The following is a 115,343-nucleotide window of genomic DNA, read 5'->3' as shown; positions in this document are numbered from 1 at the left end:
TATATGCAGCGCACTGACGTTGATGTTAGACATCCATGGCTATCGAGCATTGAGCTGTGAAACGCCAGAGCAAGCCTTAGATATTGTATCTAAACAAGATATTAGTCTTGTTATTCAAGACATGAACTTTACTCAAGATACGACTTCTGGCGAAGAAGGTAAGCAGCTGTTTTATACCTTACGCCAGCAGCAGCCCAATTTACCGATTATTTTAATGACGGCGTGGACACAATTAGAAACCGCTGTTGAATTGGTTAAAGCAGGCGCTGCCGATTACATGGGCAAGCCCTGGGATGACGCCAAGCTGCTCACTAGCATCAATAATCTATTGTCGATTTATCACCTTTCTAAGCAAAATAATCAACTGACCCGCGTGGACTCTGATCGCATGAGTGCCATTAACAATGCTGACTTGTGCGGTATGGTATTTGGCAGCGGCGTAATGCAGCGCTGTATTGATTTAGCATTACAAGTGGCCAAGTCTGATGTGTCCGTGATGATTACGGGCCCTAATGGTGCAGGCAAAGATAAAATTGCTGATATATTACAAGCCAACTCATTATTAAGTCATAAGCCATTTATCAAAGTGAACATTGGCGCATTGCCAATGGATTTACTGGAAGCCGAATTATTTGGCGCTGAAGCTGGCGCGTTCACTGGTGCAAACAAAGTTCGCATAGGCCGTTTTGAAGCCGCAGACGGCGGTACACTATTTTTAGATGAGATTGGTAACTTGCCGTTATCTGGGCAAGTGAAACTATTACGCGTGCTGCAAACTGGCGAATTTGAACGTCTTGGAAGTCATCAAACTCGAAGAGTGAATGTCCGCGTGATTAGCGCAACCAATGCAGACTTAGCAGATGATATTGCCAATGGCCTGTTTAGAGAAGATTTATTCTACCGCTTAAACGTGATTGAGCTGCCATTAGCACCACTTAATCAGCGCGTGGATGATATTTTACCGTTAGCACTGCATTTTGTTGGTGAAGGGTTTAGCTTTGATAAACCTGCTCAGCAAGCATTATTATCACACCCGTGGTCTGGCAATGTCAGAGAACTTGAAAACGTCTGCAAAAGGGCGGTTTTACTGACACAAAATGCCGTATTAACCAGCGCTGATTTAGGGCTGACATCTGTAATCGTCAATACAACAGTTCAAGAGACTACGCCTGTATCAACTAAGAATATGCCAGTATCTGAACCCGATAAGTTGCAAATTGAACAAGCGCTTATCGCTCATAATGGTGTGATTGCGAGGGTGGCTAAGTCTTTAGGTTTAAGCCGCCAAGCACTTTATCGCCGTATGGATAAATACGGCCTTTCTGCTAATTAGCCCATGGCGATGACTTTATTAAATGCGAATAAAAGTGAACATAGATAATGAAAAATACGCTGCAACTTCGAAGTAAGTTAGTGCTTGGTAATCTTTTAAGCCTGGCCGTCAGCGGACTATGTGGTTGGAGTATTTGGTTTTCATTTGGCCCTGAACAATTATGGCTGGCGATTGTCATTAGTGCGGGAGTTTGTTTCTTAATTAGTATGTGGTTAACTCAAACGTTGAGCGATAGTTTAAGCGCATTAGAAGTGGGTTTACTCAACTTTAAAGATAATGAATTTAGCGTATCTTTACATGGCTATGGCGAACCACAATTAGATGCCATTGCAGAGCTGTATAACCAAGCATCGCAAAAGCTGCGTAATGAACGGCAGTTCATCTATCAACGTGAATTGATGCTCGATAAAGTTATTCAAAACTCACCCAACATTATGTTGCTGGTGGATGACCACCAAAGAATTATCTATGCCAATGACGCTGCAAGACACTTATTTAACCAAGGTGTACGCATTGAAGGTATGTTGTTATCTGATTTAATTGCAGAGCTACCTCATGCGCTCAAGCAAGCACTCGATAGCGAGCATGAAGGGCTATTTTCAATTGATGGTGACAACCCAAATAGTAGTGATGATGACGTTGAGACCTGGCATATCTCACGGGGCAAGTTCAGCCAAAACAATCAACAACACCATTTAATATTACTCAAGCAGCTGACCAAAGAACTTAATCGCCAAGAAGTGGCAGTGTGGAAGAAGGTTATCCGCATTATCAGCCACGAATTGAACAACTCAGTAGCACCTATAGCGTCTATGGTGAATTCAGGAAGAGTGTTAACCAAGGACGTTAATAACGACAAGCTTGAGTTGATATTCGACACCATCGAAAATCGTACGGCACATTTAAGCCAATTTATCTCTCATTATGCAGAGTTTGCCAAATTACCCTTACCTCGAAAAACCATTGTCAATTGGGATAACTTGATTGAGCAATTAGCTGAGCAATACGCTTTTAAATTGAATTCAGATTTACCAACAATGGCAATTGAATTAGATTGCGTTCAGCTTGAACAAGTACTGATTAACTTACTTAAAAATGCCCATGAATCGGGAGCTGATAAAGATAAAGTCAGCTTAAGCTTTCAACAGGTAAATCATCCTCTAGCAGGCATTATTATCACTATCGAAGATAATGGTAGCGGTATGTCGAGTGAAGTGCTGTCTCAAGCGTTATTACCGTTTTATTCAACTAAACAGTCAGGTACCGGAATTGGCCTGCCTTTATGTCGTGAAATAGTAGAAGCTCACGGCGGTCATATTACCATGCAAAACCGTGCACAAGGTGGACTTAGCGTTAAGTTGTGGCTGCCAAAAGAATCGGTTATTTAAAAAATAGAAGGCTAAAGGAATAGATTGCAAATGAAACTGGCACAGTTAAATATCGCAAAATGTAAATACCCACTAGAAGCTCCAGAGATGAAAGACTTTGTTGATAATCTTGATGAGGTCAATGGGATTGCCGAGGCGAGTTTAGGTTTTGTATGGCGACTGCAAGATGAGTCTGGAGATGCCACCCAAATTCAAGTATTCGATGATCCGAGCTTGATTGTCAATATGTCCGTTTGGGAAGATGTTGAATCGCTAAAAAACTTTATGTTTCGCACCCATCATCGCGATTTTATGCGCCGAAAAGGCGAGTGGTTTGAACGCTTATCTGAAGACAGCTATGTTTTGTGGTGGGTCGCTGAAGGGCATACTCCTGATGTTCACGAAGCAAAAGAAAGGTTAATGCACTTAAGAGAAAATGGTGACTCGGCATACGCTTTTACGTTTAAAAGTAACTTTACCGAAAGCGATATAGCCTGATTTTAGGACTAAAACTAAAAGCCAATTTTTGCACTAAGCACTCGTTTCTAAGTAATGACTAACTCGCGGATAATGCCTTTACTGAACCAAGATTGTAATGTCTGCAGCACCATCATAGGTGCGGCCTGTTCATCGTACCAATTCAGCATTGCCTCACATTGATGGGCAAAATCATTTCCTTCAATAAAACCTGTTAATAGCGCGTATTGGCTTTGATTTAATGATTCAAATTGAGTCAACCTTTCACTGTTACGCCATAAGGCCCAATACCTTTGTTGTTGATAATATGGGGCGTCAGGAGCCGTTTCAGCTTTAAGTGCTTGCCAGCTTTCTACAGCGTTACTTTTGCAGCTAAACATTTGTAAGCTTGGGTGAAAGCGTAAACTGCAATCAGGCCATAACTCAGGTGCTAAAGTCTGCAAATCTGTGAAGTCAGCTCGAGTAGACTCAGCGCCATCAAAAGCAGCGAGTAACAAACGCTCAAATTGGGCAATATCAGCTAAAATAGGATATTGGCAAAAGAAGTCATCTGTGCGCAAAAACGCGGGTAAATTATCGCAAAACTGTCGCAGAGATGTTGCTGAAGAGGGGTGAGCGTCGAGATATTCTATGGCTAACTTATCAAATAGTTCATCACCTAAATATTGGCCTAAAATCTGATGATCTGTTTCCATGGTTTCTTTCAGACGAATTCGATATGCATTGGCATAGATTTGTAGTCGATGGTCTGCAGAAATTCCTTTTTGATCCGAAACCCGCTCCCTGATATCAACAAGGTTATTATCGCTTTTGGCCGATAATAAATATTGCATAAACGCTTGTTGAGTTTGTCTTAGTTGACTCATACGGCCACCTTTTTACTGGGTAACTGATAAGGATGCTGAATAAGATCTTCATTAGTACTCATTGGCGATATCGCTCCCATTGGGGCGAGTGATGACTGGCTTAATGCAGGATGTCCCGGCAAGGTGAGTTCAGCGATTTTCTGCGCCTCTAGCAGCTCTTGGTATAGCACTGGAAAATCTGGAATATTGGCATCTCGTTCAATCATGGTGCTGATGGGGCCAAAGCGCTCAAGCGCTGCTTGATATAATGTCCACACACTGGGCGGTACATCGTGGTCGTGAGTATCAATCACATATTCGCCGTAGTCTGAGTGGCCAGCTAAATGAAATTGTTGTACACGACGAGGATCAATTTTTTTTAAGTAATCTAGTGGGTTAAAAAAATGGTTTCGAGCACTGACGTAAATATTGTTGATATCCAGTAAAATAAGGCAATCAGCTTCTTCTGCAACTTGTGATAAAAAGTCCCATTCATCCATGGTTGAGTCTTTATATGATAGGTAACTGGATACGTTTTCAAGTAGCAGCCTTCTGCCCAAAACGTCTTGGGCTATTTTCACTCGTTCAGCCACATGTTTAACGGTTTCTTCTGTGTAGGGCAAAGGTAATAAATCATGACTGTTAACGCCATGAATTGACGTCCAGCAAATATGATCAGAGATCCATTTAGGATTAATGTCATTACTGAGTTTTTTTAGAGATTTAAGGTAGTCCATATCCAGTGGGTCAGTACTGCCAATTGACATTGATACGCCGTGCATGACTACCGGATATTGCTCTGCGATTGCCTCTAAATAGTATCGAGGTTTACCCCCAGCAACTAAGTAGTTTTCAGATAAGACTTCAAACCAATCGATAGCAGGTTGGTGCTGCAAAATATACTCGAAATGATCCGTGCGTAACCCTAAGCCAAAACCAATAAAGTCTTGTGTGATTTTCTGTTCTGACATTGGCTTACCTCTTATTGAACGCATCGCATTGTGCGGGAAGTTAATAGCTTGGAAATTAGGGGGGGAATCTTACCAAGCCATCACTTTTTACTTTTTCACAGTAGCGAACTCTTATTGGAATGTTCGCTCAAATGATCGCTAACCCGTTTTACCGCCGATGTCAGCACATGATTTAGCTGTTGTATTGACAAAACCTGAACCTTTACAGCTCGCTTTGCCACCACACGCATGATCAGCGCCTTTACAATCATTATGGCCTTTACATACGTTGACGCCGTAACAATGGACCAAATCTGCCTTCGTTATTTTACCAACCCAGTCATCTTTGACTTTACCGCCAACATCACCACAGGCCTTTGATGGCATAGCAACAAACCCAGTTCCTTCACAACTTGCTTGGCCTTTACAGGCATTATCAGCTGTACCGCAATCATTGTGTCCTTTACAGACATTGACGTCATAACAGTGGACTAAATCGGTTTCACCCGCAGCTAAAGGTGCAGTATTAGATTCACCTGCCACTGCTTGACCTGATAACCCAGCCATTGCCATTGCAAGTGCTGCACCTGAAAGTGCTGTTTGTGCTTTCGTATTCATGATAGTTCCTTGCTTAAATTTGAACGTTCAAATGAATCAATATTATTGAGTGTTCAATTGAGTTGTAAGCTTAATTAGTGAGGTAAGTAGACACTTACATGTGCTCCTACTAATTAAAAGATGCTGCTCTTAAAAGATACTGTCCGCGGTTATCTGTCTTAATAGCAGGTAACTATATTGACCGTGAGGGTGGCTGGGATATTTCAAATTAGTTGTGTGAGGTAAACAAAATGTTATAACCAAGCAGGGCGAGAATAGCGTTTTACAGTTGATTTAAAACAATTTAAATTCAGTTTTATGTTAATGAAATAAATTTCTGATTTCAGCTAACTGAGCCTATTTATCACTTCATAAGCGGTTATTTTTAAGTCTAGATAATTGAAAATTTAAATCTAGACAATTGAAAATTTAAATCTAGACAGTTGAAAAGTCCTTTTTAAAGCCACTAAAAAGTGATTTACTGTCGGCTAATTGTCCTCTGCAAGCTTGGAAGCATTAATGCAAACTCTACTTATCTGTTTATTTATCGCTATGTTATTACCTTATTTGGCTAAAGGTCCTGTGGCAGTTGCTATGGCAAAACTGGGCGGTTATGACAATGCTCACCCACGTTCGCAACAAGCACAGTTAACTGGGGTTGGTGCTAGAGCATTAGCTGGGCATCAGAATGCGTTTGAGTCATTGATTGTTTTTGGCATAAGTTGTCTTGTAGTGCTTGCTACCGATAATGTCACCCCACTAGTGTCGACCTTGGCTATCGTACATGTCATCGCAAGGGTTAGTTATCACTTACTTTATTTAAAAGGCATTGCCACTATGCGTTCACTGGCTTGGTTTGTCGGAATATTTAGTGCCTTTGGGATTTTCTTTCAAGCTTTTTAAATATGCTTGAATGAATAAAAAGCGCTTACCGTTTATATAAACGATAAGCGCTTTTTTGTAGTGATTATTCTAGGCTAATTCATATCACTCTACTTTTAATAATTAGATAATATGACTTAGTTTTATCAATCAGTCTGTTATAAATTAGTATGTTATAAACCAGTCTTATTTAAGTATGAACTGCATAGTCTGTATAACCTTCAGCGCCTCCGCCATAGAGGGTTAATCTGGCATCAGCATCAAACTCTGTAAGTGAAATATTCTGATTAAATCGCTGGACTAAATCGGGATTAGTCACGTAAGGCGTACCAAAGGCGACTAAGTCTACATAACCTTTTTCAAGCAAAGCTTGCGCACTTTGTTGAGTGAGTTTACCTGCAACCATTATCGGGTTTGGATAAATATCACGAATTTTCTGTCTAAAGCTATCAGTTGCTTCGGTGTAATCGCCGATGTTTTCGGAAAAATGCACATAGGCAAGCTTCATAGGAGCAAGTTGCTTCAGTAGCAGCTCCGTGACTTCAATAATATCGCTATCAACCTCTTTAAATCCTTCACCCACTAATGGTGATAAACGGATAGCCACTTTGTCAGCGCCAATGGCATCATTAACAGCATTGATCACCTCAAGTGGAAAACGTAGTCTATTTTGCTGGCTGCCGCCATATTCATCTTGGCGTTGGTTGCTTACAGAACGCATGAATTGATCCAGTAAATAGCCGTGAGCACCGTGAAGTTCTACACCATCAAATCCTGCTTCAATTGCATTACGTGCCGCTTGAACAAAGTCAGCGGTGGTTTGCTCAATATCCTCATTGGTCATGGCTCTTGGAATTGACGTTTCAACCATGCCGAAACTTCCATCAGCCAAAGGACCGTAAACCTGATCCGGTTGTTTAATTGCTGATGGTGCTACTGGCTGCTGGCCAGCAATATCAGTGTGCGAACGTCGGCCGACATGCCATAGTTGCAAGAAAATCTTGCCGCCTTGTTTGTGCACTGCTGTCGTCGTCTTTTTCCAACCTTCGATATGCTGTTGGCTATAAATTCCCGGTGTTAACGAGTAGCCACGTGCCACAGCTGAAATTGGCGTACCTTCAGCAATAATAAGTCCTGCCGAAGCGCGCTGCTGATAGTAGTTAGCCATTAAATCATTAGGTACATCACCTGGTTGAGTGGTACGTGAACGTGTCATTGGCGCCATGACGATACGATTGGCAAGTGTGCCGCTCGCCATTGGAAATTCTGAAAATAACATAACAATTCCTAATTCTTCTGAGCAGATGTGCTGTTAATAAGCACATCTGCACCTGTGTTAATAGTGATATTGCAAAGCAAACTAACTGTCTGACGGCATTGTGAAAACGGAGCTATGTATAACTTGGATAGTCAGTTAAGCCTTTTTCATCACCACCAAATAATGTCTCTGGATTATGACTTGCCCAAGTATGGCCATGTTTTATTCTTGCTGGTAAATCAGGGTTCGCTACAAAAGGTCGACCGAATGCAATCATGTCAGCAAGACCTGATTCAATAGCTGTAGTAGCTCTTTGGCTTGTGTATTTTCCTGCATAAATTAACACGCCTTTAAAAGCCGCTCTGAGCGCTTGTTTAAACTCAATACTCATTACTGGGGCATCATCCCAGTCAGCTTCTGCGATATGGATATACGCAACATCATGTTGATTGAGTAACTTAGCTGCAGCGGTATAGGTGAGTTCAGGTGAAGCATCGACTGTACCGTTAAGTGTGGTCAAAGGCGCTAAGCGGACCCCAATTTTATCAGCGCCAATAGCGCTTGCCATTGCTGTGATCACTTCATCTAAAAAGCGTAAACGGTTGCTTAGTGAGCCACCATACTCATCAGTACGTAGGTTTGATTCAGAATCAATAAATTGGTTAATTAAATAACCATTAGCAGCGTGCAACTCAATACCATCAAAGCCCGCTTTTACGGCATTGAGTGCGGCTTGTTTAAATTGTTCGACCACTTGTTTAATGTCCGCATGTGTCATTTCTCTTGGTTCAACGACGTCAACAAAACCTGGACCATTTTTACCATCATCGATGAATACTTTGACGTTTTCAGCTTTGATTGCTGATGACGATATTGGCTGCTGATTACCAATGTTTTCAGGGTGAGTGACCCTGCCAACATGCCAGAGTTGAGCAAACATAATGCCATGCTTAGCATGAACTGCATCAGTGACTTTTTTCCAGCCGGATAGTTGTTTATCTGAATAAATCCCGGGAGTCCAAGCATAGCCTTTAGCCATAGCAGAAATTTGGCTGCCTTCACCGATAATCAGCCCAGCACTGCTACGTTGAGCATAATAGGTTGCCATGATGTCAGTGGCGCTGTCATCTGTGTTATTGGCACGAGAGCGCGTCATTGGTGGCATGACAATTCGGTTAGCTAGCGTGAGTTTGCCGAGTTTAATGGGATTAAAAAGTGCAGCGGTCATGATAAGTCCTCAATGATTTGCGAATTGAGGCTATGTTAGCTAATCGGTTACGTTACAAAAATAGCAATTATTACAAATTACTTTTGTTAAAATTGCAAAAGTGTAGATTTGAATTTTCTTTCGACAAGATTACGCTTTCATGGAACGCCAAAACATCTCAAAGCTGGCTTCGCGGTGAGTTATATCGTGACCCCATTGAGGGTTGTCGGTGAAGTATCGAATCGCGGCGAGGTATTGGCCGTGACAATTTTCAAGCATCAATGCTAACGGAAAATTAGCTATGATATTAAGTTGTTGGCCTTTGGCGATAAGCTCAATAATAAAATGCAAAATGCTATTCATTGCTTGCGCTCTGATGGTGGCATCGATTTCTGAAGATAGCGAAAACTGCAAGAAAAAGCGCTGTTTTATCGGGTAAAGTAATGCCCAGTCGATAGCGTGTTGCCATAAGCTGTTGGCACTATGTTTGAGGGTCGCAGCGTTATTAACGTCGGCAGAAATAGAATGAGTCACGTTTAATTCAGCTGAACCCGTGATCGTATTATCGTTCAGCTTTATGCTCACTTCGTCGGCTGCAAGTTTGGCCATCGATGCTGTGATTGAGTCCGCAAACTCTTGTTTAACTGATACAAATAGATGGTTTAACAGGGCTTCTTTAGAAGGAAAATGATGAAATAAGGTGCCAGTGGCGACACCTGACTTTTTGGCGATAGAGGCTGTAGAGGTGCCATGAAAACCTTGTTCAACAAACAGAATAAGTGCGGCGTCTAAAATCGCTTGTTTTTTATCCGTCTTACTCGACTTCGCTTTACTTTCCATTGGTGACCTTTACTTATTTCATTAACGATATAGTCAATGGAGATGCTGAAACGATCTAGCAATCTCCAGTTTCTATTTTAAACATTACTTACGTTGTATTTTTACGTAAAACACTAACTAGTTGTTATATCGTAAGATAACTTAGCGTAAAAACATTTTCATCAATAATGCTTGGATTTTTGTGCCGTAAGGTGGATGGACAAATATCCCCGAGTTGAATTTACCGCTTTTTAACACTGTTTTAGCGTGACTAAAGGTTAAGAAGCCTTCTTTACCGTGATAGTGCCCCATACCTGAAGGTCCAATACCACCAAATGGTGCATCATCTGCTGCCACATGAAAAACGGTATCATTAATACACACTCCGCCAGAATGAGTATTTTGAATGATGTGTTGCTGGGTCGCGTTATCAAAACTCATGACATAAAGCGCTAAAGGGCGCTCATTTTTATTGATGTAGCCAATGGCTTTATCAATATTTTGATAACTAATGATCGGCAATAATGGCCCGAAAATTTCTTCTTGCATGACAGTCATGTCATCAGTTGTAGATGTGATCAGCTGCGTCGGTAACTTACGCACATTGGCATCAATGGCATATTCTGCAGCGGGGTGAATTGTTGCGCCTTTTTGTTTGGCGTCTTCTAATACAGCGAGTAAACGCGAATACTGACGTTCATTGATAACATTGCCGTAATCTGGGTTATTGGCAAAATCTGGATACATCTTATTGAAACGTTTTTGATACTCGCTGATGAACGCATCGACTTTATCTTCAGGGCATAATATGTAATCTGGCGCTACACAGATTTGACCTGCGTTTAAACACTTACCATAGATTAATCGCTCAACAGCTGTTGGAATGTCAATATCAGGCGCGACGATAACAGGCGATTTACCACCGAGCTCTAATGTCACAGGCGTTAAGTTATCAGCAGCCGAACGCATAACGTGACGTCCCACTGTGGTTGAGCCAGTAAATAATAAATGATCGAATGGCAATGATGAGAACTGAGCAGCGATATCTGCTTCACCTTCTACAACAGCAACTTCATCTTGGGAAAATATATCGCTCAATAGAGCAATTAAAACCTGATTGGTGGCAGGGGTAAATTCTGACATTTTAAGCATCGCACGATTACCTGCTGCAATAGCGGTAATTAAAGGCCCTACCGCTAACATCACAGGGAAATTCCAAGGCACGATAATGCCTACAACACCCAATGGCTGGTAATGAACGGTGACAGAAGACGGAGCAAGTAATAAACCAGCATGACGTCTATCTGGTTTCATCCAAGACTTAAGGTGTTTAATCGAGTAATTAATATTATTAATACACGGCATAATGTCAGAAATCATGGTGTCATTGCCTGAACGATGACCATAATCAGTGGCTAATGCATTAACGAACTGTTCACTGTTCTCAAGTAATGCCGCTTTCAGCTTGTTAAGCTTTTCTATACGTGACTGATAGCTAGGTGCTGGCATAGAAAGGTATGCATTGCGTTGCTGCTCCAGTAAAAGCTGCAATGATGTTTGCTGATTGTCACTGACTGCCATATTCATAAATTCTCCTAGCATCAACCATGTTTCATGATTGCTGTTATGTATAAAATAAAACCGACCGATTAGTCGGTTTACTATGGGCTAGTATTGAATAAATAGCAAGTAGTTTGAAATTTGAGCTGTATCAAGGAGGTGATTATGGATTTACACTACACTTTTATTAGTGGGTAAAATTGGATTGAAGTTAAGTGTTCAAATAAGTGCTCAAGTACGTGTTTAACTATGTTCCTAAGGTCAAACTCAGCCTGGGTAATAGTGTGATAAGTTGCTCATCCTTTAATCATTACTCATGTCATCAGTGCAAAAATATTAAGTATAAATTAAAAAAAACTTGGTATATTCAATGAGAGTATCGTCGACCTGATAAAGGTTTAAGCAGTATCGGTAACCATGAGTTATCTGAACAATATAGATGAGTTATTTATTTGTTTTCAATCTGCAGGAGGAAATCATTATGCGTACACGTAATATTTTATGGCCAACAGACTTTTCTGAAACAGCATCCCATGCTTTACGTTATGCCATTGAAATGGCGAATTTATACCAAGTAGGGATCCGTATTCTACATGTGGTTGACCAGCCTTTAGGTGATGAAAATTACATGATCCTTGCGATTACCCCCGAAGAACTGGCTAAAAGCATGGAGCAAGCAGCCGCAGATAAAATGCGCAGTTTACTAGCAGAGCTTAAAACTGATCTGCCTGTTGAAACCGTGATCAGGCGCGGTGACGCAATTGAAGAAATTGTGTCAGAAGCCAATAGTAGCGATATTGGTATGGTGGTGATTGCCAGCCACGGAAGAACAGGTTTAGCTCATTTTTTACATGACAACGTTGCTGAAGAAGTGGCTAATCAAGCTGATTGCCCAGTATTAGTGGTCAAATAGTTAACTGAGCAGTTATTAGTGGTGCGGAACACTTAGATCATACACTGATAATCGTGCCTTTGATTAAAGGCTATTTTCAAGGTTTAGTTAGTGGAATGAGCTGTCAGGATATCACTGACAACTCATTTGATGACTAGCGCGTGTTGATCTTTCAAGGTTATTTTTACAGCGAATTTTTGGCGCACAAAACTCAACCAAAAAGATCAATACGCCCTAGCCTAAATCCAGTTACTCGAGTCATACTTAGTACGTGCCATTGCCTTTTCAGCAATAAAGTTTGCATCAAGTTGCTTTATATAAGGCAAGGTTAAGCTACCACTGGCTAATCCGAGTTTGAGATAGGCATAACCTTTTTTCTTTTGCGCCTTCGTTTGAATTATGGATACATGTTGGACTTTCTCGAAAGGGATTCTTTTCCAGTTACGACTGAAAAGCCCACTATGTTGCCATACGACATTATCTTCGATGACATAACCCCATTGTTTATATCTTAAATAGATTAACCCCATCACTAGGAAAGCTACTAACCAAAGTATCCCTGTGAAGATATCTAGCCCTTCAATTGCGGTTAACAGCGCCGCTGGGATAAACGCAATAAACCCACGTCTAGTGAACCAGGCAAACGCAATGCTTTGGTAGGTTTTGGGGATGCTATTACATCCTCCTGAAAGCTCAGGGATATGCTGTAATATCGTGCTTATTTCAGCGGTTTTTACAGTGGGGATCAACATATGTTGCGCCGCTTTCTGCTCGACCTCTTGGCCTTTTACTTGTTTTAGGTAAACCGTCCATACGCCAAAAAAACTAGCAAGAACCGGTTGGCTGAAATGTAATAACTGCACGCGTTTAATCGCTAAAGCATCTTGCTGATGCGATATCACGCCACCACTGCGCTGCAGAGTTTTCAGTCTTTTTTCCAGGCGATAGGGGTAGTATTTCAGCACAGCTGCAATAATAGAGATAAGAGAAAACAAGCTATAGATTAAAGCGAAAATGATGACTGCTGAGATAACTTGAAGGGTGAGATTTTCGCCACTAAAACTAACTATGTTCGTCCAGATATATTGCACCAGCGGAATTTCAACAATGTCTTCCCATTTGATTTGCCCCAAGATGGGCCCGGCAATAACCGCGAGCCAAATTAAATTATTTTGATAAAAACCAAACTGGATTAGCTGCTTTAAATCTCGTTTGATAATAAGCCTTGTAGACTGTGATACTTGTGCGCTATCAAGGCGGTGAGCTTCTAGCGGATTGTCTTCAATTCTATTTTCATTGGCAGTGGTGCTATTGAGTTGACCAGCTTCGAATAGACCAGTTTCGAGTTGTTCTGCTCCAAGGTGCTCGTTTGAGCTTGATTGGAGTTGTAATAATTGCTGTTTTATTAAGTTTGCATCACTAGCATTCAGTGCTGCTAAGTGAGCTTCATCTTCTTTTGAACCAGCAGTTTCGATGACTAAGGTGCCTAACTTTAATGGCTTAAAGTAAAAGGGCTGTTCATATCGAATATTTTGGATTTTATTGAATGGGATTTCGTCTTTGCGGGTAAACAATAACCCTCGTTTAATGTTGAGTTGTTGACCATTGAGTTTAAAGCGGTATTTACGCCATTGAATAACGGCAAATACAGACAACAAAATCATCAAAACGATGGCAGCTAGTAGCCCTAATTGTAAATCAAACCCATTTTTCCAGCCGGCAAAAACAATAGGGATAATGGCATAACCGTTGGATAAAATAGCTTTGGCGGTGCCAAAGCTAAAGCTGAGCATTGACCAAGGCGAAAGGGATTGCCATTGGCTAAAATCGCCGTGACTTTTTTGTGGTTTATTGACTGAAGTCGCATCTTTAGACTCAGTCATCTTGCTTATCGCCTTGTGCTTTTTTTGAGCTAGTCTCAGAGGCTAAATCCACATCCACATCCACATCCACATCCACATCCACACCCACATCTAGATCTTGATTCATAATGTCATGTTCACTTTCTATGACATTGTCATTTGGTGTTAAATGCTGGTTTGTTTGCTCTGTTTGTAGCGATGTGTCTGAGCTTTGTTTTGATTGGTACGCCGTGGCTTGATGCAATAAATGCTGCCTTAGGTGTTCAGCGGTATCAAATAATAATCCTGGTAAATAGATTTCAGCGGCGCCACTGCCGGCACTAAAGCATTTTAGCGTTGCCAGAGAAAACCTTCTTTGCAGTGGATTTTGTGACAAACTGACATGTTGTAGGCGAGTGAAAGGCAGGGTCGTTGTCGATATCCACCAGAGTCCTTTTCGAACAACAAGTTCATGTTCTAGCACGCCGTAGCCAAGATTTTTAGCGGCTTTATGTTTCAGGATTACCAAGCCTGCGCCTAATAAGCTTAATACTGTAAAAACGGTTAGTGAATGAGATATTCCTGCTTGGTTGTCGATATTCATGATGAACATAATGATTGCAATGATAACCACAACAAGCCCTGATGTTTGTATTGCTATTTGTTTTGGATAATTTTTATCAACAGCAGATAAGGATAAATCGCTATAGGGTTGCCACTGTGACTGGGTCAGCAATGTTTTATCTGTCGGCGTTTCTGCGTGCTCAGAACCTTGTTCTATTAGCTGCTGAGAGGTTGCTGCCGCAGTTGATGCATTACTTGATAAATCAGACGTTGAAGTCATTAATTGTCCTTATTGTGCCAATAGGCGATTGCGACTTTTAATCAGTGAAACTTAGCATTATATGTTTGTTAATTAAGCATGAATAATCGCTTATTTATATAGAATTAAATCTATAAAATGCTTTCTAATCAATACGCAATCTTATAGCTTATTGATATCTGCGTATGGAAAACCTATACCTAAACATGGAAAAGTATTTATGGCATCTTCTAGTAATTCAATCGTTAACGACACTGCAGAACCTAAACTCATTTCAAAGGCGCATAAAGCTTTTTTACGTAAACTGTATCTGTGCTATTTAATTTCTCAGCAACAGCAAAACTTGTTGTCGTTACATCAGATATCAAAAATGCCCCGTAGAACCATTCAAGATACCTTAGCTGCCATGTTAGATATTGGCGTAAAGATTACATTTATCCAGGATGGCGAACGACATAATGCAGGGTATTATCAATTAAAAGATTGGGGCCCGATCAACTATCAATGGGTTGAAGCTAATATCGCAGATATTTGTCAGCAACTTGATATCGACATTCCATAACCCATAACCCATAGCCATAACCTTAGACATTAACTCACGGCACGATTTACATCTGGTGAAAGTCCGCCACAGATTTGATTTCGCCCTGAGCGTTTAGCTTGATATAAATGTTTATCGGCAACTTCAATTAACATGGGCAACTGATTGATCGCACTGCAGCTTGTAACAATACCAATACTGGCAGTGACATTGATTTTACGTTGTGATTGGGTGAATGGCAGTTTAGCGATATTCTCACATAATCTTGCTGCAAGCGTATTGGCTTCTTGTTCTTGTGTGTGGGGCAAAAAGATGATGAATTCTTCACCGCCCCAGCGTGCTAGTACATCATCTTTTCGCAATGTATCTCTGATTAAAGTAGCGACTTTAACCAAAACTTCATCACCAAAGTTATGTCCATAGGTATCATTAATCCCTTTAAATAGGTCAATATCTATCATTAAAATAGAAGCGGATTTTTGAATTTTTTCTTCGGCAAACATCGGCTCGACTAGTTGGTAGAATGCGCGACGATTATTAAGTCGGGTGAGCGGATCCATATTGGCCATTTTTTCAGCGATGTTTTTTTCATTTTCTACTCGCCTAAATCGTTCGGTTAAGGCAAGGGCCAACAATAATACGTCGATAAAAAAACCGACTTCTGCAGCGCGATAAGTGAAATGATTAAAGGGGATATAATTCCAAACCGCTAAACAAGTCACAGCGATGCCCAACATTGAAGAAATGGAGCCTATTAAGAAGAATCGTGCAGAGATATTGCCAAAGTTAAGTGACAAAACACCTAATACAATCATTAGGCCACTAAATAACAGCATAAGATCAAAGGCAAATATGAGTCCTAATACTCTATCTTGTAGCATTACTGCCATCAGCATTAATACTGGGAAAATGATGCATAAACTTTTTAAAATCCGATTAAGTGTAGGCAATTGAAATTTTAATCGTAGAAAGTGGCAAGCGAATAAAATCCCGCTAGTACAAAAGGTCACCATCAGCAGGGGAATTGACCATTGTTGCCATAAGGGAGAGTTAGGCCACAGCCATAAAGAACCATGACCACTGTAGGCAAAGTGGAGCAGTAAAAAGTTACCAAGATACAAACTATAAAAAAGATAGCTTTTGAGCCGTAGGCCAATGAATAAAATGAAGTTGTAGATTAATAAAGCAGTGATCGCGCCATAGAGAAACCCGTAACTATAATTATTGAAAGCACTTTTTTGTAGCATTTCTTTTTGGTTAAACAAATAAACGGGAACTGCCATCGGATCGGGTGTTTGTACTCTGATAAGCACATCAGTTTTGCCTATCGGGTAGCTGTAGTTAAAGTTAAAACTCGGCTGCATTGCCGATTGTTGGTAGTAAAGTGACAAGTCGCCTTGGTGCTCAAAGTGGACTATTGTATCGTTATCAAACCAAAAGGCGCTGACTTCGTCGAGCCAATAATTATCAATATGCAAAACTCGATTCAAGGGTTCTGAGGCATCATTATTAATAGTGAGATGCAGCCATACCGGTTTGGCATTAATACCGTAGTTACTGATACTTTGATTAACGGGACTAAATTTTCCTTTTTTTAAAAGCTCAAAAGCCTGAGAAGCATTCAGCCTGTCCTTTTCAACATATTGGGAAAGAGAGTAGCCGATGGGTTCTGGATGGTTTTCAGATAAATGAAGGGCGTCAGCTTGAACTATGCTGACGTTCAATCCAAGAATTAAACTAATAGCTAACGTAAATATCCATTTCATAAGTGCGATAAAATACCATTATTTATCTTGTTAACGCTGAAATCCATGTTCTAGCAAAGTGCGATTTAGCTAGAGTCTTGTTTATTAAGAGCTGTGTATTAAGCGCTGTTTGTTCATAACGCTCTGTTAAGGCTAAGCTTCGTTTAACTGTATATTTTACAACTAGAATAGCTCAATGCTTTATTGATTTTAGGTTCTCATAATAAAGTGATACTGAATATTAAAATTATGTAATAAACCTTGTTTGCATACTTAAGGATTAGTCACAAAGGTGAGCTTGTCAAAATTAAACATGCGATAAATCAATAGGTAAAGTGAGATGAAACAGCTAGGTTTAGGGCTATTACCAAAAGAAGAGCTTAAAAATGTCAGTCCTAGGTCTGAGCAAGCTATCGCACCTGTAACGTTAATTAAAACGTTTTTGAACTTGCAGCAACAGCAAGCGCTATTAACTGAATCGTTAACGTATCCTTTTGCACAGCCTATGGTTACTGTATTTGGCAAACAGCATCCTATTCCGCGTAAACAGGTATGGTTTGCTGATGATGGATGTGCCTATCAGTATTCATCCTTACTGATAACCCCAACACCTTGGCCGCAAGGATTATTGAGCTTAAGAAACCAATTGCAGCAGCAACTTAATGTGAATACTAATGGCGTATTAGTAAATCGCTATCAAAATGGTTCAGATAGCATGGGTTGGCACAGTGATGATGAGCCAGAAATCGAGCCCAATAGTGACATAGTGTCGATAAGCCTTGGTGCAAGTAGAGATTTTGTATTAAGGCATAAAGCTACTCAGCAAAAGCTTACGCTCACATTGCACTCTGGTGATTTATTAATAATGCATGGTGATATGCAGCAAAATTGGCAGCATAGTGTGCCAAAACGCCTAAAAGTGTCTGAACCGAGAATTAATCTTACATTTCGCAAATTAGTTGTTGGTTTTCATGAGTAATTTTCAAGTTAATAATTAGGGTTAAAAAGTGAGCAAGCTTGCATTGTCAGCATTTTTTGCCAAACATGTCTTATTGAATTTATGTCGGTTTGATTTTTGAAACGTTAAACAGTAGTCTTCAACCTTTCAGATTGTAGATAAAAAGAGTTTGTTATGTCAGTTGAACAAGTGATAACCCAAAAACTGAACCAGTCTTTTAGCCCAATCCATTTAGACGTACTTAATGAAAGTAATCGTCATCATGTACCACCAAACTCTGAGACACACTTTAAAGTTGTAGTCGTGAGTGATGAGTTTGAATCTCAACGTCTTATATCCCGTCATCGCGCGGTAAACGGCGTTTTAGCTGAAGAGTTAGCTAATGGTGTTCATGCATTATCAATTAATGCTTATACTCAAGAAGAGTGGAAGGCCCTTGATACAGTGCCTAAAACGCCGAACTGTAAAGGCTAATTTTTTACTGTGTCATACAGTAAAAATACGTTAGTTATTCTTAAACCTCATCAGCGGATGGGGTTTTTTATTGCCTCCAATTTACCTTCTTCAACTAGCACATTAATTGCCTTATATTTTGACGGCATCACCCCAATCAATAATTACAATGAATAGCCATGGGGCGGTTCAAGTTTGACCGATTGTCATAAGCTTGTCATTGGAAGGTGATATGCATGGATATCTTCAATGGTTTGCTTAGCTGTTCGCATTTTATTTTGATGCTATGATGCCAAGCAGATTATTTGCCAACCTTAAGGAATGTGTAATGCCTTTACTTGATAGTTTTACCGTTGACCATACACGCATGGACGCGCCGGCTGTTCGTGTTGCTAAGCATATGAGTACACCTAAAGGTGACACCATTACGGTATTTGACTTACGTTTTTGTGCGCCGAATAAAGATATTTTGAGTGAACGTGGCATTCATACCTTAGAACATTTATTTGCAGGCTTTATGCGTGATCATTTAAATGGTGACAGTGTTGAGATTATTGATATCTCGCCAATGGGTTGTCGTACTGGCTTTTACATGAGTTTAATTGGTGTTCCATCAGAGCGTATGGTTGCAGATGCGTGGTTAGCTGCAATGGAAGATGTGCTTAATGTGGTTGAGCAAACTGAAATTCCTGAATTAAATGAATACCAATGCGGTACATTTGAGATGCATTCACTTGAACAAGCTCAAGATATAGCTCGCGCTATTATCGCAGCAGGCGTCAGCGTCAATCGTAACGATGATTTGAAATTAAGCGATGATATTTTAGGAACGCTTTAACGGTTTTAATTTGCAAACAGCATAGATTTATCAAAAGCGGCTTCGGTCGCTTTGTTTTTATGAGGTTAATTAATTATTAAAATACTGTTCTTATTTGTGTGAAAACGTTATTGTTATCAGTTGATAATAGGACGTTATTTATAACAATAAAGCATCGAATATAACGATGCTGATGATGTATTTTGGGAGTTAATCATGTCTAAAAGCCAATTCAGCTTGTCTGTAATTGCTTCAGCTGTGCTTTTTGTTTGCCATTCAGGTTCTAGTTTTGCTGGAACATCCGTTACAGCCTCAATGGATGAGTCGAACAATACTGTTGTGCTAACCCAGCCTCAGACGGCTCCGCTGCATTATCGAGATAGCACCATTCCGCTAGCTTTTTCAGGAATGACAGTGTTGCCTAGCAGTCAAGGACAGGCGACAGCAGTTACTCACCGCGGCGCAATGAGTGGTATTGCTGTTACACAAGATCGTGTTAGTTTTTCTCCTTCTCCTTATGCAGCACCTCAGCTTGTACTTCAGCCTAATTTAGCGCTACAAAGCAAAATATCAGCTTTAACTCTCACAGATGTGGCCAAAGGCGGCATGGGATCTTTTGGTCATGTTAATTACACGACTGCGCAGATTAGTCCAAATGAATTGGGCGGTAAGGCAAATATTGAAATCAATGAAAATGGTGATGGCCACGTAGGTGCAATTGCCAGCGGATTGAATAAAGAATACGGCATGATGTTAGCGGTGGATTATCAAAACACAGCTGAAGAAGTCGGTTTTGTTAGCGGCTTTGATAATGAGCAAACGCAAACTGACATTATGTTTAAAATTAATGCAGATAGCTTAGTTGGCGCGCGTAATCCGCAACAAACCGAATTTATGTACCAGTACACTGACTCTGATAGCGGTTATTCAAATGTGGGCTTAACAGCGCAAGACTGGGGAACGAACCCAGGTACTCGATATTCTGCGACGCAAAATGATCAGCAAGAAGGCCAGCGTCACAAGTACCAAGTTAGCCATATCGTTGATTTAACCGGTGGCACTCAAATGGTGTCAGACTTTTATTACCAGTCTTATGATGAGAAAAAAGCGCAGCTTAATGCATTAGACGGTAACTTTATTGGTTTGACTGAGTTACAAGCCATCGCTGACTTTGATACCAACCCAGTTGGAAGCAATAATCTTTCTTCTATGTTAGAAGATAACCACTATGCAGGTTACGGCCTGCAAACTGAAGGAACAAGTCAGTATGGTGAGCATCAAGTAACTTACGGTGCCCTGTATCATTCAGATAAAGCTGAAATGAAATTTGGTCAACAAGATTGGCTATGGAGTGACGATAGAAGTCTTTCCAGTGTCAATGTAGATAAAGCTGTAATGGCGTATGTTGATGATGTGAATGTGTTTACCACTACAGCCGATGCTAAATTAAATTATGGCGCTTTATCATTTAACTTAGGGTTGGCGTTTGAAAATGTCAGTACCACTCGTGAAGTCAGTGTTGAAGCATATGGCATTGAAGCCGCAGACTTCTCTGATGACGGTTGGATACCATCACTTGAAATTGCCTATACTACAGGCGCTTGGAAAGCGGCACTTGCAGCGAAACAAGCATGGAGTGCAGCTTCAGCAGGCAATGCCAGTCAACAAGCGCAAGAGTCAATGCATTATCAACTTGGGTTAACTTACCAGACAGACTCGCTTAATCTCGGTGTAAACCTTTATATGCAAGACTTCGATAATCAGCACATTAGCTGTATGTGGAGTATGGCATGTGACTATTCTCAGCGTTATGTGCAAGAAAATATTGAAGACGTGAGTGTTAATGGCGTCGATTTATCTGCCGATTACCAATTTGCTTTCGAGAGTTTCTCCATTCCGTTGAGCGTTCAATACCAGTATAGCCAGGCTGAATTTGCTGAATCAGGTGTTAACGACTTAATTGGTTTATATGTTAAAGGCGAACAATTGCCTTGGGTGCCTGAGCAGCAATTAGCCATTAGTGGTGGTGTTATTGTTGGAGCGTTTAGTTTTATGGCCCAAGGGCTTTATCAATCAGAGCTAGGATATGCGACAGCATTTAATGGTGGAGAACAAATTGACGGGCAATGGAAAGTCGATATTGCCGCTAATTATCATATTTCTACTGTGCATGAAGTGTATTTACGTATAGAAAATGTACTTGATGAGGATTTAGTGAGTCAACAGTCTACTTTAGGCATTAATGCTCAAGATGAAATGTTGACATATTTCGGCTATCAAGCACGTTTCTAAAAAAATACAATCCCTTCTATATTACCTAGCTTACTGTTTTAAAAGTGCTTTAGTATGGGCTTAATTAGCCCATACTAACTGCTACAAATGTTAACAAATAGATAAACCGCTTCCTCTATTAATTCTTTTAAAATTAATGCTATAGTGCTCATGTTGCTGGATTATTGCATCGAATCGCGTGATATCAGTCTATTCCACACCCTAAATAGGTGTAATTGTTTAAAAATGAACAATCAAAAATTTCAATCACCTATTATTTTCGTGGCGATAGCGCACATTTTGAGGTAAAATGCGCGCGACCAGCGTGATTGCGATCGCATTTCCGTGATAAATCTGCGCTAGCTCAACACTGAAGTGTTTGTTAACACTTTGTATTTTTTGGGTAGGAACGCGGCGCATTGTCTTTCCTTCAAACGTAGTGCTTGTGGATATGATTACAATAAAGAAAGGATTGGAACTACCTCTAGCAGGTGGCCCAGAGCAAGTTATCCATAATGGCCCAGCCATTAAGAATGTCGCCACTTTGGGTGAAGAGTATATTGGCTTACGTCCAACGATGAAAATCAAGGTTGGCGAAAAAGTTAAGAAAGGCCAGGTTATTTTTGAAGATAAAAAAAACCTAGGTGTAAAATATACTGCTTTAGCTAGTGGGACTGTATTAGAAATTAACCGGGGTGCTAAACGTGTACTTCAGTCAGTTGTTATTGAAGTGGAAGGTGACGACAAAGTCAGCTTTACTCAATACAGTGCTGACGCGTTAAACACGTTAGATGCAGCTGTTGTCAAAGAGAACTTGATTGAATCAGGTCTATGGACAGCTTTGCGTACTCGCCCTTTCAGTAAAGTACCTGCAGTTGACTCTGTCGCCGCTGGTATTTTCGTCACCGCTATAGATACCCAACCACTAGCTGCAGATCCTGCAATTGTGATTGCTGAGCATAAAGAAGATTTCGCAAACGGTTTAACCCTGCTTGCAAAATTAACTGAAGGCAAAGTGTTCATTGCTAAAGCGCCTGGTGCAGATATTCCTACTGGGAATGCTCAAGTTGAAGAGTTTGCTGGTAAACATCCGGCAGGCCTTGTGGGTACTCATATACATAACTTACTTCCTGCATCTGCAACACGTACTGTGTGGCATGTTGGCTATCAAGACGTGATTGCAATCGGTCAGCTATTTACCCAAGGCGAACTTAACACTCAACGTGTTGTTGCTATTGGTGGCCCACAAGCTAAGAACCCTCGTCTCGTTCGTACGGTTTTAGGTGCAAGCACTAACGAACTTACTGCTGGTGAAATTGAAGGTAATACCGTTCGTGTTATCTCAGGATCAGTATTAAGTGGTCGTCAAGCTGCAGGTCCTCACGCTTACCTTGGTCGTTACCATCAACAAATTAGTTTGTTGCTTGAAGGTAATGAAAAAGAATTATTCGGTTGGGCTATGCCTGGCAGCGATAAGTTCTCTATCACTCGTGCATTCTTAGGTCACTTAAACCGTACTGGTCTGTTCAACATGACCACAAGTACTGGTGGTTCTGACCGTGCAATGGTACCGATTGGTAACTATGAACGTGTTGTTCCGTTAGACATCTTACCGACAATGTTACTTCGCGATTTAGTTTCTGGTGATTACGATGGTGCAGCTGCACTGGGTGCATTAGAGCTAGACGAAGAAGACTTGGCATTATGTACCTTCGTATGTCCAGGCAAGTATGACTACGGTACATACCTGCGTGATTGTTTAGATACGATCGAGAGGGAAGGCTAATGAGCTTGAAAGATTTTATCGAGCGTATTGAACCGCAATTTGAAAAAGGCGGTAAGTACGAAAAGTGGTACGCCCTTTATGAAGCGGCTGCGACTGTGTTTTACACTCCAGGTAAAGTAAACAAAGGTAGCACGCATGTGCGTGATAACCTTGACCTTAAGCGTATGATGATTACGGTTTGGGCGTGTACTTTCCCTGCAATGTTCTTTGGTATGTACAACGTTGGCTTACAAGCTCAAGATGCGCTTATTGCTGGTTTTGCTACTCCTGATGTATGGCAAGTCAGCCTATTTAGCTTATTCGGTACTGAGCTAACAGCAGACTCTGGCATCGCGGCCTTGATGTGGTACGGTGCCTGTTGGTTCTTACCTATCTACGCTGTGACCTTTGCGGTTGGTGGCTTCTGGGAAGTATTATTTGCTTCTGTACGTGGCCATGAAGTTAACGAAGGTTTCTTTGTTACCTCGATTCTTTTTGCGCTCACACTGCCAGCAACAATTCCTTTATGGATGGTTGCACTAGGTATTACCTTCGGTGTTGTTGTTGCTAAAGAAGTGTTCGGTGGTACAGGTCGTAACTTCTTAAACCCTGCACTAGCTGGTCGTGCTTTCCTATTCTTTGCTTACCCATTAAACATGTCAGGTGACACGTCTTGGGTTGTTGCTGATGGCTACTCTGGTGCAACTGCACTGAGTCAAGCTGCACAGGGCACATTAGAATACGGTATCACTCAAGACTGGTGGGATGCTTTCTTTGGTTTCATTCCAGGTTCTGTCGGTGAAGTTTCTACGTTCGCTATCTTATTAGGCGGCGCGGTGATTGTTTATACTCGTATTGCATCTTGGCGCATTATTGCAGGTGTTTTACTCGGTATGATTGCAGTGTCAACACTGCTTAATGTCATCGGAAGTGACACCAATGCAATGTTTGCAACGCCTTGGTATTGGCACCTTGTTTTAGGTGGCTTTGCATTCGGTATGATGTTTATGGCAACTGACCCAGTTTCAGCGTCATTTACTAACAATGCGAAATGGGCTTATGGTTTATTGATTGGTGCCATGGCTGTCTTTATTCGTGTTATTAACCCAGCATTCCCAGAAGGCATGATGTTAGCAATTCTATTCGCTAACTTATTCGCACCATTATTTGACCATTTTGTGGTTCAAGCAAATGTTAAGCGGAGGATTTCACGTGGCCAGTAATAAAGAATCAATCGGCAAAACATTATTTGTTGTTGTCGGTCTGTGCTTTGTCTGCTCAATGTTCGTTTCGACGGCAGCAGTGTTATTAAAGCCGACTCAACAGCAAAATAAGTTATTAGATAAGCAAAAGTACATTCTTGAAGCTGCTGGTTTAGTTGACACTAAGGCTGGCAAAGTAGAGAAAGACGTTATCATCGAAAAGTACAATAAGTACGTTGAAGCTCGCCTTGTTGATTTAAAAACAGGTGACTTCGTAGAAGGTGATGCGGATACTTTTGATGTTGAAAAAGCAGCACGTACTCCAGCAACGTCTTTCAAACCTGAAAACGATATTGCATCAGTTAAGCGCGTAGCAAACCAGGGTGTTGTTTATCTTGTTAAAGATGACAGCAACGAACTACAAACCGTGATTATTCCTGTTAAAGGCTACGGTTTATGGTCAACCATGTTTGCTTTCTTAGCCGTTGAACCTGATATGAATACAATTCGTAGCTTAGTGTATTACGACTTCACTGGTTCTGGTGAAACCCCAGGTCTAGGTGGTGAAGTTCAAAACCCACAATGGGTTGCTAAGTGGCAAGGTAAGAAACTTTATGACGACAGTGGCGAGCTAGCCATTCAAGTGACAAAGATCCCTACTATCGCATCTTCAGTCCACGGTGTTGACGCATTATCTGGTGCGACACTAACGAGTAACGGTGTTCAGTACTCACTAACGTTCTGGTTAGGTGAAGAAGGTTTTGCACGCTTTATTGAAAAAGCACGCAATGGAGGACTTAGCTAATGGCTGATGCTAAAGAACTTAAACAGGTTCTGACCGGACCTATCATTAATAACAACCCGATTGCTTTGCAAATTCTGGGTGTATGTAGTGCGCTAGCAGTAACCGCTAAAATGGAAACTGCCATCGTAATGACATTAGCATTGACAGTGGTTACCGCATTCTCGAATTTATTTATTTCGATTTTACGTAATCACATTCCAAGCAGTGTTCGTATTATTGTGCAGATGACCATTATTGCTTCGTTAGTAATTGTGGTTGACCAAGTATTGCAAGCTTACGCCTATGACGTTGCGAAGCAATTATCAGTATTCGTTGGTTTGATTATTACTAACTGTATTGTAATGGGTCGTGCAGAAGCCTATGCGATGAAAACACCACCTTTAATGAGCTTCATGGATGGTATCGGTAATGGCCTAGGCTACGGTGCAATCCTATTATCAGTTGGCTTCTTCCGTGAGCTATTTGGTAACGGTTCATTATTTGGCGTGGAAATCCTAAGCAAAATCTCTGACGGTGGTTGGTACCAGCCTAATGGCTTGTTACTTCTTCCTCCTAGTGCGTTCTTCTTGATCGGCATTTTGATCTGGGTTATCCGTACTTATAAGCCAGAGCAAGTAGAAGCAAAAGGGTAAGCGCAATGGAACATTATATTAGTCTGTTAATTCGTTCGATATTCATTGAGAACATGGCGTTGGCCTTCTTCTTGGGTATGTGTACTTTCCTAGCTGTATCTAAGAAAGTCACAACTGCGATGGGCCTTGGTGTAGCAGTTATTTTCGTACTTGCGATTTCAGTACCTGTAAACCAAATCATCTATCAAGGTTTATTAGCGCCAGGCGCACTTGCTTGGGCTGGTGTTCCTGATGCAGATTTGAGCTTCTTGAAGTTCATTACCTTCATTGGTGTTATCGCAGCATTAGTACAAATTTTGGAAATGGCTTTAGACAAGTACTTTCCGCCTTTGTATAACGCGTTAGGTATTTTCTTACCTTTGATCACCGTAAACTGTGCAATTTTTGGTGCTGTTTCATTCATGGTTGAGCGTGATTACAACCTAAGTGAAAGTTTAGTATTCGGGATTGGCTCTGGTATTGGTTGGGCATTAGCGATTGTATTGCTAGCCGGTCTTCGTGAGAAAATGAAGTATTCTGATGTGCCAAATGGTCTTCGTGGTTTAGGTATTACCTTCATCACTTCAGGTTTAATGGCGCTAGGTTTCATGTCGTTCTCAGGTGTATCTCTTTAAGAGATACCCAGCGACGTATTACTTTGAACCTTAAAGGATAAGTTTAATGGATATTCTTAACGCTACTCCAATAGATGTTTATCTAGGTGTGAGTATGTTTACTGCAATCGTTTTAATCTTGGTTTTAGTGATTCTATTCGCTAAATCTAAGCTGGTTGCAAGCGGTGATATCACTATCTCAATCAATGATGATAGCGAAAAAGCAATTAAAACAGGTGCGGGCAGTAAGTTACTTGGCGCATTAGCTGATAACGGTATTTTTGTATCTAGTGCCTGTGGTGGCGGTGGCTCATGTGGTCAGTGTCGCGTTAATATTAAGTCTGGTGGTGGTGATATTCTTCCAACAGAACTTGATCACATTAGTAAAGGTGAAGCTCGTCAAGGTTGTCGTTTAGCCTGTCAGGTAAATGTAAAAACTGACATGGATATCGAACTTGATGAAGAAATCTTCGGTATTAAGAAGTGGGAATGTGAAGTTATCTCTAACGATAACAAAGCGACGTTCATTAAAGAACTTAAGCTGCAAATTCCTGGTGATGAATCAGTTCCTTTCCGCGCCGGTGGTTACATTCAAATTGAAGCACCTGCTCACCATGTTAAGTATGCGGACTTTGATGTTCCTGCTGAATATCGTGGCGACTGGGAGCACTTTGGTTTCTTCAACTTAGAATCAAAAGTTGATGATGAGACGATTCGTGCTTACTCAATGGCTAACTACCCTGAAGAGTTTGGTATTATTATGTTGAACGTGCGTATTGCTACGCCACCTCCGCGTAATTTAACTTTACCTTGTGGTAAGATGTCATCGTACATTTGGAGTCTTAAAGAAGGTGATAAAGTCACTATCTCGGGCCCATTTGGTGAGTTCTTCGCTAAAGAGACTGATGCTGAAATGGTGTTCGTTGGTGGTGGTGCTGGTATGGCCCCAATGCGTTCACATATTTTCGATCAACTTAAGCGTTTAAACTCTAAGCGTAAGATGAGTTTCTGGTATGGTGCACGTTCTAAACGTGAAATGTTCTACGTTGAAGATTTCGACGGACTAGCATCGACCAATGAAAACTTTGAATGGCATGTTGCATTATCTGATCCGCAAGAAGAAGATAACTGGGATGGCTATACTGGATTCATTCATAACGTATTGTACGAAAACTACTTACGTGACCATGATGCACCAGAAGATTGTGAGTTCTACATGTGTGGACCTCCAATGATGAATGCTGCCGTAATTGGTATGCTTAAAGACCTAGGTGTTGAAGATGAAAACATCTTACTCGATGACTTTGGTGGCTAATGCGTTAATCAACATAGATTAGCAATTACACTATAAGACATTGAACGTCATGAATTGCAGCTCGCTGACACGGAGGTCACTCTAGTTAGTAAGCTGCAATTTTTTATTTTAGATATTACTAATTTTTAAGTTTGAGATGATAAAGATTTCTATAAATTCGATTGCAGTTACCCTCGTTGTATTTTTACTCACAGCATGCGGGACTGAAGATAAGATGGTATCGCTTGCCGGTAAAACTATGGGCACGACTTACCATATTAAAGTCGTTAGAAATGAGCAATTACCAACGACACAATTACTGCAAGCTGAAATCGATATTGCGCTTGAGCTAGTCAATGACCAAATGTCGACTTACCGACCGAAATCTGAATTATCTAAATTTAATCAGCTAGGGATTAATCAGAGTATTACCGTTTCACAAGATACGATGACAGTATTTAAAGAAGGGTTAAGACTTTATGATGTGACCGGTGGCGCTTTAGATATTACATTAGGGCCGTTGGTTAATTTATGGGGCTTTGGTCCTAATAAGCGTCCAACCGAGATCCCGAGTAAAGAAACGATTGATAGAGTGAAAGCAAAAGCTGATATTAGCGGTTTTACTATTAATGGTTTAAAACTAACAAAAACCAACCCTGACTTATATGTGGATTTATCCTCATTAGCAAAAGGCTACGGTGTTGATAAAATAGCGCAACTTTTAAATAAGTATCAAGTTAAAGGTTATCTTGTTGAGATTGGCGGTGAAATTAGCGTTAAAGGCGTTAAAGATGACGGTGCGCCTTGGCGTATAGCGGTCGAGAAGCCGTCGTCAGAAGGAGCCTCTGTTCAGCAAGTTGTTGAGCCTGGTGACATGGCGTTGGCGACATCGGGTGACTACCGTATATATTATGAAGAGAATGGCGAGCGTTTTTCGCACTTAATTGACCCACGTACTGGCTATCCAATTAAGCATAAGCTAGCCTCAGCGACAGTATTACATCCAAGCAGCATGACAGCGGATGCATATGCGACTGCAATGATGGTGTTAGGCACTGAAGCATCATTAGCGTTAGCCCATGATGAGCATTTGCCTGTGATGTTAATTGAAAAAGATGGCGATCAATACGAAGTTTTTTACAGTGAAGCTTACGCACCGTATATTCAGTAAGCGTTTTATTATGCGTTGTTTGTGGATTATTTAGCGATTTTTGCCGATTAGAAGTAATTGTTGGAGAATATTATGAGTACCTTTATTGCAGCGTTCGTTGTGTTGTTATTATTTTTTCTATTGATGTCTATTGGCTATATTATTAAAAGAAAAGCGGTTGAAGGTAGTTGCGGTGGTTTAGGTGTATTAGGTATTGAAAAAGCCTGTGACTGCGATGACCCATGTGATAAGCGTAAACGCCGAATGGCTGAATCAGAACGTGAAGCTAAACTAAATCAAAATCGGATTATTTAATCATCTGATTAGAGCGTCAACTTGCTCTTAAATTGATATCAATAAAGCCCATTGAATAAATAATTCATTGGGCTTTTTTTGTTGTCATCATTGGCCAATATAATGACATTATTGTATTAGATACAAAATTTACAAAACTCTTTTTAGGTAACATTTTCGACTAATTTTGTGATTTGATGCAGGTGAAATATATTACCTATTTAGCTAGAAGGGTGATTCTATTGAAGTTAACGTAACTTACGCATAGTTAAACCTAGTTAATAACCTAAGTTGTAATGATAATGATTATCACTAATTAAGCTTATGATTTTAAAGGATATTTGTATTTTTTTATTGTATGTACTATTCTGTTGGAAATTGATCCAGATCAATCTTGCATTTAAAGGACAAAATCATGAAAGGCCATCCAAAAGTAATTAGTCAGTTAAACCGTGTTTTGACTTGCGAGCTAACTGCAATCAACCAATATTTCTTACATGCACGCATGTTTAAACATTGGGGTTTAGAAAACCTTAATGAAAAGGAATACAAAAAATCGATTCAAGATATGAAACATGCTGACAAATTGATTGAGCGTGTTTTGTTTTTAGAAGGCTTACCTAACCTTCAGCAGTTAGATAAATTACGGATTGGTGAGCATTGTGAAGAAATGCTTGATTGTGATGAGCAAGCGCTAACAGAACAGTTAGTGGTATTGCGTGAGACTATCAAGCTTTGTGAAGCTGAACGTGATTATGTTAGCCGCGATTTATTAGAAGATTTACTCGAAGATGAAGAAGAGCACCTAGATTGGATTGAGTCTCAAAAAGAGCTAATCAATCAAACGGGTATTCAAAACTACCTTCAATCACAAATTAAAGATTAATAGGAAATTAACATGAAAGGTAATCCAGAAGTAATTGCAGCGCTGAATGCACTATTAACCGGTGAATTGTCGGCAATGGATCAGTATTTTGTACATGCTCACATGTATGAAGATTGGGGATTTGACGAGCTTTATACTCGCATCCTTCATGAGTCTGATGATGAGAAAGCCCATGCAGCTAAGCTAGTTCAGCGCATTTTGTTCCTAGAGGGAACGCCAGATGTCGCAAGTCGTGAAGCATTAAACATTGGTAAAGATGTTGAAGAAATGCTGAAAAACGATCTGAACTACGAATATGCCGTAGCTGATCATCTACGTGAAGTTATCGCTTTATGTGAAGCTAAAGAAGATTTCCAAACTCGTGAAATCTTAGAAGTGTTATTAGACGATACTGAATCAGATCACATGTACTGGTTAGAGAAGCAAATTCGACTCATTGATCGCGTTGGTTTACAAAACTACCTACAAACAAAAATGTAATCTATGTAAATTGTTTTATTATTAAAGCCCAACTGTTTAATAACAGCTTGGGCTTTTTTGTTTCTATTAATTAAAGTTACGCCCTAATAAGGTAAAAATCTAAATATATTAATTAGATATATATCTTATCTACTCTGTATTTAATCCATTATAGTTTGAAGCGGCCAATCATATTGGTGAGTTTGTTATTTATGTCGATAATATTGTTGGTTTCAGCTCTTTGTAAGTTGCCCTCATTATTGAGTGTTTCTACCATGTCGTGTATTTTATGCATATTCTTATTAATGGCATGAATAACCTGGTTTTGTTCATTGGCTGATGTTGATATCTGATTATTTAAGTCATTCACTTGTGTCATGAATTGACTCATTTCCTGCAAGCTAGATGATGTAGCTTCTACGTTTGTAACTGTTTCAGTACAAGCGGTTTCAGTATGAGTAATAGAAGAGACAACATTGGTTGCCTCTGATTTTAACTTTGCGAGGGCTACTTCAATTTCACTGGTACTTGCTTGAGTTCGACTTGCTAGTGCTCTTACTTCATCAGCCACTACAGCAAAGCCTCGACCTTGTTCGCCAGCACGAGCTGCTTCAATAGATGCATTTAACGCCAGTAGGTTAGTTTGCTCAGCAATGCTCCCAATCACAGACACAATACTTTGAATACTGCTGGTTTCATTATTCATATGTTCTACTTTTTGAGCTGTTTCATTAATTTGTGAAGCTAATGCTGTTATGCCTATTTGAGTCGATTCGATTGTCTTAAGTGAATATTCACCTGTAGTATGTGCTTGCGTAGTAAGTTGTGCAGCGTTAAAGGTGTTTTCTACAACCATCTCAGCAGTGTTAGATAGCTCTTCGATCGCTGTTACAATCTGTGTTGTTTCACAGGTATGTGACTCCAAGATATTATCACTGTGAGCGCTATATTCTTGTAATTTGCTTACTCCTTCAGAAAGGCTGACAGTTGATTGATGTATTTCTACCAGCATTGACTGAAGTTGGGCAATAAATTGATTTATCCCTAAGGCAATTTTACCTAAATCATCTTCACTTTTAATGGTTAATCGTCGAGTTAAATCGCCATTACCTTCTGAGAGACCTATAACAAGATCTCGTAATTCAATAATCGGTTGATAAAGCTTGTTCAGAAGAGTAAGTAAGATAACGATTGAAATAATAAGAATTACGCTGATGATCATGGCCATTTGCAAAGTGGCACTAACCAGAGGCGCAAAGGCTATGTCTTCATCTACGGTAATTACAACGTACCATTCCTTACCATCGAGCAGTTCAATGCGTTGGCTTGCAACTAAACTTGTTTGACCATTTATCATGCTACTTTCTACGGCTTCAGCCTTATCGGTTATCGTGTAGTAGAGTGATTGTAGTGCTGCGACATCATTAATGTTCTGCTTTTGTTCAATCAAAATCGAGTTAGATGCCAGCACTAACCCCTGCTTATCAATAATGAATCCAGATGCCCCATTGATTTTATGTAAATCATCTAATTCTTGTTGCAGTTCATCAAACCTGAGATCAGCCATAATAATACCGTTATCTATCGCATGCATGACACCAAGCATTGGAACAGCATCAGTCCGAGTAAAAAAAATGTCACTTAAAGTTAATGATGAGCTACCTTTTCCTGTTTGGTACCAAGGGCGTGTTCTTGGATCATATTTATCTAACAACCCAACACCATTCGGAAACGACTCAGATTCTTTGGAAACAAATGATGAGCCATCATCAAAACCGATTATGACTTTAGATACCCCACCTAATTGAGCGGTGTACCTTGTCATTGCAACATGGTTATCACCTATCTCACCTTGACTATAAAGATGTGCAAGTTCAGTCACAGCCTCAGTAGTTCGATTAAATGCTGTGTGAATGTCTGAAACTTTGTGCTTTAAGGTATTATGAATTTCTTGGGTGAGTGCGCTAGTGATTTGATCTTTAAGTAAGCTATGAGCAACCCAGCCATAAATCAACAGTGAAAGCACCAATAGAAAGCTCATGGCAGACAATATACTTGTTTTAAAACCTAATTGTTTCATTTGGTTACCTATTTGTATTATTATAGGTTTATATGATAATCATTAGGTGGAGGTAAAAATGATATCTTGCTCAATTATTTTAACTTCTAGTGACATTAATTGAACATTTTTATTGTTACTTTATGAGTTTAAACAATTGAAATCGATTCAATGATAGGGATGTAATCGTTTCTTTTACGTTGAGGTGGCTTGATTTCTTGTGTACTGTTTTTATATACAGTACTATTGGGATGTGTATTTGCTATTTAGTTTTTTGTCTATGCGAAAAATTATTCATATCGATATGGATTGTTACTTTGCCGCAGTGGAAATGCGCGATTTTCCTGAGCTGCTCGGCAAACCGCTTGCTGTGGGTGGTCGAAGCGATCGCAGAGGGGTTATTAGCACCTGTAATTATGAGGCTCGTGAGTTTGGCGTACGTTCTGCAATGTCGAGTTACCATGCGCTTAAGCTTTGCCCAGACCTTACCCTAGTCCCCGGTCGAATGGATGTATATAAATCTGTATCTGTACAAATTAGAGAAATTTTCCACCGTTATACCGACTTAGTCGAGCCACTGTCATTAGATGAAGCCTACCTCGATGTCACAGATTGTGAACAATGTAAGGGCAGTGCGACCTTGATTGCACAAGCCATTCGCCAGGAAATATTTGAGGTCACTGGGCTGACTGCATCAGCAGGTGTGGCACCGATTAAGTTTCTTGCCAAAATTGCTTCAGATTTGAATAAGCCCAATGGTCAATATGTTATCCCTCCTGGTGCCATTGCTGAGTTTGTAAAACCGTTAACCTTAAATAAAATTCCCGGCGTAGGCAAAGTGACCTCTGCTAAATTAGCTGCATTAGGCTTAAACACCTGTGAAGATGTGCAACATTACCCAAAAGAAAAGTTGATAGCGGGATTTGGTAAATTTGGCCGAGTATTAATAGAGCGAGCCCAAGGTATCGATAATCGTCAGATAAGCCCGAATAGAGTTCGTAAATCTGTGGGAGTCGAAACCACACTGGCTCAGGATATTTTTACTCTTGAGCAATGTAATAATGTGATGCCGCAGTTGATCCAAGAATTGCTGGCTCGAGTCAACCGCAGTGCTAAAGATAGAAAAATACATAAACAAGTGGTGAAGTTGAAGTTTAATGACTTTAAACAAACCACCATTGAGCATCGCAGTGACGAGATATCAGTGAACATGTTTCAAGACCTACTGGCACAAGCCCTAGAGCGGTCAAATGGAAGAGGAATACGATTAGTGGGTGTTTCTGTCGGACTGGCTGATATTGTGGCTGATGCTAGCCATTCAACAAGTGAGTCTCAAGGGGCATTAACGCATAGCGAGCAACTGGACTTAAACTTCTAATAGAGTTTAAGGTCGCCATTCAAATAAAAAGGCTGCCATTGGCAGCCTTTTAGTCTTGTACTGATTAAGTTTATTAACCTTTAGCAGGAATACGTTCTAGCACTGCTAATAACAGTTCCCAATATTGGCCAACGGTTGTGATGTTAACCATTTCATCAGGGCTATGTGGATAACGAATGGTAGGGCCAATAGAAACCATATCCATTGTTGGATAAGGCTCTTTAAATAATCCACACTCAAGACCCGCATGAATTACCATGATGGTTGGATCTTTTTTGTAAATGTCATTGTAAGTATCACGAACAATTGCCATCACTGGAGAGTTATTGTCGGGCTTCCAGCCTGGGTAAGCGCCAGATAACTCGATGCTAGCACCTGAAAGGTTAGCGAGTGCTGTCAATTGTGTTTCAATTTCAACGCGGCCTGAGTCGATTAATGAACGGATAAGGCAAAGCACTTCAACAGATTCATTTTCAGTACTAATAACACCAGTATTCAATGATGTTTCAGTAACGCCTTCAACTTCATCACTCATACGCATAACCCCATTAGGGCAAGCATGAAGTAAGTCGATCAAGGTGTTTTGTGCATCTTCACTCATGACTTTTTCTGGAGTCTCGATTGAAGCAAGCGTGAGTAACATGTCAGGATCGGCAATCGATAACTCTGCACGCACTATTGCTTGGAATTCGGTAATGGCTTGTTCAAGCTTAGTTTGGTTTTCACTAGGCAACATAAAGCTGATGTTGGCTTCACGTGGAATAGCATTACGTAGTGAGCCGCCAGTAAAGTTAACTAACTCAAGTGCAAGCTCATCGGCGTAGCTAAATAAGAAGCGTGCTAGTAACTTGTTTGCATTACCACGACCTAAGTGGATGTTTACACCTGAATGGCCACCTTTTAGTCCAGATAAAGTTAGGCTAAAGCTGGCATTAGTTTGCTCAGGAGCTTGCCATGACATTGGCACACTTAACTGAGCGTCAACACCGCCAGCGCAGCCCATGTAGATTTCGCCTTCTTGCTCAGAGTCAGTATTAATTAAAATATCTGCTTCAAGCATGCCTGCTTCTAGACCAAAAGCGCCAGTCATTCCAGCTTCTTCATCAATGGTCAATAATACTTCTAATGGACCATGCTTGATATCTGCAGCGCCAAGTACTGCTAGAGCAGAAGCCATACCAATACCATTATCAGAACCTAACGTTGTACCGTTAGCTTTTACCCACTCACCATCAACATAAGCTTCAATCGGATCTTTTTCAAAATCATGCTCTTTATCAGCATTCTTTTGCGGAACCATATCAATATGAGCCTGAAGAACTACAACCTTGCGGTTTTCCATGCCAGGAAAAGCGGGTTTTTTAATGATGAGGTTGCCCACTTTATCTTCTACAACGCTTAAGTTTTTTGACTTAGCCCACTGTTGTATGTGTTCACTTAATGCTTGTTCGAATTTTGATGGATGTGGAATTGAACAAATTTGTTCAAACCATTGCCATAAAGGCTGAGGATATAATTGATTGATCGCTGTCACGAAGACTCCCTTATTGTTTTTGAGGTGGGAATAGATGGCAAACAGTCTAGCATATCAAGCCTGTTAGACTGTGATCTGAGGCGATTTGATTGTTTGTGCTATTACAAATATATGTAAATAAATATTAACCCTGTCGTCATTTGAAATTTATATACTTAGGCCGCCCAAACTGGCTATTATTTAATGCTTAATGGCAAACTGTTCATAGCTAAATAAAAATGATTAAAAAGGAAGGCTCATGTTTCAAGTGGATCTAGTAGACGTTCAAAGTGATGATGCGATTTTCGAAGGTAATGGCTGGGATGCCGTTATTGTTGTTACTTCAGATTTAGATGTCATCGCGCAAGATGAAATCAAATTACTGGCAAATCATGCCAAACAAATTGATCAAAGAATTGGTAAAACCGCAACCTTATTATTAGCGCCAGGTTTAGCAGGTGGGCGTTTGATTGTGTCGCCAGTGCTCAATGCACAAAACGAATACAGTGATGTAACTGTGTTTGCTAAGGCTGCACGTGAGGGGATTGCGATTGCAAAAGCTGCTGGCGCGGTAAAACCATTATTGGTGGTAAGCCAACATAGCGATACGCGTTATCAATATGCGCAACAGGTCTCGGCATTAGCATGTGGTCAAGAGTTATGGCAATCCCTTGAGTACCGAGAAGCTGAACAGGCATTGCCTGCGATGACAGCGATTGGTTTATTGGTAACTCAATCTTGCAGTGAATTACTCAATGCCGTTGAAGCGGGTAAGGTGCTGGCTCGTGACTTATGTGGCACCGAACCTGAAAGAATGGCAGCTCCTGCTTTTGCTGATTATTGTGTCGATGCTTTTAACGGCAGTGGTTTATCAGTTTCAGTGGTGGATGAGCAAGAAGAGCTAGAGCGAGACTACCCGCTATTATGCGCAGTTGGTCGAGCATCATTTTGTGTACCTAGGCATCAGCCTCGTGTTGTAAAGGTTGAATACGTTGGCGAAGGTGAAATAGAGAAGACATTTTTATTCGCTGGTAAAGGGGTTATATACGATACCGGTGGTGCAGATATCAAAGTCGCTGGCGGTATGGCAGGGATGAGCCGTGATAAGGGCGGCGCTGCAGCTGTTGCAGGCTTAATGAAAACCTTATCTCTATTAAAACCAAAAGGTATTCGGGTTATCGCAGAATTAGGTTTAGTCAGAAATAGCATTGGTAGTGATGCGTTTGTACCTGATGAAATCATCAATAGCCACGCAGGCGTGCGCGTAAGAATTGGTAATACTGATGCAGAAGGGCGTTTAGTACTCGCTGATTTATTATCGCATTTAAGAATAAAAGCCACATCTGCAGTTAATCCTCAATTATTTTCAGTGGCTACCTTAACTGGCCATGTGGTGCGCTGTTACGGTGGTTACACCGCAGTGGTAGAAAATGCGGTGTCAAAAGCACAGGGCATTGGCGCTGGAATTGCTGATGTCGCTGAGTTATGGGGTGAATCGGTTGAGTTGTCTCGTTTACGTCATGATGATTTCGCTAAGGTAAATAACATTTCTGGTCAAGGTGAGTTACTGTCATCTAATAATGGCCCATCAGCCATTACTGCCCGTGGTCATCAATACCCAGCAGCTTTCCTTATTAATGCCTCTGGTTTAGGCGACCATGGCAGTCACAGTGCTGCACCGCTACCATTTGCCCATATCGACATTGCGGGTAGTGCAACGGAAGGGCACCCTTTGTATGGAAAACCGACGGCATCACCTTTGGTAACTTTATTACATAATGCGATAAAGTAAACTTCTAGTAGCTTAAAAAATAACCGAGCACAATATATAGTGGCTTTGTTGCGAAAGTAACAAAGCCGCTTGTATTTATATAGTCATACAAATGTAATTTAGTTACTTTTTTAGCTATATTTAAAATAATTTCAAATAATACTTGTAATAAAATTACATTTTGGTATTATTTGTCTCGTTGAAGAGCACGGTGCTTTTCAATTCTAGTTCATCCAGGAAGGATAAAGTCTCCAAGGAATCGAGTAAGTAAGTTGTCTCAATGGATTGAGAAAAGTAAGTTCCAAGGAACCGAGCCCAGCAAGACTAGGTTTTAAACAACTTTATTTGGAGTATGTACTATGTCTTATACAGGCAATCAATATATTTATTGGCAAAACACTTGGTTAAGTTCAGATGCTTTATCAGGTGGCTTATATGCCATGACATTCAAGGGCTAACCCATCCTTGATTGAAGTTTTACCCGTATCAACCCTTTTTTCTGTCGCCTCACGGCGATCTTAGACAACAGTAAGCTAGTTCTCTATTGCTAGTTTATTTTGAAGTTTTATCACTTAATGGTGATTCAGTTTTCCTATCCCCATACCGGAAAACGATTAAACTTGTCAGCCTACTCATTGAGTAGGCTTTTTTTTGCCTGTATTTCACGTTTCCCTCAGTAATCAGTTTATTAAATTGTCTTGCTAGCGAATATGAGTGTTTATATTGTGAATATGGCTAAGCTCCCTATAAATACCTATAATCCTTGTCACTAAAATGTCACCTGTATCAGTTCCTTATCATAGTGAGTTGATCAAGTAAGGCGTGACAACAGCCGTTCCATTCCCTTTTTCAAGGATTAAAGTTTCATGTTAGAGAAACTGTTCAAACTCAAAGAGAATCAATCAAATTTAAAACAAGAAGTGGTTGCAGGTATCACGACCTTTTTAACCATGGCCTATATCATTTTTGTTAATCCGATGATGTTGGCGGATGCGGGCATGGATCAAGGCGCTGTTTTTGTGGCGACATGTTTAGCGGCTGCAGTAGGTTGTTTAGTGATGGGCTTTGTTGCCAACTATCCAATCGCGTTGGCACCTGGAATGGGATTAAATGCTTTTTTCACTTACACCGTAGTTGGTGAAATGGGCTATAGCTGGGAAACGGCACTAGGTGCGGTATTCATGTCGGGTATTTGTTTCCTTATTCTGTCTTTAGTGAAAATTAGAGAGTGGATTGTCAATAGTATTCCGATGAGTTTACGTTTGGGTATTGCTGCTGGTATTGGTTTATTCCTTGCCTTTATTGGCCTTAAGGCTGCAGGCATTGTTGTTGCAAGTCCTGCAACCTTAGTGACCATGGGCGACATTACGGCATTTCCAGCTGTGATGGCTGCACTCGGTTTCTTTTTAATTATTGCTATGGTTCAGCGAGGGTTAAAAGCTTCAGTAATTTTAAGTATTTTTATCGTCACAGCGCTGGGGTTAGCGTTTGGCGACGTTAGTTATAATGGCATTGTATCAATGCCGCCATCTATTGCGCCCACTTTCATGAAAATGGACTTATCTAGCGTATTAGAAATCAGCATGATTTCAGTGATATTTGCTTTCTTATTTGTCGATCTCTTTGATACTTCAGGGACATTAGTTGCAGTGGCTCAACGCGGTGGTTTCTTAGATGAACAAGGCCGTTTACTGAGAGTGAAGCGTGCATTAAGTGCTGATAGTTTGGCAACTATTGCAGGTGCGAGCTTAGGTACCTCTACAACAACCAGTTATATTGAAAGTACTGCGGGTGTGAGCGCTGGTGGCAGAACTGGATTAACAGCGGTTGTGGTCGGTATTTTATTTATCCTTGCATTATTCTTTGCGCCACTCGCGGGTATGGTGCCTGCGTATGCAACAAGCGGTGCATTATTTTATGTGGCTATTTTGATGATGTCTGGTTTGGTGAATGTTGAATGGGAAGACCTCACTGAAGCTGCGCCTGTGGTGATTGTTTGTTTACTGATGCCACTGACTTTTTCTATTGCTAACGCAATTGGCTTTGGATTTATCTCTTACGCTGTCATTAAAGTATTGACTGGTCGCTTTAAAGATTTGAATCTAGGCATTGTATTTATTGCGGTCTTATTCTTAGTTAAATTTATATATGGTTAAACCGTTGAGATGTTGGGTTTAAGTTAACTTTTTGCGTTGATTTTACTCGTTTGCTTTGGATTTTAATCCTCAGCTATTGTTTTTACAGGCTTCATTAAATATATCTTGTTAGCTAAAATAAAACGATTTATTGATTTTTTGTTAAGGGTTATGCATTGCATAGCCCTTTTTTATGCAGGATCATAATCTATGTCATGAATTTCTTTTAACATAGTTAAGCATTGCTATTATTCTTTAGTCTAATTAGGTATAAAAATCTTCCACTAAAATTGTTTTGTTTGGAAAGGTACCAATGTCTTACCAGCGGGTAGTAGTAAAATTAGGCACCAGCGTGCTGACATCAGGCAGTAATAAGCTTGATAAAGCGCACATGGTTGAATTAGCGCGACAAATATCAGCGTTAGTGCGTTCAGGCGTTGAAGTTGTGCTTTGCACATCAGGCGCAATAGCTGCAGGACGAGAGCACCTCCAATACCCCGAACTCCCCGATGACATACCCAACAAACAACTTCTTGCAGCAGTAGGCCAAAGTCAGTTAATTCTTGCTTGGAGTGAAGTGTTTAGCATTTATGGTTTGCATGTCGGTCAACTGTTGCTTACTGGCGCTGATTTACATGATCTTGAAAGATACATGAATGCAGGCGATACGATTAACGTCTTGTTAGAAAACAACATCATTCCAATCATTAATGAAAATGATGCGGTTGCGACTAGTGAGATCAAAGTGGGGGATAATGATAATTTATCTGCCAGAGCTGCATTGCTATGCGAAGCCGATCTGTTAGTGCTACTGACGGATCAAAATGGTTTGTTCGATGCAGATCCGAGATCAAACCCCAATGCCAAATTAATCACTACCGTAGCCACCATTGACGACAACTTACGTCAGTTAGCTGGCGGCGCTGTATCTGGGCTTGGCACTGGTGGCATGGCGACTAAATTAGAAGCCGCAGACATCGCTAAAAGAGCTGGTGTTGAGGTTGTAATTGCTTCAGGCCATCATCCAGAAGTCCTGACTAAAATTGCTAAAAAAGAAGCAATTGGCACTCATTTTAGTGCGATTAAAAACCCACTAAGTTACCGTAAACAATGGATTTTGGTAGGACCTGCAACAGAAGGGCGATTTAAACTTGATGATGGTGCATGTCATGCGGTGGTTGAAACTGGCAGCAGCTTATTACCGAAAGGTATAGTCAGTGTTGAAGGCGAATTCGAGCGTGGTGCGATTGTGTTATTGACCGATCAATCTGGCAATGAAATAGCTAAAGGCTTAAGCCGTTACTGTTCACGTGCGCTGAAGCTTATTGCCGGCAAACATTCTAACCAAATTGAAGAATTAATTGGTTACGACTATGGCGCTTCTATAGTACATCGAAACGATATGGTTCTATTAGACTGCGAACAATTTAAAGGAAGCAAACATGCCTCATAAAGAATATTTACACACATTAGGCAAGCAAGCGAAAGCGGCAAGTTTTGCCCTAGCGAATTTATCTAGTCAAAAGAAATCTGAATTATTACATTGTATTAGTGAGCAGTTATCACTTAACAGCGAAGCTATTCTTACTGCCAATGCTAAAGATGTCGCAGCGGCTAGAGAAAATGGTTTAACAGATGCCATGATTGACCGCTTGTTATTAGATAACGATAGATTAAGCGGCATAATTGCAGATATTGATAATGTGATTAATCTTGCCGATCCCGTTGGAAGTGAATCAAGCAGTCAGCTGTTAGATAACGGTTTACGCTTAACTCAACGTCGCGTGCCACTAGGTGTTGTGGGAGTGATTTACGAAGCAAGACCAAACGTGACAGTTGATATCGCAGTACTTGCATTAAAAACGGGTAACGCAGTTATTTTGCGTGGCGGTAAAGAAACACTAACTTCTAACCAGGTATTAAGCGACGTCATTCGTAAAGCATTAACCTTGCAAGGCTTACCTGAGAATGCGGTTCAACTTATTAACTCAACCGACAGAGATTTGGTAACTGGTTTATTAACCTTAGATCAATACGTCGATATGATTATCCCGCGTGGTGGGCAAACGCTGCAGCGTTTATGTGCTGAAAAAGCCAGTATCCCGGTGATCTTAGGTGGTATTGGTATTTGTCATTTATACCTAGATAAAATGGCCGACCTGAGCCGCAGTGCAGAAGTGATTATTAACGCAAAAGTTCAGCGCCCAACAGTATGTAATGCGTTAGATACTTTACTGATACATGAAGATGTTGCTGCTGAATTTTTGCCAATCTTATTCAAGCAAATGTCAGCATTAGGTGTCAGTTTTTATACTTGTGATAAAACCAAAACCTTAGTGGATACTCAAGCCTTTGAAATCCATTCAGCTACTGATGAGAGTTACTCAACAGAGTGGTTATCACTGACCTTAGGTGTAAAAGTGGTTAATGACATTGATCAGGCTATCGAACATATCCGCCAGCATTCTAGCGGTCACTCTGAAGCGATTTTATCTGACGATATTAATGCCACTTGTCATTTTATGAATCAAGTCGATTCAGCTGCGGTGTATGTGAATGCAAGTACACGCTTTACTGATGGCTCGCAATTTGGACTAGGCGCTGAAGTTGCTGTCAGTACGCAGAAGTTACATGCTCGTGGACCAATGGCACTTGATGCGTTAACCACATACAAATGGTTAGCAACAGGTGACTACACTGCACGTGGATAGTTAGTCTGCTTAACGTTTGAGATAGATACTTAATGTTTGAGATTATTACTTAACGTTTGTGATTGATAGTTAAAAAGCACTTCGGTGCTTTTTTGCTTTCTGCCATCTGCCAATTAGTAAGTTTTACTACAAGCTAGTAGGGATGTTGTATCAGGTTAGCTGTTATTGAGTAAAAATGAGATGACTTGGCATAGGTGGAATTGATAAACGTAAATACGTGGCATAGCACCAAACGGCAAAACTACTGAGTGTCATTATTATTGCAGCAATCCTTGTCGCTTGGACATATTCCTTCATAAATGGGAAGTATTTGGTTTGAATGCGGTTAGTAAAATAGACCGCTGGAAAAATGAAAACGCAAATATACATGGCTGGGTATTGTGTTGAACTGTCACCGTTGAAATATTCATAAACCATAATCCCTACCGTTATCAATAGACAGGTAATACGTATTCTGGTTTCGACGGCATCACTAAAGTTCCAACGCGGCATTCCCATTGCCAATATCTCCATTGCTTTCTTTTTGCTTGTAACATATTAATAACAATTAATCTGCTGCCTGACAACCAGCTTATTGAGTATATGCATGATAGTGCAATATATTAGCAGCTAACTGGCATATTTTACTTTTGAGAAACGATTCAATTTAGGCAGCAGTTTTGGCAATATTTTTTGTAGCATTAAGCCAGATAATATAAAGCACAAGCCAATATAAGTGCTCACAGTTATATGCTCTTTTAATATGACAGATATTAACCCAACAGATAATACTGGGGTGAGGAAAACCAGCGTGGTGATATTGGAAGTCTTATCAGTGGTTTTAAGTGCCATTAACCAAAGCACGAATGTTAAACCCATTTCAAATAAGCCAACATACATCCCAGCCACGAGCGCTGACCAACTGATCGCTTCAATGGGTTGGTGCAGCATCATTGCGGCTGTAACAAAAGGCAAGCCGATTAAAAAACTCAGTAATAAACTAACAATCGCATCGCCGTCATCTTTCGTATTAATCACCCAGTAAAAGCACCAAATAACAGTACTACTTAACACAAATGCGATACCTGTAGGGCTGTCAAAATTAAAACTGGTGAGGTTCCCGCCGCTAGCAATAACGTAAACCCCGCTGTACGCAATAATCGCTGCAAGTACATCTATCTTAGTTAATTTATGGCCAAGTAAAGGTACGGCTAAAATGGGTAATAAAATAGCCCATGTGTAGTTCAGGGATAAGGCTTGTTGAGCGGGCAATAAATCATAAGCTTCAAACAATACGTAATAGTATAAAAACGGATTCAATAGGCCAGTGAATAAATAAAAGAAAGGGCGTTTGATAAATTGCTTAGCGATTAAGCCAAATTTACCTTGGGCGATAACAATGATACCTAAGGCGAATATAGAGGTGATGACGGCAACAAAAACTAACTGTAATGGGGTGAAATAACCCAACGCTATTTTAAAAGCTGTCGCGACAGTTGACCATAACAATACGGCCAATAGGCCATAAATATAAGCTAGAGAAGTATTCGACACTGTCTTTCCTAATTGAAAATAAAACGTAGGCTAAATAATTTCCGAGATTGTATGCAATATACAAAGTGGATGCACTACTTATTTTCTCATTGCTTAAGATATTTTTAATAAAATTTACGATCTCGCCCTTGTAATTTAGATCGCTGTCCCAATATATGCAGTAAGGCTGATATGAGAGGCTAAAAAATTAGGACTTGAAATTACAAATCCTGACCCCATATCAACAACCATAAGCAAATTTAGAAACACTAAAATTTATATTTCGGAGATCCTCATGGGCAAAATTATTGGTATTGACTTAGGCACAACGAACTCTTGTGTTGCTGTCCTTGATGGCGACAAAGCTCGCGTAATTGAGAACGCTGAAGGCGAACGTACTACATCATCAATCATCGCATACACTGAAGATGAAACATTGGTGGGTTCACCAGCTAAACGTCAAGCTGTTACCAACCCAACTAACACTTTCTTCGCGATTAAGCGTTTAATCGGTCGTCGTTTTAAAGATGACGAAGTTCAACGTGATGTTGACATCATGCCGTTCAAAATCATTGGTACAGACAATGGTGATGCATGGGTTGAAGCTCACGGTAAGAAAATGGCACCACCACAAGTTTCTGCTGAAATCTTGAAAAAGATGAAAAAGACTGCAGAAGACTTTTTAGGTGAAGAAGTAACAGAAGCGGTTATTACTGTTCCTGCATATTTTAACGATTCACAACGTCAAGCAACGAAAGATGCTGGTCGTATTGCTGGTCTTGATGTTAAACGTATCATCAACGAGCCAACTGCTGCTGCATTAGCTTACGGTATCGATAAGAAACAAGGCGACAATGTTGTTGCTGTATACGATTTAGGTGGCGGTACTTTCGATATCTCTATCATTGAAATCGATAGCAACGATGGCGACCAAACTTTTGAAGTACTTGCAACTAACGGTGACACTCACTTAGGTGGTGAAGATTTTGATAACCGTCTAATCAACTATTTAGCTGATGAGTTCAAAAAAGAGCAAGGTCTAGACTTACGTAATGACCCGCTAGCTATGCAACGTGTTAAAGAAGCTGCAGAAAAAGCGAAAATTGAACTTTCAAGCACCACTCAAACTGAAGTTAACCTACCTTACATCACTGCTGATGCAACAGGTCCTAAGCATTTAGTGGTTAAAATCACTCGTGCTAAGTTAGAGTCTTTAGTAGACGACTTAATTCAACGTTCTTTAGAGCCACTAAAAGTTGCTCTAGCTGATGCTGACTTATCAGTTTCTGATATCAACGAAGTTATTCTTGTTGGTGGTCAAACTCGTATGCCTAAGGTACAGGCTGCAGTAACTGATTTCTTCGGTAAAGAGCCACGTAAAGATGTTAACCCTGATGAAGCTGTAGCTGTAGGCGCGGCAATTCAAGCAGGTGTTCTTTCTGGTGACGTAAAAGATGTATTGTTACTTGACGTTACACCACTATCATTTGGTATTGAAACCATGGGTAGCGTAATGACTAAGCTTATCGAGAAGAACACCACTATCCCGACTAAAGCGAGCCAAACGTTCTCAACTGCTGAAGATAACCAAAGTGCAGTAACGATTCACGTACTTCAAGGTGAGCGTAAGCAAGCTAGCTACAATAAATCTTTAGGTCAATTCAACCTTGAAGGTATTGAGCCTGCTCCACGTGGCCAACCACAAGTTGAAGTGTCTTTTGATATCGATGCAGATGGTATCTTAAACGTATCAGCAACTGATAAGAAAACCGGTAAAGCGCAAAACATCACCATTAAAGCTAACTCTGGTCTAAGTGACGAAGAAGTAGAGCAAATGGTACGTGATGCTGAAGCACATGCTGACGAAGATGCTAAATTCGAAGAGCTAGTTCAAGCGCGTAACCAAGCTGATGGCATGGTTCATGCGACTAAGAAGCAAATCGAAGAAGCTGGCGAAGCACTACCAGCTGAAGAAAAAGAGAAAATTGAAGCTGCAATGGCTGAAGTTGATACCGCAACTCAAGGTAACGACAAAGAAGCGATTGATAAAGCAACTCAAGCATTAATGGAAGCGTCAGCTAAGTTAATGGAAATTGCTCAAGCGAATGCACAAGCGCAACAAGGTGAAGCTCCTGCACAAGATGCACAAGAAGCTAAGCCTGAAGATGACGTTGTTGATGCTGAGTTTGAAGAAGTAAAAGACGACAAAAAGTAAACTAATTAGTTAGTTAACTTTCAGGCGGGCGTTGAGAGAAATCTCTAACGCCCGTTCGTACAATACCTGCTTGAGAAAACTGAGATTATGTCAAAGCGAGATTATTACGAAGTTCTAGGTATCGGTCGCGATGCTAGTGAACGAGAAGTCAAAAAAGCCTATAAACGTTTGGCGATGAAGTTTCACCCGGATCGTAATCCAGGTGATGAAGAAGCTGAAGCAAGCTTTAAAGAAGTTAAAGAAGCTTACGAAATTCTAACCGATGCCAATAAAAAAGCCGCTTATGACCAATTTGGTCATGCTGGTGTTGACCCTAACCGCGGTGGCGGTGGTCATGGTGGCGCTGGCGATTTCGGTGATATCTTCGGTGATGTGTTCGGTGATATTTTTGGTGGCGGTCGTCGTGGCGGTGGTCAACGTCAAGCAGCTAGAGGCAGTGACTTACGTTACAACCTTGAGCTGTCGCTTGAAGAAGCGGTACGTGGCCTATCAAAAGAGTTACGTATCCCTACACTCGCATCATGTGATACCTGTGATGGCAGCGGCGCTAAAAAAGGCACCTCTGCAACGACTTGTGGCACATGTCATGGCCAAGGCCAAGTACAAATGCGCCAAGGGTTCTTTGCTGTTCAACAAGCGTGTCCGACTTGTCATGGTCGCGGTAAGATCATTAAAGACCCATGTAAGAAATGTCATGGTGAAGGTCGCGTTGAGAAGAGCAAAACATTATCAGTTAAAATTCCTGCTGGTGTTGATACGGGTGACCGTATTCGCTTATCTGGTGAAGGTGAAGCGGGCGAATTTGGCGCACCTCCAGGCGATTTATACGTACAAGTGACGGTACGCGAACATAATATCTTCGTTCGCGATGGCAATAACTTATATTGTGAAGTGCCAATCTCATTCAGTAAAGCAGCCTTAGGCGGCGAAATTGAAGTGCCAACACTTGATGGCAAAGTGAACTTAAAGATCCCAGCAGAAAGCCAAACTGGCCGTATGTTCCGTTTACGCGGTAAAGGTGTTAAATCAGTTCGCAGTCATGCAGTCGGTGATTTGCTTTGTAAGGTTGTGATGGAAACACCAGTTAACCTGAATGAAAAGCAAAAAGAATTACTGCGTGAATTCGAAGCAACGTTGACAGGCGAATCTAAGAAACATAGCCCTAAAGCTGAAGGTTTCTTTGATGGCGTTAAAAAGTTTTTTCACGATTTAAACAGTTAATCGTTGTAAACACATTACGCTGATATTTTGAAAGGCTGATTACCTATGGTAAACAGCCTTTTTTATTGCAATAAAATCACCTTGTTGAGCACTTATTAAAAGCGTGATTCAATGAGTTCACATGTTTAATTAGGCGTAATCATATGTCGTTTTCATCATTTTCACTTAACCCTAAACTCGTCGATGCTTTACCTGCTTCAGTGTTGAAACCCAGTGAGATTCAAAAGCAGACAATACCTAAAATCATCCAAGGGCAGGATGTAATGGCATTAGCGCAAACTGGTAGTGGCAAAACCTACGCTTTTGGTTTACCTATTTTGCATAGTATGAGTCAAAAGCCAATTCAGAAACTGAGCCAGAAACTATTGGCTTTAGTTATTGTGCCAACCCGAGAGTTGGCCACGCAGGTGGCTGGGGATTTATCTAGATTAGGTGCAGACTTAGCTCTTCGAGTAGAGGTGGTATGTGGTGGCGAAGATACAGAACTACAAATTGAACGCTTATCAACGCCTGCAAATCTGATTGTTGCGACGCCAGGAAGATTACTGGCGTTAGTTAATCAAGGTGTTGTGGACTTTGCAACACTAGAACACCTAGTGTTAGATGAAGCTGACCGTTTATTAGATATGGGCTTTATCGCCGATATTAAGTCACTTATTGCACTTATGCCCACAAGACAAACCTTGTTGTTTTCAGCCACCATGCCAGAACCTTTGCTGCAATTTACTCAGCAGATATTAGCTAGAGATGCTATTAGGCTGGAAGCTAATGTGGTTAATACAGCGGTTGAAGATATTACTCAAACCATTTATCACATCAATAAGGGCAGTAAGGCAAAAGCAGTCATTGATCTGATTAAACGTAATAACTGGTCTCAAGTGTTGGTGTTTGTGAATGCTAAAGGTGACGCTGATGCTTTATGTAAGAAGATACATAAAGCAAAACTGACAGCGGCTTCCTTACATGGCGATAAAGACCAAGCATTACGTACAGATACTTTGAACCAATTTAAGGCAAAGCAGTTAACGGTATTAGTGGCCACCGATGTCATGGCTCGTGGGATCCACATTGACGCATTGCCTGTGGTGATTAATTTTGAATTACCCGAGCAAGCAGCTGTGTACATTCATCGAATAGGTCGTACTGCACGAGCAGGGTTAAGCGGTTGTGCAATATCTCTGATATCTCATGCTGAAATGCCAAGGCTTAATGCTATTCGCGAATTAAGCCAGTTATCCGTGCCGGTAAGTGAACTCGAAGGCTTTCCCGTAACGGATAAACCCATCGATCCTAATAGTAAAAGGCCGCCTAAAGATAAACAGGCTAATCGACGGACGGCTAAAAAACGCAGTGCCAGTCAATTTAGTAAGAAGCAGGTACGCTGATACTGAATTTGAAAGTGGACTGTAATATTGCAATGGACTGTAGCTGTAGCTGTAGCTGTAACTGTAACTGGCTAAAGGTGCAATCAACGGGTGGAATAGTTTAAAATAATTGCAATTAGATAGGCTTAACGCGTAAACAAGATATTTAAAGGGATGTAATATGAAAAAACTAGTTCTGACATTACTACTTCCAGTGTTATTAGCAGGTTGTGCAACGACAAAGTCACCCACGGGGCGAAGTCAGGTACTGTTATTTGATAAAACACAAATGACAGAAATGGGCGGGCAATCGTTTGCTGCGATGAAAAAAGAGCAAAAGGTCAGTACAGATAAACAGAAAATCGCTTACGTAAGTTGCATTGCTGACAGGATAACCGCAGAGCTTCCTGATCAATCCTTGCTATGGGAGGTCGTGGTATTTGACTCTGAACAAGTCAATGCTTTTGCGTTGCCTGGCGGTCATATCGGGGTGTACACAGGCCTGTTAACTGTTGCAAGCGATGAAGACCAGCTAGCAACGGTTATTGGGCATGAAGTGGCACATGTATTGGCAAGACACGGTAATGAGCAAGTGTCTCGTGCTCAAATGACCAATACTGGCATGCAATTAGCGGATGTAGCGCTAGGCGCTGGTGGTGTTTCAAATAAAGACATGTATATGGCAGGCTTAGGGCTTGGCGCGCAGGTAGGGATTTTATTACCTTTTGGTCGAGATCAAGAAAGTGAAGCGGATGAACTCGGTTTAGAGTTAATGGCCAAGGCAGGTTTCAATCCAGCCAAGAGTGTTATTTTATGGCAAAACATGGCGAAAGCTGGCGGTGAGCAAGGGCCGGAATTGTTCTCTACTCATCCATCTCACTCAAGCCGTATATCTGATTTACAAGCGCTACAAACTAAGGTGACCCCTTTATATCAAGCGGCAAAAAAACAGTCCCCAACACAATGTAAAAAAGGCTAATGAAAAATAGTCATTATCATCGCAGATTAGCGCCCATAGCGTTATAAAGTGTGCTAAACTGCCCCGCAAATTTTAACTGATGAATTGAGAGTAAATACGTTATGTCAGAGTTCAACACAATGGAACAGCAAGCAAGTTACGGTGTAGGTCGTCAAATGGGTGAGCAACTAGCTGCTAACTCTTTCGAAGGTATCGATATCCCTGCAGTACAAGCTGGTCTAGCGGATGCGTTTGCAGGTAAAGAAAGCGCTGTTGCAATGGAAGACTTACAAGTGGCTTTCACTGAAATCAGCCGTCGTTTACAAGCTGCTCAAGAAGAAGCTGCTGCAGCTGCTTCAGCTGAAGGCGAAAACTTCCTTGCTGAAAATGCTAAACGTGACGGTATTACTGTGACTGAGTCTGGTCTTCAGTACGAAGTTATCGCTCAAGGTGAAGGTGAGAAACCAACTCTTGATTCAACAATTCGTGCTCATTACCATGGTACTTTCATCAACGGTGAAGTATTCGATAGTTCTGTTGCTCGTGGCGAGCCAGCTGAATTCCCAGTTTCTGGTGTTATCGCTGGTTGGACTGAAGCATTACAACTAATGCCAGTTGGTACCAAGCTTAAATTATTCGTGCCACAACACTTAGCTTACGGCGAACGTGGTGCTGGTGCTTCAATCCCGCCATTCTCGGCGTTGGTATTTGAAGTTGAATTGTTAGAAATCGTTTAATGATTAACGCCTAAGTTTAACTTAGGCGTTTTTGTATCACTGGGAGAAATACATGACTGCAAAAGTAAGAGTCGCTGTTGTTGGTGCCAGTGGCCGTATGGGTCGCACATTGATTGAAGCTGCTAAGCAACATGACATGATATATTTAGGTGCCGCAGTTGAACGCACAGGTTCTACACTGATTGGTGTTGATGCTGGTGAGTTGGCTGGCGTGGGTACTATGAATGTTGCGATTACAGATTCATTAGACATAGCATCAGAACATTTTGATGTATTAATTGATTTTACCTCTCCAGAATCGTCGCTTGTGCATCTTGATTGGTGTTCAAAAAATAATAAGGCGATTGTGATTGGTACGACAGGTTTTAATCATGCTCAAAAAGAGATGATTAATGCGTTTGCTGAGCAAACACCTGTTGTGTTTGCTCCTAATATGTCTGTAGGCGTTAACTTAACGCTGAAACTATTAGAGCTAACCGCGAAAGTCATGGGCGATTACACTGATATTGAGATCACTGAAGGGCATCATCGTTTTAAAAAGGATGCACCTTCTGGTACGGCGTTAAAAATGGGTGAAGTGATTGCTGATACCCTTGGCCGAGATCTTGAAGAGTGCGCAGTTTATGGTCGTGAAGGTATGACTGGCGAGCGTGATAGAAATACCATAGGTTTTTCTACTATTCGTGCTGGTGATATTGTTGGCGATCATACCGTGATGTTTGCCGATATCGGTGAGCGAGTTGAAATAACTCATAAAGCGACCAGTCGAATGACATTTGCTAATGGTGCCATGCGTGCAGCCTATTGGTTATCCGATCAGGATTCAGGCTTATACGACATGCAGCAAGTGTTAGGACTCAATTAATATTTAAAAAAACCACCTTCGGTGGTTTTTTTTTTGGAAATAAATTTTCCCAAAATAAAATAACTAAGCATAGACGCTTTAACTTAATTCATATAAAATCGCTGGAATTTGCCAAAATTTCGTAAATTGGTAGATTTGTAAAAATTAAATACAAATAATTTCAGTGGCTTGGCTCTTTTTTTTGGAGGTCGCGTTGACACAGTCTGCCTTACTCGTACTCGAAGATGGAACCGTATTCTCTGGCACAGCAATTGGTGCCGATGGACTCACTGTTGGTGAAGTAGTTTTTAATACTTCAATGACAGGCTATCAAGAGATTTTAACGGATCCGTCATATTCTCGCCAGATCGTAACTTTAACTTACCCTCATATTGGTAATACCGGTACGAATGATGAAGATACAGAATCTGATTCAGTTCATGCTTGTGGTCTTATCATTAGAGATCTACCTCTATTAGCCAGCAACTTTCGTAACCAGCAGTCATTAAGCGATTATTTAAAATCGAATAATGTTGTGGGTATCGCGGATATTGATACACGTAAATTGACCCGTATTTTACGTGAAAAAGGTTCGCAAGCCGGCTGTATTATGGTCGGCGATATCGATGAAGCTAAAGCATTAGCTGCAGCGAAGGCATTCCCTGGTTTAAAAGGTATGGACTTAGCAAAAGAAGTCACTACCGAGTCTACTTATCAATGGCGTAAAGCAAGCTGGCGTTTAGTCGGTGGTTTACCTGATGAGACTCCAGAATCAGAACTTAAATATAAAGTTGTCGCTTTCGATTACGGCATCAAACGTAACATCTTACGTATGTTAGTTGACCGTGGTTGTGATGTGACAGTAGTACCAGCCCAAACATCAGCTGCAGAAGTATTAGCGATGAATCCTGATGGGATTTTCCTATCAAATGGTCCTGGCGATCCAGAGCCTTGTGATTACGCTATCACTGCCATTCAAGAAATACTAAAAACTGATATTCCAGTATTTGGTATTTGTCTAGGTCACCAGTTGCTTGCATTAGCATCAGGGGCTAAAACCTTGAAAATGAAGTTTGGTCATCATGGTGCTAACCACCCTGTGAGCGATATTGAGAAAGGTAATGTGATGATCACCAGCCAAAACCACGGTTTTGCTGCTGATGAAGCTACACTACCAGCGAACATCAAAGTGACCCACAAGTCATTATTTGATGGTTCACTTCAAGGTATTCACCTTACTGATAAACCTGCGTTTAGTTTCCAAGGCCATCCTGAAGCGAGCCCTGGACCGACCGATGCGTCACCGCTGTTTGATCATTTCATTGAATTGATTGAGCAATCTCGTTCAAACGCTAAATAGTTAGGTCACTCGGAGAAGATAGAAGCAATGCCAAAACGTACTGATATTAAAAGTATTCTAATCCTAGGCGCTGGACCAATTGTCATTGGTCAAGCGTGTGAATTTGACTATTCGGGTGCTCAAGCGTGTAAAGCGCTTCGTGAAGAAGGTTATCGAGTTATCTTAGTTAACTCTAACCCTGCCACGATCATGACCGATCCTGAAATGGCCGATGCAACTTATATCGAGCCGATTCATTGGGAAGTGGTTCGCAATATTATCGCTAAAGAAAAACCTGATGCGATTTTGCCTACCATGGGTGGTCAGACTGCACTTAACTGTGCTCTTCAGCTAGAAGCTGAAGGCGTACTAAAAGAATTTAACGTTGAAATGATTGGTGCGACAGCTGACGCAATTGATAAAGCTGAAGACCGTAGTCGTTTTGATACTGCAATGAAAGCCATTGGTCTTGAATGTCCTCGTGCTGGTATTGCTCATACAATGGAAGAAGCACACGGCGTATTAGACCAAGTTGGCTTCCCTTGTATTATCCGTCCATCTTTCACCATGGGTGGCAGTGGCGGTGGTATCGCATACAACAAAGAAGAGTTTGAGGATATTTGTTCTCAAGGTCTTGAGCTTTCTCCAACTAGCGAATTATTGATTGATGAATCGCTAATTGGTTGGAAAGAGTACGAAATGGAAGTGGTTCGTGACCGTAACGATAACTGTATTATCGTTTGTGCTATCGAAAACTTCGATGCGATGGGCGTTCACACTGGTGATTCAATCACAGTTGCACCTGCGCAGACATTGACGGATAAAGAATACCAATTAATGCGTAATGCTTCTTTAGCAGTATTACGTGAAATTGGTGTTGAGACCGGCGGTTCAAACGTTCAGTTTGGTATTTGTCCAAATACAGGACGTATGGTCATCATTGAGATGAACCCGCGTGTTTCTCGCTCATCTGCATTAGCCTCTAAAGCAACCGGTTTCCCGATTGCTAAAATCGCTGCGAAGCTCGCTGTAGGCTTTACACTTGATGAATTAATGAATGATATTACTGGCGGTCGCACTCCAGCATCATTCGAACCTGCAATTGATTACGTTGTGACTAAAGTTCCTCGTTTTAACTTCGAGAAATTTGCTGGCGCTAATGACCGTTTAACTACGCAAATGAAGTCAGTGGGTGAAGTGATGGCGATTGGCCGTACTTTCCAAGAGTCATTACAGAAAGCACTGCGTGGCTTAGAAGTCGGTCGTAACGGTTTTGATTCTGTTGTTGATATTTCATTGCCAGAAAGCATGCAGCAAATTCGTCACGAATTGAAAGAACCTGGTTGTGACCGTATTTGGTACATTGCCGATGCATTCCGCGCTGGGCTAAGCCGTGATGAAATCTTCAGACTGACTAATGTTGACCATTGGTTCTTAGTTCAAATTGAAGACTTAATTGCTCAAGAAGCAAAAGTTTCAGAAGTGGGCATGTCTGGTCTTAACCAAGAATTCTTACTTAAGCTCAAACGCAAAGGTTTTGCCGATTCACGTTTAGCTGAAATCTTGGGTGTGAGTGAAACTGAAGTGCGTAAAATTCGTGATAGCTACGGTATGCACCCTGTTTATAAGCGTGTTGATACTTGTGCTGCTGAATTTGCTACAGATACCGCTTACATGTATTCAACGTACGAAGAAGAATGTGAAGCTCTGCCTTCAACGCGCGACAAAATCATGATTCTTGGCGGTGGCCCTAACCGAATTGGTCAAGGTATTGAGTTTGATTACTGTTGTGTTCACGCTGCATTAGCATTACGTGAAGACGGTTACGAAACCATTATGGTTAACTGCAACCCAGAAACAGTATCAACTGATTACGATACATCTGACCGCTTGTACTTTGAACCGGTTACGTTTGAAGATGTACTTGAAATTGTGCGTATTGAAAAGCCAAAAGGCGTGATTGTTCAATACGGTGGCCAAACACCACTTAAACTTGCTCGTGCTTTAGAAGCTGCAGGCGTGCCAATTATTGGTACAAGCCCAGATGCTATTGACCGTGCAGAAGACCGTGAACGTTTCCAACAAGCGATTCAGCGTCTTGAAATGAAGCAACCTGAAAATGATACTGTGACAACGGTTGAAGGTGCGGTACTGTCAGCTGCACGTATCGGTTACCCATTAGTTGTTCGTCCATCATATGTATTGGGTGGCCGCGCGATGGAAATCGTTTATGACGAGCAAGATTTACGTCGCTACTTTAATGAAGCTGTTAGCGTGTCGAACTCTTCTCCAGTATTGCTTGATCGCTTCTTAGATAACGCGATTGAAATTGATATTGATGCTGTTTGTGATGGTGAAATCGTGGTTGTTGGTTCAATCATGGAACACATTGAACAAGCCGGTGTTCACTCTGGTGACTCTGGTTGTTCACTGCCGCCGTACAGCTTAAGTGAAGATGTGCAAAACCGTATGCGTGAGCAAGTTGCTAAATTGGCAATGGAATTACGCGTAATTGGTTTGATGAATGTTCAGTTTGCGGTTAAAGATGACGAAATCTATATGATTGAAGTTAACCCGCGTGCTGCACGTACAGTGCCATTCGTGTCTAAAGCAACTGGTATTCCACTAGCGATGATTGCTGCTCGTGTTATGGCGGGTCAAAGCTTAACGTCGCAAAACTTTACTAAAGAAGTGATCCCACCATATTTCTCAGTGAAAGAAGTGGTATTGCCATTTAACAAGTTCCCTGGTGTTGACCCAATGCTTGGCCCAGAAATGCGCTCAACGGGTGAAGTAATGGGTGTGGGTGACACATTCGCTGAAGCCTATGCTAAAGCGCAGCTTGGTGCTACAGCTGAAGTGCCTAAGTCAGGCCGTGCATTAATTTCTGTGCGTAACAGTGATAAAGCACGCGTCGCTGAACTTGCTGCTGAGCTAATTGAGTTGGGTTATCAAATTGACGCAACTCACGGTACTGCAGTTATTTTAGGCGAAGCGGGTATTAATCCTCGTCTCGTTAATAAGGTACACGAAGGCCGTCCACATATTCTCGACCGTATTAAGAATGGTGAATACACTTACATCATCAATACGACAGAAGGGCGTCAAGCGATTGAAGATTCTCGTCAAATTCGTCGTGGTGCACTACGTTACAAAGTGAACTACACAACGACGCTAAATGCTGCCTTTGCTACTTGTATGGCGCATTCGGCTGATGACAGAAATAACGTGAGTTCTGTACAAGAACTACATGAAAGAATCGCTAAAAATTAATTTTGATTAATTTATTGCTGATTTGATTAAAAAGGCTGCATTCGTGCAGCCTTTTTTATTACTATTTTTTGACAGTCACTAGTAACTAAACTCAAGCTTATGTAAGCTTAGACCATCATCATTAGATGCATCCTCAACGCAAGACACCACATCATTAAAACATTTATGTTGTAAAGATCGTGCGCTATGCGAATTAATCGAGATTTAACTGTGCTGACTTAGGTTGGCACGGGGTGCTTTTGTTTTTAAAGGAGACATAAGACATTATGAATACCGTCCCTATGACGATTATTGGAGCTGAGCAGCTTCGTAAAGAATTAGATGAATTAAAATTTGAGCGTCGCCCGTCAATTACTTCTGCAATTGCTGAAGCGCGTGAATTAGGCGATTTAAAAGAAAATGCTGAGTATCATGCAGCACGTGAAGAACAAGGTATTTGTGAAGCTCGTATTCGCGATATTGAAGGCAAGTTATCGAACGCTCAAATCATCGATGTGACTTCAATGCCAAATTCTGGCCGTGTGATTTTTGGTACTACAGTGACAATTTTAAATGTTGATACTGATGCTGAATCGACTTATCGCATTGTTGGTGACGATGAAGCTAACATCAAAGAGAATTTAATTTCAGTTAATTCTCCTATTGCTCGCGGTCTGATTGGCAAAAGTGTTGATGACGAAGTGGCTATCACTACGCCAGGCGGCACAGCTGAGTATGAAATTACTGCGGTTGAATATATCTAACTGCATTTAATATCAATATTAATTACGACTTAAGATTGATATTTTATAGTTATAAAAAAACCACTGCTAAACAGTGGTTTTTTTAGGTCAGAATGAACATTTGAATCGTATTGACTGCAAGATGAACCCTAGACCTTAAGTTGTTTGACGAAATTATTTTGCTTTTGGAATGGCAACTTTCATTTCAGCAGACTGACGGAAAATAACTAAGGTGTGTCCGATAAGCTGTATTTTGGTTGATTGAGTTTCGCGAATAATCGCGTCAACGACAGCATTTTTAAGCTCTCTATCAGAAGAGCCTACTTTCACTTTTATTAGTTCATGATGAGTGAGTGCACTATCAATTTCAGCCAGCACACCTTCGGTCAAACCATTAGCACCAAGCAGCACTACTGGCTTTAAGTTATGCGCCAGGCCTTTTAAATGCTGTTTTTGTTTGGTTGTTAAGTTCATTTGTACCAACTTTTTGAATGTTACTGTTGAAAAACGGCTATTCTACCCTTATATAAGCTTTATGTAACTCCAAATCGTTACGGAATTTAAATGGCAACGAAAAAACGTTCGGCAAGTTCAAGCCGATGGATGCAAGAGCATTTTGACGATCACTATGTGAAATTGTCTCAAAAGCGAGGTTTACGCTCTCGTGCTGCATTTAAGTTGGAAGAAATCCAACAGAAAGATAAACTGATTAAACAAGGCATGACAGTGGTTGATTTAGGTGCCGCGCCGGGTGGCTGGTCACAAATCGCTGTTAAGTTAGTGGGTGAAAAAGGCAAATTGGTAGCTTGTGATATTTTACCAATGGATCCGATCGTGGGAGTTGACTTTTTACAAGGTGATTTCCGTGAAGAGAAAGTGCTAGATGCTTTACTTGACCGTGTAGGTGAGGATAAAGTGGATGTTGTACTTTCTGATATGGCGCCTAATATGAGTGGTTCAGATGGTGTGGATCAACCAAGGGCGATGTATCTTGTAGAGTTAGCACTAGATATGTGTCATCAAGTTTTGGCACCTAATGGTAGCTTTGCGGTTAAAGTCTTTCAGGGGGAGGGCTTTGACGAATATATGAAAGCAGTTCGACAAGCTTTCACTACAGTTAAAACACGAAAACCAGATTCATCGCGACCACGTTCACGTGAAGTGTATATAGTGGCGACTGGTTACAAGTTATAGTAGTCTAACGATTAATTATCGTGGGTCTTCAAGAGGTCTAGAAATTTGAGTGACATGGCAAAAAATTTAATTCTCTGGGTTGTCATCGCCGTTGTGCTGATGTCAGTTTTTCAGGGTTACTCCCCCTCTTCTTCGTCATCGTCGAAGATGGACTATTCCGTATTCTTAGATAGCGTCCGAAATGGCAATATCAATTCGGTTGAAATCAAAAGTGACCAGCGAACTATTGAAGGAATCAAACGTTCTGGAGAGAAGTTCACCACTATTATGCCAATGTATGACCAAGATTTAATTAATGATCTTGATCGTAAAGGGATTTCAATGAAAGGGCAGGAAGCTGAAGAGTCTAGCTTCTTAACCCAGATATTTATCTCTTGGTTCCCAATGTTACTGCTGATTGGTGTATGGATTTTCTTCATGCGTCAAATGCAAGGTGGTGGCGGTAAAGGCGCAATGTCATTTGGTAAGAGTAAAGCCAAATTGATGAGCGAAGACCAAATTAAAACCACCTTTGCTGATGTTGCTGGTTGTGACGAAGCGAAAGAAGATGTTAAAGAATTAGTTGATTACTTAAAAGAACCAACTCGATTCCAAAAACTGGGTGGCCGTATTCCTACTGGTGTGCTGCTCGTGGGTCCACCAGGTACTGGTAAAACTCTGATTGCAAAAGCAATCGCGGGTGAAGCAAAAGTACCGTTCTTTACTATTTCTGGTTCTGACTTTGTTGAAATGTTTGTTGGTGTCGGTGCATCTCGTGTACGTGACATGTTTGAACAAGCTAAAAAGTCTGCACCTTGTATCATCTTCATTGATGAAATCGATGCTGTAGGTCGCCAACGTGGCGCTGGTGTTGGTGGTGGTCACGATGAACGTGAGCAAACATTGAACCAAATGTTGGTTGAAATGGACGGTTTTGAAGGTAATGAAGGCGTTATTGTCATTGCTGCGACAAACAGACCAGACGTGTTAGATGCTGCATTACTTCGTCCAGGTCGTTTTGACCGTCAAGTAGTCGTAGGCTTACCAGACGTTCGTGGTCGTGAGCAAATCCTTAAAGTTCACATGCGCAAAGTACCATTAGGTGATGGCGTTAAAGCTAGCGTTATTGCGCGTGGCACGCCAGGTTTCTCTGGTGCTGACTTAGCTAACTTAGTTAACGAAGCTGCTTTGTTTGCTGCTCGTGGTAACCGCCGCGTTGTCGGTATGGAAGAGTTTGAAAGTGCTAAAGACAAAATCATGATGGGTGCAGAGCGCCGCACTATGGTGATGTCTGAAGAAGAAAAAGAAATGACTGCTTACCATGAAGCAGGTCATGCGATTGTGGGGTGTTTAGTGCCAGAGCACGACCCTGTGCATAAAGTGACAATCATTCCACGTGGCCGCGCCTTAGGTGTGACATTCTTCTTACCTGAAGCAGATGCAATTAGCCAAAGCCGACGTAAACTTGAAAGCCAAATTTCAGTAGCCTATGGCGGACGTTTAGCTGAAGAGTTAATTTACGGCGGCGAGAAAGTCTCTACTGGTGCATCGCAAGATATTAAGTATGCGACGTCAATTGCGCGTAACATGGTAACTCAGTGGGGCTTCTCTGAGAAATTAGGTCCTGTTTTATATGCTGAAGATGAAGGCGAAGTATTCTTAGGTCGTAGCATGGCGAAATCTAAGAATATGTCTGATGAAACTGCTGGTCTAATCGATCAAGAAGTTAAACAGTTAATCGACAGTAACTATGAACGTGCAAATCAATATTTGACTGATAACATGGATATTCTTCATTCAATGAAAGATGCATTGATGAAGTATGAGACCATTGATTCAGAGCAAATTGATGATCTAATGAATCGCCGTGAAGTGCGTCAACCAGCTGATTGGCAAGCTGATGACTCTATGGACGATCAAGACAAAGGCACTCCGGTAACGCCTGAAGCGACTTCAACTGAAGAAACGACTGAAGAGCCATCTGCTGAAAAGCCAGATACGGAACCGAAAACTGACGAATCGCCTGCAAAGTAAGTTGCTGATTTGAAGTTTTAAAAAGCCCCGAAAGGGGTTTTTTTATATTTGTTGAACTAGTGTCATATATAAGTCATATTTCTATAAAGAGACTTATTAGTGTGTAATTTTTGTAGAGCCGTATTATTTGAGATAGCGCTCTATGAAGAGTCAGTATTGAAAATATTTGAGTGAGGTTGTGTGTTTGAAATTAAATCTGGTGATAAAACCTTATCGCTAACTAGCCCAGTGGTTATGGCCATTATCAATGTGACTCCTGATTCTTTCTCTGATGGGGGCCAGCACGCCACCGTAGAGCAAGCTTGCGCTCAGATTGATAAAGTGGTTTCAGAAGGCGCATTGATTGTTGATATCGGTGGTGAGTCAACAAGACCGGGTGCAGAAGCTGTATCTGTTGAGGAAGAGTTATCTCGCGTTATCCCTGTGATTGAATACACGGCTAAACAGCATGATGTTTGGATTTCAATCGATACCAGTAAACCTGAAGTGATGGAAAAAGCAGTTGCTGCGGGTGCACACTTAATTAATGATGTACGTGCATTACAAGAGCCAGGTGCAGTAGCCATGGCAACAAGTTTAGATGTCCCAGTGTGTTTAATGCATATGCAAGGCCAACCACAAAACATGCAAGATGCGCCTCAATATGAGGACGTGATGCAACAAGTGACAGAGTTTTTATCCTTACGAGTGGATTATTGCCTTGCCGCAGGTATGCCGAGAGAAAATATTATTTTAGATCCTGGCTTTGGTTTTGGTAAAACACTTGAACACAATTATCAGCTGTTAGCGAAACTGCCTGAGCTTCACAGTATACATTTACCAGTATTAATTGGCTTATCAAGAAAAAGCATGATTGGCGATTTACTGCAACGCGATACTAATGAACGTTTAGCTGGGAGTTTGGCTGGGGCAATGATTGCAGCGCAGCAAGGTGCACAGATCTTACGTGTACATGACGTAAAAGAAACCGTTGACGTACTTAAGGTTATGTCAGCGACCATGGCCAGTTTACATCAGTAAAGTTTCGGTTTAAGCGTTGTCGATTTAAATAGGTTAAATTAGTGTTGATTCACTTAATGTGAGGTACTAATGCAGGACCATAACCAACAAAATAAAGAGCAGCAAGATAAAGAACAGCAACAAAGAAACCTGTTTGGCACCGATGGTATTCGGGGGAAAGTAGGCGCTGGAGTGATGACGCCAGAGCTTGCTTTAAAACTAGGTTGGGCTGCGGGCAGGGTGCTTTCACGCAGTGGTACCCAGAAAGTCATTATTGGTAAAGATACTCGCATTTCTGGTTACTTATTTGAATCGGCACTAGAGGCGGGATTGTCTGCTGCAGGACTTAATGTGCTATTGGTTGGCCCAATGCCGACACCGGCTATCGCTTACCTGACTCGCACTTTTAGAGCTGAAGCAGGCATAGTCATTAGTGCTTCTCATAACCCATATTTTGATAATGGTATTAAATTCTTTTCTGCTAATGGCAGTAAACTTGATGATGAACTCGAACTTGAAATCGAAAAAGAACTCACTAAGCCGCTAGTTTGTGTTGAATCCCACCTATTAGGTAAAGCTGCTCGAATAGATGACGCTGCTGGACGTTACATTGAATACTGTAAGGGGCACTTCCCTGCTGAATTAACCCTTAATGGCCTTAAGTTGGTGGTCGATTGTGCTCATGGCGCGACCTATCATATTGCGCCGAGTGTCTTTCAAGAACTCGGTGCTGAAGTAATATGCATAGGTGTTCAACCTAATGGCTTGAACATTAATGACAATGTTGGCGCGACTTCAATGCAGGCTATTTGCGATGAAGTGCTAAAACATCAGGCTGATGTGGGTATTGCATTAGATGGTGATGGCGACAGGATCATGATGGTTGATCATTTAGGCAATGTGATTGACGGAGATCAAATTCTCTATGTACTTGCATGTGATGCCATAAAAAACAATGAACTCAGAGGCGGTGTAGTTGGCACTTTGATGTCAAATCTTGGCTTAGAATTAGCTTTGGCAGAACTTAATGTGCCTTTTGTTCGTTCTAACGTTGGTGACCGATACGTGATGGAGTTAATGCGACAATATGAATGGCGCATAGGCGGAGAAAATTCAGGTCATATATTGAACCTTGATCACGGCACAACAGGTGATGGGATTGTGGCAGGCATTTTGATGCTGGCTGCGATGCAAAATCAACAAGCTTCTATCGCTGCATTAGTTTCGCCATTAAAAATGTTACCGCAAGTATTAGTCAATGTCCGTTTTGAAGGTGATTCAAATCCACTTCAATCAGAAATTGTGTTATCAATAAAACATGATGTCGAAACTAAGCTCGGTAAAACTGGCCGAGTTTTATTAAGAAAATCAGGAACTGAACCACTCATTCGGATCATGGTTGAAGGCCAAGATATTGACCTTGTCACATCCTATGCAAATCAAATTGCAGATGTGGTTAAAAAGGTAGGCTTGCAGCAAAGTTGAATATACAATCGACAGCAGTTTTTATTTATTATTTGGTTATTTATTAATATCTAAAGTCAGCGCGTAAAAAAGCAACATTCTGTCATGTTATGACAAATATTCCTGACTTAGCTATTGTAACTTGTTTGGCGGTTCGTTATTATTCACGCCGCTTTCAAAGGAGACAGTAATGGCACTTAGACGTCCTATGGTAGCTGGCAACTGGAAAATGAATGGTAGTGCGCCTTTAGCGCAAGAATTATTCACCAAGTTTGCTACTAAGCTCCAAAATGATTCTGCAGAAGTAGTTTTATGTCCACCTTCAATTTATCTTGAAAGTGTTAGACAGCTGCTTGAAGCAAATAAGCAAACCTTAGATGGTGCGCTTGTAAGAATGGGCGCACAGAACCTGAGTCAACACGACTTCGGTGCCTATACTGGTGAAATTTCCGGTAAAATGCTAAAAGATTCAGGATGTCGATATGTGATTATCGGCCATTCCGAGCGTCGTCGTATGTACGGCGAAACAAGTAATATCGTTGCAGAGAAATTTGCTGCAGCACAAAAACATGGTTTAACGCCGATTCTTTGTGTTGGAGAATCAGGTCCAGCTCGTGAAGCAAGACGAACTTTTGAAGTGATTGCAGAAGAGTTAGACATTGTTATCGAAAAGAATGGCACCATGGCTTTTGATAATGCCATTATCGCTTACGAGCCTTTATGGGCTGTAGGTACTGGTAAAAGTGCAACTCCAGAGCAAGCGCAAGAAGTTCATGCGTTTATTCGTAATAGACTCTCTGAAGTGTCTCCATTTATTGGAGAAAATATTCGCATTTTATATGGTGGTAGTGTGACTCCATCAAATGCTGCAGATATATTTGCCCAACCAGATGTCGATGGTGGATTGATTGGCGGAGCTAGCTTAAATTCTAGCGAGTTTTTAAGTTTATGTTCCATTGCGATGAGCGCTTAATATTATGTATGAAGTTTTAATTGTAGTTTACTTGGTTGTAGCAATTGGTCTTGTAGGACTAATTTTAATTCAACAAGGTAAAGGAGCTGATATGGGGTCTTCTTTTGGTGCTGGTGCATCAGGGACGCTATTCGGTTCAGACGGTGCAGGTAATTTCCTGACCCGAAGCACAGCTGTTTTAGCTATTGCTTTTTTCGCTTTAAGCCTTACTTTAGGTAACTTAAGCGCAAACAATTCTAAAAAAGATGATGCTTGGAACGATTTAGGTTCTGCGGTAGAGCAAGTTGAACAAGCTCCTACACAGGCCGAAACATCAGAGACTGAAATCCCTGATTAATTTGCCTCTTAAAAAGAAGCAAATAAAGTAAGACCGCAGTCATTGAGTTATCTTAATTTCCTCAATTAAATATGATAACGACTGCAAAAATTTAGTAGTAAGCGGATGTGGCGGAATTGGTAGACGCGCCAGCTTGAGGGGTTGGTGACTTAGGTCGTGTGGGTTCAAGTCCCACCATCCGCACCACTAAATTTTATTAATCATTTTGAAGTTAATTTGATTAAATATTGCAAGCAAAGACGTAAGTTAATATAATTGCGCAAGTTGTCGCGGGGTGGAGCAGTTTGGTAGCTCGTCGGGCTCATAACCCGAAGGTCGTCGGTTCAAATCCGGCCCCCGCAACCAGCTTATTGTTTTTACTTATTTGCAGTAGTGCAATGTAAAGGCAATTAAAAGGTTCTATATTTAAGACCTCGTTATTACGGGGTTTTCTGTTATATGGAGCTTAGTAACTCCGTGATTTTACGGACTTTTCGAGGGCTATTTGCCCTTTTTTTCGTTTTTGGGGGTCATTTTTGGCAACATTAGAAACTAAACTGACAGAAATGCTGACAGTACCTGTTGAAGCGCTAGGTTTTCAACTTTGGGGTATTGAGTTTGTCCATGCAGGGCGTCATTCAATATTACGTGTATTTATTGATGGTGAAAGTGGTATCAATATTGAAGATTGTGCTGAAGCCAGCCGCCAAGTTAGTGCTGTTCTAGATGTTGAAGACCCAATCTCGACAGAATACACACTAGAAGTTTCATCGCCAGGTGTAGATAGACCACTATTTACGGCTGCGCAATACGCCGCATATATTGGCGAAGATGCAAAAGTACAGTTAACGATGCCTGTTGCAGGTAGTCGTAATTTAAAAGGTGCTATCACATCAATCGAAGGGCAAATGCTAACGATTAATGTAGATGGTGAAGATTTGATTGTGGCTTTAGATAATGTGCGTAAAGGCAACGTTATTGCGAAGTTTTGATAGTTTCAAGGTGAACGAGGCAAGACATAATGAATAAAGAGATTCTGCTAGTCGCAGAGGCGGTATCAAATGAAAAAGCCGTCCCACGCGAAAAAATATTCGAAGCGCTAGAAATTGCTCTAGCCACAGCAACTAAGAAAAAGTATGAAGGCGAAATTGAAGTTCGCGTAGCTATCGATCGTAAAACTGGCCACTACGACACTTTCCGTCGTTGGATGGTTGTCGATGACCAAGGTGAAGCTTTAGAAAACCCATACAGCGAAATTACGTTAGAAGCTGCACGTTACGAAGAACCAGAAATTCAACCTGGCGAATTCATCGAAGATGAAATTGACTCAGTTGTTTTCGACCGTATTACAACGCAAACAGCTAAGCAAGTTATCGTACAAAAAGTACGTGAAGCTGAACGTGCACAAATCGTTGAACAGTTCATTGAACGTGAAGGCGAAATTGTTACTGGTGTTGTTAAGAAAAGCACCCGTGAAAGTGTCGTTGTTGATTTAGGTAATAATGCTGATGGCGTTATTTACAAAGAAGACATCATCAGCCGCGAATCTTTCCGTCCAGGTGATCGTGTTCGTGCATTGCTATATGCAGTACGTCCAGAAGCACGTGGTGCACAGTTATTCTTAACTCGCAGCAAGCCTGAAATGATCATCGAATTATTCAGAGTTGAAGTACCTGAAATTTTAGATGAGATGATTGAAATCATGGGCGCTGCTCGTGACCCAGGTGCTCGCGCTAAAATCGCAGTGAAAACTAATGATAAGCGTATCGATCCAATTGGTGCTTGTGTTGGTATGCGTGGCGCACGTGTACAAGCTGTATCTAACGAATTAAGCGGTGAGCGTGTCGATATCGTAATGTGGGATGATAATCCAGCACAGTACGTTATCAATGCAATGGCTCCTGCTGACGTTGCTTCTATCATTGTTGATGAAGACAACCACTCAATGGATATTGCTGTTGAAGCTGACAGTTTAGCGCAAGCTATTGGCCGTAATGGTCAAAACGTTCGTTTAGCAACTCAGTTAACGGGTTGGGAACTTAACGTCATGACAGTGGAAGAGCTTAATGCTAAGCATCAAGCTGAAAGCGCTAAAATTGTAAACTTATTCGTTGAAACTTTAGATGTTGACGAAGATTTTGCAACTGTTCTTGCTGAAGAAGGTTTCACCTCTTTAGAAGAAATTGCCTATGTACCAGAAGCAGAACTGTTAGAAGTTAACGGTTTTGATGAAGATATTGTTGCTGCATTGCGTGAACGTGCAAAAGCAGCTATTTCGACTCGAGCATTAGCAACGGAAGAAGCACTAGATGGTGCTGAACCGGCTGCTGATCTATTAGCGTTAGATGGTTTAGAAAAGCATTTAGCATATGTTCTTGCAAGTAAAGGTGTGTCGACCTTAGAAGACTTAGCAGAACAAGGAATTGACGATTTAATCGATATTGAAGAATTGACAGAAGAAAAAGCAGGTGAGCTCATCATGGCTGCCCGTAATATCTGTTGGTTTGGCGAAGAAGCATAAGTCGATCAACAGGGGGATTTAATTGATGGCAGATACAAGTATAGATAAATTGGCCGCGGAAGTGGGCAAGAATGTAGACAGACTGATTGAACAGTTTGCCGAAGCAGGAATTAAGAAAAGTAAAGCTGACAATGTTTCTGAAACAGAGAAACAAACTTTGCTAGACCATTTAAAGAAGCAGCACGGCGGCGATAAAGAGCCTCAAAAAATGACTCTGCAACGCAAAACCGTTTCTACTTTAAGTGTAAATGCAGGTGGCGGACAATCTAAAGACGTTAAAGTAGAAGTACGTAAAAAACGTACTTTTGTTAAACGTGATGATAGTGAGCTAGCTGCAGAAGCTGAAGAACAAGCTAAGCAACAACAAGAAGCTGAAGCTGCAGCAAAAGCTGCTGCAGAAGCGAAAGCTGTTGAAGATAAAGCTAAAGCAGAAGCTAAGGCTAAAGCAGACGCTGAAGCGAAAGCTAAAAAAGAAGCTGAAGCTAAAGCCAAATCTGAAGCTAAACCAGCTAAAGCTGAAGACCCAGAGTCTGCAGCAGTAAAAGCTGAAGCTGAACGCATTAAAGCCGCGCAAGAAGAAGCAATGACTAAAAAGCAGAAAGAAGAAGCGGCGCAAGCTGCAGAAACTGCTCGTAAGCTTGCTGAAGAAAACTCTAAGCGTTGGGCTGAAGAAGAACGTCAACGTATTGAAGCTGAGAAAAATAGTGACCACCATATCACTACTTCGAAAGCGGCTCGTGCAGCTGAAGATACTTCAGATGCTGCTGATGAGAAGCGTGGACGTCGTGCTCGTAACAAGAGCAACAACAAGAAACGTGGTGGTAAAGGCGGTCGTGATAACCGTAGCAACCATGCGCGTAACAAGAGTACTGCTCCTGAATCAATGGCACATGGTTTCAACAAGCCTGTTGCTGTAGTAAAAGGCGAGATCCGTATCGGTGAGACCGTTTCTGTTGCAGAATTGGCATCACGTATGTCAATTAAAGCCACTGAAATCATCAAGCAAATGATGAAGATGGGCTCAATGGTAACGATCAACCAAATCTTGGACCAAGAAACTGCGCAAATGATTGCAGAAGAAATGGGCCATAAAGTGGTACTACTTCGTGAAAACGAATTAGAGCATCAAGTACTGGGCGATCGTGATGAAGATGATGTTGTACTAGAGACTCGTGCTCCTGTAGTAACTATCATGGGTCACGTTGACCACGGTAAAACATCATTACTTGATTATATTCGTCGTGCAAAAGTTGCTGACGGTGAAGCCGGTGGTATTACCCAGCACATTGGTGCATACCATGTTGAAACCGACAATGGCATGATCACCTTCTTAGATACTCCTGGTCACGCGGCGTTTACGTCAATGCGTGCTCGTGGTGCTAAAGCGACAGATATCGTTGTATTGGTTGTTGCTGCGGATGATGGCGCTATGCCACAAACGATTGAAGCAATCCAACATGCTAAAGCCGGTAACGTACCGTTAATCATTGCCGTTAACAAAATGGATAAGCCAGAAGCGGATCCAGAACGTGTTAAGAGTGAACTAGCTCAACACGGTGTTATGTCTGAAGATTGGGGCGGCGAACATATGTTCGTTAACGTTTCAGCTAAAGCGGGTACTGGTATCGATGAGTTACTTGAAGGCATTCTTTTACAAGCTGAAGTATTAGAGCTTCAAGCTGTTCGTGAAGGTATGGCAGCAGGTGTTGTTATTGAATCTAAATTGGACAAAGGTCGTGGCCCAGTTGCTACTGTTCTTGTTCAAGAAGGTACTTTACGCCAAGGTGATATCGTTCTATGTGGTCTTGAGTACGGTAAAATCCGTGCAATGAAAGATGAGAATGGTAAGAGCATCACTGAAGCCGGTCCTTCAATTCCAGTTGAGATTTTAGGTCTTTCTGGTGTGCCATCAGCGGGTGATGAAGCGACTGTTGTACGTGATGAGCGTAAAGCGCGTGAAGTTGCACTTTACCGTCAAGGTAAATTCCGTGATGTTAAACTAGCACGTCAGCAGAAATCTAAGCTTGAAAACATGTTTGCCAACATGACTGAAGGCGAAGTACAAGAGCTTAACATTGTACTTAAAGCAGACGTTCAAGGTTCACTTGAAGCAATTTGTGATTCATTAACTAAACTGTCTACTGACGAAGTTAAAGTTAGCATTATTGCTCGTGGCGTTGGTGCATTAACTGAAACAGATGCGACATTAGCAGCTGCTTCAAATGCAATCATGGTTGGTTTCAACGTTCGTGCTGATGCACAAGCGCGTAAGACCATCGAAGCTGAAAGTGTTGATTTACGCTACTACAGCGTAATTTACGACTTGATTGATGAAGTTAAAGCGGCAATGACGGGCATGCTTGCTCCTGAATTCAAGCAACAAATCATTGGTCTTGCTGAAGTACGTGATGTATTTAAGTCGCCTAAGATTGGTGCTATTGCGGGTTGTATGGTTACCGAAGGTACCATCAAACGTAGTGCTCCTATCCGTGTTCTACGTGAAAACGTAGTAATCTACGAAGGTGAGCTTGAGTCGCTACGTCGCTTTAAAGATGACGTTAGCGATGTTCGTAACGGCATGGAATGTGGTATCGGTGTGAAGAACTACAATGACGTCAAAGTTGGCGATCAGATTGAGGTCTTCGAGACGGTCGAAGTGGCCAGAACGCTGTAACACAGAAAGGGCGGCGTTAGCCGCCTTTTTTATTTATACAAAGCTATAAGGTATTAATGTTATGGCAAAAGAATTTAGTCGTACTCGCCGTATTGCACAGCAACTCCAACAAGAGTTAGCGATGATTTTACAGCGTGACATGAAAGATCCACGTATCGGTTTTGTTACCGTTAACGATGTTGATGTTTCTCGTGATTTAAGCTTTGCGAAAGTATTTGTTACTTTTTTCGAAGAAGATCAAGAATTAGTCGATCAAAAAATTGAAGCGCTTACCGCTGCGGCACCATATGTAAGAACCTTGGTTGCTAGTCGCATGAAATTGCGTGTTATGCCTGAGCTTCGTTTTGTCTATGACAGCTCGCTTGTTGAAGGGATGCGCATGTCTAACTTAGTTAGCCAAGTGATTACACAAGACAAAGCTAAGCAAGACAAAGCAAGACATGAAGAGTTTGGACCTGACGATGTTGACGCATCTGAAGAAAAACCTGAGGATAAAGATTAATGGCTCGTCGTCGCAAAGGTCGTTTTATTAATGGCATTGTACTGTTAGATAAAGGTACTGGCATCAGTTCTAACCATGCTTTGCAACGCGTCAAACGTCTTTATAACGCTAATAAAGCGGGTCATACAGGTGCGCTTGATCCTTTAGCTACTGGCATGCTGCCAGTTTGCTTAGGTGAAGCGACAAAGTTCTCACAGCATCTTCTCGATGCTGATAAGCGTTACTTGGTAACTGCTAAGTTAGGTGAAAGAACTGATACCAGTGACTCAGATGGTGAAGTGGTTCAGATCCGTCCGGTTAAGTTTACTCAAGCACTATTAGATGAATCATTAGAGCATTTTCGTGGTGATACCATGCAAGTGCCTTCAATGTTTTCAGCTTTGAAACATCAAGGTCAGCCTTTATATAAATATGCGCGTGAAGGGATAGAAGTTCCGCGTGAAGCACGACCTATAACGGTTTTTGAATTGTTATTTGTGAGCCTTGAAGGTGATGATTTAACCCTTGATATTCATTGCTCTAAAGGCACTTATATTCGAACAATCATTGATGATTTAGGCGAAATGCTTGGGTGTGGTGCGCATGTCACCATGTTAAGACGTACCCAAGTCGCTGAATATCCTTATGCCAAAATGGTTACGATTGAGCAGTTAACAGAGCTTGCTGAAGGAACGGATAAAGAAGATGAGTCTACTTTTACCGTACTTGATGAGCTGTTACTGCCAATGGATACAGCGGTTGCGAACTTCCCTGAGGTTAATTTACCTGAGGAAAGTGTGCAATACATTATGCAAGGTCAACCTGTACAAGCATCAGGGTTAGAACCTGATGTATTAGTGCGGATGACATCTGGTGAAGACCGTCAGTTTATCGGCATCGGCACCATGAATGATGATGGTTTATTAGCACCTAAACGTTTGGTTGTTGATCATAGCGCAGATTAGTTAACAGCTTTTATTAACTGTTCTGTGTTTTTTATTGCGATAGTGTCTGAATATAGTTAGAATGTCGCCCCCTCTGGCTGAGTTAGTGATTGGCTAGAGTTAATTTAATTTTTTCTGGAGATAAATATGTCACTAAGTAATGAACAAAAAGCTGCTATCGTAGCTGAATATAGCCGTGGCGAAAACGACACTGGTTCTACTGAAGTACAAGTAGCTTTATTGACTGCGCAGATTAACCATCTACAAGGTCACTTCAAAGAGCACATCCATGATCACCATTCACGTCGTGGTCTATTACGTATGGTTAGCGCACGTCGTAAACTTACTGCTTATTTAAAGCGTAAAGACGTAGCTCGTTATACTGCTCTTATCCAGAAGTTAGGTTTACGTCGTTAATATCGACGTTTAATTTGGGCATGGTTAACATACTCAAATTCAAACCGTGAAAAAGGAGGCTTATGCCTCCTTTTTTATTAGGTATAATTTACCGAAATGTTTAACGTGAAAGTGCTTAAACTTGCTCGAGTTGCTGTATCGGCATTTCTGTTAGGTATTTAGATTCAAACTCTTCCAGCGGCAGAGGCTTACTGAAAAAGAATCCTTGGCCGATTTGACAGTTATGTTGTTGTAACCATTCAAGCTGTTCTTCGTTTTCAATACCTTCTGCAACAATATCTAAATTGAGCTGCTGACCTAACATTAAGATGGTTGATGCTATTGCTGCATCATGGGGTAAGTCGGAAACAAAACCACGATCAATTTTCATGGTTGTGATTGGTAAATGTCTAAGATAAGACAAGGATGAATAACCGGTACCAAAATCATCCACGGCAATACCGAATCCTGCGCTCTTTAGCTGCTCAAGCTTAGCAATTGCCTGATCTACATCATTCATCAAAGATGTTTCTGTTATCTCTATCTCAAGTAGCTCAGGGCGTATTTGGTAGCGTAAAGCTAATTGCTTGATGTCAGAAACCAAGCTGGCATCAGCAAATTGTTGTGAAGCGACGTTCACCGCTATTGGGATAGCGTAGTTGTATTTCTTTTCCCACTCGCGGATAACTTTACAGCTTTGCTCAATCACCCATCTTCCGATAGGGATAATAATCCCAGTTTCTTCGGCAATGGGGATGAATGACATTGGTGATATAAGCTCACCATTTTTTTGCCAGCGGATAAGCGCTTCACAGCCAATGACTCGATTGGTTCTTAAATCTAATTTAGGTTGAAAATAGAGTAAGAATTCATTGTGTTTTAGTGCGTCATGAAGTGATGCTTCGGTCTTTAACCTAACTGCGGCATTTTCTGTCATCTGTTGTTTAAAGAAGGCCCATTGGTTTGAACCAGCCGCTTTAGCGCTATACATGGCAATATCAGCGTGTCTAATTAAATCTTCTGCGCCAGGGCCATCTTCAGGATAGATTGAAATACCAATCGAAGCCGCAGGGTGTATCGCATGTTCATTGAGCTGCACTGGGGTATTGAGTTGTAGTAGGAGCTTATCGACAAAGTCTGCAGCTTGATCTGGGGTTTCAATATCATCAGCCACAATGACAAATTCATCACCGCCTAACCTGGCAACACTGCCTCTATCGCCGACAACAGTTTCTAATATGCGGGCAACGCGGGCAAGAAACTGATCACCAATCGCATGACCTAATGAGTCATTGACGTTTTTAAAGCGATCTAAATCAATGAACAATAATGCGAAATGTCTTTTGTGAACTCTAGCACGCTGAATCGTGACATTGAGAGTTTCCAGTAACAAGGTACGGTTAGGTAAGCTGGTTAACGGGTCTCTGGTTGCCATCTTTCTAAGTTTATTTTGTGTTTGGCTAAACTGTAATAAAATTTGGTTAAACTTCGATGTAACTAGCCCTAGCTCATCATCTTTATGGGCTGCAGACATAGGTAATAAGTTTTCATCAGGTAAATCAGGATCAATTTTATCTATGGCTTCACTGATCCTTGCAATCGGTTGAGTCAAGAACCGATGGAATACAATGGTCAGTACCAACGTCAGCAATAAGGCGCGAGCGAGAGTAGCAATAAAGCCTAATTGAAGTTGATTAAACAGGTTGTTAGTCATCTCTTGTGTATCGTAAAAGATGGTTAACGTACCAATAAGCTGCTGTTTTTTGTTCCCTTCGAAATAGAATGGTCTATATAAAGGACGTGATATTTCGTTTAAATCGTTGAACAGGAAATGGCTTAAGTTGTCATAGTTTTCTGAAAACAACTTAGGCTTATTGCTAGCTGTGACAAATAAACTGCCGTCATCAAGGGTAATTACAGCTGAGCTAATATTATCAATCTTGATAATACCTTCGAGTGTTTGTTCGGTTTGTTTATCGTCTAACGCCCAGACAGCATTAGAGGCAGTTTGTTCTACTGAGTTGAGCAACTCTTCTTGCGAAGCGGTAAGTTGCTGCTTAGTCGTGACAACAACTAATGCAATTTCGACGACAAAAATGGCAATCGCAAAAAACAAAGCAGTAAATACAACTAAGTTTGTTTGCTTCCATGTCAGTGACTTAAACCTTTGCGTCATTCAAACGATTCCATTTGTTTTTATTAAATAATCACAGCTTTTATGGGTAACTGGTGCATTTAACATGTTGAACTCATTTAATGTGTTATTTTTATTTAGGGACAACAACAACTAACTGTAGACAAAATAACATTAAAAGTCATTAATTATAGCTGTTACAACTTATATCAATAGGCTATTTTTGTTCAAATAAAAATGGTGTTTCAAACAGTGGAATCTTGTTAGGTTATCTATTCATTGAGTGATTAGCCGTTTTATCGGCTGATAGAAGATTAATTTTAATTATTTTTTAGCGGTATATTGCGATGCGCTTTAACTATTGTAAAAAATTGCAGTATACTTATGCGCGTAATTTAAAGGTCAATAATTAAGGAATGGGTCAAGTGAATCCAATAGTAAAGAGTTTTGAGTATGGTCAACATACCGTCACCTTAGAAACAGGTGTTATTGCACGTCAAGCAGACGCTGCAGTTTTAGCGAGCATGGGCGACACAACTGTATTAGTTACAGTCGTTGGTAAAAAAGTAGCTGATCCTAGCCGTGACTTTTTCCCATTAACAGTAAACTACCAAGAAAAAACCTATGCAGCAGGTAAAATCCCTGGTGGTTTCTTCAAGCGTGAAGGTCGTCCAAATGAAGACGAAACGCTTATTGCTCGTCTAATCGACCGTCCAATTCGTCCTTTATTTCCGAATGGTTTTAAAAACGAAGTTCAAGTGATCATCACAGTCGTTTCTGTTGATCCTCAAATTGAGCCTGACATGGTTGCTATGATTGGTACATCAGCAGCGCTATCTATCTCAGGTCTACCTTTCAATGGCCCTATCGGCGCAGCACGCGTTGGTTACATTGATGGTGAGTACTTATTAAACCCAACAGTTGATCAAGTTGCTGAAAGTGACCTTGACTTAGTTGTTGCAGGTACTGACTCAGCTGTTCTTATGGTTGAATCAGAAGCTAAATCTTTAGCTGAAGAAATCATGCTAGGCGCTGTGACTTATGGTCACGATCAACAACAAGTTGTTGTTCAAGCCATTGCTGAGTTTAAAGCTGAAGCGGGTAAACCAGCTTGGGATTGGACTGCACCTGTTCAAGATGCTGACTTAGTTGCTCAAATTAAAGAGCTAGCTGAAGAAGGCATGACTGCAGCTTACCAAATCGAAGTTAAGCAAGATCGTTATGCTCAAGTTGGCGCTGTTAAAGCAGCTGCTAAAGAAGCACTAATGACTAATAACCCAGATGTTGATGCTCGCGAAGTTGATGGTTTACTTGGCAGCCTTGAGAAGAAAGTTGTTCGTGGTCGCATCATCAGTGGTAAGCCACGTATCGATGGTCGTGAGCCTGACATGATCCGTGCATTGAATGTACTAGCTGGCGTACTTCCACGTACTCACGGTAGTTCATTATTTACACGTGGTGAAACTCAAGCACTAGTAACTTGTACTTTAGGTACTGAACGTGATGCACAAAAGATTGATAGCATCATGGGTGAACGTACTAACCGCTTCATGCTTCATTATAACTTCCCTCCATACTCTGTTGGTGAAACAGGCATGGTTGGATCACCTAAGCGTCGTGAAATTGGTCACGGTAAGTTAGCTTGGCGTGGTATTAACGCTGTTATGCCTTCTGCAGAAGAATTCCCATACAGTGTTCGTGTAGTATCTGAAATTACTGAATCAAACGGTTCAAGCTCTATGGCTTCTGTTTGTGGTACTTCATTAGCATTAATGGATGCGGGTGTACCAATTAAAACTTCAGTTGCAGGTATTGCAATGGGTCTAGTTAAAGAAGGCGACGACTTCGTTGTTCTTTCTGACATCTTAGGTGATGAAGATCACTTAGGTGATATGGACTTTAAAGTTGCTGGTACTCGTGACGGTATTACAGCGCTTCAAATGGATATCAAGATTGAAGGTATCACTAAAGAGATCATGGACATCGCGCTTCAGCAAGCATACGGCGCACGTGTTCATATTCTTAACGTTATGGACCAAGCAATTGGTGGCGCACGTGAAGATATCTCTGACCACGCTCCACGTATCACGACTATCAAGATTAATCCTGAGAAGATCCGTGATGTAATCGGTAAAGGTGGTGCGACTATCCGTGCATTAACCGAAGAAACTGGTACAACTATCGAGCTTGATGACAATGGTACAGTGAAGATTGCATCTTCAAACGGTGAAGCAACGAAAGAAGCTATCCGTCGTATCGAAGAAATCACTGCAGAAGTTGAAGTGGGCCGCATCTACAAAGGTAAAGTTATCCGTATCGTTGATTTCGGTGCGTTTGTTAACATCTTACCTGGTAAAGATGGCTTAGTGCATATTTCACAAATCAGTGAAGAGCGTGTTGCTAACGTTTCTGACCATCTTGAAATGAATCAAGACGTCGACGTTAAAGTGATGGAAGTTGACCGTCAAGGTCGTGTAAGACTTTCTATCAAAGAAGCTAACGCGAAAGAAGAAGCTGCTGCAGAATAACTTCTGACATCAGTTCAACTTAAAAAGAGACCTTAGGGTCTCTTTTTTGTTTTGTGACATAGAGTAATCTTTTTATGTTGATAGGCACTTAATGTTACTTCACTTGTCAAAATGCGAGTTGAATCGCTTTTGCAGCAACTTTCGCTCGCTTTATATTAATTGAAGCTAGTGTAAATTCAGTAAATGAAATTTTATCAGTATCTGCATAGCCCTAATGTAGATAGGTTGATATGATGCAAAGAAATTATAGAACCTGATAAGGTATTTAAATGGAACAGAAATTACGTACCACAGTCGTCGCATTATGTGTGGGTGCCAGTTTATTATTGTCAGGTTGTGCTTCTTTATCTGGAAGTGCTGACAGCGCAACTAGCGGTAAGGTGATGGTTGCACCGAATGTCCCAGATTATAAATTAGAAGTCACCTTGGCTAAGCTAAATGAAATCTTAGGCACAATGGAGTTAACCCCTGAGCAACGAGCTCGTTTTCATTATGACCGTGGTGTTATCTACGATAGTGTAGGTTTGCGTTTACTTGCCCGAATAGACTTTCATCAAGCGATTAAACTTCAGCCTAACTTAGCGGATGCTTATAACTTCTTAGGGATTTATTATACCCAAGAAGGTGAGTTTGAAAGTGCATATGAGTCTTTTGATGGGGTACTCGAATTATCACCTGAATACGACTATGCATATTTGAATCGTGGTATTGCATTGTATTACGGTGAGCGTTACGAATTAGCCGCGCAAGATATGCAAAACTTTTTACGCAAAGAGCCTTCTGATGGTTACCGTGCGCTGTGGCTTTACTTAGTTGACTCGCCTAGAAACACTGAAACTGCACAACTCGCATTAGTTGAAAACAGAAAAGCATTGAACGAACAAGCCTGGTCAACGGTATTAGTGGATTACTATTTAGGTACACTGACTAAAGAACAGGTCTTTGAGGCAGCGAAAGAGAACTTATCTCAGCCTAAAGAGTACTCTGAGCGTTTATGCGAAACTTACTTTTACTTAGCTAAAAAAGCAGTCGAGCAACAGGATTATGAGTTAGCGATTGATTATTATCGATTAACGCTAGCAACTAACATCTATGATTTTGTTGAACATCGCTATGCACGTATAGAGCTTGCACAAACACAGCAAAAGTTAGCTGAGCAAGCAGCTAAGCAGCCTTAATTATATGCGTTAAACCCAGTGTATTAACGTCAGAAACAAAGCTAGTCTCTATACAGGGGCTAGCTTTTTTATTTTATGTCATCTAATAATGCGAAAAGTATGATCATACTTTATAGGAAAAGTATGATCATACTTCAGTCCGTTCACCAAAAAGTTGTCATACTTCCATTCATTATCCTCATGTCAAACTTACAGTTAAGTTTGCATTTACCTTCTCTTATTCTGAATTTATAAAACCATCATTAATCGTTGGAGTCAGAATAAGGTACTAATAATCAGTGTTTTATGCTTTTTTCTTTACCTTGGTTATGAGCAAGAAACTAAAATCTGAACAATCATTCAAATTTTGAAAGATAAATTTTCTTTGCTTTTGGAAATAAAGTTTTAGCAGTAAAAGAATGTCGCTGAAAAGTTTGCCAACAAGTGTGTTGAATACTTCATACCTTAAATCAGACTTAAGCTTGGATTTTCTATATTAAAATTCTCACAAGTTATTTACAAAGCTTGTTAATGACAAATTGAAGGACTATTAAGTTCTAGTTGAGTTAAACGTGATGTTTCTACTGCTTATTAGCTAGAGGTAAAAATGGAAAGGTGTGTTAAAGCGGTAATCTGTTTTTTGATCGCACTACTTACATCTTTAACTAATGTTTACGCTAACGACTCTTTAACTTTAAGCATGAGCGGTGTAATTGAAGAACGTTGTGTCGTTGGAATTGTAGATTCAATTCCCTTTGATTTTAGCATTGAGCTATCTCACACAGCGAATCTATCAATTGAATGTAACTTGCCTATGCTCATAGCATTGCGCTCTGATTATGGCGGACTGGAGTTAATAGACGGTTCAGTTGAAACAAGCTTAGTGGCTGAATACCAAGTTGAACTTAATATCGACTCTTTAAATTTTTCATTGAAACAAAAGTCTAAAGAGTTAATAGATGAACAAAGATTTATCACCGGAGCAGATATTCCATTTAATACATCTGGAATGATCAAAGTGAGTTTATTTGAACCATTGAAGTTTGCAGGTGAATATCAAGATACATTGCATATTGATGTATATCCGAATTTCGTTAATAGCGGAATATAAGAATTCTTCTAATGAAGAGAAGAAAACCACCGATTTGTTGGTGAGAACAAATCGGTGTAGCAAAAAACCAATCTGAATATTAAAAAGGAGTTTTACCATGAAAAAGTATACTTTAGCAGCAGCTGCTGTAGCAACTTTATTTGTAGGTTCAGCAAGCGCAGTAGAAGTTAACCTTAGCGGCAACATTCAAGAAGTCTGTGAAGCGAGTGCTACCCAAACATCACTTAGCGATATGTCAACGACTACAATGTCAGGCTTTTCTTTTGTGTGTAATGACCGTGATGGTGCGACAGTTACGATTACAAGTGCTGAAGGTGGATTACAAGGAATTGACTCAGAAGATCTCGTTATCCCTTATGTAGCGACGCTTTCTGTAGGTGGTTTTGGTGACCTAATCTTGGATTTAACAACAGGTGGTAACACCGGTACTAATGATGCTTCACAATCTCGTGACTTTACTGGTGCACAGCTATTAAATGGCGCAGCAGCAACATTGGAGATTAACTTTGGTGCGCTAACTACAGGTACTGGTGCTTGGGCTGGTGCATATTATGATCAGTTAACAATTCAAATCTCAGCAATTTAAGACTTTAACAACCTATGCGGGAGAACATCTCCCGCATTATTACGGAATAAAACTTATGGAAAAGTTATCAAATAAACAGTTAACACTCAGTATATTCATTCTCTTTACTTCTTTTTTTCTTATCAATCCTTACGCGCTTGCTTATCAGGTTCAGCCTATGTCTGCTGAAATAAAACCTGTTGGAAAGCAATCACAGTATTCTCTTCGTGTTGATAATACCGATTCATTTCCTGTTTCATTAGAATTTATTCCATGGCTCGTTACTCAAGATGAGTTTGGTAAAAACACCTTATCTCCTGCAGATAATGATTTACTCGTTATACCTATGACAGCGGTTATTCAGCCAGGAAAGTCACAAACTATTATGGTTCGTTACTTAGGTGAGCCTGTGATAGAGCAATCACAAACTTATTCTATCGAGATTAACCAAGTTACAGTTGCGATGGAAGATGTTTCAGCGTCTGAACTTGGGATCGCATTTAACTTTAAAACGATGCTGAATGTTACCCCTGATGATTCAAAGGCTGAGTTAAACGCAAAGTCTTTCCAATCTCACGGAGATACCTGGAACATTGAAGTTGTCAATAGTGGTAACCGCTTTGCAAAAATTACTGAAATGGAGTGGGTCGTTTCAGATGGTAACCATTCAGTGACGTTAGATCGCGACAATATTAAGAACTTTGTTGTAGGCAAGATGGTGATGCCTAATGCATCTCGAATTTTTACAGTCAGTCAAATAGATAAAATTGATATGGCTAATGCCAGCGTAAAAATTAAATGGTTACAACAGTAATTGTAATCTCAAACATTTCAAAAATAGGTCATTGATCTAGATAACACAAGAGCAGTAATAATGAACCCTAAACGGAGTGATGAGATGATTAACCTTAATACGTTTTCCACCTCAATCACTTTTTTATGCTTGGTGATATTACTGTTTATGACGAGTCACTCATTCGCATTAGAAATATCCCCACTGACACTTGAGTTAAAGTCAGACTCCAGGCCTCAATATCAACAAATTTTTGTTAGAAACCCTTCAAATAAGACGGTTCCTGTTGAAATAAATTTAAACAAAATTGTATTTAATCCTGCTTCAACAGGTAATTCCTTTTCGCTGTTAGCTGTAGAAAATGATAGTGAATTATTGGTTTTTCCTCCTGCATTAGTATTAGAGCCAGGAGAAGTAAAGTCAGTAAGAGTTCAATGGATAGGGACACATGCTGTGAAGCAGTCAGTAAGTTATTTCGTGCGTTTTAGTCAACCGAGTTTATCGCTGCCTATGTCAGAGGATAATTCTCAGGAAAATACGCAAAGTGGAGTTAAGGTTTTTGTGCATTTCAATGCTGTTGTTCATTTGAGTGCGAATGATTTGTTAGCTGATTTAGCCGTTGTTGAAGGTTCAATAGAGTTCAATGAACAAGAACACAAGCTAGCTTTTGATGTGAAAAATAATGGTCAGCGTTACAGTTATTTAAAACCATACCATTTAGCAGTAGTAAACTCAGATGGCTCGACTACTCCATTACTAAATGAAGCCGCCTTTAGCCAGCTAGGGGATATATTCTTTCCTCCTCAAATGATTAAAAAGGTATCTATTCCCTATGAAAAATTATGGGTTCAAGGTACTAAACTCAAAATCAATAATTCACAAAGAGATTAGGAATGTTTAAGTCATCCGTTATCTCAATTTTAATCATGTTGCTTTGTTTATTAACTACATCAGTTATGGGCTCTGAAATAATAAACCCCACAGGTCGAGATATTACCTTAACGAGTTTATTAAGGTTGCATGATACTGTGATTGGTGAAGTTGAAGTGACTATAACCAAAGAACAGCTCATTTTAATGCCTGCAGAAGCAACAATCACACTGCTTAATGCAACTTTATCGGATGAAGTTCTGAGTTCACTGTCTGAGCAACAGCTAGATGGCATGATTAGCCAAGCTATGTTTACCAAGCTCAATATAGGGTTGAGCTTTGAAATGTCTTCGCTGGAGTTAGTGCTTGATGCAAACTCTGAAGATTTAAAAGTAGGGCAAATTGATTTTGGAGATAAACCAACACAACGTTCATTTTTAACGCCCTCCTTATTCAGTGGCTATATTAATTTATCCGCTGGAGCTTCAAGACTCGAGAATAACACTCCCGAGAATGATGTGGGTGTGCAGTATAGTCACACACTCGATGCTGGCTTCAATTATGAGCGTGCAGTATTAGAATATGAATCTATTTATAATGATTATCAAAATCAAAAAGGACTCTATTCAAGGCAAGGAACCCGAATTAATTATGATTTTCCTGAGCAAGGAACCCGACTGACCATCGGAGATTTCTATTCCAGTGGTGCTACTTTTCAAGATGGAGGCGACATGCTTGGGATAGGGATTGCTAGGGATTTTTCTCTTATTCCAACCAAAAATGTTCGACCGACAGCAGCAAGACAATTCACCCTTCAACGTGCGTCTACTGTAGATCTACTGGTTGATGGTGTTGTGGTACGGCGATTAACCTTGGGTGCAGGTTCTTACAACTTACAAGATATTCCTTTAGCTGAAGGAGTCAGTGACTTAGAACTCATCATTACAGATGCATCAGGAAAAGAAGAAAGGATCAGTTTTTCTATCGCTACAGGGATGGATTTATTAAAAGAAGGTGAGTTTGAATATAATTTTAATGGCGGTATAAAAAGTAATATTAGTGATGCTGAACCAGAGTATGAACGAGAAAAATACCTTATTAATGGTGAATTAGAGTACGGCATAACCCCTGCTTATACATTAGGTGGTAACTTTCAGGTTGGGGATAACAGTTACCAATTAGGTCATAGGAGTTTATTTGCTACAGGTATTGGCATTTTTGATATTAAAACAACTTACAGTTATCAGGATGTGTTAGGTAAAGGACTTGCAGCAAGTGTTGGATATGACTTAATTGGTAGTGCGAGTACCGACAGTACTTTTGAGTTTAGTATTTATTACGATTATTACTCGCAATTTTTCATTGGTGCGAGGAATGATATTCTGGTTACACCAGAAGCCCCAATTAACGCTAATCAACATTTTTTGTCCAGCCGTATTAATTATACATTCAACCCGTTTTTAAAAGTTTCACTTACTGGCAATTATGTTCATGCTTATGATGACGCTCAACGCTACTGGACTTTGAGTCCTTCATTATCTGGTTCTATCTTTGATACAGGTGCGACTTGGAGTGCACGAGTTACCCACAAAGAGTTTTTAGATGATAGTAGCGAGTTTTCAGGGCTGCTGACTTTGAGTTGGCCATTTGGAAGTGAATCTAGGGTTATTTCAAGCTATAAAACCGATAATAAAGAAATTAGTTCAGAATATTCTTACCGTAAAAATGTAGGTAACAGTGGCGGAATTTCTATGTTTGCTGGGGCCACTCACTCCGAAACTAATGATATTGATGGTGATGTCGGTATCGATTACGATGCTAATCGCTTTACCTTGAGGGCTCAACATGTCAGCCGTTATAGCGATTTCTCAGAAGATACCAATAATCATGTTACTCAAGCTAAGCTCGCTACAGGTATTGCGTTCTCTGGCGGTCAATTGGCTTTTGGTCGCCCAGTTAGAGAAAGTTTTGCAGTGATAAAGCAGCATAAAAGCATTGAAGATAACCGAACAGAAATTTCTCCTTCTTCAATGGGCGCTAGAGCATATAGTGATGGGCTAGGCCCAATACTTATCCCAGATCTTGCTGCATACAGTGAACAAGTTATCTCTTATGAGGTTGAAGATTTACCTGCTGGGTATGATTTAGGTGCGGGTGTTTTTCCTGTCTACCCAGGCAATGGTCAAGGTTACAACTTACAAATTGGTTCAGAGGCAGCAATTACCTTAATGGGGACACTGCTTGATAAAGAAACTCAGCAACCGATTACATTAGTCGCAGGAAAAGCGGCTTTGATCGGGCGTGATGATCTTGAACCATTACAATTTTTTACGAATAGAACGGGTCGTTTTGCTATTTCCGGTGTAAGGCCTGGCACATATAAGATTAAATTAAATACACCTACACCACGATACTTCGAACTGGTTATTGATGAAGATAGCAGCGCGTTATTGCGCTTAGGGAAACTCTATGTCGATTAAGCAATTTAAAAATTTTAATCTGTTATTGGTATGTTTTTCATATCTATGTTGTCCGGTCGCGGCTTTAGCATGCACTGCGAAGATTCAATCATTAGACCTTCAAGCTGGAAGTTATGATGATTACGATGTTTTTACTTCAGAAGCATATGGGTTAACTCAACAATATGAAGCCAAGGTGCTTTTTTCAGATGTCGTAGAAGGGGAGGAATGTCTGTTTTATTTTTCGGCATCTACTTTTGATTCAACAACTAAATTAACTTCCTTAAAGAATGAAAGTTTATTTTTTGAGCCAGTTCCTCAGTCATTAGACAGTGGCGTGCAGAATAATCGATGGTTTGGCAAAGTGTCACCCGCAAGTGACCGCTTTAGATTTCAATTACGCTTTCCAAGTCATCAATTTGGTACATATGGTAACTATGACGCATTATTGGAAGCTAAACTTCATCAATTACCTGACGGTGGTCAGGTAATTGATGAACTGCAACAGTTGATTGCCGCTTCTATTGAACAGGCTGCACAAGTGAGCTTTTATGGCGTATCAGATAATACCTATCATCTTGATCTTGGTTATTTATCAACAGGGAAAGTAATCAATGCTGCACCTAATTTATTTGTCAAAAGTACGACTGACTATTCTTTATCTTTTGAATCTATGAATAAGGGTGTCTTGAAACATCAAAATCAACAAAGCCAATGGGATATTGATTATCAGCTTACATTGAACAATATTGAGATAGATTTATCTCATAATGAAAATCAATTTTATGCTAACTCAGCAACGGTAAGTCAAGGTGAGCGTCTACCTCTGAAAATTGTCATTGGCGAGACCGAAGATAAATTAGGTGGTATATATACTGATGAAATACATATATATATTAGTCCTGGCGGTTTTGCAGAATAAAACTTTGCTTACTGTAAGTTCTCTTTGACCCAACTCATTGCTTGCAGTCTATTTTTTACATCAATTTTTTTAAAGACTTTATATAAATGAGATTTCACAGTATGTTCGCTTACGAAAAGAATATCAGCTATTTCAATATTGGATTTGCAAGTTGGTAGTAATGCCAATACATCAAGCTCTCGAGATGTGAGTGCCGTTGTTGGTTGTGCGGATGGTTTAAAGTCAGTTCTATAGTGTTGCAAAAGCTCTGTCATGACACTACGTGGCAACCAGTATTCTCCATTGAGAATTTTTTCCATACCAATAATAAACTCTTTAAGAGGGGTATTATTGGCAAAAACGCCACAGCAATTAGGCCATCTTAAGATTTTTTGTTTGTCATGGAAATCATCAGTATTGAGCAGAATTGTTGAAATGTTGCCAGTGTTAGAGGCTAGAATATTTTGCCAGTGAAGGGTTTCGTCTTCATCTAAGTTATTGACATCAATTAATAACAAGCTGTTTTCGGGGCACGATTGAGCCAAAAGCAATTCACATTTTGAGATACGAACTACTTGGTTAAGGTTATCTTTAATAAATTGGCTTAATATTCTATTTTGAATATTGTCGGAGCCCAGCAAGGTTAAGGTATAGATAGTCATAGTCTTAATTTTGTATTTCACTTAAGTATCATAGATTAGTCGAATGAGTCATATCCTCTATAAGTGTTAAATTATCAACAGAAGTTATATCCTCTAACCTAAGAGTGATTATAGTTGTTTTTTTGAGCTAAAAATATCTTATTTATATTAAATTACCATGATACTTAGGGAAAAAAATAAACCTAGATAGACTTTGTTTATGTAGGGTACGCTTTACCTAGCCAACTATCCTTGGAAAAGCTATAATTTGCGCCATTTTTATCATGCTAGGGCAAAGTAACTCATGTCAGCTCACACAGTCGAGGTCGATAAACGTCGTACCTTCGCGATTATTTCGCATCCAGATGCCGGTAAGACCACTATTACCGAAAAGGTACTTTTATTCGGACAAGCTATTCAAACTGCAGGTACCGTTAAAGGCCGTGGCTCTAAGCAACATGCTAAGTCAGATTGGATGGAAATGGAGAAAGATCGTGGTATTTCTATCACGACCTCTGTCATGCAGTTCCCATATAGCGATTGTCTGGTAAATTTACTTGATACTCCTGGTCACGAAGACTTCTCAGAAGATACTTACCGTACCTTAACTGCTGTTGACTCATGTTTGATGGTCATTGACTCCGCTAAAGGTGTCGAAGACCGTACCCGTAAGCTAATGGAAGTGACCCGTTTACGTGACACGCCGATTGTGACCTTCATGAACAAATGTGACCGTGATATTCGCGATCCTATGGAAGTGATGGATGAAGTTGAAAATGAGCTGAAAATTGCCTGCGCTCCGATCACTTGGCCTATTGGCTGTGGTAAATCATTCAAAGGTATTTACCATATTCACCGTGATGAAGCTGTTTTGTATCAGTCTGGCTTAGGTCATATGATCCAAGAAGTGCGCACAGTGAAAGGCATTGATAATCCAGAACTAGATGTTGCAATTGGCAGTGAGCTTGCTGAAATCTTACGTGAAGAGCTTGAACTTGTTGTGGGTGCTTCTCATGAGTTCGATTTAGATGCGTTTCTTAGCGGAAAATTATCACCAGTATTTTTTGGTACTGCATTAGGTAACTTTGGTGTTGACCATGTATTAGATGGCTTAACAGAGTGGGCTCCTAAACCACAACCGCGTGCGACTGAAGCAAAAGTGATTCAAGCTGAAGATGAAAAATTCAGTGGCTTTGTATTTAAAATTCAAGCGAATATGGACCCAAAGCATCGTGACCGTGTGGCATTTATGCGTATTGTTTCTGGTAAATACCAGAAAGGCATGAAGATGCATCATGTACGTGCCGGTAAAGATGTTCGTATTTCAGATGCATTGACCTTTGTTGCAGGTGATCGTGAGCAAGTTGAAGAAGCTTATCCAGGTGACATCATTGGTTTACATAACCACGGCACTATTCAAATTGGTGACACTTTCTCTCAAGGTGAGAAGCTTAAGTTTACCGGTATTCCTAACTTTGCTCCGGAAATGTTCCGTCGTATTCGCTTGAAAGATCCATTAAAACAAAAGCAATTACTGAAGGGCTTAGTGCAACTTGCTGAAGAAGGTGCAGTTCAAGTCTTTAGACCACTTGATACCAATGATCTTATTGTTGGCGCTGTGGGTGTACTACAATTTGAAGTCGTTGTTGGTCGTCTTAAAAGTGAATATAACGTAGAAGCAATCTATGAAGGCATCAGTGTCTCGACTGCTCGCTGGGTATATTGTAAAGATGAGCGTAAATTAGAAGAATTCCGTCGTAAGTGTAGTACTAACCTTGCACTAGATGGTGGTGATAACCTAACTTATATTGCGCCAACCATGGTAAACCTTAATTTATCAATGGAACGTTATCCTGATATTGAATTTGCTAAGACTCGTGAGAACTAAGCATTAATTCAATATTGGTATAATTTTAAAGGCGGGTAACCGCCTTTTTTATTGCCTGAATTTTAATAAGTGAGCCAATAGCCAATAAATGTATGCCATCAGTTTTTCTAAGGGAGCGATATGCCATTGAACACAAATAAAACTCTGATTTTATTGCGCTACCTTTTCTTACCTTGGAAGGCTTATATTCGCTGGTGTGACAAGATGGGGCTGACGCTAGAGAATAAAAGAAGTTGTGCCCCTCGAATTGAAGAGCCCCAGCTGAATGTTGATGTTCTTGCTTACATGAAAAAAAATCGAATAAAACCTGAAAGAACCCAATTGGATTGTAATAACAATGATGAGGGGACTGAGTCTTTGAAGGAGAACCTGCATGATTGATACTCATGCACACCTTGACCTTGAGGATTTTGATCATGATCGCGATACGTTATTTAACGAAATGCGAGCCCATGGCATTACTAACGCAATCATACCCGGTATTAGTGAAACGCAATGGTGCAAACAAATTGCGATTGCCGCTGAATTTAATTGCTACTACGCCTTAGGCATTCACCCTTGGTATGTCCCTAACAATATTGATGATTCATTAACTTTATTAGAACAAAAAATAATCGAACATAAAGATAATGCTCGTTTTGTTGCGCTCGGCGAGTGTGGTCTTGATAAATTAAAGCCACACTTTCCTATGCAATTAGAGTTACTTTCTGGGCAGTTAACAATGTCTGTCAGGTTTCATCTTCCTGTCATATTGCATGCGGTAAAATGTCATCAAGAGTTAATTGAATTATTAATCCGTAACCCCAACCCTCGAGGCGGTGTGATACATGGTTTTTATGGTGGGCCTGAGCTAGCAAAGCGCTATATTGATTTAGGATATAACTTGGGAATAGGGGGATTATTGATGAACCCTAATGCTAAAAAATTACGCAAAACGATCACAGAAATAGACATCAAACATTTCTTAATTGAAACAGACTCACCGAGTATGACGCCATATAATGCACTTGAAAAACGAAATACGCCGCTTCATTTGCCAAAGTTCGTTTCAGAGATCGCAAATTTACAGAAAAAAACAACTGTTTCTATTTTAGAACGATTGAATAAAAACGCCTCCCAACTGTTTGAGCTGTAATTCTTTTTTTTTAAACACAGTTATTAATTAATATTAATGTTGCATAAGATCCTGAAATTAAACTCTAAAAGTATGATCTAATCCACGATTTTCATCTGCTCCTCAGTTATAATCATTAACGGAAAATAGGTGAGTTAACAACAAATATACAAATCGTTAACATAAATAAGGGTGATGATTAATGGATATACTAATGAGTCTAGTAGGTGTGGTTACCATACTAGCAATCGGTTATGCACTATCAAATAATAGAAAAGCAATTAATGTTCGTACTGTTGGTGGCGCTTTAGCTATCCAAGCGTTCTTTGCTGGTTTTGTTCTATATGTTCCAGTGGGTAAAGACATCTTAAAAGGTGTTTCTGATGCTGTTTCTAGCGTTATTGGCTATGCACAAAGTGGTATTAACTTCTTATTCGGCGATTTAGCCCAATTTAAAGTTGGTTTCATTTTCGCTGTTAACGTTTTACCAGTTATCGTATTCTTCTCTTCTCTAATTGCAGTTCTATACTACTTAGGTATTATGCAGTGGATCATCCGTATTATCGGTGGTGGTTTACAAAAAGCATTAGGCACAAGCCGTACTGAGTCTATGTCTGCTACTGCTAACATCTTCGTTGGTCAAACAGAAGCGCCTCTAGTTGTACGTCCATTTATCGCGACAATGACTAACTCTGAATTATTCGCAATCATGGTTGGTGGTCTTGCATCAATCGCGGGTTCAGTATTAGCTGGTTACGCACAGATGGGTGTACCAATTGAGTACTTAGTTGCTGCATCATTCATGGCTGCTCCTGGTGGTCTTATGATGGCTAAACTAATGCATCCTGAAACTGAAGAAGCTAAGAACGAAATGTCTGAGCTTCCTGAAGATCCTGACAAGCCAGCTAACGTTTTAGACGCTGCTGCTGCAGGTGCTTCATCAGGTATGCATTTAGCGCTTAACGTAGGTGCGATGTTAATCGCATTCGTTGGTCTAATTGCAATGATCAACGGTATCATCGGTGGTGTTACTGGTTGGTTTGGTCTTGAAGGTATTACTTTAGAACTTATTCTAGGTTACATCTTTATGCCTTTAGCATTCTTAATCGGTGTACCTTGGAACGAAGCACTTGTTGCCGGTTCATTCATCGGTCAAAAGATTGTTGTTAACGAATTCGTTGCATACCTTAACTTTGCTCCTTACTTACTTGATGCATCAGCTGAAGGTTACCAAGTAGTAGCAGAAACGGGTCTGATGATGACTGACAGAACCAAAGCGATTATCTCTTTCGCACTTTGTGGTTTTGCTAACTTATCTTCAATTGCGATTCTATTAGGTGGTTTAGGTGCTATGGCTCCTAGCCGTCGTCATGACTTAGCTAGACTAGGTATCCGTGCTGTTATGGCCGGTTCACTAGCTAACTTAATGAGCGCAACTCTAGCAGGTCTATTCTTAGCGATTTAATCCTAAGATAGGTTTGACGATGAGCTTATTAAAGGCCGTTATTACTCAGGTAATAACGGCTTTTTTTTGTGTGTTTTAGCTAACTTTAACCAAAGTTTAATCTGTTTTTATTTTGTCTGGCATGTCAGTTGCTATGACAAGTTAGTAGTGATTTATATTGATTTAGTCAAAAATTGCAGTTTATTAGACATAAACGTTCTAAGTTGTTAGTGAAAAGTAGAGATATTGTTCACATTTTGGGATTAAGTATTCGTATTTTTACCAATTCTTATTGAGCTTTTATTCATTAGATGTACAATGCAAACGTTTATAAAAATCGCCACCCTCGAAGGTGGTAATAAATATATCAATGGGGTTGATAATGAAAAACGTTAAAACTTTAGCTTTAGCTGCTACAACTATCGCTGCAATGTCTGCACCTGCTATGGCTGCTGACAGAACTGATCTTCGTGCTGGTGATTACAGCTGGATGCAGTTCAATGCAATGTACGCAGTAAATGAACTTCCACGTGATGGTTCTACTGATAATGGCCATGATTACTTAGAAATGGAATTTGGTGGTCGCGCTGGTGTTGTTGATTTATACGGTTATGTTGATGTGTTCAATATCACAAACCGCGATTACGGTGATAAGAATAACGGCGCAAGCAAAATGTTCATGAAGTTTGCTCCTCGTTTCTCTTTAGACGCAATTACAGGTAAAGATTTATCATTTGGCCCTGTTCAAGAAGTTTACATCTCTACTCTATTTAACTGGGGTGGCGGCGCTATCCGTGGTACAGATGCGGATGGTAATGAGACAAATGACGTAAACAACGCTTCTATTGGTATCGGTGCTGACGTTATGGTTCCATGGTTAGGTAAAACTGGCATGAACTTATACGGTTTTTACGACTTGAATACCAAAGAATGGAATGGTTACCAGTTTTCAGCTAACTGGTTCAAGCCAGTTATGAACTTTGATAACGGTTCTTTCGTAGCGTTCCAAGGTTATGTTGATTACCAATTTGGTGCGGATGAAGCATCTTGGCCTGATGAGAACGGCAACGTAACAGAAGGTCTTGCATCTTCTGGTGGTGCTGCATACTTAGGTCTACACTGGCATTCAGATAACTACGCTGTAGGTTACGGTCTTAAAGCTTATCAAGACGTTTACTTGTTGACAGATGGCGGAGCAACGGGCCTAGAAACTACAGGTTTCGCACATTACTTTACTGCAACTTACAAGTTCTAAATTAAACTTGTAAGCGATTGGAGCCACTGAAATAGTGGCTCCAAATTTATTCTTAAATATCCAAAAAAATCTTAAAATATGTTAGTCTTTACTTAAGTACATCGAAAAGTTTGTTAGAATGTATTTAAATAAATATTAACGTCCAAACAGTGGTTTATTTGAACTAACTTTTGATGATTTCGTCATATATGGTTCAACTTAATAGTTTGGATTGATTTGCGCGCTAAAAGGGATTTTTCGCGGAATGGATGGGACAATGTCATTGTTTCACCTCTTCCGGTCTTCAAGGATTCAAGTCGTGGTACTCGTTATCATATTGAATACTTAGTTCAGTAACTTATGAATTAATTTACTGGCAATGCTCGAAGGCCCGGCCTCACAATTAATCTACTGCCAGCTTTACGCATTGCCAAAACAAGATTTTATTAGGTTTTTGTTTCGGAGAGCAAACATGAGTGATTTAAAAAAAGCAGCACAATTAGGTATCTCTTTAATGGATTTAACGACATTAAATGACGATGACACTGATCAAAAAGTGATTGATTTATGCCACAAAGCTAACACAGCTGCTGGCCATACTGCTGCAATCTGTATTTACCCTCGTTTTATTCCAATAGCTCGTAAAACGTTAAATGAGCTGAATTGTGAAGATATCAAAATTGCAACAGTGACTAACTTCCCACATGGTAATGATGATATTGCAATTGCAGTATTAGAAACTCGCGCTGCTGTTGCTTATGGCGCAGACGAAGTTGATGTTGTTTTCCCATACCGCTCGCTGATGGCAGGAAATGAATCTTTAGGATTTGAACTTGTTAAAGCCTGTAAAGAAGCCTGTGGCGATGAAGCAATTTTAAAAGTCATCATTGAATCTGGCGAGCTTAAAGATCCAGCTCTTATCCGTAAAGCTTCAGAGCTTTCAATTGATGCTGGCGCAGACTTCATTAAAACATCAACAGGTAAAGTGCCTGTTAATGCAACGCTAGAAGCCGCTGAAATCATGCTGACAGTCATCAGTGAAAAGAACCGCAACGTTGGTTTTAAACCTGCAGGTGGCGTTCGTGATGCAGCGCAAACAGCTGAATTTTTAGGTGTCGCTGAGCGTTTACTTGGCGCGGACTGGATTAGCCCTGCAAGCTTTAGGTTCGGTGCTTCAAGCCTATTAACAAGCTTATTGCATACGCTTGAACTGTCTGATGCTCCTCAAGGCGCACAAGGCTACTAAATAGAGAGTGGCTAATTAAAGACTTCAAGTTGATTAATCTCGTCATTAGTTAGCCAAACTTGTTTTAACGGTTTTAATTGATAGCATCGATCACCATCGCATTCATGTGATTGGTGCCATCTTGTTAAGGCGGATTGTACAGACTCTAAATGATTAGGGCTTATACATGATGTTGGAGGAAATAGTATGTTTCTCGCTCAAGAAATTATTCGTAAAAAACGTAATGGTGAAGCTCTCAGCAAAGCTGAAATACAATTTTTTGTAGATGGTATTACTCAAAATACTGTCTCAGAAGGTCAAATTGCCGCTTTCGGTATGGCTGTTTACTTTCAAGATATGAACATGGATGAACGTATTGCCTTAACCACAGGCATGCGCGATTCTGGCACTGTATTAAACTGGGATTCATTGTCATTAAATGGCCCTATCATCGATAAGCACAGCACTGGCGGTGTGGGTGATGTTATTAGTTTAATGCTTGGCCCAATGGCTGCTGCCTGTGGCGGTTATGTGCCGATGATTTCAGGTCGTGGTTTAGGTCACACTGGCGGCACACTAGATAAATTCGATGCAATTCCTGGTTACCAAACCGAACCATCTAGTGAATTATTCCGTAAAGTTGTTAAAGAAGCGGGTGTGGCTATTATTGGCCAAACAGGTGATCTAGTCCCTGCTGATAAACGCTTTTATTCCATTCGAGACAATACCGCTACAGTTGAGTCAATCTCGCTTATTACCGCTTCAATTCTTTCCAAAAAGCTCGCAGCAGGGCTTGATGCTTTAGCGATGGACGTTAAAGTCGGTAGCGGCGCTTTCATGCCAACTTACGAAGCATCTGAAGAGCTTGCTCGCAGCATTACTGCGGTAGCGAACGGTGCAGGCACTAAGACGACCGCTCTACTCACAGACATGAACCAAGTGCTGGCGTCTTGTGCAGGTAATGCAGTAGAAGTGCGTGAAGCGATTAATTTCTTAACGGGTCAATACCGTAATCCACGTCTTTATGAAGTCACGATGGGTTTATGTGCTGAAATGCTGGTATTGGGTGGAATTGCCCAAAATGATGCTGATGCACGTAATAAGTTAAATACCGTATTAGATAACGGTAAAGCTGCTGAGATATTTGGTCGTATGGTATCAGGTCTTGGCGGGCCGACTGACTTTATCGAGTCATATGATAAATATTTACCTCATTCGCAAATCATTCGTCCTGTGTATGCAACCGAACAAGGTTTTGCCCATAGTATGGATACTCGTGAGTTAGGTTTAGCCGTTGTCACACTTGGTGGCGGACGCAGAAAGCCTGGTGACAAATTAGATTACAGTGTTGGCTTAACAGAAGTTTGTGCTTTAGGTGATCAGATTACACCTGATAAACCTATCGCCATGATACATGCACAATCTGAAGCGGCATTTGAAGAAGCTTCAGCCGCGGTACAAAAAGCGATTCACATTAAAGATTCAGCGCCAGAGAAAACGCCTGAAATTTATCGCTATATCCGCGCTTCAGATTTATAAGGGAGTGAGATTATGAAACGTACATTTATTATGATGTTGGATTCGTTCGGTGTAGGTGCTGCAACGGATGCTGATAAATTTGGTGATGTTGGCTCAGATACTTTTGGCCATATTGCTCAAGCATGTGCCGAAGGTAAAGCGGATATTGGTCGTCAAGGACCATTAAAGCTACCTAACTTAGCCAAGCTTGGCTTAGGCCATGCGGGTTATGAAAGCACGGGTAAATTTGCTGATGCGTTTGGCGATAATGTCGAGGTTATCGGCGCCTATGGTCATGCTGATGAACTAAGCTCTGGTAAAGATACACCGAGTGGTCATTGGGAAATGGCGGGTGTACCTGTTCTATATGAATGGGGTTACTTTTCTGACTTAACAAACTCATTCCCACAAGAGTTAACTGATAAAATCTTAGCTCGTGCTGGTTTAACCGAGTTTTTAGGCAATTGCCACGCATCAGGTACTACAATACTTGAAGAGCTTGGTGAAGAACATATGCGTTCTGGTAAGCCAATTTTTTACACTTCTGCTGATTCGGTATTTCAAATTGCCTGTCATGAAGAAACTTTTGGTTTAGAAAACCTTTATCGTTTGTGTGAAATCACTCGTGAAGAGTTAGAGCCTTATAATATTGGCCGTGTAATTGCGCGTCCATTTGTGGGTACTGGCCCTGATGATTTCGCTAGAACAGGCAACCGTCATGACTATGCGGTATTACCGCCTGCTCCAACAGTATTAGATAAACTTAAAGATGCCGGTGGTGAAGTGGTGAGTATTGGTAAGATTGCCGATATTTATGCCAACAGCGGTATTACGCAAAAGTTTAAGGCCACTGGGCTTGAAGAGTTATTTGATGCAACGCTTGAACAAGTTAAGCGTGCAGGTGATAACACTATCGTGTTCACCAATTTTGTTGATTTTGACTCTCATTATGGCCATCGTCGTGATATAGCAGGTTATGCCAAAGCGTTAGAGTATTTTGACCAACGCTTACCTGAACTATTGGCCTTGCTGAATCCTGAAGATTTGATTGTATTTACAGCGGATCATGGTTGCGACCCAAGCTGGCAAGGTACTGAGCATACTCGTGAGCGAGTGCCTGTGTTGGCATTAGGCGCTGGTTTAGCTGCAGGTTCATTAGGTCGTCGTAATAGTTTTGCTGATATAGGTCAGTCAATTGCGAGTTACTTTGAGCTTGAGCCAATGGAATATGGTGAATCTTTCATTTAACAATGAAACTTACTGTCTTCTAACGATATTATTGTTAATAAATATAGTAGAATCGGTTTGAGTAATTAAGGGGATGACTTAATTACTCATTTTAAAGATTTAAGATAAAAATATAGGGGTTTTTCATGGCTACACCACATATTAATGCTGTTGACGGTGCTTTTGGCGAAACAGTTTTATTCCCAGGCGATCCATTACGTGCAAAATACATTGCTGAAACGTTCTTAGAAAACGTTGAGCTAGTGACTGATGTTCGTAACATGTTTGGCTACACTGGTACTTATAAAGGGACTCGCATCTCTGTTATGGGTTCAGGTATGGGTATTCCTTCTTGTTCAATCTATGCTCATGAGTTAATCAAAGAATACGGTGTTAAAAACCTGATTCGTGTTGGTACTTGTGGCGCGATCAGCACTGACGTAAAAGTACGTGACGTAATTATTGGTATGGGTGCTTGTACTGACTCACAAGCCAACCGTTTACGTTTCAAAGGTCAAGACTTTGCTGCTATTGCAGATTATGGCCTAATGAGCGCTGTTGTTGATTCAGCTAAAGCTCATGGTACTAACATCCGTGTTGGTAACGTTTTCTCTGCTGATTTATTCTACACTCCAGATCCTTCTATGTTCGACACAATGGAAAAAATGGGTGTTTTAGGCGTCGAAATGGAAGCTGCTGGCCTTTATGGCGTAGCACACGAACTTGGTGCTAAAGCATTATGTGTCGTAACTGTTTCTGACCACATCAGAACTGGCGAAAAGACCTCTTCTGATGAGCGTCAAACTACGTTCAATGACATGATTGTTATGACATTGGATGCAGCAATTACTCTTTAATGTAGAGTCTTTGCTCACTAAAAAGGGATAACGTCAGCGTTATCCCTTTTTTGATGTCTTTTTTTAAGCTATACCCTGATACTTAGCTAAAGTTTGTAGCCTATTCAACTTAATACAGGCTATTGAGTTTTAGATTTATTCTTACTGCTGCTATCTTCAGCTTGTTCTTCTTTGATGTCAGATAGCTCTTGAAACTCTAGTTTTACTGCTTCGTCTTGGCTAATGTCATTCTTGTCAAAGCCACTGTCGTTTAAGTCACTGTCATTTAAGTCAGCTTCATTAAAGTCGCTGTTATTAAAGTCAGTGTCATTTAGCTCATCTTCAGCGGTATTTTCAATCATACTATTTTGTAGCAAGTTGCTATTTTTGCGCCCTTGCTTAGCTCTGGTTTTACGGCGATCAAAGTCTGCACGTTTAAAAGATAAGGCTCTTGAAAGTAATAAGCCGATAATGCCCGCTACAATCAACATTGTTTGCTGCAACTTCATATTTTCTTGATACAAGGTTTTAATTTCGTCAAAGAAAATGCGCAGATTTAACCGAACCTCAATATAACCTAAGTTATTTTCGCCCTGAAGCACGTTTTCAATCAGTGGCGGGTAAGGGGAGAGAAGTTGCTTAAGTTCCTTGTCATCGGCGTCGAAGTCATCTTCTGAAACAGATTGAGCAAAGGCGAGTCTAACGCCTTGGGCATCATATATATTAACTGACATGACTTTAGGGTCATCAATCAGTGCATTAGCAAGCCATTGAAGCTGTTCATCATTTTGCAAAAACATTGCTGGCGCAGCTCCGTTAGCAGCCTGTTGCGCTAGCAGCCTTGCCATGATCTGGGTTTGCGAATTAAGCAATTGCTGGCCGTTATTGAGACTGGATTTCCACAGGTGTGTTAGCCCTATCAGCAAAATAATCGCCAGGATGATTTGAATTAGCCTACTGATTTTTTGACTTTTCTTAAGACCTTTAACAAAAATCACTTTAATCCTTGGTATTTTTTCTATTTAATTAATACTAATCGAAATATTTAATAGTAGATAGTCGCAATCATTGAGGAAATGCAGTCGATGGAAAGTCAGAAAAATATACAAGCTTTAACTTGGTTATTCTCAGGGTTTGATGCGTCTTTTACTCATAGTGATATAACACTGACTCGTTATTTTGAAGATGAGTTTATTAATAATATTCAGATAAAACAGCCGCATCGATTTCGGGTGATATTTGATGAGTCGGCATTTGATGGGATTAGTCAGTGGTTTGAAGGTTTAGAACAAGATTGTTCTATTGCGGTGTTAATGCGCCACAACAGCCTGAAAGGAGTTGAGATTGCTTCATCTTCTCGATTAACCCAATTAATTGAACAGTTTCCTGCTGACATAAATGCCGAGATACTTGAAGTGACTCAAGCATTACCAAGCTTTTTTAAGCCGGGCTTATTGGTCATGGATATGGACTCAACGGCGATTCAAATTGAATGCATAGATGAACTAGCAGCAATGGCGGGTGTGGGCGATGCTGTTTCAGAAGTCACAGAAAGAGCAATGCAGGGTGAGTTGGACTTTGAAGAAAGTCTGCGATTGCGTGTCGGTAAACTTGCTGGTGCCAGTGAAGAGATTATTACGACACTATGTCAGAACTTGCCATTAATGCCAGGGCTTGAAAGCTTAGTTGCTGAGCTTAAACCTAATGATTGGAAGTTAGTATTAGCATCTGGCGGCTTTACGCCTTTTGTGGGCCACTTAAAAGAGCTGTTAAAGCTTGATGCAGCTTATGCCAATGAACTGGTAATTAAAGATGGCAAGTTAACAGGTGAAGTCACTGGTGAAGTAGTAGATGCGCAATATAAAGCCGATGTGATTGATAAAAGCAGCGCATCGTGGCAAATAGCGGCAGGTCAACGAATGGCCATTGGCGATGGCGCAAATGATATCCCAATGGTTAATGCGGCAGACTTTGGGGTTGCTTTTCATGCTAAACCTAAACTGCTTGCGGCCGCTGATGCCAGTATTCAAAAACTAGACTTACGTTGTTTAGTGTTTTACTTACAAGGCTAAGCTATTCAATATACTGAACAATAAACTGAACTTGTCGCGATGGTGCTTTTTATTGCGATGAGGTTTGCTCGGCAATGAATTTGTTAGGGAAACTGGTGTGCTCTTACTGGTGAAGTCGCTCTCTAGCATGTGCGACTTATTCAAATAGATTTGATTAAATCTATTTGGCTGATTAGATTTATTACTCTAATTTACTTGTAATTAACACTCGCTGTGTTTACCGTGGTTATATTCATGATGACGGATATATCAAGACTTGTATGCAGCACTCTCATTACCTTCCTTACCGAAATGGAAAACTTCATCTTCGCCATATCAAAGCAAGCCCTTTATCTCAGCCGGGTAGCGATAGTCGTACCCCCATCTTGATGCTTCATGGTGCTATGTCTAATGGGCGCGTTTTTTATAGCCCTTCAGGTAAAGGATTAGGCTGTTATCTTGCTGAGCAAGGCTATGATGTTTATGTACTGGATACAGCGGGTAGAGGGGCGAGCGAGCCAAGAATTGATGCTGATTATCACATGGGACAAACAGAAGTGATTCTAGAGCAGTTGCCCATTGCCCACGCGTTCGTGCTGCAGCATGCTAAAGCACAAAAGGTGCATTGGTGTGCCCATTCATGGGGTGGGGTGTTAATGGCCAGTAGTTATATTCGTTTAGCTGCTTTGCGCGATCAAGTGGCGTCATTTGTTACATTCGGTAGTAAAAGAACCATTAAAGTGTCGTCATTTAGAAAAACCATGATGGTAGATTTGTTTTGGAATCGCCTCGCGCCGCTAATGACTAAGTATCAAGGCTATCTTGCTGCCGATAAGTATCGCCTCGGGATGGATAATGAAAGCCGGTTATCGTTATTGCAAACTATTGATTGGGTTAGAGGTGACTGGGTTGATGCAGAAGATCAGTTTAATTATAGCGAGGCGGTACAAAATATTAAGTGGCCGAAAAGCTGGTTTATTGCAGGTAAAAAAGACTTTGTACTGGGTAATCCATCAGACGTTAAAGACATGATGAGTGAGTGTGGACTGGAGCATGCTGACTATACTTTGCTTGCCAAGGATAAAGGCTTCAAACAGGATTACACCCACGCAGGAATGCTCACCGATAAATCTGCTGTGACAGATCACTTTCCGCTCGTGAGTGATTGGTATAACCGTTTTTAGGTTTAAAAGGCTTTATGCAGAGCTTAGCTACACTTAGAAATTGTTAAGTTTAATTATTAACTGAATTTTCTATATGTAGCTCAGGGAAGCGAACCTCTACTTCAGCGGTAATATCTAATAGTTCTCCGCTGCCGATGACCTGCCATAGGCGCTCTTCAAGCTGCTTAGCTCTATGTTTTGCATGGATAGTGATATATTCCATTTCACGTCGTATATAGCTCATATCGGTTTTTTCTGTAGCACCGAAGTAAACGCGTAATGCCATAAAACGTCCAACTGATTGGGCATGGTGAATGAAACTAATTTGTGCATTGCGACTATTAAAATCATTCATCAGTTGCGACTGAATATTAATAGCACCTCTTCCTTGACGAGATATTTGCATGAATATTTCAAAGTATTCCACACCATCAATAGGCTTCATGGCTCTGATAGGGTCAATAATGTGCTGTTTAAACTGGGCTTCATCAAATAATGGAGTGAGGTTAAAGCTAAGTGGTTGCGTCGAACCTGCAGCAAAAAGGTGGCTAATTTCATCGTTTTTAGTACCAATACCAATACAAGCCAGTTGTGCCGATTTTTTGGTTTTTTCAACGAAATAAGGCACACCAACAAGTTGTCTTAATAGTAAATTTTTCATTCCGTCAGCGAGCTCTTTAAGCTCACCTTCATCATCCGATAGTTGCTCAAACTTATCTCGGTTGTGGTTAATAAGCTTATTGATAAACTCAACACCAGCATGAGGCTCGTGGCCAACGATGGCTGATAAATGTAATGTTTGATGATTATTACGACTACGGATTAATTGATATGGCAGGTTCTTTAATTCTGTTTTACCCGCGATAGCTTGCAGCTTTGGAAAGTGTAGACTGACTTCAGCAGGACTTGCAAATTGAGTATTATCTTCAAGGGTAAACTGCAAACCTCGAGTGGATATATCATGGGTTATACCACGGCTCTTTTTGCCTTCTTGCTCAATTTCGATAATGGTTTTAAATGCAAAACGAGCTTCTCTTCTACGCTCACTAAATGGCATAGATAAACGCTTAACGGTATTTTTTTTCAGTTTTAGCTGATTAAATATTTTAAGCGAATTGACGTTGTCGCCTTCATTAAACCATGCACGATAATTAGGCCTGACATCTTCATTAGTTAAATCAACGATCTGTAAGATATAACTAAACCTTGCCAATTGTTGTTCGGTCAATGCCGAATACTGGCTTTCATCGCCAGGAAGGGTAGAGGTTTTATAATTTAATTTATGATCAACCTTTTGTTGCGCAACCTTATAGATACGCCAGCTCTCTTTTGCTGCGCCAAAACCAAAAAAGAGCTGCATGGCATTGTGTTGTTTCAGCTCATGCAATGAAGCTGAAAAATACTGGGTCACGCCTTTGGCTTGGTGGGTAAAGCAAAAGAATAAACTGTGGTCAGTTTCTTCGGGGTATTTAAGTAGGTTAACTAATCGATTATTGGTCAACATGCTGGGGAGTTGACTCACTTCTTTTTCGTCAAGAAAATACTGTAAAATGGGTTGGTTGCCACGACTTAGCAGCTTGTGACTGATAAAAGGCTTACCGTCAGCTACTGATATATACAGCGGCATGTGTGCCAGCATAGGCAAGTAGTGACGCTCAAAACCTAATCCCGTAGCATTCACGATGACATCATTAACATCCACTTTATAACGAAACTTATAGCCACGGATAAGTTGGGTGAGCATTTTATCTAATTCAACGCTATCACCCATGCGCCGTAAGCGCATAATAGCGCTGTCATCTTTATTCTGGATATCGACAATTTGATAGTCGACACCGTTTTGCAGGTCTTCAAAAAAGAATTCTTCGTTAAGTTCTAATAGCTTAATTCGCAGTGGTTTGTCTTGGTCAAAGCGATGCTTAGCTGGCAATCGAACTCTGGCTCCGCCAACGGATAGATCTAAGCTCGCACCGATAACGTCTGCACCGCCATCTTGAGAAGCTGAGATACGAATAGAGTAGTTCATTCGTTCTTCACTGCGATTAAAGTAACTTCCCATGACAACACCAGGTACCACTAACTCTGAACTCTCTATGGTAGGTTCTTGCTTATTTAGGCGTAATTGTTCTTTGCGATGTCTATGTTCATTAAGTACGTGCTCATAAACACCGATTGTGTACTTGTTACGATAAATTTGTAGTGCTTGGGCTAATGAAGCTTTTGCAGGCTCATCAAGAAAGTGACGCTGTTTAGCCACGCTGACTTCTTCACAGTGCAATTCTGTTTTATCGCGTAAATCAATTATTCGGGTACATATTGCAGAAAGGCGATTCAGTTCCATTTTGAGCAAAAATCGAGTCGAATTAGATTCGTCGATAGTCAGCTTTTCAAAGACATCTTTGAAATCTGGTTCCATCAGTAGCGGTTTGAGTTGTTCTATTAGCTGACTATGGTCTTCTATGCTCATTGGCTCTTTTCAGTTTTGGTGCGAGAACTAGGTGCTAAATATAAGTCTGACTGGTAGTCTTATCGGCTAGCGAAATACTTACTTTATACAAATTTAATTTATGTGTCTGTTAAAGCAAGTAATAAAACTATTAAAATACCATTTTAATGTAGCTTGGTTGATTATTAACCTAAAACTCTTCTTTTGATTAACTTAATGACAGTGAAGCATGGCAAAGAATAAAACAGCGTTTGTGTGTAATGAATGTGGGCAAGACTTTCCTCGTTGGCAAGGACAATGTAGTGCATGCCAAGAATGGAATACGATTTCAGAGGTGCGTATTGCTGCTGTGAAATCATCATCAACTTCTGTTGCTGGCTATGCTGGCTCTGTAGGTGGAGGCTCTAAAAAATTAGCCGAGGTTGAAGAGTTTGAAGCGCAAAAGCGATTAACCGGGATTGGCGAACTCGATAGAGTATTATGTGGCGGGTTAACGACGGGTTCAGTGAATATTATTTCTGGCGATCCTGGCGCAGGTAAAACAACGCTTTTATCTGATCTGATTGCACGTATGTCTCAAGTTATGCCATCGCTTTATTGTACTGCTGAAGAGTCACTATCGCAGTTTAAAAATCGTGTGAATCGCTTAAAGCTTAATTATAACGAAGATAACTTATATCTAATGGCGGAAACCAATGTTGAAGCCATTATTGCAGAGTTAGAAGCCAAGCAAATTAAGTTTGCTGTTATTGACTCTATCCAAGCAGTGGTCTCAGACTTAGCCAATGGTAGTCCAGGTTCACCATCACAAGTTAAAAGCAGTGCCCAAGCGTTAACTCAATACTGTAAACAAAATAACGTCACCATGTTTTTGGTTGCCCATGTTAACAAAAATAATGAAACCGCAGGGCCGCAAACCTTAATTCATATTGTCGACTGTCTCACCCATATTGAATGTAATGACGGCCAGATAAGAACCCTAAGGGCTAATAAAAACCGTTTTGGCGATGTCGATACTGTCGGTATTTTTAAGATGACAGAGCGAGGCATGATAAGTGTCGATAACCCGAGTGAAATATTCCTTTCGGGCTCGACTACTGAGTCACCAGGAGCCGCAATTACCTGTATTCGAAAGGGTAACCGTAATTTATTGTTAGAGATTCAATGTTTGACCACTGAAACTGAAGGCGAGTTTCCACAGCGTGTCTGTGTTGGGTTGAACATGAACCGAATAAAAATGCTCACAGGGGTGCTTCGAAAGCATACCCGTACCAAAATCTTTCATGATACTTACTTTAACCTTGTGGGTGGTTTGAAAATTGATGAGTCAGAGACCTGTATCGATTTAGCACTTGTGACAGCATTATTAAGCAGTCTGAATGATTTTGTCGTACCACGAACCACTTGTATCATGGGTGAGTTAAGTTTAAATGGTGATGTCAGGCCAATTGATAGCGGTGTTCCAAGAGTTAAGGAAGCAGTGCAACATGGCTTTACCGAAATCTATATTCCTCATCGAAATTATCATAAGTCGATGGAAAACTTAGGGGCTAAAATTCACCCGATTAAAACGGTTCATGAATTACTTGAACTGATAAATTAATACACTTGTTTGAATTTTAACTAGGCAAGCGACATCAGAAACGATATTATTCCTTGCCTAATTATTGTACCCGTTAGGACGTGAGCTTTTGTTGTCTAAATCATATTTGATCTTGTTACAGCATGTTCAGCACATGCTCTTTAGGGGGAGCAAGCAATTGTGATGACATAGCAATTGAGAAAACGAATACTCGTGAAGGGATACTTTACTAATGGATTATGATGTTGTTGCTTAACTTTAAATTATTGTTGATTGCGCTTATCTGCTTTTTTGTTACAGAAGCCTCTGCCAAATCCTCTTCTCCCCAAGTATTACGTTTATATCAAACTGATTACCATTTTCAGTATCATATTGAACTTCTTAAAATGGCACTTGATAAAACTGCCGCCGATTATCCTGAAGCAAGTTTGCAATTCACTGAGCAGGTCACTCAAGGTCGCGGTTTAAAAATGCTTGAGCAGGGTGAAGTCGATGTGGCTTTTCTAGCGTCCAGCAAACAGCGTGAACAAACCTTTATTCCGGTTAAAATTCCATTATTGAAAGGCTTACTTGGATACAGGCTTTTGTTAATTCATCAAGATAATCAACAAAAATTTCTCCAGGTAAAAAACACTCAAGACTTAGGTGAATCATTTGTCGCAGGCTTTGGCAGCCATTGGGCTGATATCGATGTATTACGTCATAATGCACTACCGACACAGGATATTGGCACTGCAAGTAGCTTACATCGAATGTTGCATGCCAAACGTTTCGATTACTTTCCTCGCGGAATCAATGAAGTATGGCAAGAGCAACAACGCATAAGTAGTAAGTTGCCGGAATTAATGATTGAACCGAATATTGCGCTTGTATATAACTTACCAGTGTATGTCTTTGTGAATAAAGAGCTACCAGAATTAGCTGAAAGAATTGAGAAAGGGCTGAATAAAGCCACGGATGATTTGTCTTTCCAAGAGTTATTTTTAAAGTATTACAGTGACTCTATTTTGAAAGCGAGGTTATCTGAGCGGCAAATTATTTACCTTGATAACCAAGATTACCCACAGACAGAACAAATAGATACGAGCTGGTGGTTATAGATAAGCTTAGTCATCTGCTGGACCTTTTGAGTTATATGCTCACAAGCTGAGCCAGCTCTCGTTGCAGTAATTCTTCATCGCCAATATTAAGTTCAATAATGCGTTTAAGGTGACTAATACTGTCTAGATCAATGTGCTGGCATTCAAGCCCTAAATGCTTGGCCTCTTTATGAACAAGGAGCGTGTCCATGCTTAGCACGATATCAGAGTCAGGTAATAAAAAGCTTAATGCCACTTTTTGCCCCTTTATTGCATCGAGTCCATCAGGTGTTGAAATTAAGGCACCCTTGATACTTAAATCTAAAATATCTGTGCGATAGCTTTTATCTTCAATCTTGATTGAAGCTGTAGCCGCAAATAATGTACGTGTGAACTTTCTTCTTTCATCCATAAAACATTCCACCCACTTACTGAACTCACAAATTGTAGATGCTGACGTAAACAGTCATCAGTAATTTGTTTTGATTTATAAAGAATACGCTATCTAAAAATGAATGCCAATAATGACTTAGTTAACGAGCTATGTTGGAACATAGTCATGAGGAAAATGGCTCGTTTGCCGCTTTATTGCAAACGTAAAAAAGGAGCCTAAGGCTCCTTTTTTGTCTGCTAATTATTTAAAGCAAGGTGTTTAGCTGATGCTCAATTTGATTGTTGAGCTGAGTCAATTATGGCGTTAACCACTAAACTAACAAATGACCACACAGTGCAATCACTGGTAGTGTGACTAAAGTACGTAGAATAAATACCACAAACAACTCAAAGAAGTTTACTGGGATTTTACTGCCAATTAATAACGCGCCAACTTCACTCATGTAAATTAACTGAGTAACAGATAAAGCGGCAATCACAAAGCGGGTTAAGTCTGATTCAATAGAGCTGGCTAAAATTGATGGTAAGAACATGTCTGCAAAACCCACAACGATGGTGGTTGAAGCCACATCAGCTTCAGGTATTTGTAGCAGTTCAAGTAACGGGATAAATGGCATGCCTAAATAATCAAAAATAGGCGTATTTTCTGCTAAAACCAAGGCAACAGTACCAATGGCCATGACCACAGGAATAATACCAAACACCATATCGACGACATTCTTAACACCTTCTTGTAGAACATGTTTAACGCCACCAGCACGAGATGCTTTATTGAGTGCTTGCTCAAAGCCCCAAGACATTACCCCATGTCCCTGTGGGATCATTTCATCATCAGGGTGACGAGGCGTGTTATCTATGTATAAATCTTTTTTCCAGGATAAAGGAGGCAATTTAGGCACAATAATGGCCGCAACAAAACCTGCTAAACAAACCGTTAAGTAAAAAGGCACAAATAAATGTTCAAGCTGAACTTGTGAAATTACGACTAAACTAAAGGTAATTGATACAGCAGAGAAGGTCGTACCGATAACCGCAGCTTCACGTTCAGTGTATAAACGTGTCTCGTATTGTTTGTTGGTCATTAAAATACCAACGCTGCCATCACCTAACCAAGACGCCATACAATCGATAGCACTTCTTCCTGGTAAGTTGAAGATGGGACGCATTAGCTTGGTCAGCATAGTGCCGAAAAACTCTAATAAGCCAAAGTTCAGTAACAGAGGTAATAACATTCCAGCGAAAATGAATACGGAAAATAGCACTGGAAGAAGGTCGTTCAGTACTAATGCCCCAGTATCAGCAGAATAGATTGCCTCAGATCCAATTTCTAAATAGGTTAGTACAATAAATACAGCACCCAAAATACGTACGATTAACCAAAATGGCGACACGTTGAGTAGGGTATTTAAAAAGGCGCTTTCTTGAACCAGTTTAGGTTTAATGATTTTACAAAGTACCGATATGATTGCCATAAACACGACGATACAGGTGACAATCAGCGGTAAAATCTCGGCAAATTGGCTCTGAACCGCTTTAGACATGATAGCAATTGGAATCGTAATTGCGTCGTTATAGCTTATCGGTGTCATGAATAATAACAAACCGATCAGTGACGGAATGATAAAGGTCAGTATTGTCTTTATGTTATGTTTTTGTTTTTCTTGAGTCACTTTATATATGCCTTACCCATTGACCAAATTTTTATGGTTGATTATGTCTAACCGTCCGGTGGGGAAACTGCTGAATGTCCATTCAAAGATGCGTTAAGCGAGGCAAGGTTACCTGCTTATCTAGCCTATGTAAAACTATTCACTTTAACGAATAGTTATTGAGTTATTTTGCTTATCTATATTCTATAGCTTTCGTTGGTAAATGCACGAATTAATTCCTTTGTAATCATAATGTTGCGGTGTTGTTTTGCGTGGGTTTTGCGGGTGTTATTTAGGTTGAGTGCGGTTGTTTTAACTTTGAAGTGTTTTCAACTTCGGCAGATTTACGATATTTTATTAAACTAAGTTAGTAAACATTAGACGTGGATAGAGGTTTTATCAATTATGATTAAGTATGATAGAGCCGAATTTACAAGGAACTTACCTAGTTGTGATAATAAATAAAACGGAAAAGATTGCTAGATTAGCTTACCTATTTGGTTTGCTTGGTCTGTTCGGGCTTTTTCTGGGTATTGTAATATCGGTTTTAGTTGAATACATACAGTACGGTGACAAGTACAGTTTATTGCAGTTTTCTCTGAGTGAACTCGGTACTTATAATCGTTCATCCACTGCGATATTGATTAATGGCGGTTTGTTTTTTGGCAGTTTGAGTTTAACCATGAGTTGCATATTTGGTTTACAGATGAGCCAGCGGTTAAGTGGTGGCTTATTATGGTTATCCTTAATTATCACGTTCATTTCTCTTGCGGCTATCGGCTTATTTCCTCTCAATGTGCATCACTTACACATCCAAGCTGTTTCTATTTATATCTACTTTGGGTTTTTCAGCGCGGCTTTATGTATTATCGAATGTGCTATAAAACGAAAAGCCGCATTGAGCATGCCGTTTATATTCAGCGGTATTATTTTACTGATCCATGGCGCCATTTTATCCCATGAGTATTGGCGTGAAAGTTTGGGTGCTAAGCCCATATCTGATGGTATGTTGTTTCAAGCGATAGTGTCTCAATCACCTAAACCGGAAGTGTGGTGGTTATCAATTCTATTTTGGTGCAGTATTGTGACGATGTGGCTATGGATGTTGAGTATTTGCCGGTGGTATTTTCTACCCCACCGACAAATGAAGGCTAATTGATACTGTTGACGATTAAGCGCTTATTACACTTGCGCTAATCCAGCTTGACCGAACCAGTAGCCATTACATTGTTGAGTGTTAATATGACTGAAAGGCAGTTCGTAATTATCGTCAACCACATCATGAGATAGTGCGTTTGTTAGCTCATTTGCAAGAGCAAGACATGCAAGACTACTTGGCGACACTCTAAAGTAATCGACCCCCATTTGCTGCATCGATATTATCTCTTGGGTCAAATCAATATTCGCAGCCGACTGAGTTTGTATACCGTTTAACCTTAATAGCGCTTGTTGTTCTTGGGTTTGAGCTAAAATCCCTTTAGGGTGCTGCTGACAAATTGTTTCGCAGTTATCTTTATTCAAACCAAAATGTTTTGCGGTAAAACAACGAGCCGAATGAGCGAGTGGAATATATCCATGGCCCATGACTTCGACTTCGAAGCTTGCCTTGGTTGGCTCACTAATGACACTTTCTAACCAAGCTTTTGATAATTCATAAGGCATGACAAACCGCTTCATACCCATGGTTTGTAAAATGTCTAAACTGGCACGATTATAGTTATTAATCGTAGGGCCGCAGATAAAAGGAATATTAGCTTGTCTAGCAAGTTGCACGGCTGCCATGTCATTGGCTTCAATACTAAACTCACCATTATCAATATGCTTTTTAAGTTCAGTTAACTCTGACTGTGCTTCAATTAAAGCCATAGTCGATAACACTACGTTTTTGCCATGGCTTTTGAGCATATGTGCCAATTCAAGGTAATCTTTGAATTTTAAAAAGCGGCGGCGACTGCATACTGTTTCACCAAGATAAACAGTATCAATCTGGCTATTCGCAGCCTGTTGATAGAAATCTTCAATAGAGGCTTTATCCCAGCAATAGCTTACTGGCGCGAGAGATATTTTCATTATTTTTACCTTACTGCCATTGACGTTCGTATGCGCCTAACGTGGTGACTTGCCCTTCAGAAACTTTAGCGAGTACTTGATTCCATCTAGCTTGCTCTGTAAATGACTCAGGGTGTGTTAAAAAGCTATCAATCGCTTCTCGCCAAACTCGGGTGACTTGCTCTACATAGGCTGGGCTGCGCTGTCTTCCTTCAATTTTTAAAGACTTTATCCCTGCCGATGCTAATTGTGGCAGTAAGCTAAGAGTATTAAGGCTTGTAGGTGACTCAAGTAAGTATTTGGCTTGTGTTTGATTTTCAGCGATATAGCGGCCTTTACACACAACTGGGTAACCTAATTGCTGATCAACATCAGAGGTATCAATGAGTACTTCATTTAAGCGTGTTAAACATTTATCACCTTGTTCTTGCCATCTCACATGTTTTGCTGGAGAGCACGAACCACCCGTATTGGGTGATTGACCTGTGACATATGAAGATAAGTGACAACGGCCTTCGGCCATAATACATAGGCTGCCAAAGGCAAAAACTTCAAGATCAACGGTACTATTTTTAGCTAAGTCTTTAACTTGCTTTATGGATAGCACCCGTGGCAACACTGCTCGCTCAATATTGAAAGCCTGCTGATAGAAGTCTAATGCGGCTAGATTGGTTGCACTGGCTTGAACTGACAGGTGCAAGGGTAAATGAGGGTAGCGTCGACTGGCGTAATCCAATAATGAGATATCGGCAGTGATCAGCGCATCCATCCCTATGTTGGCTGCTAAATCAATCGCTTGATACCAACGGGATTCTTCACCAGGTTTTGGGAAGGTGTTTAATGTTAAAAACACCTTTCTACCTTGGCTATGTGCCAGTTTAGTGGCTTGTTTTATTTGTTCAGGGGTGAAATTTAGTCCCGCGAATGAGCGGGCATTGGTATCATCTTTTAAACCAAGATAAACCGCATCTGCACCAGCTCTAAAAGCGGCTTTTAATGAAGCTAAATTTCCTGCAGGGCACAAGAGTTCCATTTTCTCTCTCTCAAATTGCTGTTGCAAGGGAGTGTAAAGTTGAATGACGTCACATGAATTGATTTGAAACAGGTTTCAATTGATAAAATGTGAGTAAACTAGCTTAAATTTAAATCTAGGCAGTGTAGGAGTTTTAATGTCTCTCGGTTTCTCAAGTAAGCTCGCGAAAAATGTACTTGGTTTAGCACCCAAAGTGGCCACTCAATCATTATCAATTGTTCCTGAAAAACTCAAAATGGATGTGTTAGCTAAGTTGCTAACATTGACGTTATCTGAGCAAATTAAGTTTGGCGAATTAGACTTTTTAAAAGGAAAGTGGGTTGCGATTTCAGTGCAAGACATTGGCTTACATTTTGAGCTCAGTTTTGATGGCCAATTATTATTACGTTCATTAACTAAGGCTGATGTTACATTTACTGCTAATGTTCCTGAGTTATTACTGGTTGCAGCAGCCAAAGAAGATCCTGATACCTTATTTTTTCAGCGCAAATTACGGATTGAAGGCGATACCGAGCTAGGCTTAGAAGTGAAGAACTTATTATTAGGTATCGAGTTAGAAGCCCTGCCTCAGCCTGTGAGAGTAAGCATTGAAAAATTAGCCATTACTTTGCAAACCTTGCAAAGCTATTCTGATGGCAGCAACACTGCAACTGCATAAAACGAACCAATCGATAAATGATAAATGATAAAATTTGAGCAATAAAAAAGGCGCTATCTAAGCGCCTTTTTTGTATCTAATGCTGGAGAAATTGTTTCGCCGTCAAGATTAATTGAGCGAGTTTAAGTTAAACCTTACCTGTAATGACTTGGTACTTATATTTAAGCTCTTCCGGCGTTTCTGCATGAGCAGGATCAGGATCAATACAATCAATCGGACAAACCGAAATACAAGTCGGCTTGTCATAATGCCCTACACATTCGGTACAAAGCGCAGGGTCTATCTCATATATTTCTTCACCCATAGTAATGGCTTCATTTGGGCACTCTGGCTCACACATGTCGCAATTAATACAGCTGTCGTCAATTAGTAATGCCATCTAGTTCATATACCTTATAAAATTCATCTGTAACAATTGCTTATGTATATTCCTTATAATGGTAAAAATTACCCTGTCCCGACTTTCAATGATTCATACAGCGGATTTTCATGCACTTAACCATGAATAATGACCTGAATGAAGACAAAGACTTAATAAGCGTTGAATGACTGCGCTGATCTAATGCGTTTTAACACGCTATAAATCTTTCAATCGATGATTATATCACACAGAGATAGCCCGCCTAGGGTTAAGCGAGAAATTCACCGGCTAGCGCATGTTTTGCAGTGGAGATTATCGCGACCACTGCTAATTCAATGAAAGGATTCATTTTTGAAGGGTTTGACCCTCTATTTCAGATTATGAAGTGAATGAGTTCGCTACTATTATGTAGCAATTATCATTTAGCTACTATGATTTAACTAAGCCCTCAGAACCACTTTTTGCTGACTTATCGAGAATAAAAAATGGAAGATAAAAGCCCAACCCAGCAACAGTATGATGATGTTTTATCATTTTCAGATCGATTACATCAATCAGGGTGCGCACCATACTCAGTGGCGAAATATACTCAGTCTTATGCGGCTCATCATCAGATAGATATCGCCATTGATGTTACCCCAACTAAAATTGTGACCATTTTCGAGCAACCCACTCAAAAAATGGTGATGCAAACTAAAAATCCACCGTCAGTCAATTTACGCAATTTGGTGGCAACCCTAAAGGCAATACACTCAAAAGAAAACTATCAAGGGGTGCCGAGTTACTCAAATTTTACTTTAGGCATTGCCAACCTATTACTGCCGCCTTGCTATTTGATGCTGGTGGGGAGCACGTATCTTGCGGCAATGATTTCGGTTTTTTTAGGGTTAATCGCCTGGTTAGCTCAACTAATGTGCACCGGGCAGCGAGCAATGCTGGTTGAGTTCATTGTGGCGTTTATTGCCAGTTTTGTGGTGGGGATATTAGCCGCTCAATTTCCTGAGTTACCGGTGTTAGCTTTATGCATCTCATCCATTGTGCTGTTTATTCCAGGACTTACTGTCACCAATGGTTTAGCTAGTCTTGCCTTAAATGACTTTCGCTCAGGCATAGAGTTATTGGCCCAAAGTAGTTTGGTGGTAATAAAAATATTCATTGGCGTGGTGATGGGCTTAGGCTTATCAAACTTGCTTGTCGGCCATGTAGCCGCTGCGCCATTTATTAATGAAATCCCTTTAGGTTTGCATATTCTGGCGTTAATTGGCATATCGGTTGCGATTGGACTGATTTTTAATGCCAGTTGGCAAGACATTATTATTGGCCTGCCCGCTGCTGCAGTTGGCATGTGGGGGCCACATTGGTTTACCTCTGATTGGGTTATCGGCACTTGGATTAGCACCATGATTATCACTCTTTATGGGCTGTTAGCCGGTAAAGCACGTAAAGTGCCTGCGTTAGTGTATATTATCCAAGGGGTGATCATTTTAGTGCCAGGAAGCCGGATCATCGTTGGTGCCAGTGAGTCATTCTTTGCCACTGCAATATTGCCTATCCCCAGTATTGGTATGTCAGCATTATTGATGTTTTGTTCGATTATGGCAGGGCAGATCATGGTTTATTCTATTTTCAATGACCGCTTTTTGTTTAACCATAAACGCAACTAATCGATATTAATTGAGAAAAACTAAACACATGAAAAAAGCGCCTAATGGCGCTTTTTAGTTGTCATGTTTTGTCGACGTTTTTTGATTATCGATTAGACTGTCACATCGCGACGAATTGCTCTGCCAGGCTTAGCATCCATAAGCAATTGTCCCTTATCAATAATCGATTGGCCATTGACTAGTACATGCTGCATACCCACTGAAAGCTTATTGGGCTCAGTAAATGAGGCCATATCTTTAAAGCTATTGAGATCAAATACCACTATGTCAGCATCTTTACCCACTTGCATACGGCCTTTGTTACGCATTTGCGGCACAGCATCTTCGATGATATGACACGCATTGAGGCTGGTGCGCTTCATTGCCTCGACTAAATTGACTTCTTTATACTCAACCACGTATTTATTTACAAAGCGGGCAAAACACCCGACCGAGCGGGGGTGAGCAAAAGCATCGTTAGGCAATGGCCATACATCACCTTCAATCAATTTACCTTTGCTGTCCATCCACGGCATGGCATCAGAGGCAATAGCGGCGTTAGGAAACAACACCGAACGCTTCATCATGCGTAAGTCTTCTTTACTGTCGTCAGGCTTTAAGAAGTGAATAACGATCACTTCACCAGGGTTGGTTTTTCGTAGTTCATCGATTTTGGTTTGGGTCATAGGTACGCCATTGGCTTCCATGTAACTTGCATCGGGAACGCCAAAGCGGTCAATCCATTCTGGGCCAGCAAATAAGGCCGCGCCCACAGGTGTTGAGCCTGCGCCATAGGGGTAAGCTTCAGTGGTAATCGGCAAACCAGAATCAACAGCTTCTTGCACTAGGTCGGCGCAATCATCAATGTCTCGCACCGAGGTACTGTTGAGGTGACAAATATGCATATGTGCCCCAGTGGTGGCGGCTAAACTGATTAACTCTTGATAGGCTTCAAAGCTTGATCTGGGCTCCATGCCGTTGGCATAACGTACATGGGTGAAGGTCGGTACATCAAAACTTTTGGCCAGTTTAGCTAAGCCGTAATACTCTTTATGGCCATAGGCGGGAGCATAACCGCCATTAATACCAATCCCTAAACCACCTTCTTTTAAGCCTTGTTCAACATCAGACAATATCGTATTTAGCTGTGCGTCGGTGGCGAGATCATTTTGCCAATTTTTTAAACTAAAGGCATTCTGAAACCAAGTAATGGTGCCATCTGCGGGCGAAATTTCACTTTCAATTGCCATAATGCGGGCATAGGTCCAAGCTACTGAGGCGCCGTAGTTTATTGGGCGACCTTCTTTAGCGGTGTCATCATAATACTTACCAATGGGTAATAGGCCTGATTCCAACTCAAGGGCGGTGGTGACACCATCGAAGGCTTGAGCTCTGGCTGCGGGTAATTGTTGTCCATGGGCGTGAAGGTCGATAAAGCCTGGGGCAACCACAAGCCCGCTGGCATCAATGACTTTTTTACCTGTGAGCTTTTCTGTCGATATAGCGGCAATTTTGTCGTCTTTAATGCCTACATTGCGTACGGCATCTAAACCCGTTTCGGCATCAATGACACGGCCATTAGTAATCACTACATCAAACGGGCCTGTTTGATTTGGCATTAACTCTGGCTTTTGTGGACCCTTGTTAGTTTCTGCTGTGGCAGTCGATGAAAGTGTTATTGCAGCGGCGCCAATAGCCAGTTTTTTCATGGTATCGCGCTTGGTTTGATCAACTTCAGCGGTTAATTTGTCATCTTGATTTAACTCGGACATCATTTACTCCTTTCTCGCCAATATCCTTGATTATCATGCTATTAATTATCAGCCAAGCATTTACAGCTTGTCATTAACAGCTTTAGTGGGCCGTTTACTGCATAGTCGTTTTATATTTAAACCACTAAGCTAGCTAACTTTTCACGCATTATTTTTTCGTCCATGCCACCTTTGGGGGCAATAAAGACTAAACGGGTTACTCTTGCTTCATCGTGTTCCCACGGCTCGCCAACAGTGACATTGGCGCGTTGGCCAGTACATTGAAATATACAACGATGATCAGGTCGATCAGATAAATTTAAAATACCTTTCATGCGGTAGGCATCGACTGAAAACTGCTGTAATAGCGGATAGAGGCTTTGTAAAGACAGCGGCTTGTCGGTTTCGAAGCTAAAAGTATCAAAGCTGTGGTTTACATGGTCATGATGGTTGCATTGGCTGTGGTCATGGTCTGCACCTTGGTGCTGACAAGTATGCTCATGGCTAAGTTTTACTAACCGCTCAGGTACATCAAATAAAATCGGTAGTGCGACGTTTCCAAACTCCATTTCAACCAGTTTGGCAAAAGGGGCTTGGGTTTGGCACCATGCTTTAACTTTTTCCAGCTGCTCAGTTGCCACTAAATCAACTTTATTAACTAACACGATATCGGCGACTTGTATTTGTTGCTCTGACAAGCTGGCCATTGAACCTTCTAAACTTAAAATATTCTCAGCATCGATAGTGGTGATAATCGCGTTCAATGGCGCGTGTGCTTGTAGTTCAGGATCTTCAAATTGCAATGCCACTTCTTTAGGTTCGGCAATACCTGAGGTTTCAACAATAATATGATCAGGGCGCTCTTCAAGTGCCAGTATGCGCATCACTGAGACCACTAAACCTTCGGCAAGATTGCAACACACACAGCCATTTTCGAGGCTAATCATATTGTCGCTTTGGGATTTTACTAGCTCTGCATCGACATTAATTGAACCAAAGTCATTTACGATAACGGCCATACGCATGCCATCGGCATTGGTTAGGATATGGTTTAACAGGGTGGTTTTCCCGGCACCTAAAAAACCCGCTAAAATGGTCACTGGAATAGGTTTTTTATTCATTGACGTTTCTCTATATGATTTACTTTTTAACGAAAAAGCTCGGTATTACCCGAGCTTTATGATTTTAGGCATAATGGTTATGCAACCACTGGATTACGAACTGCTAAGCCAGGATTTACATCTAAATGCAATTCACCATTTTCGATAATAGGTGTACCATTTACGATCACATGATGCATCCCTTCTGAGAGTGCATTAGGCGCATCAAAGGTCGCTAGCACTTTGATTTCGTCAAGTTTAAATAAGACTAAATCAGCATCTTTACCCACTTGAATACGGCCTTTGTTTTTCATTTGAGGAACACTGTTTTCTAATATTCGACACGCATTTAAGCTCGTACGCTCCATCGCTTCGAGTAGTGTAACTGCTTTGTATTCATTGAGGTATTTACTGATAAAGCGAGTAAAACAAGCAAGCGATCTTGGATGAGCAATAGCATCACTTGGTAATGGCCATACATTACCTTCGATTAATTGCCCCTTAGGATTCATCCATGGCATTGCATCGGATGCAATGGCTGCGCCTGGAAATAATACTGAGCGGTCCATTTTATGGCGATCGGATTTACTTTCATCAGGTTTTAAAAAGTGCATTACTACCACTGTACCTGGCGCATTTGCTTGAAGCTCAGTGACTTTTTCTTGTGTTAAGGCTTTACCATTTGCTTCCATGTAGCTTGCACTTGGCACTCCCCAGCGCTCTAGCCAATCATCACCGCGGAAAACTTCTGCGCCGATCACTGATGAACCAGCACCGTAAGGATAAGCTTCTGTTGTCACCGATAAGCCTGCATCAACCGCATCTTGAACTAAATCAGCACAATCTTCGATATCTTGCACTGAGGTACTGTTAAGGTGACAAATATGCATGTGTGCACCGGTGGTTGCCGATAAACTGATCAGTTCTTGGTAGGCTTCAAAGCTTGATTTAGGCTCTGCGCTATTTAAGTAACGCACGTGGGTATAAGTAGGCATTTCATAGCGTTTAGCTAGCTTTGCTAATTCGTAGTACTCTTTATGGCCATAACCTGGTGCATAGCCAGCGTTAATACCAATGCCCAAACCTCCCTCTTTAAGGCCTTGCTCAACATAGTTTAAAATGGATTTAAGCTCATCTTTTGTCGCAAGGGTGTTTTGCCAGTTATTTTTAGAAAATGCTTGTTGAAACCAAACAATCGTACCGTCTGCTGGTGGCATTGTGGGCTCTTTTGCCGTGATACGAGCATAAGTCCATGCAACAGAGGCGCCGTAGTTAATAGGGCGGCCCTCTTTGGCTGTGTCATCATAGAATTTAGCAATAGGTAGCAACCCCGACTCCATTTCAAGAGCGGTGGTTACACCATCAAATGCTTGTGCTCGTGCAGCCGGAAGCTGTTGACCATGCGCGTGCATATCAATAAAGCCCGGCGCAACCACTAAGCCTGTGGCATCAATGACTTTTTTGCCTTGTAATTTATCTGTTGAAATGGCGGCAATACGATTGCCTTTAAGGCCGACGTTACGAATGGCATCTAATTTAGTTTCAGGGTCAATGACCCGGCCATTTTCAATAACAATATCAAATGGGCCCTTTTCATTGGCCATTAGCTTAATTTGCTGCTCAGTAAGTTTGTCTGATGCGGCTTGCAAAACTGAGGCAAATGGAAGCGCTGCAGTACCAACAGCACCCGCTGCAAGCTTAGTTAGCGTAGTACGCTTTGACTGGTCGACATTGTTAGTGGTTAAATCATTTAGCTTGGTATCGTCTTTCATTTTTTATCCTCATTTATTCATGCAATAAAAATAGTAAAAACTGGCAACATGTGAAACGGCAAGCACCATAAAAGCTACTTTAAACAGCTTTGCTCTAAATTTGGATAATGTAAAGCACGCTTTGATACTTTTGTTGCGCAATCGTGTCTTTGGGGCGAATAATAAATATTTCAGGGCTTAGGGTTACGGCTTTGTTAGCTTCGGTTGCTCGTATCGCTTTGAGTTTGTTACTGATATTGCGTTAATGATAAAATTTTGCCGCTGTAAAACTTATTACAGATATTAATTAATAGCATAGATTAGAGGAACTCACATTTGAAGGGTCTAACCCTTCAAGTTTTGACCAACCTTGGCCAATAATAAATAAATGATAGGTGATAACTGACTAAATGATAGGTCATGAGTTTTTATATGTAGTAGGCTGGATCTTGAGTGGGCGATAGAGTTGGGTAGGTGATAGAGTTGAGTAGGTGATAGAAGTTGAGTAGGTGATAGAAGTTGAGTGAAAGGTAGAGATTGAGTCAA

At 40.7% G+C, this 115,343-nt stretch carries 97 protein-coding genes and 2 tRNA genes (1 of these 99 running past the window's edge); 72 read left to right on the top strand and 27 right to left on the bottom strand.

The features are described 5' to 3' along the window. The 3 genes in view from AB4153_RS02190 to AB4153_RS02180 are tightly spaced (at most 47 nt apart) and all read left to right on the top strand, a layout consistent with a single transcriptional unit that may run on beyond the window. Positions 1–1,333, top strand: partial view of a sigma-54-dependent transcriptional regulator gene (locus AB4153_RS02190; RefSeq protein WP_371996200.1) — the 3' portion only. Its footprint begins 35 nt before the window's first position; 1,333 of the gene's 1,368 nt are visible here — the last part of the coding sequence; the start codon falls outside the window, past its left edge; it ends in the stop codon at positions 1,331–1,333. Between the two features lie 47 nt (positions 1,334–1,380). Further along, entirely contained in the window at positions 1,381–2,721 is a 1,341-nt protein-coding gene (locus tag AB4153_RS02185; RefSeq protein ID WP_371996198.1) for an ATP-binding protein, read from the top strand. Positions 2,722–2,751: 30 nt separating this feature from the next. Continuing rightward, on the top strand, positions 2,752–3,198 hold the full coding sequence (locus AB4153_RS02180) for a DUF3291 domain-containing protein (protein WP_248954897.1): 447 nt from the start codon (positions 2,752–2,754) through the stop codon (positions 3,196–3,198). A gap of 47 nt (positions 3,199–3,245) precedes the next feature. Here AB4153_RS02180 and AB4153_RS02175 read toward each other — a convergent pair whose 3' ends face one another. From AB4153_RS02175 to AB4153_RS02165, 3 genes are all read right to left on the bottom strand, one after another. Continuing rightward, positions 3,246–4,043 carry a putative DNA-binding domain-containing protein gene (locus AB4153_RS02175; RefSeq protein ID WP_371996196.1) on the bottom strand — a complete coding sequence of 266 codons (798 nt, stop codon included), beginning with the start codon at positions 4,041–4,043 and terminating at the stop codon, positions 3,246–3,248. Then, positions 4,040–4,993 carry a DUF692 domain-containing protein gene (locus tag AB4153_RS02170; RefSeq protein WP_102526151.1) on the bottom strand — a complete coding sequence of 318 codons (954 nt, stop codon included), beginning with the start codon at positions 4,991–4,993 and terminating at the stop codon, positions 4,040–4,042. Before AB4153_RS02170 ends, AB4153_RS02175 begins: the two co-directional genes overlap by 4 nt. 138 nt (positions 4,994–5,131) lie before the next feature. Continuing rightward, entirely contained in the window at positions 5,132–5,590 is a 459-nt protein-coding gene (locus AB4153_RS02165; protein ID WP_102526152.1) for a hypothetical protein, read from the bottom strand. A gap of 498 nt (positions 5,591–6,088) precedes the next feature. Here AB4153_RS02165 and AB4153_RS02160 point away from each other — a divergent pair, with 498 nt between their 5' ends. After that, positions 6,089–6,472, top strand: coding sequence for an MAPEG family protein (locus AB4153_RS02160; RefSeq protein WP_102526153.1), 384 nt, complete (start codon positions 6,089–6,091; stop codon positions 6,470–6,472). 169 nt (positions 6,473–6,641) lie between these two features. On the opposite strand, the gene AB4153_RS02155 is transcribed toward AB4153_RS02160, so the two are convergent. The 4 genes from AB4153_RS02155 to AB4153_RS02140 all read right to left on the bottom strand — a co-directional run bounded on the left by AB4153_RS02155 (position 6,642) and on the right by AB4153_RS02140 (position 11,322). After that, the gene (locus AB4153_RS02155; RefSeq protein ID WP_371996195.1) at positions 6,642–7,730 is read right to left on the bottom strand and encodes an alkene reductase; all 1,089 of its coding nucleotides are present in this window, start codon (positions 7,728–7,730) and stop codon (positions 6,642–6,644) included. A 112-nt stretch (positions 7,731–7,842) separates the two neighbouring features. Next, the gene (locus AB4153_RS02150; RefSeq protein WP_371996194.1) at positions 7,843–8,937 is read right to left on the bottom strand and encodes an alkene reductase; all 1,095 of its coding nucleotides are present in this window, start codon (positions 8,935–8,937) and stop codon (positions 7,843–7,845) included. A 129-nt stretch (positions 8,938–9,066) separates the two neighbouring features. Beyond that, a complete protein-coding gene (locus AB4153_RS02145) occupies positions 9,067–9,756 on the bottom strand; it encodes a TetR/AcrR family transcriptional regulator (protein ID WP_102526156.1) in 690 nt (229 codons plus the stop codon). Positions 9,757–9,897: 141 nt separating this feature from the next. After that, complete coding sequence (locus AB4153_RS02140; protein WP_371996192.1) at positions 9,898–11,322, bottom strand: coniferyl aldehyde dehydrogenase; 1,425 nt, start codon at positions 11,320–11,322, stop codon at positions 9,898–9,900. Positions 11,323–11,776: 454 nt separating this feature from the next. On the opposite strand from AB4153_RS02140, the gene AB4153_RS02135 reads away from it, so the two are divergent. Continuing rightward, positions 11,777–12,208, top strand: a complete 432-nt coding sequence (locus tag AB4153_RS02135) for a universal stress protein (protein ID WP_371996191.1) — start codon at positions 11,777–11,779, stop codon at positions 12,206–12,208. A gap of 218 nt (positions 12,209–12,426) precedes the next feature. Here AB4153_RS02135 and AB4153_RS02130 read toward each other — a convergent pair whose 3' ends face one another. Both AB4153_RS02130 and AB4153_RS02125 read right to left on the bottom strand, forming a co-directional pair. Continuing rightward, positions 12,427–14,070: a PH domain-containing protein gene (locus AB4153_RS02130; protein ID WP_371996190.1), complete on the bottom strand. Its 1,644-nt coding sequence runs from the start codon at positions 14,068–14,070 to the stop codon at positions 12,427–12,429. Then, positions 14,063–14,872 (bottom strand): PH domain-containing protein, encoded by an 810-nt coding sequence (locus tag AB4153_RS02125; RefSeq protein WP_371996189.1) that lies wholly within the window; start codon positions 14,870–14,872, stop codon positions 14,063–14,065. The genes AB4153_RS02130 and AB4153_RS02125 overlap by 8 nt, the downstream gene beginning before the upstream one ends. Positions 14,873–15,071: 199 nt before the next feature. On the opposite strand from AB4153_RS02125, the gene AB4153_RS02120 reads away from it, so the two are divergent. After that, a complete protein-coding gene (locus tag AB4153_RS02120) occupies positions 15,072–15,413 on the top strand; it encodes a winged helix-turn-helix domain-containing protein (RefSeq protein ID WP_229369001.1) in 342 nt (113 codons plus the stop codon). A gap of 29 nt (positions 15,414–15,442) precedes the next feature. Here the strand turns inward: AB4153_RS02120 and AB4153_RS02115 are convergent, their stop codons facing one another. Continuing rightward, positions 15,443–17,158 (bottom strand): diguanylate cyclase, encoded by a 1,716-nt coding sequence (locus tag AB4153_RS02115; protein ID WP_371996187.1) that lies wholly within the window; start codon positions 17,156–17,158, stop codon positions 15,443–15,445. A 319-nt stretch (positions 17,159–17,477) separates the two neighbouring features. Here AB4153_RS02115 and AB4153_RS02110 point away from each other — a divergent pair, with 319 nt between their 5' ends. The 14 genes from AB4153_RS02110 (at position 17,478) to bfr (AB4153_RS02045) (ending at position 30,737) form a co-directional block, all read left to right on the top strand. Continuing rightward, positions 17,478–18,116, top strand: coding sequence for an alpha-ketoglutarate-dependent dioxygenase AlkB (locus AB4153_RS02110; protein WP_102528429.1), 639 nt, complete (start codon positions 17,478–17,480; stop codon positions 18,114–18,116). Between the two features lie 153 nt (positions 18,117–18,269). Then, a complete protein-coding gene (locus tag AB4153_RS02105; RefSeq protein ID WP_102528430.1) occupies positions 18,270–18,569 on the top strand; it encodes a BolA family transcriptional regulator in 300 nt (99 codons plus the stop codon). A 307-nt stretch (positions 18,570–18,876) separates the two neighbouring features. Further along, on the top strand, positions 18,877–19,386 hold the full coding sequence (gene luxS / locus AB4153_RS02100) for an S-ribosylhomocysteine lyase (RefSeq protein WP_102528431.1): 510 nt from the start codon (positions 18,877–18,879) through the stop codon (positions 19,384–19,386). 195 nt (positions 19,387–19,581) lie between these two features. Then, positions 19,582–21,657, top strand: a complete 2,076-nt coding sequence (locus AB4153_RS02095; protein WP_371996185.1) for a TonB-dependent receptor domain-containing protein — start codon at positions 19,582–19,584, stop codon at positions 21,655–21,657. 430 nt (positions 21,658–22,087) lie between these two features. Beyond that, positions 22,088–23,422, top strand: coding sequence for a Na(+)-translocating NADH-quinone reductase subunit A (locus AB4153_RS02090; RefSeq protein WP_229368979.1), 1,335 nt, complete (start codon positions 22,088–22,090; stop codon positions 23,420–23,422). Next, positions 23,422–24,624: an NADH:ubiquinone reductase (Na(+)-transporting) subunit B gene (locus AB4153_RS02085; RefSeq protein ID WP_102528433.1), complete on the top strand. Its 1,203-nt coding sequence runs from the start codon at positions 23,422–23,424 to the stop codon at positions 24,622–24,624. The genes AB4153_RS02090 and AB4153_RS02085 overlap by 1 nt, the downstream gene beginning before the upstream one ends. Next, positions 24,614–25,408 carry a Na(+)-translocating NADH-quinone reductase subunit C gene (locus tag AB4153_RS02080; RefSeq protein ID WP_102528434.1) on the top strand — a complete coding sequence of 265 codons (795 nt, stop codon included), beginning with the start codon at positions 24,614–24,616 and terminating at the stop codon, positions 25,406–25,408. The genes AB4153_RS02085 and AB4153_RS02080 overlap by 11 nt, the downstream gene beginning before the upstream one ends. After that, positions 25,408–26,040 (top strand): NADH:ubiquinone reductase (Na(+)-transporting) subunit D, encoded by a 633-nt coding sequence (locus AB4153_RS02075; RefSeq protein WP_102528435.1) that lies wholly within the window; start codon positions 25,408–25,410, stop codon positions 26,038–26,040. Before AB4153_RS02080 ends, AB4153_RS02075 begins: the two co-directional genes overlap by 1 nt. A gap of 5 nt (positions 26,041–26,045) precedes the next feature. Then, complete coding sequence (gene nqrE, locus AB4153_RS02070) at positions 26,046–26,654, top strand: NADH:ubiquinone reductase (Na(+)-transporting) subunit E (RefSeq protein ID WP_102528436.1); 609 nt, start codon at positions 26,046–26,048, stop codon at positions 26,652–26,654. A 46-nt stretch (positions 26,655–26,700) separates the two neighbouring features. Further along, positions 26,701–27,948, top strand: a complete 1,248-nt coding sequence (gene nqrF / locus AB4153_RS02065; protein ID WP_102528437.1) for an NADH:ubiquinone reductase (Na(+)-transporting) subunit F — start codon at positions 26,701–26,703, stop codon at positions 27,946–27,948. Between the two features lie 136 nt (positions 27,949–28,084). Continuing rightward, positions 28,085–29,098, top strand: coding sequence for an FAD:protein FMN transferase (locus AB4153_RS02060; protein ID WP_102528438.1), 1,014 nt, complete (start codon positions 28,085–28,087; stop codon positions 29,096–29,098). Positions 29,099–29,170: 72 nt separating this feature from the next. Next, positions 29,171–29,392 (top strand): (Na+)-NQR maturation NqrM, encoded by a 222-nt coding sequence (gene nqrM / locus AB4153_RS02055; RefSeq protein WP_102528439.1) that lies wholly within the window; start codon positions 29,171–29,173, stop codon positions 29,390–29,392. Positions 29,393–29,786: 394 nt separating this feature from the next. Beyond that, positions 29,787–30,257: a bacterioferritin gene (bfr, locus tag AB4153_RS02050; RefSeq protein WP_220751761.1), complete on the top strand. Its 471-nt coding sequence runs from the start codon at positions 29,787–29,789 to the stop codon at positions 30,255–30,257. A 12-nt stretch (positions 30,258–30,269) separates the two neighbouring features. After that, positions 30,270–30,737, top strand: a complete 468-nt coding sequence (gene bfr / locus AB4153_RS02045; protein WP_102528441.1) for a bacterioferritin — start codon at positions 30,270–30,272, stop codon at positions 30,735–30,737. A gap of 148 nt (positions 30,738–30,885) precedes the next feature. On the opposite strand, the gene AB4153_RS02040 is transcribed toward bfr (AB4153_RS02045), so the two are convergent. After that, positions 30,886–32,796 carry a methyl-accepting chemotaxis protein gene (locus tag AB4153_RS02040; RefSeq protein ID WP_102528442.1) on the bottom strand — a complete coding sequence of 637 codons (1,911 nt, stop codon included), beginning with the start codon at positions 32,794–32,796 and terminating at the stop codon, positions 30,886–30,888. Positions 32,797–33,055: 259 nt separating this feature from the next. On the opposite strand from AB4153_RS02040, the gene dinB reads away from it, so the two are divergent. Then, positions 33,056–34,153 carry a DNA polymerase IV gene (gene dinB / locus AB4153_RS02035; protein WP_102528443.1) on the top strand — a complete coding sequence of 366 codons (1,098 nt, stop codon included), beginning with the start codon at positions 33,056–33,058 and terminating at the stop codon, positions 34,151–34,153. Positions 34,154–34,226: 73 nt separating this feature from the next. Here dinB and AB4153_RS02030 read toward each other — a convergent pair whose 3' ends face one another. Continuing rightward, the gene (locus tag AB4153_RS02030) at positions 34,227–35,687 is read right to left on the bottom strand and encodes an aminoacyl-histidine dipeptidase (RefSeq protein ID WP_102528444.1); all 1,461 of its coding nucleotides are present in this window, start codon (positions 35,685–35,687) and stop codon (positions 34,227–34,229) included. Between the two features lie 238 nt (positions 35,688–35,925). Here AB4153_RS02030 and AB4153_RS02025 point away from each other — a divergent pair, with 238 nt between their 5' ends. The 4 genes from AB4153_RS02025 to AB4153_RS02010 all read left to right on the top strand — a co-directional run bounded on the left by AB4153_RS02025 (position 35,926) and on the right by AB4153_RS02010 (position 42,283). Further along, positions 35,926–37,458, top strand: coding sequence for a leucyl aminopeptidase family protein (locus AB4153_RS02025; RefSeq protein ID WP_371996181.1), 1,533 nt, complete (start codon positions 35,926–35,928; stop codon positions 37,456–37,458). Between the two features lie 845 nt (positions 37,459–38,303). Beyond that, the gene (locus AB4153_RS02020) at positions 38,304–39,593 is read left to right on the top strand and encodes an NCS2 family permease (RefSeq protein WP_371996180.1); all 1,290 of its coding nucleotides are present in this window, start codon (positions 38,304–38,306) and stop codon (positions 39,591–39,593) included. Positions 39,594–39,885: 292 nt separating this feature from the next. Further along, the gene (gene proB, locus AB4153_RS02015; RefSeq protein ID WP_371996178.1) at positions 39,886–41,025 is read left to right on the top strand and encodes a glutamate 5-kinase; all 1,140 of its coding nucleotides are present in this window, start codon (positions 39,886–39,888) and stop codon (positions 41,023–41,025) included. Then, positions 41,015–42,283 carry a glutamate-5-semialdehyde dehydrogenase gene (locus AB4153_RS02010; protein ID WP_371996176.1) on the top strand — a complete coding sequence of 423 codons (1,269 nt, stop codon included), beginning with the start codon at positions 41,015–41,017 and terminating at the stop codon, positions 42,281–42,283. Before proB ends, AB4153_RS02010 begins: the two co-directional genes overlap by 11 nt. Positions 42,284–42,445: 162 nt before the next feature. Here AB4153_RS02010 and AB4153_RS02005 read toward each other — a convergent pair whose 3' ends face one another. Continuing rightward, positions 42,446–42,796, bottom strand: coding sequence for a hypothetical protein (locus AB4153_RS02005; protein ID WP_229368969.1), 351 nt, complete (start codon positions 42,794–42,796; stop codon positions 42,446–42,448). 96 nt (positions 42,797–42,892) lie between these two features. Then, positions 42,893–43,816, bottom strand: coding sequence for a DMT family transporter (locus AB4153_RS02000; RefSeq protein ID WP_371996175.1), 924 nt, complete (start codon positions 43,814–43,816; stop codon positions 42,893–42,895). A 274-nt stretch (positions 43,817–44,090) separates the two neighbouring features. On the opposite strand from AB4153_RS02000, the gene dnaK reads away from it, so the two are divergent. The 9 genes from dnaK (at position 44,091) to greA (ending at position 56,489) form a co-directional block, all read left to right on the top strand. Beyond that, positions 44,091–46,010, top strand: coding sequence for a molecular chaperone DnaK (dnaK, locus tag AB4153_RS01995; protein WP_229368967.1), 1,920 nt, complete (start codon positions 44,091–44,093; stop codon positions 46,008–46,010). Between the two features lie 87 nt (positions 46,011–46,097). After that, positions 46,098–47,231 carry a molecular chaperone DnaJ gene (dnaJ, locus tag AB4153_RS01990; protein ID WP_102526881.1) on the top strand — a complete coding sequence of 378 codons (1,134 nt, stop codon included), beginning with the start codon at positions 46,098–46,100 and terminating at the stop codon, positions 47,229–47,231. Positions 47,232–47,374: 143 nt separating this feature from the next. Continuing rightward, complete coding sequence (locus tag AB4153_RS01985) at positions 47,375–48,616, top strand: DEAD/DEAH box helicase (protein ID WP_371996173.1); 1,242 nt, start codon at positions 47,375–47,377, stop codon at positions 48,614–48,616. Positions 48,617–48,776: 160 nt separating this feature from the next. Further along, positions 48,777–49,574, top strand: a complete 798-nt coding sequence (locus AB4153_RS01980; RefSeq protein ID WP_371996172.1) for a M48 family metallopeptidase — start codon at positions 48,777–48,779, stop codon at positions 49,572–49,574. A 101-nt stretch (positions 49,575–49,675) separates the two neighbouring features. Beyond that, positions 49,676–50,290, top strand: a complete 615-nt coding sequence (locus AB4153_RS01975; RefSeq protein ID WP_102526884.1) for an FKBP-type peptidyl-prolyl cis-trans isomerase — start codon at positions 49,676–49,678, stop codon at positions 50,288–50,290. Between the two features lie 52 nt (positions 50,291–50,342). Then, positions 50,343–51,155, top strand: coding sequence for a 4-hydroxy-tetrahydrodipicolinate reductase (dapB, locus tag AB4153_RS01970; protein WP_102526885.1), 813 nt, complete (start codon positions 50,343–50,345; stop codon positions 51,153–51,155). A 181-nt stretch (positions 51,156–51,336) separates the two neighbouring features. Next, positions 51,337–52,494: a glutamine-hydrolyzing carbamoyl-phosphate synthase small subunit gene (gene carA, locus AB4153_RS01965; protein WP_102526886.1), complete on the top strand. Its 1,158-nt coding sequence runs from the start codon at positions 51,337–51,339 to the stop codon at positions 52,492–52,494. A 27-nt stretch (positions 52,495–52,521) separates the two neighbouring features. Continuing rightward, positions 52,522–55,746: a carbamoyl-phosphate synthase large subunit gene (gene carB / locus AB4153_RS01960; RefSeq protein WP_248954916.1), complete on the top strand. Its 3,225-nt coding sequence runs from the start codon at positions 52,522–52,524 to the stop codon at positions 55,744–55,746. A gap of 266 nt (positions 55,747–56,012) precedes the next feature. Then, positions 56,013–56,489 (top strand): transcription elongation factor GreA, encoded by a 477-nt coding sequence (gene greA / locus AB4153_RS01955; RefSeq protein ID WP_102526888.1) that lies wholly within the window; start codon positions 56,013–56,015, stop codon positions 56,487–56,489. A 153-nt stretch (positions 56,490–56,642) separates the two neighbouring features. On the opposite strand, the gene yhbY is transcribed toward greA, so the two are convergent. Beyond that, positions 56,643–56,942, bottom strand: a complete 300-nt coding sequence (gene yhbY / locus AB4153_RS01950; protein ID WP_055023703.1) for a ribosome assembly RNA-binding protein YhbY — start codon at positions 56,940–56,942, stop codon at positions 56,643–56,645. Positions 56,943–57,032: 90 nt separating this feature from the next. Between yhbY and rlmE the strand changes: the two genes are divergently transcribed. The 14 genes from rlmE (at position 57,033) to rpsO (ending at position 70,464) form a co-directional block, all read left to right on the top strand. Continuing rightward, positions 57,033–57,662 carry a 23S rRNA (uridine(2552)-2'-O)-methyltransferase RlmE gene (gene rlmE, locus AB4153_RS01945; protein ID WP_102526889.1) on the top strand — a complete coding sequence of 210 codons (630 nt, stop codon included), beginning with the start codon at positions 57,033–57,035 and terminating at the stop codon, positions 57,660–57,662. A gap of 54 nt (positions 57,663–57,716) precedes the next feature. Next, positions 57,717–59,675 carry an ATP-dependent zinc metalloprotease FtsH gene (ftsH, locus tag AB4153_RS01940; RefSeq protein WP_248954917.1) on the top strand — a complete coding sequence of 653 codons (1,959 nt, stop codon included), beginning with the start codon at positions 57,717–57,719 and terminating at the stop codon, positions 59,673–59,675. Between the two features lie 180 nt (positions 59,676–59,855). Continuing rightward, positions 59,856–60,695 carry a dihydropteroate synthase gene (gene folP / locus AB4153_RS01935; RefSeq protein ID WP_229368962.1) on the top strand — a complete coding sequence of 280 codons (840 nt, stop codon included), beginning with the start codon at positions 59,856–59,858 and terminating at the stop codon, positions 60,693–60,695. Positions 60,696–60,764: 69 nt separating this feature from the next. After that, a complete protein-coding gene (gene glmM / locus AB4153_RS01930) occupies positions 60,765–62,159 on the top strand; it encodes a phosphoglucosamine mutase (RefSeq protein WP_371996168.1) in 1,395 nt (464 codons plus the stop codon). 169 nt (positions 62,160–62,328) lie between these two features. Beyond that, on the top strand, positions 62,329–63,111 hold the full coding sequence (tpiA, locus tag AB4153_RS01925; RefSeq protein ID WP_102526893.1) for a triose-phosphate isomerase: 783 nt from the start codon (positions 62,329–62,331) through the stop codon (positions 63,109–63,111). 4 nt (positions 63,112–63,115) lie between these two features. Next, complete coding sequence (secG, locus tag AB4153_RS01920) at positions 63,116–63,448, top strand: preprotein translocase subunit SecG (RefSeq protein ID WP_102526894.1); 333 nt, start codon at positions 63,116–63,118, stop codon at positions 63,446–63,448. Between the two features lie 101 nt (positions 63,449–63,549). Continuing rightward, positions 63,550–63,634, top strand: a tRNA-Leu gene (locus AB4153_RS01915). Between the two features lie 82 nt (positions 63,635–63,716). Continuing rightward, positions 63,717–63,793 (top strand) — tRNA-Met (locus AB4153_RS01910). Between the two features lie 170 nt (positions 63,794–63,963). Further along, positions 63,964–64,419 carry a ribosome maturation factor RimP gene (rimP, locus tag AB4153_RS01905; protein ID WP_102526895.1) on the top strand — a complete coding sequence of 152 codons (456 nt, stop codon included), beginning with the start codon at positions 63,964–63,966 and terminating at the stop codon, positions 64,417–64,419. A gap of 29 nt (positions 64,420–64,448) precedes the next feature. Next, positions 64,449–65,948, top strand: coding sequence for a transcription termination factor NusA (gene nusA / locus AB4153_RS01900; protein ID WP_102526896.1), 1,500 nt, complete (start codon positions 64,449–64,451; stop codon positions 65,946–65,948). Positions 65,949–65,973: 25 nt separating this feature from the next. After that, positions 65,974–68,622, top strand: a complete 2,649-nt coding sequence (gene infB, locus AB4153_RS01895; RefSeq protein WP_102526897.1) for a translation initiation factor IF-2 — start codon at positions 65,974–65,976, stop codon at positions 68,620–68,622. A 61-nt stretch (positions 68,623–68,683) separates the two neighbouring features. Beyond that, positions 68,684–69,124: a 30S ribosome-binding factor RbfA gene (gene rbfA, locus AB4153_RS01890; RefSeq protein ID WP_371996166.1), complete on the top strand. Its 441-nt coding sequence runs from the start codon at positions 68,684–68,686 to the stop codon at positions 69,122–69,124. Further along, positions 69,124–70,068: a tRNA pseudouridine(55) synthase TruB gene (gene truB / locus AB4153_RS01885; protein ID WP_248954919.1), complete on the top strand. Its 945-nt coding sequence runs from the start codon at positions 69,124–69,126 to the stop codon at positions 70,066–70,068. Before rbfA ends, truB begins: the two co-directional genes overlap by 1 nt. Before the next feature lie 126 nt (positions 70,069–70,194). Next, the gene (rpsO, locus tag AB4153_RS01880; protein ID WP_055023715.1) at positions 70,195–70,464 is read left to right on the top strand and encodes a 30S ribosomal protein S15; all 270 of its coding nucleotides are present in this window, start codon (positions 70,195–70,197) and stop codon (positions 70,462–70,464) included. A 115-nt stretch (positions 70,465–70,579) separates the two neighbouring features. Here rpsO and AB4153_RS01875 read toward each other — a convergent pair whose 3' ends face one another. Continuing rightward, the gene (locus AB4153_RS01875; protein ID WP_248954921.1) at positions 70,580–72,619 is read right to left on the bottom strand and encodes a bifunctional diguanylate cyclase/phosphodiesterase; all 2,040 of its coding nucleotides are present in this window, start codon (positions 72,617–72,619) and stop codon (positions 70,580–70,582) included. Between the two features lie 383 nt (positions 72,620–73,002). On the opposite strand from AB4153_RS01875, the gene pnp reads away from it, so the two are divergent. The 8 genes from pnp (at position 73,003) to AB4153_RS01835 (ending at position 82,982) form a co-directional block, all read left to right on the top strand. Next, on the top strand, positions 73,003–75,105 hold the full coding sequence (gene pnp / locus AB4153_RS01870) for a polyribonucleotide nucleotidyltransferase (protein ID WP_102526968.1): 2,103 nt from the start codon (positions 73,003–73,005) through the stop codon (positions 75,103–75,105). 269 nt (positions 75,106–75,374) lie between these two features. Continuing rightward, on the top strand, positions 75,375–76,283 hold the full coding sequence (nlpI, locus tag AB4153_RS01865) for a lipoprotein NlpI (protein WP_303513107.1): 909 nt from the start codon (positions 75,375–75,377) through the stop codon (positions 76,281–76,283). 586 nt (positions 76,284–76,869) lie between these two features. Beyond that, complete coding sequence (locus tag AB4153_RS01860) at positions 76,870–77,373, top strand: hypothetical protein (protein ID WP_102526902.1); 504 nt, start codon at positions 76,870–76,872, stop codon at positions 77,371–77,373. 97 nt (positions 77,374–77,470) lie between these two features. After that, positions 77,471–77,959: a hypothetical protein gene (locus tag AB4153_RS01855; RefSeq protein WP_102526903.1), complete on the top strand. Its 489-nt coding sequence runs from the start codon at positions 77,471–77,473 to the stop codon at positions 77,957–77,959. 55 nt (positions 77,960–78,014) lie between these two features. Further along, complete coding sequence (locus AB4153_RS01850) at positions 78,015–78,752, top strand: hypothetical protein (RefSeq protein WP_248954923.1); 738 nt, start codon at positions 78,015–78,017, stop codon at positions 78,750–78,752. Between the two features lie 84 nt (positions 78,753–78,836). Next, a complete protein-coding gene (locus tag AB4153_RS01845) occupies positions 78,837–79,622 on the top strand; it encodes a hypothetical protein (RefSeq protein ID WP_371996165.1) in 786 nt (261 codons plus the stop codon). Positions 79,623–79,624: 2 nt separating this feature from the next. Beyond that, positions 79,625–82,081: a fimbria/pilus outer membrane usher protein gene (locus AB4153_RS01840; RefSeq protein ID WP_371996164.1), complete on the top strand. Its 2,457-nt coding sequence runs from the start codon at positions 79,625–79,627 to the stop codon at positions 82,079–82,081. Continuing rightward, a complete protein-coding gene (locus AB4153_RS01835; RefSeq protein WP_303513095.1) occupies positions 82,071–82,982 on the top strand; it encodes a hypothetical protein in 912 nt (303 codons plus the stop codon). The genes AB4153_RS01840 and AB4153_RS01835 overlap by 11 nt, the downstream gene beginning before the upstream one ends. 8 nt (positions 82,983–82,990) lie before the next feature. On the opposite strand, the gene AB4153_RS01830 is transcribed toward AB4153_RS01835, so the two are convergent. Beyond that, positions 82,991–83,644: a LuxR C-terminal-related transcriptional regulator gene (locus AB4153_RS01830; RefSeq protein WP_102526908.1), complete on the bottom strand. Its 654-nt coding sequence runs from the start codon at positions 83,642–83,644 to the stop codon at positions 82,991–82,993. 262 nt (positions 83,645–83,906) lie between these two features. Here AB4153_RS01830 and prfC point away from each other — a divergent pair, with 262 nt between their 5' ends. The 9 genes from prfC to deoD all read left to right on the top strand — a co-directional run bounded on the left by prfC (position 83,907) and on the right by deoD (position 94,109). Further along, positions 83,907–85,490: a peptide chain release factor 3 gene (prfC, locus tag AB4153_RS01825; RefSeq protein WP_102526909.1), complete on the top strand. Its 1,584-nt coding sequence runs from the start codon at positions 83,907–83,909 to the stop codon at positions 85,488–85,490. Between the two features lie 120 nt (positions 85,491–85,610). Next, a complete protein-coding gene (locus AB4153_RS01820; RefSeq protein ID WP_248954926.1) occupies positions 85,611–85,871 on the top strand; it encodes a hypothetical protein in 261 nt (86 codons plus the stop codon). Continuing rightward, positions 85,864–86,625, top strand: a complete 762-nt coding sequence (locus AB4153_RS01815) for a TatD family hydrolase (protein ID WP_371996162.1) — start codon at positions 85,864–85,866, stop codon at positions 86,623–86,625. Before AB4153_RS01820 ends, AB4153_RS01815 begins: the two co-directional genes overlap by 8 nt. 181 nt (positions 86,626–86,806) lie before the next feature. Then, a complete protein-coding gene (locus tag AB4153_RS01810) occupies positions 86,807–88,069 on the top strand; it encodes a NupC/NupG family nucleoside CNT transporter (RefSeq protein ID WP_102526912.1) in 1,263 nt (420 codons plus the stop codon). 361 nt (positions 88,070–88,430) lie between these two features. Beyond that, complete coding sequence (locus AB4153_RS01805) at positions 88,431–89,303, top strand: outer membrane protein OmpK (protein WP_371996161.1); 873 nt, start codon at positions 88,431–88,433, stop codon at positions 89,301–89,303. A gap of 451 nt (positions 89,304–89,754) precedes the next feature. After that, positions 89,755–90,528 carry a deoxyribose-phosphate aldolase gene (gene deoC / locus AB4153_RS01800; RefSeq protein ID WP_229368947.1) on the top strand — a complete coding sequence of 258 codons (774 nt, stop codon included), beginning with the start codon at positions 89,755–89,757 and terminating at the stop codon, positions 90,526–90,528. Positions 90,529–90,714: 186 nt separating this feature from the next. Further along, a complete protein-coding gene (gene deoA, locus AB4153_RS01795; protein ID WP_102526915.1) occupies positions 90,715–92,046 on the top strand; it encodes a thymidine phosphorylase in 1,332 nt (443 codons plus the stop codon). A 12-nt stretch (positions 92,047–92,058) separates the two neighbouring features. Continuing rightward, on the top strand, positions 92,059–93,273 hold the full coding sequence (locus tag AB4153_RS01790; protein ID WP_102526916.1) for a phosphopentomutase: 1,215 nt from the start codon (positions 92,059–92,061) through the stop codon (positions 93,271–93,273). A gap of 125 nt (positions 93,274–93,398) precedes the next feature. Then, on the top strand, positions 93,399–94,109 hold the full coding sequence (gene deoD, locus AB4153_RS01785) for a purine-nucleoside phosphorylase (protein ID WP_102526917.1): 711 nt from the start codon (positions 93,399–93,401) through the stop codon (positions 94,107–94,109). A gap of 119 nt (positions 94,110–94,228) precedes the next feature. On the opposite strand, the gene AB4153_RS01780 is transcribed toward deoD, so the two are convergent. Beyond that, the gene (locus AB4153_RS01780) at positions 94,229–95,086 is read right to left on the bottom strand and encodes an AhpA/YtjB family protein (RefSeq protein ID WP_371996160.1); all 858 of its coding nucleotides are present in this window, start codon (positions 95,084–95,086) and stop codon (positions 94,229–94,231) included. Positions 95,087–95,173: 87 nt separating this feature from the next. Between AB4153_RS01780 and serB the strand changes: the two genes are divergently transcribed. Further along, positions 95,174–96,160 carry a phosphoserine phosphatase SerB gene (gene serB, locus AB4153_RS01775; protein ID WP_229368943.1) on the top strand — a complete coding sequence of 329 codons (987 nt, stop codon included), beginning with the start codon at positions 95,174–95,176 and terminating at the stop codon, positions 96,158–96,160. Positions 96,161–96,420: 260 nt separating this feature from the next. Beyond that, on the top strand, positions 96,421–97,323 hold the full coding sequence (locus tag AB4153_RS01770; protein ID WP_371996159.1) for an alpha/beta fold hydrolase: 903 nt from the start codon (positions 96,421–96,423) through the stop codon (positions 97,321–97,323). A 49-nt stretch (positions 97,324–97,372) separates the two neighbouring features. Here the strand turns inward: AB4153_RS01770 and AB4153_RS01765 are convergent, their stop codons facing one another. Beyond that, positions 97,373–99,769: a PilZ domain-containing protein gene (locus AB4153_RS01765; protein WP_248954933.1), complete on the bottom strand. Its 2,397-nt coding sequence runs from the start codon at positions 99,767–99,769 to the stop codon at positions 97,373–97,375. Positions 99,770–99,977: 208 nt separating this feature from the next. On the opposite strand from AB4153_RS01765, the gene radA reads away from it, so the two are divergent. Together radA and AB4153_RS01755 are read left to right on the top strand one after the other, a co-directional pair. Next, positions 99,978–101,351, top strand: coding sequence for a DNA repair protein RadA (gene radA / locus AB4153_RS01760; RefSeq protein WP_102526922.1), 1,374 nt, complete (start codon positions 99,978–99,980; stop codon positions 101,349–101,351). 221 nt (positions 101,352–101,572) lie between these two features. Further along, the gene (locus tag AB4153_RS01755) at positions 101,573–102,430 is read left to right on the top strand and encodes a hypothetical protein (protein ID WP_303513072.1); all 858 of its coding nucleotides are present in this window, start codon (positions 101,573–101,575) and stop codon (positions 102,428–102,430) included. A gap of 31 nt (positions 102,431–102,461) precedes the next feature. Here AB4153_RS01755 and AB4153_RS01750 read toward each other — a convergent pair whose 3' ends face one another. Together AB4153_RS01750 and AB4153_RS01745 are read right to left on the bottom strand one after the other, a co-directional pair. Further along, positions 102,462–102,821: a PilZ domain-containing protein gene (locus AB4153_RS01750; RefSeq protein ID WP_229368938.1), complete on the bottom strand. Its 360-nt coding sequence runs from the start codon at positions 102,819–102,821 to the stop codon at positions 102,462–102,464. Positions 102,822–103,113: 292 nt separating this feature from the next. Further along, positions 103,114–104,391, bottom strand: a complete 1,278-nt coding sequence (locus AB4153_RS01745; protein WP_102526969.1) for a YjiH family protein — start codon at positions 104,389–104,391, stop codon at positions 103,114–103,116. Positions 104,392–104,902: 511 nt separating this feature from the next. Between AB4153_RS01745 and AB4153_RS01740 the strand changes: the two genes are divergently transcribed. Beyond that, positions 104,903–105,610, top strand: coding sequence for a hypothetical protein (locus AB4153_RS01740; RefSeq protein WP_133146617.1), 708 nt, complete (start codon positions 104,903–104,905; stop codon positions 105,608–105,610). A 23-nt stretch (positions 105,611–105,633) separates the two neighbouring features. Here the strand turns inward: AB4153_RS01740 and AB4153_RS01735 are convergent, their stop codons facing one another. After that, positions 105,634–106,521, bottom strand: coding sequence for a U32 family peptidase (locus tag AB4153_RS01735; RefSeq protein ID WP_371996157.1), 888 nt, complete (start codon positions 106,519–106,521; stop codon positions 105,634–105,636). A 10-nt stretch (positions 106,522–106,531) separates the two neighbouring features. Beyond that, positions 106,532–107,533: a peptidase U32 family protein gene (locus tag AB4153_RS01730; protein ID WP_102526927.1), complete on the bottom strand. Its 1,002-nt coding sequence runs from the start codon at positions 107,531–107,533 to the stop codon at positions 106,532–106,534. Positions 107,534–107,669: 136 nt separating this feature from the next. Here AB4153_RS01730 and AB4153_RS01725 point away from each other — a divergent pair, with 136 nt between their 5' ends. Beyond that, the gene (locus tag AB4153_RS01725; protein ID WP_229368935.1) at positions 107,670–108,191 is read left to right on the top strand and encodes an SCP2 domain-containing protein; all 522 of its coding nucleotides are present in this window, start codon (positions 107,670–107,672) and stop codon (positions 108,189–108,191) included. A 127-nt stretch (positions 108,192–108,318) separates the two neighbouring features. Here AB4153_RS01725 and AB4153_RS01720 read toward each other — a convergent pair whose 3' ends face one another. Beyond that, positions 108,319–108,570, bottom strand: coding sequence for a YfhL family 4Fe-4S dicluster ferredoxin (locus tag AB4153_RS01720; protein ID WP_229368934.1), 252 nt, complete (start codon positions 108,568–108,570; stop codon positions 108,319–108,321). A gap of 467 nt (positions 108,571–109,037) precedes the next feature. Here AB4153_RS01720 and AB4153_RS01715 point away from each other — a divergent pair, with 467 nt between their 5' ends. Further along, entirely contained in the window at positions 109,038–110,216 is a 1,179-nt protein-coding gene (locus AB4153_RS01715) for a threonine/serine exporter family protein (protein ID WP_102436178.1), read from the top strand. A gap of 92 nt (positions 110,217–110,308) precedes the next feature. Here AB4153_RS01715 and AB4153_RS01710 read toward each other — a convergent pair whose 3' ends face one another. The 3 genes from AB4153_RS01710 to AB4153_RS01700 all read right to left on the bottom strand — a co-directional run bounded on the left by AB4153_RS01710 (position 110,309) and on the right by AB4153_RS01700 (position 114,818). Then, the gene (locus AB4153_RS01710) at positions 110,309–111,967 is read right to left on the bottom strand and encodes an amidohydrolase family protein (RefSeq protein ID WP_055023740.1); all 1,659 of its coding nucleotides are present in this window, start codon (positions 111,965–111,967) and stop codon (positions 110,309–110,311) included. A gap of 116 nt (positions 111,968–112,083) precedes the next feature. Continuing rightward, positions 112,084–113,067 (bottom strand): GTP-binding protein, encoded by a 984-nt coding sequence (locus tag AB4153_RS01705; protein WP_055023741.1) that lies wholly within the window; start codon positions 113,065–113,067, stop codon positions 112,084–112,086. 77 nt (positions 113,068–113,144) lie between these two features. Then, positions 113,145–114,818, bottom strand: a complete 1,674-nt coding sequence (locus AB4153_RS01700) for an amidohydrolase family protein (protein ID WP_055023742.1) — start codon at positions 114,816–114,818, stop codon at positions 113,145–113,147. Between the last annotated feature and the right edge of the window lie 525 nt (positions 114,819–115,343).

This window comes from Shewanella sp. 10N.286.52.E4 (assembly GCF_041468785.1).
In the GTDB taxonomy this organism is placed as follows: Bacteria; Pseudomonadota; Gammaproteobacteria; order Enterobacterales; family Shewanellaceae; genus Shewanella; species Shewanella electrodiphila.
Note: the sequence above shows the minus strand (reverse complement) of the source record. Positions and strands in the feature narration are given on the sequence as shown.

Bases quoted from the DNA above. Each gene is read 5' to 3' on its own strand.
- AB4153_RS01810 (WP_102526912.1), top strand. From the start codon at position 86,807: ATGGATATACTAATGAGTCTAGTAGGTGTGGTTACCATACTAGCAATC.
- AB4153_RS02010 (WP_371996176.1), top strand. From the start codon at position 41,015: ATGCCTCATAAAGAATATTTACACACATTAGGCAAGCAAGCGAAAGCG.
- AB4153_RS02180 (WP_248954897.1), top strand. From the start codon at position 2,752: ATGAAACTGGCACAGTTAAATATCGCAAAATGTAAATACCCACTAGAA.
- AB4153_RS01985 (WP_371996173.1), top strand. From the start codon at position 47,375: ATGTCGTTTTCATCATTTTCACTTAACCCTAAACTCGTCGATGCTTTA.
- AB4153_RS02075 (WP_102528435.1), top strand. From the start codon at position 25,408: ATGGCTGATGCTAAAGAACTTAAACAGGTTCTGACCGGACCTATCATT.
- AB4153_RS01980 (WP_371996172.1), top strand. From the start codon at position 48,777: ATGAAAAAACTAGTTCTGACATTACTACTTCCAGTGTTATTAGCAGGT.
- AB4153_RS01770 (WP_371996159.1), top strand. From the start codon at position 96,421: ATGCAGCACTCTCATTACCTTCCTTACCGAAATGGAAAACTTCATCTT.
- deoC (WP_229368947.1), top strand. From the start codon at position 89,755: ATGAGTGATTTAAAAAAAGCAGCACAATTAGGTATCTCTTTAATGGAT.
- AB4153_RS02020 (WP_371996180.1), top strand. From the start codon at position 38,304: ATGTTAGAGAAACTGTTCAAACTCAAAGAGAATCAATCAAATTTAAAA.
- AB4153_RS02165 (WP_102526152.1), bottom strand. From the start codon at position 5,590: ATGAATACGAAAGCACAAACAGCACTTTCAGGTGCAGCACTTGCAATG.
- AB4153_RS02060 (WP_102528438.1), top strand. From the start codon at position 28,085: ATGATAAAGATTTCTATAAATTCGATTGCAGTTACCCTCGTTGTATTT.
- dnaJ (WP_102526881.1), top strand. From the start codon at position 46,098: ATGTCAAAGCGAGATTATTACGAAGTTCTAGGTATCGGTCGCGATGCT.
- prfC (WP_102526909.1), top strand. From the start codon at position 83,907: ATGTCAGCTCACACAGTCGAGGTCGATAAACGTCGTACCTTCGCGATT.
- AB4153_RS02145 (WP_102526156.1), bottom strand. From the start codon at position 9,756: ATGGAAAGTAAAGCGAAGTCGAGTAAGACGGATAAAAAACAAGCGATT.
- AB4153_RS01745 (WP_102526969.1), bottom strand. From the start codon at position 104,391: ATGACACCGATAAGCTATAACGACGCAATTACGATTCCAATTGCTATC.
- radA (WP_102526922.1), top strand. From the start codon at position 99,978: ATGGCAAAGAATAAAACAGCGTTTGTGTGTAATGAATGTGGGCAAGAC.
- AB4153_RS02090 (WP_229368979.1), top strand. From the start codon at position 22,088: ATGATTACAATAAAGAAAGGATTGGAACTACCTCTAGCAGGTGGCCCA.
- AB4153_RS01715 (WP_102436178.1), top strand. From the start codon at position 109,038: ATGGAAGATAAAAGCCCAACCCAGCAACAGTATGATGATGTTTTATCA.
- AB4153_RS02155 (WP_371996195.1), bottom strand. From the start codon at position 7,730: ATGTTATTTTCAGAATTTCCAATGGCGAGCGGCACACTTGCCAATCGT.
- proB (WP_371996178.1), top strand. From the start codon at position 39,886: ATGTCTTACCAGCGGGTAGTAGTAAAATTAGGCACCAGCGTGCTGACA.
- nqrM (WP_102528439.1), top strand. From the start codon at position 29,171: ATGAGTACCTTTATTGCAGCGTTCGTTGTGTTGTTATTATTTTTTCTA.
- AB4153_RS01975 (WP_102526884.1), top strand. From the start codon at position 49,676: ATGTCAGAGTTCAACACAATGGAACAGCAAGCAAGTTACGGTGTAGGT.
- AB4153_RS02175 (WP_371996196.1), bottom strand. From the start codon at position 4,043: ATGAGTCAACTAAGACAAACTCAACAAGCGTTTATGCAATATTTATTA.
- AB4153_RS01840 (WP_371996164.1), top strand. From the start codon at position 79,625: ATGTTTAAGTCATCCGTTATCTCAATTTTAATCATGTTGCTTTGTTTA.
- AB4153_RS01860 (WP_102526902.1), top strand. From the start codon at position 76,870: ATGGAAAGGTGTGTTAAAGCGGTAATCTGTTTTTTGATCGCACTACTT.
- AB4153_RS01820 (WP_248954926.1), top strand. From the start codon at position 85,611: ATGCCATTGAACACAAATAAAACTCTGATTTTATTGCGCTACCTTTTC.
- deoD (WP_102526917.1), top strand. From the start codon at position 93,399: ATGGCTACACCACATATTAATGCTGTTGACGGTGCTTTTGGCGAAACA.
- AB4153_RS01700 (WP_055023742.1), bottom strand. From the start codon at position 114,818: ATGAAAGACGATACCAAGCTAAATGATTTAACCACTAACAATGTCGAC.
- AB4153_RS01790 (WP_102526916.1), top strand. From the start codon at position 92,059: ATGAAACGTACATTTATTATGATGTTGGATTCGTTCGGTGTAGGTGCT.
- ftsH (WP_248954917.1), top strand. From the start codon at position 57,717: ATGGCAAAAAATTTAATTCTCTGGGTTGTCATCGCCGTTGTGCTGATG.
- AB4153_RS01710 (WP_055023740.1), bottom strand. From the start codon at position 111,967: ATGTCCGAGTTAAATCAAGATGACAAATTAACCGCTGAAGTTGATCAA.
- yhbY (WP_055023703.1), bottom strand. From the start codon at position 56,942: ATGAACTTAACAACCAAACAAAAACAGCATTTAAAAGGCCTGGCGCAT.
- rlmE (WP_102526889.1), top strand. From the start codon at position 57,033: ATGGCAACGAAAAAACGTTCGGCAAGTTCAAGCCGATGGATGCAAGAG.
- AB4153_RS02085 (WP_102528433.1), top strand. From the start codon at position 23,422: ATGAGCTTGAAAGATTTTATCGAGCGTATTGAACCGCAATTTGAAAAA.
- AB4153_RS02025 (WP_371996181.1), top strand. From the start codon at position 35,926: ATGTTTCAAGTGGATCTAGTAGACGTTCAAAGTGATGATGCGATTTTC.
- AB4153_RS01755 (WP_303513072.1), top strand. From the start codon at position 101,573: ATGTTGTTGCTTAACTTTAAATTATTGTTGATTGCGCTTATCTGCTTT.
- AB4153_RS01845 (WP_371996165.1), top strand. From the start codon at position 78,837: ATGATTAACCTTAATACGTTTTCCACCTCAATCACTTTTTTATGCTTG.
- carB (WP_248954916.1), top strand. From the start codon at position 52,522: ATGCCAAAACGTACTGATATTAAAAGTATTCTAATCCTAGGCGCTGGA.
- AB4153_RS01735 (WP_371996157.1), bottom strand. From the start codon at position 106,521: ATGAAAATATCTCTCGCGCCAGTAAGCTATTGCTGGGATAAAGCCTCT.
- AB4153_RS02005 (WP_229368969.1), bottom strand. From the start codon at position 42,796: ATGGAGATATTGGCAATGGGAATGCCGCGTTGGAACTTTAGTGATGCC.
- AB4153_RS01855 (WP_102526903.1), top strand. From the start codon at position 77,471: ATGAAAAAGTATACTTTAGCAGCAGCTGCTGTAGCAACTTTATTTGTA.
- AB4153_RS01720 (WP_229368934.1), bottom strand. From the start codon at position 108,570: ATGGCATTACTAATTGACGACAGCTGTATTAATTGCGACATGTGTGAG.
- AB4153_RS01725 (WP_229368935.1), top strand. From the start codon at position 107,670: ATGTCTCTCGGTTTCTCAAGTAAGCTCGCGAAAAATGTACTTGGTTTA.
- bfr (WP_102528441.1), top strand. From the start codon at position 30,270: ATGAAAGGTAATCCAGAAGTAATTGCAGCGCTGAATGCACTATTAACC.
- infB (WP_102526897.1), top strand. From the start codon at position 65,974: ATGGCAGATACAAGTATAGATAAATTGGCCGCGGAAGTGGGCAAGAAT.
- AB4153_RS01805 (WP_371996161.1), top strand. From the start codon at position 88,431: ATGAAAAACGTTAAAACTTTAGCTTTAGCTGCTACAACTATCGCTGCA.
- AB4153_RS01705 (WP_055023741.1), bottom strand. From the start codon at position 113,067: ATGAATAAAAAACCTATTCCAGTGACCATTTTAGCGGGTTTTTTAGGT.
- AB4153_RS01815 (WP_371996162.1), top strand. From the start codon at position 85,864: ATGATTGATACTCATGCACACCTTGACCTTGAGGATTTTGATCATGAT.
- deoA (WP_102526915.1), top strand. From the start codon at position 90,715: ATGTTTCTCGCTCAAGAAATTATTCGTAAAAAACGTAATGGTGAAGCT.
- dapB (WP_102526885.1), top strand. From the start codon at position 50,343: ATGACTGCAAAAGTAAGAGTCGCTGTTGTTGGTGCCAGTGGCCGTATG.
- glmM (WP_371996168.1), top strand. From the start codon at position 60,765: ATGCAGGACCATAACCAACAAAATAAAGAGCAGCAAGATAAAGAACAG.
- rpsO (WP_055023715.1), top strand. From the start codon at position 70,195: ATGTCACTAAGTAATGAACAAAAAGCTGCTATCGTAGCTGAATATAGC.
- AB4153_RS02135 (WP_371996191.1), top strand. From the start codon at position 11,777: ATGCGTACACGTAATATTTTATGGCCAACAGACTTTTCTGAAACAGCA.
- AB4153_RS02040 (WP_102528442.1), bottom strand. From the start codon at position 32,796: ATGAAACAATTAGGTTTTAAAACAAGTATATTGTCTGCCATGAGCTTT.
- AB4153_RS01875 (WP_248954921.1), bottom strand. From the start codon at position 72,619: ATGACGCAAAGGTTTAAGTCACTGACATGGAAGCAAACAAACTTAGTT.
- AB4153_RS01730 (WP_102526927.1), bottom strand. From the start codon at position 107,533: ATGGAACTCTTGTGCCCTGCAGGAAATTTAGCTTCATTAAAAGCCGCT.
- serB (WP_229368943.1), top strand. From the start codon at position 95,174: ATGGAAAGTCAGAAAAATATACAAGCTTTAACTTGGTTATTCTCAGGG.
- AB4153_RS02095 (WP_371996185.1), top strand. From the start codon at position 19,582: ATGTCTAAAAGCCAATTCAGCTTGTCTGTAATTGCTTCAGCTGTGCTT.
- nlpI (WP_303513107.1), top strand. From the start codon at position 75,375: ATGGAACAGAAATTACGTACCACAGTCGTCGCATTATGTGTGGGTGCC.
- AB4153_RS02110 (WP_102528429.1), top strand. From the start codon at position 17,478: ATGAAACAGCTAGGTTTAGGGCTATTACCAAAAGAAGAGCTTAAAAAT.
- AB4153_RS02130 (WP_371996190.1), bottom strand. From the start codon at position 14,070: ATGACTGAGTCTAAAGATGCGACTTCAGTCAATAAACCACAAAAAAGT.
- nusA (WP_102526896.1), top strand. From the start codon at position 64,449: ATGAATAAAGAGATTCTGCTAGTCGCAGAGGCGGTATCAAATGAAAAA.
- dnaK (WP_229368967.1), top strand. From the start codon at position 44,091: ATGGGCAAAATTATTGGTATTGACTTAGGCACAACGAACTCTTGTGTT.
- truB (WP_248954919.1), top strand. From the start codon at position 69,124: ATGGCTCGTCGTCGCAAAGGTCGTTTTATTAATGGCATTGTACTGTTA.
- AB4153_RS02120 (WP_229369001.1), top strand. From the start codon at position 15,072: ATGGCATCTTCTAGTAATTCAATCGTTAACGACACTGCAGAACCTAAA.
- AB4153_RS02150 (WP_371996194.1), bottom strand. From the start codon at position 8,937: ATGACCGCTGCACTTTTTAATCCCATTAAACTCGGCAAACTCACGCTA.
- luxS (WP_102528431.1), top strand. From the start codon at position 18,877: ATGCCTTTACTTGATAGTTTTACCGTTGACCATACACGCATGGACGCG.
- AB4153_RS02185 (WP_371996198.1), top strand. From the start codon at position 1,381: ATGAAAAATACGCTGCAACTTCGAAGTAAGTTAGTGCTTGGTAATCTT.
- secG (WP_102526894.1), top strand. From the start codon at position 63,116: ATGTATGAAGTTTTAATTGTAGTTTACTTGGTTGTAGCAATTGGTCTT.
- AB4153_RS01850 (WP_248954923.1), top strand. From the start codon at position 78,015: ATGGAAAAGTTATCAAATAAACAGTTAACACTCAGTATATTCATTCTC.
- AB4153_RS02160 (WP_102526153.1), top strand. From the start codon at position 6,089: ATGCAAACTCTACTTATCTGTTTATTTATCGCTATGTTATTACCTTAT.
- AB4153_RS01835 (WP_303513095.1), top strand. From the start codon at position 82,071: ATGTCGATTAAGCAATTTAAAAATTTTAATCTGTTATTGGTATGTTTT.
- tpiA (WP_102526893.1), top strand. From the start codon at position 62,329: ATGGCACTTAGACGTCCTATGGTAGCTGGCAACTGGAAAATGAATGGT.
- nqrE (WP_102528436.1), top strand. From the start codon at position 26,046: ATGGAACATTATATTAGTCTGTTAATTCGTTCGATATTCATTGAGAAC.
- AB4153_RS02125 (WP_371996189.1), bottom strand. From the start codon at position 14,872: ATGACTTCAACGTCTGATTTATCAAGTAATGCATCAACTGCGGCAGCA.
- bfr (WP_220751761.1), top strand. From the start codon at position 29,787: ATGAAAGGCCATCCAAAAGTAATTAGTCAGTTAAACCGTGTTTTGACT.
- AB4153_RS01750 (WP_229368938.1), bottom strand. From the start codon at position 102,821: ATGGATGAAAGAAGAAAGTTCACACGTACATTATTTGCGGCTACAGCT.
- AB4153_RS02140 (WP_371996192.1), bottom strand. From the start codon at position 11,322: ATGAATATGGCAGTCAGTGACAATCAGCAAACATCATTGCAGCTTTTA.
- AB4153_RS02170 (WP_102526151.1), bottom strand. From the start codon at position 4,993: ATGTCAGAACAGAAAATCACACAAGACTTTATTGGTTTTGGCTTAGGG.
- AB4153_RS01765 (WP_248954933.1), bottom strand. From the start codon at position 99,769: ATGAGCATAGAAGACCATAGTCAGCTAATAGAACAACTCAAACCGCTA.
- dinB (WP_102528443.1), top strand. From the start codon at position 33,056: ATGCGAAAAATTATTCATATCGATATGGATTGTTACTTTGCCGCAGTG.
- rbfA (WP_371996166.1), top strand. From the start codon at position 68,684: ATGGCAAAAGAATTTAGTCGTACTCGCCGTATTGCACAGCAACTCCAA.
- nqrF (WP_102528437.1), top strand. From the start codon at position 26,701: ATGGATATTCTTAACGCTACTCCAATAGATGTTTATCTAGGTGTGAGT.
- AB4153_RS02105 (WP_102528430.1), top strand. From the start codon at position 18,270: ATGTCAGTTGAACAAGTGATAACCCAAAAACTGAACCAGTCTTTTAGC.
- greA (WP_102526888.1), top strand. From the start codon at position 56,013: ATGAATACCGTCCCTATGACGATTATTGGAGCTGAGCAGCTTCGTAAA.
- AB4153_RS02115 (WP_371996187.1), bottom strand. From the start codon at position 17,158: ATGAAATGGATATTTACGTTAGCTATTAGTTTAATTCTTGGATTGAAC.